This window comes from Gemmobacter denitrificans (assembly GCF_036964905.1).
Classification (GTDB): domain Bacteria; phylum Pseudomonadota; class Alphaproteobacteria; order Rhodobacterales; family Rhodobacteraceae; genus Gemmobacter; species Gemmobacter denitrificans.
This window is the reverse complement of the sequence record NZ_JBALHR010000009.1, coordinates 56,282-162,592: the sequence shown is the minus strand read 5'-3', so window position 1 is coordinate 162,592 and position 106,311 is coordinate 56,282. Positions and strand designations below refer to the sequence as shown.

Annotated in this window: 99 protein-coding genes and 1 tRNA gene (1 of these 100 running past the window's edge); 42 read left to right on the top strand and 58 right to left on the bottom strand. The window is 64.7% G+C overall.

Going from position 1 to position 106,311, the window contains the following annotated elements; genetic code table 11:
- Positions 1-164: ABC transporter ATP-binding protein (locus V6590_RS14790; RefSeq protein WP_491546698.1), on the top strand; the 164-nt coding region annotated here is incomplete at its 5' end.
- A gap of 22 nt (positions 165-186) precedes the next feature.
- Here the strand turns inward: V6590_RS14790 and V6590_RS14785 are convergent.
- Positions 187-810, bottom strand: a complete 624-nt coding sequence (locus V6590_RS14785; RefSeq protein ID WP_335424431.1) for a TetR/AcrR family transcriptional regulator — start codon at positions 808-810, stop codon at positions 187-189.
- 126 nt (positions 811-936) lie between these two features.
- Here V6590_RS14785 and V6590_RS14780 point away from each other — a divergent pair, with 126 nt between their 5' ends.
- Positions 937-1,320, top strand: a complete 384-nt coding sequence (locus V6590_RS14780) for a hypothetical protein (RefSeq protein WP_335424430.1) — start codon at positions 937-939, stop codon at positions 1,318-1,320.
- 5 nt (positions 1,321-1,325) lie between these two features.
- On the opposite strand, the gene V6590_RS14775 is transcribed toward V6590_RS14780, so the two are convergent.
- From V6590_RS14775 to V6590_RS14735, 9 genes are all read right to left on the bottom strand, one after another.
- On the bottom strand, positions 1,326-2,090 hold the full coding sequence (locus V6590_RS14775; protein ID WP_335424428.1) for a DNA alkylation repair protein: 765 nt from the start codon (positions 2,088-2,090) through the stop codon (positions 1,326-1,328).
- A 197-nt stretch (positions 2,091-2,287) separates the two neighbouring features.
- Positions 2,288-2,905: an urease accessory protein UreG gene (gene ureG / locus V6590_RS14770; protein ID WP_335424426.1), complete on the bottom strand. Its 618-nt coding sequence runs from the start codon at positions 2,903-2,905 to the stop codon at positions 2,288-2,290.
- Complete coding sequence (locus V6590_RS14765) at positions 2,902-3,564, bottom strand: urease accessory protein UreF (protein WP_335424424.1); 663 nt, start codon at positions 3,562-3,564, stop codon at positions 2,902-2,904. The genes ureG and V6590_RS14765 overlap by 4 nt, the downstream gene beginning before the upstream one ends.
- Complete coding sequence (locus V6590_RS14760) at positions 3,530-3,994, bottom strand: urease accessory protein UreE (protein ID WP_335424422.1); 465 nt, start codon at positions 3,992-3,994, stop codon at positions 3,530-3,532. The genes V6590_RS14765 and V6590_RS14760 overlap by 35 nt, the downstream gene beginning before the upstream one ends.
- A gap of 7 nt (positions 3,995-4,001) precedes the next feature.
- Positions 4,002-5,699, bottom strand: coding sequence for an urease subunit alpha (ureC, locus tag V6590_RS14755; protein ID WP_335424420.1), 1,698 nt, complete (start codon positions 5,697-5,699; stop codon positions 4,002-4,004).
- Complete coding sequence (locus tag V6590_RS14750; RefSeq protein ID WP_335424418.1) at positions 5,689-6,015, bottom strand: urease subunit beta; 327 nt, start codon at positions 6,013-6,015, stop codon at positions 5,689-5,691. Before V6590_RS14750 ends, ureC begins: the two co-directional genes overlap by 11 nt.
- A 1-nt stretch (position 6,016) precedes the next feature.
- Positions 6,017-6,574, bottom strand: coding sequence for a HupE/UreJ family protein (locus V6590_RS14745; protein ID WP_335424416.1), 558 nt, complete (start codon positions 6,572-6,574; stop codon positions 6,017-6,019).
- Entirely contained in the window at positions 6,571-6,885 is a 315-nt protein-coding gene (locus tag V6590_RS14740) for an urease subunit gamma (protein ID WP_335424414.1), read from the bottom strand. Before V6590_RS14740 ends, V6590_RS14745 begins: the two co-directional genes overlap by 4 nt.
- The gene (locus tag V6590_RS14735) at positions 6,882-7,697 is read right to left on the bottom strand and encodes an urease accessory protein UreD (RefSeq protein ID WP_335424412.1); all 816 of its coding nucleotides are present in this window, start codon (positions 7,695-7,697) and stop codon (positions 6,882-6,884) included. Before V6590_RS14735 ends, V6590_RS14740 begins: the two co-directional genes overlap by 4 nt.
- A 252-nt stretch (positions 7,698-7,949) precedes the next feature.
- On the opposite strand from V6590_RS14735, the gene V6590_RS14730 reads away from it, so the two are divergent.
- The 6 genes from V6590_RS14730 to urtE all read left to right on the top strand — a co-directional run bounded on the left by V6590_RS14730 (position 7,950) and on the right by urtE (position 14,321).
- The gene (locus V6590_RS14730) at positions 7,950-8,102 is read left to right on the top strand and encodes a hypothetical protein (protein WP_335424410.1); all 153 of its coding nucleotides are present in this window, start codon (positions 7,950-7,952) and stop codon (positions 8,100-8,102) included.
- Positions 8,103-8,336: 234 nt separating this feature from the next.
- Positions 8,337-9,623, top strand: coding sequence for an urea ABC transporter substrate-binding protein (gene urtA / locus V6590_RS14725; RefSeq protein WP_335424409.1), 1,287 nt, complete (start codon positions 8,337-8,339; stop codon positions 9,621-9,623).
- A gap of 55 nt (positions 9,624-9,678) precedes the next feature.
- Positions 9,679-11,619, top strand: coding sequence for an urea ABC transporter permease subunit UrtB (gene urtB / locus V6590_RS14720; protein ID WP_335424407.1), 1,941 nt, complete (start codon positions 9,679-9,681; stop codon positions 11,617-11,619).
- A gap of 19 nt (positions 11,620-11,638) precedes the next feature.
- The gene (gene urtC / locus V6590_RS14715) at positions 11,639-12,886 is read left to right on the top strand and encodes an urea ABC transporter permease subunit UrtC (RefSeq protein ID WP_335424450.1); all 1,248 of its coding nucleotides are present in this window, start codon (positions 11,639-11,641) and stop codon (positions 12,884-12,886) included.
- Positions 12,883-13,626 carry an urea ABC transporter ATP-binding protein UrtD gene (gene urtD, locus V6590_RS14710; RefSeq protein WP_335424406.1) on the top strand — a complete coding sequence of 248 codons (744 nt, stop codon included), beginning with the start codon at positions 12,883-12,885 and terminating at the stop codon, positions 13,624-13,626. Before urtC ends, urtD begins: the two co-directional genes overlap by 4 nt.
- On the top strand, positions 13,626-14,321 hold the full coding sequence (urtE, locus tag V6590_RS14705; protein ID WP_335424405.1) for an urea ABC transporter ATP-binding subunit UrtE: 696 nt from the start codon (positions 13,626-13,628) through the stop codon (positions 14,319-14,321). The genes urtD and urtE overlap by 1 nt, the downstream gene beginning before the upstream one ends.
- Positions 14,322-14,360: 39 nt before the next feature.
- On the opposite strand, the gene V6590_RS14700 is transcribed toward urtE, so the two are convergent.
- On the bottom strand, positions 14,361-15,773 hold the full coding sequence (locus V6590_RS14700; RefSeq protein WP_335424403.1) for an RtcB family protein: 1,413 nt from the start codon (positions 15,771-15,773) through the stop codon (positions 14,361-14,363).
- A 601-nt stretch (positions 15,774-16,374) separates the two neighbouring features.
- Positions 16,375-17,931, bottom strand: coding sequence for a vWA domain-containing protein (locus V6590_RS14695; protein WP_335424401.1), 1,557 nt, complete (start codon positions 17,929-17,931; stop codon positions 16,375-16,377).
- Between the two features lie 179 nt (positions 17,932-18,110).
- Between V6590_RS14695 and V6590_RS14690 the strand changes: the two genes are divergently transcribed.
- Entirely contained in the window at positions 18,111-19,688 is a 1,578-nt protein-coding gene (locus V6590_RS14690) for an RNA repair transcriptional activator RtcR family protein (protein WP_335424399.1), read from the top strand.
- A 16-nt stretch (positions 19,689-19,704) separates the two neighbouring features.
- Here the strand turns inward: V6590_RS14690 and V6590_RS14685 are convergent, their stop codons facing one another.
- The 3 genes from V6590_RS14685 to V6590_RS14675 all read right to left on the bottom strand — a co-directional run bounded on the left by V6590_RS14685 (position 19,705) and on the right by V6590_RS14675 (position 21,556).
- On the bottom strand, positions 19,705-20,403 hold the full coding sequence (locus V6590_RS14685; RefSeq protein ID WP_335424397.1) for a PA1136 family autoinducer-binding transcriptional regulator: 699 nt from the start codon (positions 20,401-20,403) through the stop codon (positions 19,705-19,707).
- Between the two features lie 20 nt (positions 20,404-20,423).
- On the bottom strand, positions 20,424-21,290 hold the full coding sequence (gene hchA, locus V6590_RS14680; protein ID WP_335424395.1) for a glyoxalase III HchA: 867 nt from the start codon (positions 21,288-21,290) through the stop codon (positions 20,424-20,426).
- A gap of 191 nt (positions 21,291-21,481) precedes the next feature.
- A tRNA-Gln gene (locus tag V6590_RS14675) sits at positions 21,482-21,556 on the bottom strand.
- 153 nt (positions 21,557-21,709) lie between these two features.
- On the opposite strand from V6590_RS14675, the gene V6590_RS14670 reads away from it, so the two are divergent.
- The 3 genes from V6590_RS14670 (at position 21,710) to arsJ (ending at position 24,886) form a co-directional block, all read left to right on the top strand.
- Entirely contained in the window at positions 21,710-22,555 is an 846-nt protein-coding gene (locus tag V6590_RS14670; RefSeq protein ID WP_335424391.1) for a metalloregulator ArsR/SmtB family transcription factor, read from the top strand.
- Positions 22,556-22,559: 4 nt separating this feature from the next.
- On the top strand, positions 22,560-23,567 hold the full coding sequence (locus V6590_RS14665) for an ArsJ-associated glyceraldehyde-3-phosphate dehydrogenase (protein ID WP_335424389.1): 1,008 nt from the start codon (positions 22,560-22,562) through the stop codon (positions 23,565-23,567).
- A gap of 71 nt (positions 23,568-23,638) precedes the next feature.
- A complete protein-coding gene (arsJ, locus tag V6590_RS14660; RefSeq protein ID WP_335424387.1) occupies positions 23,639-24,886 on the top strand; it encodes an organoarsenical effux MFS transporter ArsJ in 1,248 nt (415 codons plus the stop codon).
- A 52-nt stretch (positions 24,887-24,938) separates the two neighbouring features.
- Here the strand turns inward: arsJ and V6590_RS14655 are convergent, their stop codons facing one another.
- The 4 genes from V6590_RS14655 to V6590_RS14640 all read right to left on the bottom strand — a co-directional run bounded on the left by V6590_RS14655 (position 24,939) and on the right by V6590_RS14640 (position 28,394).
- Positions 24,939-25,595: a peroxiredoxin gene (locus V6590_RS14655; protein WP_335424385.1), complete on the bottom strand. Its 657-nt coding sequence runs from the start codon at positions 25,593-25,595 to the stop codon at positions 24,939-24,941.
- Positions 25,596-25,782: 187 nt separating this feature from the next.
- Positions 25,783-26,694: a glycosyltransferase family 8 protein gene (locus tag V6590_RS14650; protein ID WP_335424383.1), complete on the bottom strand. Its 912-nt coding sequence runs from the start codon at positions 26,692-26,694 to the stop codon at positions 25,783-25,785.
- Positions 26,695-26,730: 36 nt separating this feature from the next.
- Positions 26,731-27,504: a glycosyltransferase family 25 protein gene (locus tag V6590_RS14645; RefSeq protein ID WP_335424380.1), complete on the bottom strand. Its 774-nt coding sequence runs from the start codon at positions 27,502-27,504 to the stop codon at positions 26,731-26,733.
- The gene (locus tag V6590_RS14640) at positions 27,501-28,394 is read right to left on the bottom strand and encodes a glycosyltransferase family 92 protein (protein WP_335424378.1); all 894 of its coding nucleotides are present in this window, start codon (positions 28,392-28,394) and stop codon (positions 27,501-27,503) included. The genes V6590_RS14645 and V6590_RS14640 overlap by 4 nt, the downstream gene beginning before the upstream one ends.
- Before the next feature lie 186 nt (positions 28,395-28,580).
- Between V6590_RS14640 and V6590_RS14635 the strand changes: the two genes are divergently transcribed.
- Positions 28,581-30,026, top strand: coding sequence for an aldehyde dehydrogenase family protein (locus tag V6590_RS14635; protein WP_335424377.1), 1,446 nt, complete (start codon positions 28,581-28,583; stop codon positions 30,024-30,026).
- 57 nt (positions 30,027-30,083) lie between these two features.
- Positions 30,084-30,758 carry a 5'-methylthioadenosine/S-adenosylhomocysteine nucleosidase gene (locus V6590_RS14630; protein WP_335424375.1) on the top strand — a complete coding sequence of 225 codons (675 nt, stop codon included), beginning with the start codon at positions 30,084-30,086 and terminating at the stop codon, positions 30,756-30,758.
- Between the two features lie 3 nt (positions 30,759-30,761).
- Here V6590_RS14630 and V6590_RS14625 read toward each other — a convergent pair whose 3' ends face one another.
- Together V6590_RS14625 and phnF are read right to left on the bottom strand one after the other, a co-directional pair.
- On the bottom strand, positions 30,762-31,934 hold the full coding sequence (locus V6590_RS14625) for an alpha-D-ribose 1-methylphosphonate 5-triphosphate diphosphatase (protein ID WP_335424373.1): 1,173 nt from the start codon (positions 31,932-31,934) through the stop codon (positions 30,762-30,764).
- Between the two features lie 65 nt (positions 31,935-31,999).
- Complete coding sequence (phnF, locus tag V6590_RS14620) at positions 32,000-32,710, bottom strand: phosphonate metabolism transcriptional regulator PhnF (protein ID WP_335424371.1); 711 nt, start codon at positions 32,708-32,710, stop codon at positions 32,000-32,002.
- 102 nt (positions 32,711-32,812) lie between these two features.
- Between phnF and phnG the strand changes: the two genes are divergently transcribed.
- From phnG to V6590_RS14605, 3 genes are read left to right on the top strand one after another with little or no spacing between them, the layout of a single operon-like run.
- Positions 32,813-33,271, top strand: a complete 459-nt coding sequence (phnG, locus tag V6590_RS14615) for a phosphonate C-P lyase system protein PhnG (RefSeq protein WP_335424369.1) — start codon at positions 32,813-32,815, stop codon at positions 33,269-33,271.
- Entirely contained in the window at positions 33,268-33,837 is a 570-nt protein-coding gene (phnH, locus tag V6590_RS14610) for a phosphonate C-P lyase system protein PhnH (protein ID WP_335424367.1), read from the top strand. Before phnG ends, phnH begins: the two co-directional genes overlap by 4 nt.
- Positions 33,837-34,943, top strand: coding sequence for a carbon-phosphorus lyase complex subunit (locus V6590_RS14605; RefSeq protein WP_335424365.1), 1,107 nt, complete (start codon positions 33,837-33,839; stop codon positions 34,941-34,943). The genes phnH and V6590_RS14605 overlap by 1 nt, the downstream gene beginning before the upstream one ends.
- Before the next feature lie 2 nt (positions 34,944-34,945).
- Here V6590_RS14605 and V6590_RS14600 read toward each other — a convergent pair whose 3' ends face one another.
- Positions 34,946-35,107 (bottom strand): hypothetical protein, encoded by a 162-nt coding sequence (locus V6590_RS14600; RefSeq protein WP_335424362.1) that lies wholly within the window; start codon positions 35,105-35,107, stop codon positions 34,946-34,948.
- Between the two features lie 28 nt (positions 35,108-35,135).
- On the opposite strand from V6590_RS14600, the gene V6590_RS14595 reads away from it, so the two are divergent.
- From V6590_RS14595 to phnN, 4 genes are read left to right on the top strand one after another with little or no spacing between them, the layout of a single operon-like run.
- Positions 35,136-36,011 carry an alpha-D-ribose 1-methylphosphonate 5-phosphate C-P-lyase PhnJ gene (locus V6590_RS14595; RefSeq protein WP_335424360.1) on the top strand — a complete coding sequence of 292 codons (876 nt, stop codon included), beginning with the start codon at positions 35,136-35,138 and terminating at the stop codon, positions 36,009-36,011.
- A 5-nt stretch (positions 36,012-36,016) separates the two neighbouring features.
- A complete protein-coding gene (gene phnK / locus V6590_RS14590; protein WP_335424448.1) occupies positions 36,017-36,790 on the top strand; it encodes a phosphonate C-P lyase system protein PhnK in 774 nt (257 codons plus the stop codon).
- A gap of 3 nt (positions 36,791-36,793) precedes the next feature.
- The gene (phnL, locus tag V6590_RS14585) at positions 36,794-37,477 is read left to right on the top strand and encodes a phosphonate C-P lyase system protein PhnL (RefSeq protein WP_335424358.1); all 684 of its coding nucleotides are present in this window, start codon (positions 36,794-36,796) and stop codon (positions 37,475-37,477) included.
- Positions 37,474-37,998, top strand: coding sequence for a phosphonate metabolism protein/1,5-bisphosphokinase (PRPP-forming) PhnN (gene phnN / locus V6590_RS14580; RefSeq protein ID WP_335424356.1), 525 nt, complete (start codon positions 37,474-37,476; stop codon positions 37,996-37,998). Before phnL ends, phnN begins: the two co-directional genes overlap by 4 nt.
- Here phnN and V6590_RS14575 read toward each other — a convergent pair.
- Positions 37,980-38,660, bottom strand: a complete 681-nt coding sequence (locus tag V6590_RS14575; protein ID WP_335424354.1) for a DUF1045 domain-containing protein — start codon at positions 38,658-38,660, stop codon at positions 37,980-37,982. The two genes, phnN and V6590_RS14575, sit on opposite strands and share 19 nt — an antisense overlap.
- Positions 38,661-38,764: 104 nt before the next feature.
- On the opposite strand from V6590_RS14575, the gene V6590_RS14570 reads away from it, so the two are divergent.
- The 9 genes from V6590_RS14570 (at position 38,765) to V6590_RS14530 (ending at position 49,472) form a co-directional block, all read left to right on the top strand.
- Positions 38,765-39,910, top strand: coding sequence for an alpha-D-ribose 1-methylphosphonate 5-triphosphate diphosphatase (locus V6590_RS14570; protein ID WP_335424352.1), 1,146 nt, complete (start codon positions 38,765-38,767; stop codon positions 39,908-39,910).
- A gap of 93 nt (positions 39,911-40,003) precedes the next feature.
- Positions 40,004-44,002: a PAS domain S-box protein gene (locus tag V6590_RS14565; protein ID WP_335424350.1), complete on the top strand. Its 3,999-nt coding sequence runs from the start codon at positions 40,004-40,006 to the stop codon at positions 44,000-44,002.
- A 105-nt stretch (positions 44,003-44,107) separates the two neighbouring features.
- Positions 44,108-44,644, top strand: a complete 537-nt coding sequence (locus V6590_RS14560) for a DUF721 domain-containing protein (RefSeq protein WP_335424348.1) — start codon at positions 44,108-44,110, stop codon at positions 44,642-44,644.
- Positions 44,645-44,654: 10 nt separating this feature from the next.
- Complete coding sequence (locus tag V6590_RS14555; protein ID WP_335424346.1) at positions 44,655-45,425, top strand: DsbA family protein; 771 nt, start codon at positions 44,655-44,657, stop codon at positions 45,423-45,425.
- Positions 45,422-46,552 (top strand): CaiB/BaiF CoA transferase family protein, encoded by a 1,131-nt coding sequence (locus V6590_RS14550; RefSeq protein ID WP_335424344.1) that lies wholly within the window; start codon positions 45,422-45,424, stop codon positions 46,550-46,552. Before V6590_RS14555 ends, V6590_RS14550 begins: the two co-directional genes overlap by 4 nt.
- Positions 46,553-46,666: 114 nt before the next feature.
- Complete coding sequence (locus V6590_RS14545) at positions 46,667-46,912, top strand: DUF4170 domain-containing protein (RefSeq protein WP_335424341.1); 246 nt, start codon at positions 46,667-46,669, stop codon at positions 46,910-46,912.
- Positions 46,913-46,927: 15 nt separating this feature from the next.
- Positions 46,928-48,106, top strand: a complete 1,179-nt coding sequence (locus tag V6590_RS14540) for a 3-deoxy-D-manno-octulosonic acid transferase (protein WP_335424340.1) — start codon at positions 46,928-46,930, stop codon at positions 48,104-48,106.
- Positions 48,106-49,131: a tetraacyldisaccharide 4'-kinase gene (gene lpxK / locus V6590_RS14535; RefSeq protein ID WP_335424338.1), complete on the top strand. Its 1,026-nt coding sequence runs from the start codon at positions 48,106-48,108 to the stop codon at positions 49,129-49,131. Before V6590_RS14540 ends, lpxK begins: the two co-directional genes overlap by 1 nt.
- The gene (locus tag V6590_RS14530; RefSeq protein ID WP_335424336.1) at positions 49,128-49,472 is read left to right on the top strand and encodes a DUF8846 family protein; all 345 of its coding nucleotides are present in this window, start codon (positions 49,128-49,130) and stop codon (positions 49,470-49,472) included. Before lpxK ends, V6590_RS14530 begins: the two co-directional genes overlap by 4 nt.
- Here V6590_RS14530 and V6590_RS14525 read toward each other — a convergent pair.
- The 3 genes from V6590_RS14525 to V6590_RS14515 all read right to left on the bottom strand — a co-directional run bounded on the left by V6590_RS14525 (position 49,469) and on the right by V6590_RS14515 (position 53,744).
- Positions 49,469-51,034 (bottom strand): choice-of-anchor L domain-containing protein, encoded by a 1,566-nt coding sequence (locus tag V6590_RS14525; RefSeq protein ID WP_335424334.1) that lies wholly within the window; start codon positions 51,032-51,034, stop codon positions 49,469-49,471. The two genes, V6590_RS14530 and V6590_RS14525, sit on opposite strands and share 4 nt — an antisense overlap.
- A 77-nt stretch (positions 51,035-51,111) precedes the next feature.
- Positions 51,112-52,149 carry a Hint domain-containing protein gene (locus tag V6590_RS14520; RefSeq protein WP_335424332.1) on the bottom strand — a complete coding sequence of 346 codons (1,038 nt, stop codon included), beginning with the start codon at positions 52,147-52,149 and terminating at the stop codon, positions 51,112-51,114.
- Positions 52,150-52,160: 11 nt separating this feature from the next.
- Positions 52,161-53,744 (bottom strand): Hint domain-containing protein, encoded by a 1,584-nt coding sequence (locus tag V6590_RS14515; protein ID WP_335424330.1) that lies wholly within the window; start codon positions 53,742-53,744, stop codon positions 52,161-52,163.
- A gap of 369 nt (positions 53,745-54,113) precedes the next feature.
- On the opposite strand from V6590_RS14515, the gene dapE reads away from it, so the two are divergent.
- The 4 genes from dapE (at position 54,114) to V6590_RS14495 (ending at position 59,347) form a co-directional block, all read left to right on the top strand.
- Positions 54,114-55,271 (top strand): succinyl-diaminopimelate desuccinylase, encoded by a 1,158-nt coding sequence (gene dapE, locus V6590_RS14510; protein ID WP_335424327.1) that lies wholly within the window; start codon positions 54,114-54,116, stop codon positions 55,269-55,271.
- Positions 55,268-55,690: a GNAT family N-acetyltransferase gene (locus tag V6590_RS14505; RefSeq protein ID WP_335424326.1), complete on the top strand. Its 423-nt coding sequence runs from the start codon at positions 55,268-55,270 to the stop codon at positions 55,688-55,690. Before dapE ends, V6590_RS14505 begins: the two co-directional genes overlap by 4 nt.
- Before the next feature lie 50 nt (positions 55,691-55,740).
- Positions 55,741-57,984 carry a ribonuclease R gene (gene rnr / locus V6590_RS14500; RefSeq protein ID WP_335424324.1) on the top strand — a complete coding sequence of 748 codons (2,244 nt, stop codon included), beginning with the start codon at positions 55,741-55,743 and terminating at the stop codon, positions 57,982-57,984.
- Positions 57,985-58,081: 97 nt separating this feature from the next.
- Complete coding sequence (locus V6590_RS14495; RefSeq protein WP_335424321.1) at positions 58,082-59,347, top strand: lytic murein transglycosylase; 1,266 nt, start codon at positions 58,082-58,084, stop codon at positions 59,345-59,347.
- A gap of 10 nt (positions 59,348-59,357) precedes the next feature.
- Here the strand turns inward: V6590_RS14495 and V6590_RS14490 are convergent, their stop codons facing one another.
- The 6 genes from V6590_RS14490 to V6590_RS14465 all read right to left on the bottom strand — a co-directional run bounded on the left by V6590_RS14490 (position 59,358) and on the right by V6590_RS14465 (position 64,811).
- On the bottom strand, positions 59,358-60,137 hold the full coding sequence (locus tag V6590_RS14490) for a fumarylacetoacetate hydrolase family protein (protein WP_335424319.1): 780 nt from the start codon (positions 60,135-60,137) through the stop codon (positions 59,358-59,360).
- A complete protein-coding gene (locus V6590_RS14485) occupies positions 60,134-60,808 on the bottom strand; it encodes a DUF1028 domain-containing protein (RefSeq protein ID WP_335424317.1) in 675 nt (224 codons plus the stop codon). Before V6590_RS14485 ends, V6590_RS14490 begins: the two co-directional genes overlap by 4 nt.
- A gap of 147 nt (positions 60,809-60,955) precedes the next feature.
- On the bottom strand, positions 60,956-61,372 hold the full coding sequence (locus V6590_RS14480; RefSeq protein WP_335424315.1) for a RidA family protein: 417 nt from the start codon (positions 61,370-61,372) through the stop codon (positions 60,956-60,958).
- A gap of 9 nt (positions 61,373-61,381) precedes the next feature.
- Positions 61,382-62,641, bottom strand: a complete 1,260-nt coding sequence (locus V6590_RS14475) for a flavin-containing monooxygenase (protein ID WP_335424447.1) — start codon at positions 62,639-62,641, stop codon at positions 61,382-61,384.
- An 8-nt stretch (positions 62,642-62,649) separates the two neighbouring features.
- On the bottom strand, positions 62,650-63,783 hold the full coding sequence (locus V6590_RS14470; protein ID WP_335424445.1) for an aromatic ring-hydroxylating oxygenase subunit alpha: 1,134 nt from the start codon (positions 63,781-63,783) through the stop codon (positions 62,650-62,652).
- Between the two features lie 95 nt (positions 63,784-63,878).
- The gene (locus tag V6590_RS14465; RefSeq protein WP_335424313.1) at positions 63,879-64,811 is read right to left on the bottom strand and encodes a LysR substrate-binding domain-containing protein; all 933 of its coding nucleotides are present in this window, start codon (positions 64,809-64,811) and stop codon (positions 63,879-63,881) included.
- Positions 64,812-64,904: 93 nt separating this feature from the next.
- Between V6590_RS14465 and V6590_RS14460 the strand changes: the two genes are divergently transcribed.
- Positions 64,905-66,470: a trimethylamine methyltransferase family protein gene (locus V6590_RS14460; protein WP_335424312.1), complete on the top strand. Its 1,566-nt coding sequence runs from the start codon at positions 64,905-64,907 to the stop codon at positions 66,468-66,470.
- 11 nt (positions 66,471-66,481) lie between these two features.
- On the opposite strand, the gene V6590_RS14455 is transcribed toward V6590_RS14460, so the two are convergent.
- Positions 66,482-67,525: a glycosyltransferase family 2 protein gene (locus tag V6590_RS14455; protein WP_335424310.1), complete on the bottom strand. Its 1,044-nt coding sequence runs from the start codon at positions 67,523-67,525 to the stop codon at positions 66,482-66,484.
- Between the two features lie 136 nt (positions 67,526-67,661).
- On the opposite strand from V6590_RS14455, the gene V6590_RS14450 reads away from it, so the two are divergent.
- Positions 67,662-68,360, top strand: a complete 699-nt coding sequence (locus tag V6590_RS14450; RefSeq protein WP_335424308.1) for an SDR family oxidoreductase — start codon at positions 67,662-67,664, stop codon at positions 68,358-68,360.
- Positions 68,361-68,388: 28 nt separating this feature from the next.
- Here V6590_RS14450 and V6590_RS14445 read toward each other — a convergent pair whose 3' ends face one another.
- Positions 68,389-72,252, bottom strand: a complete 3,864-nt coding sequence (locus V6590_RS14445) for a non-ribosomal peptide synthetase (protein ID WP_335424305.1) — start codon at positions 72,250-72,252, stop codon at positions 68,389-68,391.
- Positions 72,253-72,590: 338 nt separating this feature from the next.
- Between V6590_RS14445 and V6590_RS14440 the strand changes: the two genes are divergently transcribed.
- The 3 genes from V6590_RS14440 (at position 72,591) to V6590_RS14430 (ending at position 75,647) form a co-directional block, all read left to right on the top strand.
- Complete coding sequence (locus tag V6590_RS14440; RefSeq protein ID WP_335424303.1) at positions 72,591-73,874, top strand: ATP-binding protein; 1,284 nt, start codon at positions 72,591-72,593, stop codon at positions 73,872-73,874.
- Positions 73,875-73,937: 63 nt separating this feature from the next.
- Positions 73,938-74,996, top strand: coding sequence for an isopenicillin N synthase family dioxygenase (locus V6590_RS14435; protein ID WP_335424301.1), 1,059 nt, complete (start codon positions 73,938-73,940; stop codon positions 74,994-74,996).
- Positions 74,997-75,647 (top strand): LysE family translocator, encoded by a 651-nt coding sequence (locus V6590_RS14430; protein ID WP_335424300.1) that lies wholly within the window; start codon positions 74,997-74,999, stop codon positions 75,645-75,647.
- Positions 75,648-75,664: 17 nt separating this feature from the next.
- On the opposite strand, the gene V6590_RS14425 is transcribed toward V6590_RS14430, so the two are convergent.
- The 8 genes from V6590_RS14425 to fabI form a co-directional block, all read right to left on the bottom strand.
- Complete coding sequence (locus V6590_RS14425) at positions 75,665-76,498, bottom strand: alpha/beta fold hydrolase (RefSeq protein WP_335424298.1); 834 nt, start codon at positions 76,496-76,498, stop codon at positions 75,665-75,667.
- Positions 76,499-76,513: 15 nt separating this feature from the next.
- On the bottom strand, positions 76,514-77,374 hold the full coding sequence (locus V6590_RS14420) for a 3-hydroxyacyl-CoA dehydrogenase family protein (RefSeq protein WP_335424296.1): 861 nt from the start codon (positions 77,372-77,374) through the stop codon (positions 76,514-76,516).
- A 61-nt stretch (positions 77,375-77,435) separates the two neighbouring features.
- Positions 77,436-78,089, bottom strand: a complete 654-nt coding sequence (locus V6590_RS14415) for a 3-oxoacid CoA-transferase subunit B (RefSeq protein ID WP_335424294.1) — start codon at positions 78,087-78,089, stop codon at positions 77,436-77,438.
- A gap of 12 nt (positions 78,090-78,101) precedes the next feature.
- On the bottom strand, positions 78,102-78,755 hold the full coding sequence (locus tag V6590_RS14410; RefSeq protein WP_335424293.1) for a CoA transferase subunit A: 654 nt from the start codon (positions 78,753-78,755) through the stop codon (positions 78,102-78,104).
- Positions 78,752-79,927, bottom strand: a complete 1,176-nt coding sequence (locus V6590_RS14405) for an acetate/propionate family kinase (protein WP_335424291.1) — start codon at positions 79,925-79,927, stop codon at positions 78,752-78,754. Before V6590_RS14405 ends, V6590_RS14410 begins: the two co-directional genes overlap by 4 nt.
- Positions 79,924-81,294 carry a bifunctional enoyl-CoA hydratase/phosphate acetyltransferase gene (locus tag V6590_RS14400; RefSeq protein ID WP_335424443.1) on the bottom strand — a complete coding sequence of 457 codons (1,371 nt, stop codon included), beginning with the start codon at positions 81,292-81,294 and terminating at the stop codon, positions 79,924-79,926. Before V6590_RS14400 ends, V6590_RS14405 begins: the two co-directional genes overlap by 4 nt.
- A gap of 5 nt (positions 81,295-81,299) precedes the next feature.
- Positions 81,300-83,882, bottom strand: coding sequence for a DUF3141 domain-containing protein (locus V6590_RS14395; RefSeq protein WP_335424289.1), 2,583 nt, complete (start codon positions 83,880-83,882; stop codon positions 81,300-81,302).
- An 11-nt stretch (positions 83,883-83,893) separates the two neighbouring features.
- Positions 83,894-84,658 carry an enoyl-ACP reductase FabI gene (gene fabI, locus V6590_RS14390; RefSeq protein ID WP_335424288.1) on the bottom strand — a complete coding sequence of 255 codons (765 nt, stop codon included), beginning with the start codon at positions 84,656-84,658 and terminating at the stop codon, positions 83,894-83,896.
- A 149-nt stretch (positions 84,659-84,807) separates the two neighbouring features.
- Between fabI and V6590_RS14385 the strand changes: the two genes are divergently transcribed.
- Positions 84,808-86,007 (top strand): winged helix-turn-helix domain-containing protein, encoded by a 1,200-nt coding sequence (locus V6590_RS14385; RefSeq protein ID WP_335424286.1) that lies wholly within the window; start codon positions 84,808-84,810, stop codon positions 86,005-86,007.
- On the opposite strand, the gene V6590_RS14380 is transcribed toward V6590_RS14385, so the two are convergent.
- A complete protein-coding gene (locus V6590_RS14380) occupies positions 86,008-86,832 on the bottom strand; it encodes an LOG family protein (RefSeq protein ID WP_335424284.1) in 825 nt (274 codons plus the stop codon).
- Positions 86,833-86,857: 25 nt separating this feature from the next.
- Positions 86,858-88,393, bottom strand: coding sequence for a type I secretion protein (locus V6590_RS14375; protein WP_335424282.1), 1,536 nt, complete (start codon positions 88,391-88,393; stop codon positions 86,858-86,860).
- Between the two features lie 125 nt (positions 88,394-88,518).
- Here V6590_RS14375 and dapD point away from each other — a divergent pair, with 125 nt between their 5' ends.
- The gene (dapD, locus tag V6590_RS14370) at positions 88,519-89,343 is read left to right on the top strand and encodes a 2,3,4,5-tetrahydropyridine-2,6-dicarboxylate N-succinyltransferase (protein ID WP_335424280.1); all 825 of its coding nucleotides are present in this window, start codon (positions 88,519-88,521) and stop codon (positions 89,341-89,343) included.
- A gap of 24 nt (positions 89,344-89,367) precedes the next feature.
- Here dapD and V6590_RS14365 read toward each other — a convergent pair whose 3' ends face one another.
- From V6590_RS14365 to V6590_RS14305, 13 genes are all read right to left on the bottom strand, one after another.
- A complete protein-coding gene (locus tag V6590_RS14365) occupies positions 89,368-91,056 on the bottom strand; it encodes a hydantoinase B/oxoprolinase family protein (RefSeq protein WP_335424277.1) in 1,689 nt (562 codons plus the stop codon).
- Positions 91,053-93,080: a hydantoinase/oxoprolinase family protein gene (locus V6590_RS14360; RefSeq protein WP_335424275.1), complete on the bottom strand. Its 2,028-nt coding sequence runs from the start codon at positions 93,078-93,080 to the stop codon at positions 91,053-91,055. The genes V6590_RS14365 and V6590_RS14360 overlap by 4 nt, the downstream gene beginning before the upstream one ends.
- Complete coding sequence (locus V6590_RS14355) at positions 93,081-93,776, bottom strand: ABC transporter ATP-binding protein (RefSeq protein ID WP_335424273.1); 696 nt, start codon at positions 93,774-93,776, stop codon at positions 93,081-93,083.
- A complete protein-coding gene (locus V6590_RS14350; RefSeq protein ID WP_335424440.1) occupies positions 93,769-94,476 on the bottom strand; it encodes an ABC transporter ATP-binding protein in 708 nt (235 codons plus the stop codon). The genes V6590_RS14355 and V6590_RS14350 overlap by 8 nt, the downstream gene beginning before the upstream one ends.
- Entirely contained in the window at positions 94,473-95,405 is a 933-nt protein-coding gene (locus V6590_RS14345; RefSeq protein WP_335424272.1) for a branched-chain amino acid ABC transporter permease, read from the bottom strand. The genes V6590_RS14350 and V6590_RS14345 overlap by 4 nt, the downstream gene beginning before the upstream one ends.
- Positions 95,402-96,277 carry a branched-chain amino acid ABC transporter permease gene (locus V6590_RS14340; protein ID WP_335424270.1) on the bottom strand — a complete coding sequence of 292 codons (876 nt, stop codon included), beginning with the start codon at positions 96,275-96,277 and terminating at the stop codon, positions 95,402-95,404. Before V6590_RS14340 ends, V6590_RS14345 begins: the two co-directional genes overlap by 4 nt.
- Before the next feature lie 39 nt (positions 96,278-96,316).
- Positions 96,317-97,615 carry an ABC transporter substrate-binding protein gene (locus V6590_RS14335; RefSeq protein WP_335424267.1) on the bottom strand — a complete coding sequence of 433 codons (1,299 nt, stop codon included), beginning with the start codon at positions 97,613-97,615 and terminating at the stop codon, positions 96,317-96,319.
- A 78-nt stretch (positions 97,616-97,693) separates the two neighbouring features.
- On the bottom strand, positions 97,694-99,067 hold the full coding sequence (locus V6590_RS14330) for a hypothetical protein (protein ID WP_335424265.1): 1,374 nt from the start codon (positions 99,065-99,067) through the stop codon (positions 97,694-97,696).
- Positions 99,064-99,645 carry an amino acid synthesis family protein gene (locus tag V6590_RS14325; RefSeq protein WP_335424263.1) on the bottom strand — a complete coding sequence of 194 codons (582 nt, stop codon included), beginning with the start codon at positions 99,643-99,645 and terminating at the stop codon, positions 99,064-99,066. The genes V6590_RS14330 and V6590_RS14325 overlap by 4 nt, the downstream gene beginning before the upstream one ends.
- The gene (locus V6590_RS14320) at positions 99,638-100,468 is read right to left on the bottom strand and encodes a UPF0280 family protein (RefSeq protein WP_335424261.1); all 831 of its coding nucleotides are present in this window, start codon (positions 100,466-100,468) and stop codon (positions 99,638-99,640) included. Before V6590_RS14320 ends, V6590_RS14325 begins: the two co-directional genes overlap by 8 nt.
- The gene (locus V6590_RS14315) at positions 100,465-101,886 is read right to left on the bottom strand and encodes a 6-hydroxynicotinate reductase (RefSeq protein ID WP_335424259.1); all 1,422 of its coding nucleotides are present in this window, start codon (positions 101,884-101,886) and stop codon (positions 100,465-100,467) included. The genes V6590_RS14320 and V6590_RS14315 overlap by 4 nt, the downstream gene beginning before the upstream one ends.
- Positions 101,883-104,558 (bottom strand): molybdopterin-dependent oxidoreductase, encoded by a 2,676-nt coding sequence (locus V6590_RS14310; RefSeq protein ID WP_335424257.1) that lies wholly within the window; start codon positions 104,556-104,558, stop codon positions 101,883-101,885. Before V6590_RS14310 ends, V6590_RS14315 begins: the two co-directional genes overlap by 4 nt.
- On the bottom strand, positions 104,546-105,385 hold the full coding sequence (locus tag V6590_RS14305; RefSeq protein ID WP_335424255.1) for an FAD binding domain-containing protein: 840 nt from the start codon (positions 105,383-105,385) through the stop codon (positions 104,546-104,548). Before V6590_RS14305 ends, V6590_RS14310 begins: the two co-directional genes overlap by 13 nt.
- A gap of 108 nt (positions 105,386-105,493) precedes the next feature.
- Here V6590_RS14305 and V6590_RS14300 point away from each other — a divergent pair, with 108 nt between their 5' ends.
- Positions 105,494-105,916, top strand: coding sequence for a MarR family winged helix-turn-helix transcriptional regulator (locus V6590_RS14300; RefSeq protein WP_335424253.1), 423 nt, complete (start codon positions 105,494-105,496; stop codon positions 105,914-105,916).
- 7 nt (positions 105,917-105,923) lie between these two features.
- On the opposite strand, the gene V6590_RS14295 is transcribed toward V6590_RS14300, so the two are convergent.
- A protein-coding gene (locus tag V6590_RS14295; protein ID WP_335424251.1) for an alkane 1-monooxygenase crosses the window boundary here: on the bottom strand, positions 105,924-106,311 show its 3' portion. The gene runs 725 nt beyond the window's last position; only the last 388 of its 1,113 coding nucleotides appear in the window; its start codon lies beyond the right edge, outside the window; it ends in the stop codon at positions 105,924-105,926.

Here is a 106,311-nt window from a genome sequence, read left to right as displayed (position 1 = left end):
CCCGCGAAACCCTCTTCGCAAACCCGCAGCACCCCTACACACAATCCCTCTTCGCTGCCACCCCCGTCACAGACACCGCCGCAATCCGAAACCGCATCGAAAAACGAAAAAACGCCAGGGCGCGTCAGGCTTCGGCCGGTCTGGGCGATACGGGCACCGCGTGATCGCCGGTTTCGGGGCCCGCGACTAGAGCCCGGGCTTGCGGTCAGGTGGCGCCCCGAAAAGTAGCACGAAATGGCACAGCGCGGCATGGGCACGGGCGGCGCAGGTCGCGGCATCCGGCTGCGGCACCCGGCCGACGACGCGGCGGATCTGGATATCCCCGATCAACAGGGCCAGATAGGTTTCGCAGGCCATGTTGAGATCAGTGAAGGCAAACCAGCCCTGATCCCGGCCCCGCAAGATGACCCTGGCAATCAACGGCACCAGCGTATCGCGCCCCTCGGCGGCGATGGTCAGACCCAGCTCGCCCGTTGGATCGGCTGCTGCGGCCCGGTTCAGCGCGATGGCACGGTCGGTGGTGACCATCTGCAATAGTACCGGCCCAACCCGTTGCAGCGTTTCTACCGCATCCCCGCCCGCAGCGATCTGGTCTTCCAGCATCGCCTTCACCTCGGCGGCATTGCGGCGGACAAGCGCGGAAAACAGGCCGACCTTGTCACCATACCAGTTGTAGAGCGTTTCATTCGACGCTTTGGCCGCGCGGGCAATCGCCAGCATCGACGTGCCGCCATAGCCCTTCTCCTCCAGAACCGCATAGGCCGCCTGTTCGATCTGTTCCTGCCGGATGGATTTGCTTTCGTCACGCATGCGGCCCCCTGAACCAGCTTGACGAAAGCCGTAATCATGATTACGCATCAATACAAGTGTACATATAATTACGGATCAACGGCGATTGCACCGCTTTCGCCGAAACCCAAGACTCAAGGAATTGCCATGCCCCCGTCAGACCGCCCCATGCAGGCCGCCCTTGCCTGCCTGATCCTGTTGCAAACCGTGATGCTGGGCTCGCTTTATACCGGTGTCGCCCCGCATCCTCCCGCCGCCACACCGCTGTTCGGCATCGCGCCATTCCTTTCGGCCTCGCTATCCGCGGCCTGCGCGGCGCTGATCCTTGGGCCATCGCACAGCCTTGCGGGCCGCAGTCTGGCGGGGCTCGCGGCCTTGGCGGGATTGGTGTCCTTCGGACCGCAAAAGTATCTTGATCCGCAGATCGGGCTGATCTGGCCCGCCGTCCTGACCGGTCAGATTGCGGCAGGAACCGTCCTGCTGGGTCTGCCGGGAATTGCGCGCCGCAGGGCCGCCATGACCGGGCAATGACTGCCTTACTTCTTGTTCCGCAAGGCCCGCTTGCGGATATAGGACGTGGCCTCCGCCTGTGACTGTGCGGCCCATCGGTCGCACAAGCCCTCCACCCAGACGGGCTGCGACTTCCACGCATCGTTCAGCCAATTGGCAACCGAATCCTGCACATAGCGTGACGGGTCGGCGCGCAGGGGATCAAGCAGCGGCAAAGCGTGGTGGGGTTCATCTTTCAACAGCTTGATGTGGCTGGCCCAGACCCCGCGCGGACGGATCGCCTCGCAGGCAAAGCGACGCAGATACTCCGATGCTTCGCCGGTCAGGGGCGTCAGTTCCGCAATGGCAACCTCGGGTTCTGCGACAATCGCCGGTCGCAGCGCCAGCCAGGCCCATTCCCGCACCCCGAAATGCGCATCATCCGCAAAAGGGCGCATGGCGCGCAACTTGGCCTGCAATGATCCGGCAGGATCGGCAGCAACGAGATAGGCCCCCCAACCGCGCACAAGATCGGACGGGTGCCGGGCCAGCCAATCCAAACGGTCCAGCCCCGAATGGTCATGGATGATCTGCGCCGCCGTTGCCATGCGCCGGGTGATGCCGGCCTTGGGGTCGATCTGTGCGGCCGCGCCGGCCAGTTCGGGCAACACCGCCGCCATCAGCGCCGCAAGATCGGTGGCCAGATTTTCCGACAGGGTCGCGGCCTCGATCTCTCCGGCATTCAGCCGGGCCAGAATGTCGGGCGCGACATCGGCCACCTTGGCTGCGCCGGTGCGGGACTGTTTCACCATGGGTAATGGCCCCCGCCTGACCGGGGAAACAGGGGGGTGGGTTCGACTGTCCGACTGTCACGCACCCCGTGCATCGCACCGGCCCAAATCACTGTACTCCGCAAAAGCGCACCTCGCACTGCCTGTTCACCCGTCTTGCCCTTTATCGCACAATCAGCAGCGCAGTTGACAAGGGTTATCGCAGCCCATGCGCGCGCCTATGCACGTGGCGCAAGCCCGCCTTCATGCAGGATGAATTCCACAATGGCGTGGATGCCCTTGCCATGGCGCAGCGCGGCCATCACCAGGGCCTTGCCAGCCCGGGCTGCACGGGCATCGGATTCCAGCAGAACCGGATCAACACCGACATGCGGGGCCAGATCGGTCTTGTTGACCACCAGAATATCTGCCCGCGCCAGCCCCGGCCCCTTCTTGCGCGGAATGTCCTGCCCTGCCGCCGTATCGATGACATAGATCGTCAAATCGGCGAGTTCCGGCGAAAAGGTTGCCGCCAGATTGTCGCCGCCGGATTCGATCAGGATCAGGTCAAGATCGGGAAAGGCAGCCGTCAGATCGGCGATGGCCGCAAGATTGATGCTGGCATCTTCGCGGATCGCTGTATGCGGGCAACCGCCGGTTTCCACACCCCGGATCCGGTCGGCAGGCAGAACCTGCGCGCGCATCAGCGCCTCGGCATCCTCACGCGTGTAGATGTCATTGGTGATGACCGCCATCGACAGCCGTGGCGCCAGTGCGCGGGCCAGTTCGATGGTCAGCGTGGTTTTGCCAGCACCTACCGGGCCACCAATACCGACGCGAAGCGGGCCATGTGTCATGTGCGGAAAATCCTTGTCTGCAGGGTTTCGTGGCGCATCTGCGCGATCTCGGCCCCCCAGGCACAGGTGCCAAGGGCCTGTTCATCCGCCTCTGCCGCACGCTGCGCCGTGGCGATGATCTGCGGGGCCAGTGCCGCAAGGATGCGCTGGCCCTCTGCCGGGCCGAGGGGCAGAAAGCGCACCGCAGCCAGGATCAGGTTCAGCGCCTGCCCCTGCAGGAAAAGCGCGATCACCTCGGCTTTTGGCAACCCCAGCCCGGCACAGGCACGCCCGACGGCCACCGGCAGCGCGGCAGGTGCGCCCCCCGTCCCCGTCAGCCCCGCTGCCAGCCCGGCAAAGGCCGCGCCCTGATCCAGCGTTTCGGTCAACCGCTCGGCAGACAGGCACAGCGCCCGGGCCAGATCATCCAGCGCCGCATGATCGGCATCCTGGTGCAGCGCCAGCGCCAGCAGCACCGCATCCAACCACAGCGTGCCATGGGCAAGGCTGTCGGCGATCCAGCCCGCGATCCCGGCACCATCGCGCAGCCAGCCCGCATCCATCGCCCATTCAGTTCCGCCCGAATAGGCAAACCCCCCGGTCGGAAAGGCGGGCGACAGCAGTTGCGCGATCCGCAGCCGCGCCTCAGTGGCTGTGGCCAAAGGTGCGTCCATGACCATAGGCCCCTCCCTCCGGGCGGAACGGCGCGAAAGCGCGCACCAGCCTTGCGCCAAGCTGCACCAACATCGCCTCCAGCACCGGATCGGCGCGGATCACCAGATGATCGGCATGGATTTCGCAAGGGCAATGGCGGTTGCCGATGTGCCAGGCCAGCCGCGCCAGATCACCTTCGATCCGCAGCACCGGTTCATGCGCCTCGATCACCGCCACCGCGCGCCCGTCGGCCAGACCAAGCGCCGCGCCCGCACCCAGGCTGACGACCTGCGGCAGATCGACCATCACAGTCGCCCCCTCTTCGGTCTGCAGTCGCTTGCGGCGCAAGCAGCGGCCTTCGTAATCCAGCACCACCCGCCCGGCCACCGCGCGCCCATGCCCTTCGGCCAGAACACAATCGGCCAGACCCAGATCCTTCTGCAGCAAAATGGTCATCGCGCCCTCAGAACAGGAAATATCGCTGCGCCAGCGGCAATTCCGTCGCAGGCGCGCAGGTCAGAAGCGCACCATCGGCGCGCACTTCATAGGTTTCAGGGTCAACCTCGATCAGTGGTGTGGCGCTGTTCAGCCGCATATCCGCCTTGCCGATGCCGCGCGTGCCTTCCACCGCCACCGCCGTCTTGGACAGCCCGTCACAAGCCCCCAACCCATCCGCGCTGACAAAGGTGACCGCCGCCGCATGCCGCGCCCGGCCCATGGCACCGAACATGGGGCGCATCGCCATCGGTTGCGGCGTCGGGATCGAGGCGTTGGGGTCACCCATCTGCGCCGCAACGATCTGCCCGCCGATCAGCACCATTTCGGGCTTTGCACCGAAAAACGCCGGGTGCCACAGCACCAGATCGGCGCGCTTGCCCGGTTCGATACTGCCGACATGGGCGCTGATCCCATGCGCCACCGCGGGGTTGATGGTATATTTCGCCACATAGCGCCGGGCGCGCAGATTGTCATTCGCGCCCGTTTCGCCCTCCAGCCGCCCGCGCTGAACCGACATCTTGTGCGCGGTCTGCCAGGTGCGGGTGATGACCTCGCCCACCCGGCCCATCGCCTGACTGTCGCTGCTGATGATCGAAAACGCGCCCAAATCATGCAGGATATCTTCGGCGGCAATGGTTTCGCGCCGGATGCGGCTTTCGGCAAAGGCCACATCCTCGGGCACGCGGGCATCCAGATGGTGGCAGACCATCAGCATGTCGAGATGTTCGTCAATCGTGTTGACGGTATAGGGCCGGGTCGGGTTGGTTGATGACGGGATCACATTTTGCGATCCCACCACCCGCATGATATCAGGCGCATGGCCTCCGCCCGCACCTTCGGTGTGATAGGCATGGATCGTGCGCCCGGCGATGGCCTTCAGCGTGTTTTCGACAAAGCCGGATTCGTTCAGCGTGTCGGTATGGATCATCACCTGCACATCCATCGCCTCGGCCACGGTCAGGCAGCAGTCGATGGCGGCGGGGGTGGTGCCCCAGTCTTCGTGCAGCTTCAGGCAGCAGGCCCCGGCGCGCACTTGTTCGACCAGGGCCTCGGGGCGGCTGGCATTGCCCTTGCCCGCAAGACCGATATTCATCGGCAGGCTGTCGGCGGCTTCCAGCATCCGGCGGATATGCCATGGCCCCGGGGTGCAGGTGGTGGCCAGGGTGCCATGGGCGGGGCCGGTGCCACCGCCGATCATCGTGGTGATGCCCGAGGCAAGCGCCTCGTCGATCTGCTGGGGGCAGATGAAATGGATGTGGCAATCGATCCCGCCCGCAGTCAGGATGCGGCCTTCGCCTGCGATGATTTCGGTGCCGGGGCCAATGACCAGCGTGACACCGGGCTGGGTATCGGGGTTGCCCGCCTTGCCGATCCCGGCAATGCGCCCATCGCGCAGACCCACATCGGCCTTCACGATCCCGGTCCAATCCAGGATCAGCGCATTGGTGATCACGGTATCCATGGCCCCTTCGGCGCGGGTGCGCTGCGATTGGCCCATCCCATCGCGAATGACCTTGCCGCCACCGAACTTGACCTCTTCGCCATAGATCGTCAGGTCGCGTTCCACCTCGATCACCAGCGCGGTATCGCCCAGCCGCACACGATCGCCCTTGGTGGGACCGAACATGGCGGCATAATCGGCGCGGGAAATTTCAACCGGCATCCAGGGCCCCCATCACATGACTGTTGAAGCCCCAGACCGCCCGATCCCCCGCATAGGGGATCAGGCGCACTTCGCGCTGTTGGCCCGGTTCAAAACGAATTGCGGTTCCAGCCGCGATATCCAGCCGCATGCCGCGCGCGGCATCGCGATCAAAGTCAAGGCCGGGATTGGTCTCGGCAAAATGGTAATGGCTGCCCACCTGCACCGGACGGTCGCCCGTATTGGCCACCATCAGCGTGATCGCGGGACGCCCGACATTGAGGGTGATGCTGCCCTCGGCAGGCATGATTTCGCCGGGGATGAAGGTGCTGCCCATGTCAGGCCACCGCCAGCACAAGACCGGCCAGCACCGTGCCCGCCCCGGTCAGGCGCAGCGCCAAAGCCGGAGCCGCGCGACCAAGGGCAAGACCCGCAGCATGCAGCAGTGCCGTCGCCAGAACGAAACCTGTAGAATAGGCAACCAGACCCTGCGCCGGACCTTCGGCCCCATGCGCCCAGCCATGCGCCGCGCCAAACAGGGCGACAGCGCCGATCAGCACCGGCAGGCCGGGCTGCCGCACCAGCGCGACCATCGCCCCCAACACCATGACCGAGGCCAGGATCATCGGCTCCACCGCAGGAAACACCCACCCTGCCGCCCCTGCGATACCCCCCGCCAACATGGCCAGCACGAAGGTTGACGGCAGCGCCCACATGGCCCGCCCCCCGATCTGCGTCGCCAGAACCCCCAGCACCAGCATCGCCAGCAGATGATCGGCCCCGCCCAGCGGATGCGCGACGCCGCTGCCAAAACTGCCAAGACCATGCGGGCCGGAATGGGCCAGGGCCGCACCGGGCATCAGCCCGAGAGCGGCGATGAGAGGCGTGTATTTCATGGCGTCTCCTGTCGGATCGGGTGGTGAACGGTCACCAGTTTGGTGCCATCGGGAAAGGTGGCTTCGACCTGCACCGACTCGATCATTTCGGCGATGCCGGGCATGCAATCGGCGGCAGTGATGACATGCGCCCCGGCCTCCATCAGATCGGCGACGCTGCGGCCATCGCGGGCGCCTTCGGTCACGAAATCCGAAATCAGCGCCACCGCCTCGGGATGGTTCAGCCGGACGCCACGCGCCAGCCGGGCGCGGGCCACCATCGCGGCAAGCGCAATCAGCAACTTGTCCTTTTCGCGCGGGGTCAGGTTCATGCGGCAGCTCCTTCATGTTGCCAGACACGCGGCAGCGGGCCGGGGCGCAGCACGCCCACCAGCCGCGCAATCTGGCCGCGCATTGCCCAGATATCGGCGGCACGCAGCCGGACGACCACCTGCCCGTCGCGCGCCGATGCGGCAGCTTCGACACCCTGCCCGGTCAGGGCCGCGCGCAGGGCAGGCAGGGCATCCGCCGCGCCGGGGGCCAGACACATCAGGCTGGCCAACACCCGTGCGCCACCATGCAATGCGGGGCTACCGCGCATCAGACTGTCGGCATCCAGCCGCAAGGGATCGCACAGCACCAAACGACCGTCACGCCAGACCTCGCGCCGGTCCGTCAGGGCAAGCTGGGTGACGGTTTCTCCCATGGCGGCACGGCCCAGCACGACCACCTCGATCGCGAGATAGCTGGCATCCGCAGCCATCGTGACATGCGTCAACCGATCCAGCGCCGCACCCTGAAATAGGATTGTCTCTTGCGGCAACCAATCCAGTGCAGCACCCCGGTTCAACGTGAACCGAACCGTCACCCGCGCCGGGCCTGACTCGGCCCGGTAGGCGCGTTCCGCCGTCTGGGTAGTGGCCCGCATGGCCTGCGCTGGCCCCAGATCCAGCGAAAGATCAAGCCGGTCGCCCGAGGTCAGCCCGCCCGACGTGTTCAGAAATACCACCTCAGGCCCCGAGGCGCGGCGGGGAAAGACGAAGGTGCGGGCTGATCCGGCCTGCGCCAGATCGACAATGCCGCCCCCCGCAAAACCGACATGGGCGCGACCGTGGCTGCGTTGAAGGGTGGATGTGTCAAACATGCCCCAAGGCTAGGCGACCAAACCGGGCCGGGTCGAGCCGCAGCGCGTGCCGCAGGGCCTGTGGTGGCGGCTTGCCTGTTTCTCATGCAATCCGGGCGATGTTTGCCTGCGATGCAATCGGATTTGGGACGGTGCCTCGGCACAGATCGCCCGTTGCGCTTGCGAAAGCCAAATCCTTGAGCATCCGCGCATGGCAACAGAAGGGCATGGGGCCGCTGTGTCAGACGCCGCTTCCGACCATGCCACCCGATGATGGCGACCGAAAACCCAGTCGCAAGCCTGTCGGATTCTGCTGCACTGGCCCTCGGACACGAATCACGCCCGGTGAATCTGCGCGCCGGTTTTGCCGATTCCATTCGCCATGCGCTTACTTTCTGCGCTGCAGCATTTCCGTTTGGCGTGTAATTTGTGCAGCTGCACAGAAACGCGGCGTAACGGCGGCCCCCCGGACGGGATGCGTTGAATTCGCGCTGTGCCCTGATGCCATTCCGTTGTCCCGCACCCAATCAGCCGGTCGGGACCCACAGGCCAAACCCGATCAGGCAGCCTGCGGCCTTGGAACAAGAACACAGGATCCTGCAGGCAGCCATGCCACATCCAGTGCGGTGCAATCGCAGGGCATCAACAGGGGAAGACACCATGAAACTGACCAGACGCGCACTTTTGGCAACCAGCCTGGCCTCGCTTGCCATGCCGCGCATCGCCTTTGCCGAAGGCGAAACCATCAAGGTTGGCGTGCTGCATTCGCTGTCGGGAACGATGGCCATTTCGGAAACCACCCTGAAAGACACGATGCTGATGCTGATCGAAGCGCAGAATGCCAAAGGCGGCCTTCTGGGCAAGAAGCTGGAGGCGGTGGTGGTTGATCCGGCCTCGGACTGGCCGCTGTTTGCCGAAAAGGCACGCGAATTGCTGACCGTGTCCAAGGTGGATGTGATGTTCGGCTGCTGGACAAGCGTAAGCCGCAAATCCGTGCTGCCGGTGATCGAGGAGTTGAACGGCCTTCTGTTCTACCCGGTCCAGTATGAAGGCGAGGAATCGTCGAAGAACGTGTTCTACACGGGGGCCGCGCCGAACCAGCAGGCCATTCCGGCGGTGGATTACTATCTGGAAGAACTGGGCGTGAAGAAATTCGCGCTGCTGGGCACCGACTATGTCTATCCGCGCACCACGAACAACATCCTTGAAGCCTATCTGATTTCGAAAGGCATCCCGAAGGAAGACATTTTCGTCAACTACACCCCCTTCGGCCATTCCGACTGGTCGAAAATCGTGGGCGACGTGGTCGCGCTTGGTGCCGATGGCAAGAAGGTGGGCGTGATTTCCACCATCAACGGTGATGCCAATATCGGCTTTTACAAGGAACTGGCGGCAGCGGGCGTGACGGCTGATACGATCCCGGTCGTGGCCTTTTCGGTGGGCGAAGAAGAACTGTCGGGCCTGGATACCACCAACCTTGCCGGTCATCTTGCCGCCTGGAATTATTTCATGTCCGCCGACACGCCGGAAAACGCGGCCTTCATCGCGGCATGGAAGGCCTTCATCAAGGATGACAAGCGCGTCACCAATGACCCGATGGAGGCGCATTACATCGGCTTCAACATGTGGGTGAATGCGGTGACCGCCGCAGGCACCACCGATGTGGATGCGGTATCAGCGGCGATGATCGGGCAGGAATTCCCCAACCTGACCGGTGGCATTTCCAAGATGCTGCCCAACCATCACCTGACCAAGCCGGTCCTGATTGGCGAAATCCGCGCGGATGGCCAGTTCGACATCATCAGCCAGACCGAACCGGTGCCCGGCGATGCCTGGACCGATTACCTGCCGGAATCGGCGGTTCTGGAGGCGGACTGGGCCGAGCTGAAATGCGGCATGTATAACACCGAAACCAAGACCTGCGTGCAGCTGACCTCGAACTACTGATCCCTGACCGGTGCGGGTGGGTTCCCTGCCCGCACCCCTTTTTTCCGGAAGTCCGATGCGCCTGATCGCCTGCCTAGCTGCAGCCCTGTTGTGGCTGATGCCCGCGCTTGCCTGTGCCCAAACCAGTGCAGCCGAGATCATAGCCCAGAACCGCGCCCAGATCGAAAAGCCCTCGCGCCAGACCATCGGCCCGGTGATTGATGCGCTGGCCGCCAGCGGCGATCCGATGGCCGATGACATCCTGCAAGCCTGGGCCGAAAAGCGGCTGGTGGTCCGAAAGACCGATGGCGCGCTGTTTCTGGCCCGGCCCGAAGGGGGCAGCTTTGCCCTGACCGCGCTGGATGGCAGCGATGGCGGATCGGCCGCCAAGCCCGACCTGACCGAGTTGAAGCCCAATGCCGGTGTGCGGGGCGTCATCGCGGCGGCGCTGGTGCAGTTCACCCTGTCAGACCCCGATCCGGCCCGCCGCGACGCGGCATTGACCTCGATCGCGCGCAATCCCACGGCGGAAACCCTGGCCCCTTTGCGCGCGTCCATCGACAGCGAAACCGACCCGGCGCTGAAGGCCCGCAAGCAGCGGCTGGATCTGTTCCTGACCCTGCGGTTTGATCCCGACCCGGCGGCGCGCGTGGCAGCGATCGAGGCGTTGGGCAGCGATACGGCACTGGATGTGCGCGCGGCCCTTGCCCCGCTTCTGGCCACGACCCGGGTGGCGGCTACCGCCCCCCCACAGGGCAACATCGCCCGCACCTTGCGCCCGGGCCGCGATCTGACCGAGGCCGAGGCCTATGATCTGCTGGTTCAGGCCGGGATTGCCCCCGCCCGCCTGACCCGCGAAGACCAACGTGCGGCCATTCTGGCCCATCTGGCCGATGGCAGCGTTGCAGGTATCCCGTTGGCCGATCTGAATACGCAATCCGCCCGCGACCGGGCCTATACCGCGCTGGAACAGGCGGGCAAGGTGCCGGTCGCCGCCACCGATGATGAAGCCCGCGCCGCAGTGGCGAGCCACGGATTTTATGACGTTTATCTGGAACCTGACGCCAGCGTGACCACCGCAGCAGCAGGGGCGATGGCGCGCATCGGCAACAAGGTGGCGGTGATGCAGGCCGCCGATCTGGGGCTGGATGCCCTGTCGCTGGCCGCGATCTATTTTCTGGCCGCCATCGGCCTTGCCATCACCTTTGGCGTGATGGGTGTCATCAACATGGCGCATGGCGAATTCATAACCATTGGCGCCTATACCGGCTTTGTCGTCCAACTGTTCGTGCCCGACTACACGCTGTCGATCCTGATTGCGCTGCCCCTGGCCTTTGCGGTGACCTTCGGCGCAGGCGTCGCAATGGAACGGCTGGTGATCCGGCATCTGTACAAACGCCCGCTGGAAACCTTGCTGGCGACCTTCGGCATCTCCATTGCGTTGCAGCAGATCCTGAAGAATGTGTTTGGCACCCAGGCGCGCCCGCTGACGGCACCCGGCTGGCTGGACGGGGCGCTGACCTTCAACGACGTGGTGCAGGTCAGCTATATCCGCATCGCGATCTTTGTCTTGGCGCTGATCTTCCTGCTGTTCTTCCTCTTCCTGATGAAGCGCACCCGTCTGGGGCTGGAGGTCCGCGCCGTGACCCAGAACCCGGCCATGGCGGCGTCGATGGGCATCAACCCCGACCGCATCAACATGCTGACCTTCGGCCTAGGGTCGGGGATCGCGGGCATCGCCGGTGTGGCCATTGGGCTTTATGCCAAGGTCACGTCAGAAATGGGAGCCGATTACATCGTGCAATCCTTCATGACGGTGGTGGTCGGCGGTGTCGGCAATGTCTGGGGCACGCTGGCAGGGGCCACTATGATCGGCAGCCTGCAGAAGGTGATCGAGTTTCTGAACCCCGCCAACACCCTTGCCGCACAGACCTACATGATCCTTTTCATCATCCTGTTCATTCAGGTCCGTCCGCGCGGCATCATCGCCCTGCGGGGACGCGCGGCCGGAGATTGAAACCATGACCCCGACCCTACTGCACCGCAGCTTTTTTGCCCGGCATCCTTCGGTGCTGATCTTCATCGCCTTGCTGGCCCTGTTCACCCTTGCCGTAACCATCGCATCCGAGGCCTACGGGTTTGGCGCGCTGTCCACCTCCTATGTGAAAACGCTGGGCAAGACGCTTTGCCTGTGCCTTGTCGCCCTCGCCATGGATCTGATCTGGGGTTATGCGGGCATCCTGTCCCTGGGCCACATGGCGTTTTTTGCCTTGGGCGGCTATATGATCGGGATGTGGCTGATGTATGCCCGGACCGAGGAAATCGTGGTTCAGGCACTGGCGCAGGGTGGCCTGCCCGCCACACCGGACGAGATCTCCCAAGGGATCGCAGGCCAGATTTTCGGCGTCGTCGGGTCATCCGATCTGCCCGCGATCTGGAGCTTTGCCCATAGCCTGCCGCTGCAACTGATGCTGGCCTTGGCGGTGCCGGGGCTTCTGGCGGCGGTCTTCGGCTGGCTGGCCTTTCGCAGCCGCGTGACCGGGGTTTACCTGTCGATCCTGACGCAGGCCATGACGCTGGCGCTGGCGCTTTACCTGTTTCAGAACGACAGCGGCCTGCGCGGCAACAATGGTCTTTCCGGCCTGCAGAACCTTCCGGGTCTGACCGATGTTTCCCAGGATGCCGTTTCGATGTGGTTCTTCTGGGCGTCGGCGCTGGCCCTGGGTCTGGGCTATCTGACGCTTGCCTGGCTGGTATCGGGCAAGTTTGGCAGCGTGATCCGGGCCATCCGCGATGACGAGGCGCGGGTGCGGTTTCTGGGCTATCCGGTCGAGGTGTACAAGCTGTTCCTGTTTACCCTGACCGCGCTGATCGCGGCACTGGCGGGGGTGCTGTATTACCCTCAGGCCGGGATCATCAACCCGGCTGAACTCGCCCCCATAGCATCGATCTATCTGGCGGTCTGGGTCGCCATTGGCGGGCGCGGGCGGCTTTATGGCGCAGTCATCGGCGCAGCTGCGGTGTCGCTGCTGTCCAGTGCCTTCACCTCGGGGCGCTTGCCCAATATCCCGCTGGGACCGGTTTCGCTGAACTGGGTGGATTGGTGGCTGGTGCTGCTGGGCACGGGGTTCGTTGCCGTCACCCTGTTTGCCCCCAAGGGCATCGGCGGCATCTTCGACCGGCTGCAGCATGTCACCGCACCTTACCGCAAGGGCGCACCGCTGGGGCCGAATGAAGGCAGCCTGCAGGAACAGGAAGCCCGGAAACAGGAGGTCCGGCCATGACCGCATTGCTGGAAGTTTCGGGTATCTCGGTCAGTTTTGACGGCTTCCGCGCCATCAACAACCTGTCCTTTTCCATCGGCCCGGCCGAATTGCGGGCCATCATCGGCCCCAATGGCGCAGGCAAGACCACCTTCATGGATATCGTCACCGGTAAGACCCGCCCGGATGAAGGCAGCGTCACCTTTGGCCCCCGTTCCATATCGCTTCTGGGCATGAACGAGGCGCGGATTGCCCGCGAAGGGATCGGGCGCAAGTTCCAGCGTCCGACCGTGTTCGAAGATCAAAGCGTGCAGGACAATCTGATCCTTGCGTTGAAGGCCGCGCGCAGCCCGTGGCGGGTTCTGTTCTGGGCCCCGAAGCCCGCCGATCTGATCCGGGTCAAGGAACTGGCGCAAGAAGTTGGCCTTGCCGATCATCTGCCCCGCAAGGCGGGTGAACTCAGCCACGGACAAAAGCAATGGCTGGAAATCGCGATGCTGCTGGCGCAGGAACCGCGCCTTCTGCTGGTGGATGAACCCGCCGCAGGCATGACCCCGGCAGAGCGGGAACAGACCACCGCCCTTCTGGTATCCTTGGCAAAAACCCGTGCGGTGGTGGTGGTGGAACATGACATGGATTTTGTGCGCAGGCTGAACTGTCGGGTGACCGTGCTGCATGAAGGGGCGGTTCTGGCCGAAGGATCACTGGATCATGTGACCGCAAATCCGCAGGTCATCAGCGTTTATCTGGGGCGGGGCTAATGCTGCAAACATCGGGACTGACCTTGCATTACGGCGGTAGCCAGATTTTGCATGGCATTGATTTTTCCGCAAAACCTGGAGAAATCACCTGCATCATGGGGCCAAACGGGGTGGGCAAGACCTCATTCCTCAAGGCGCTGGCAGGCACGCATCCACGATCTGGCGGGACCATCACGCTGAACGGGTCCAGCCTGGCCGTCTGTCGCCCGCAGGAAATGGCGCGGCGCGGCCTGTCGGTCGTGCCGCAAGGGCGGATGATCTTTCCGCTGCTCAGCGTGCGGGAAAACCTGGAAACCGCCTTTGCCGTCCTGCCACGGTCGGAACACCAGATCCCGGATGAGGTGTTCACCCTGTTTCCCATCCTGAAGGATTTTCTTCACCGGCGCGGCGGCGATCTGTCGGGCGGGCAGCAACAGCAATTGGCCATCGCGCGCGCGCTCATCATGCGCCCCAAGGTGCTGCTGCTGGATGAACCGACCGAAGGCATCCAGCCCAGCGTGATCCAGCAGATCGGCCATGTGCTGACCTATCTGAAGGACAAGGGCGACATGGCGATTGTTCTGGTCGAACAGTATTTCGAATTTGCCTACGGGCTGGCCGATCAGGTTTATGTCATGCGGCGTGGCGCCATGTCGCTGGGGGGCGCAGCCAGCAGTTTCGACAAGTCCGAATTGCGCCAGGCGGTATCGGTCTAGACCCCGGATCGCCCCCGGCAAGCCGAAGAACGCACCCGGCTAACGCCGGGTACGCTTTGTCTGCCAAGGCAAGGGCAGATCCCCCGCCATGATGCAGCCATAGGGATCGATGCAATCAACCACATCGGCCAGACCGTAATCGCGAATCTGGTCGATCACCGCCCCGGCGCGTTTATAGCTGGAGGGCAGCTCCGACGCATCGACCGCCCCGGCGTGAAAGCGGATATCCAGCCCCGCCGTTTCGGCAGCCAACATCTGCGCAGGGGTCATTGCCCCCATGCGGCGGCGATGTTCCGTGCGCGAGAAATTGCGCCCAGCCCCGTGCGGCGAAAAGCCAAGCGCATGGGCGGCATCGCGCCCGCGCACCACCAGAACCGGCTCCGCCATATTCAGCGGAATCAGGGTCAAACCGGTGGCATCTTCGGCATAATCACCCCAGGCGGGGGTTGCCCCCTTGCCATGCAGGAACAGATCACCCCGTTTGAAAACGAAGTTATGTTCGTTCCAGAAGCGGTCGCCCGGTTCGGCGCGCAGACGCTCCACCACCGCCTGATGCAGCGCATTGTGGTTGGCCTTGGTCCAGCTGCGGATGATCTGCAACGCCTGCCAATAGTCGCGTCCTTCGTCGGTATCGGCCGGAATCCAGGCATTTTGCTTCAATGTGGCAGGTGATAGTGCGCGGCGGAACCGCTCGGCCACCTCCATCCCCTGCTTGTACAGCAAACCGCCCGGCCCGCGCGATCCGTGATGGGTGATCATGGCCACCCGCCCGGTGGCGCGCGACCGCCCGATGAACAGGAAATGGTTGCCATCGCCCTGCGTGCCCATATGGGCCTGCGCAGAGTGCAGCATCCGGGTGCCGTTCAGGAACGGGTTGGCGCGGAACTGGTCCAGCAGATCCAGCGACACGGTAAATCGGTTGCCCTGATCGCGCCCGCCCGGCCCGAAATGGGTGATCGCCTGCGCGGCATCCAGCGCCGCCTTGGGATCGACCATGCCCAGATCGGTGATCATCACCGAACAGCAGATATCGGCCGAATGCATGCCAGGATGGATCGCATTGCGCGCCGCCACCACGCCGCCCACAGGAATGGTGCCCAAATGCCCTGCCGGACAGGCATCGGGCATCAAGGCCCCCGCCTCGACCGTGGGCGTCTTCAGCACCTCGGCCATGGTGGCCAGCACATCGGCCACATTCTTCTGCTCATCCGCATCTTCGGCGCGGATGCTGACATGCAGCGGCACATCGCCCGCCCGGCGCAGCGCCAGCGGTTCGGCGGTAGGCGGTGGCAGATCGGCCTCCAGCATCTGCCGGATGCGGATCAGGCCAAGACCCTGCGCCCGCGCGGCATTGGCACGGGTCAGAAGATCCGGAAATGCCGGGCCGGGACGATGGCCCCAGCCGATCAGGTCAGCCCCGGTTACGGGGGAAGGTGCATCATCATTCATCATCTCATTCACTCATGTTTCTGGCCCCGGCGACAAGGGGGTGGCGACACGTCGTGCTCTGTCCATCTGAGCTACGCACCCACAGGGTGGAGGGTGCGGCGGGATTCGAACCCGCGACCACGCGCGTTGAAGGCGGTAGTGCCGCACGGCATTCGCCGAGGTGTTCAAGGTCGGGGCGACAAGGGGGAAGAGACTATGGGAACCCCGGCCACACCGTTGGCCGCCTGCAAGGTGGGGGCTTGAACCCCACAGGTTATCCCGAGTTGAGCTGTAATCCCTTCTGCATTCGCCCCGATATCTGATCGGGTCCGGCGACAAGTTTCTGGCAGGACATGCGCTTGGCGACCCGCCAAAGCGGGGCAGGATTCGAACCTGCGTATGCCGGTTGCCCGGTGCCTTACCTGTAGTCCTTGCCGGCATTCGCCGGGTCATTCTCCTTTCATGGTTCCGGCGACAAGGGTGGTGAAACCGTCCTTTGGGACACTGCTCTACCCCTGAGCTACTGCCCGATATGGCAGGCAGGATTCGAATCTGCGACAAGCTGTAGTTTCACCGGCATTCGCCGGACGTTTCGGTCTCCCCCAGCACGGGCGCCGGGGGAGGGTTACAAATCGACGGCCCGGATCTGGCCGACCCAATGGTCCGGCCCCATCCGCCCGGCGACAAAATCGGCGATCTGCTCGAACACCTGATCCGAGAAACCGCCGATGTTCAGCACATCGCGCCGCTCTGCCGCCTGCGTGGTGCCATAGGGCTGGAGGTCGATGCAGACCAGTTTCGCCGCCCGGTTTCGGGTCTTGAGCCTGGTCCATTCCGACATCATCGCCGTCGCCTGCCCGCCCCGGTTCGCATCCATCCAGGACTGGTTGTCCGAGACGAAGATCACCAGATCGGGCGCCAAGCCTGCCGCATTCAGCGCCGCCAGAGGTGCCGCGCAGTTCGTGCCGCCCCCGCCCAGTGCCGCCAGTTTCGCGGCATTGGTCAGGATCGTGTCGCGCGCCTCCAGCCGGGCCTCGCGCACCCCCACCTCGAACGGCAGGACGCGCGCCTTGGGGTTCTTGCGCAACACCGCTGCCGCGACCAGCCCCGCCACGTCAATGCAGCGCACTGCCGTGGTGGCACCAGGCCGGTAGCCCGTCACCGGCGAAGACATCGACCCCGACACATCGGGGCAGACCGCAAGAGACCCGCTCAACACCGGCACATTGGCGACAGAAAGCTCCATCGCGTCATGCAGCGCCGCGCGCAGCTTTGCATCCACCTCGGGCGACAGCGCCTTCAGCGTTGCCAAAAGCTGATAGGGCAGCGCCTTGGCCCCCCGAATCCGCGCCGGATCGCGCAGCACGCCTGCCACATGATCCACCACGCCAGGCAGCCCAAAGGCGCCCTTGCGGTGCAGCATGTTCAGCCCCTGCCGCAGCATCTGCCACGAGCCCTTGCGCGCCACCTCCGCCCATTGCGCGGGCGTCAGCGGCAGATCGGCCAGCATTTGAAACGGCACATCCGGCACTATGTCCGATGCCCCGGCCCGAAAGGCCAGCAGATCCTGCACCAGCGCGGGCAGCGCCGCCGTATCGGCAGGTTTCCCGATCAGCCAGGCATAGAAGGCCGCCCGTTCCGCCGTTTCCGGCTTCGGATGCACCATCCGGATCACATCGGCCAGCGACGGATCATTGCCGACCGATGCCGCCAGAAGCTGCGCATCCGTGGCGCTGTTCAGCCAATGCTGCACCATCGCCTTGGGCCGCGTGCCCAGCGATTTCCGCCCCGTCTGCCCGGACCGCAGGATCTGCACAAAGCCCCGCAGCACCTTGCCCGAGGTGACCACCCGCCCGAACACCTGCGCAAACAGCGCCGGATCGCGGGCCGACAGCACCGCCAGCAACAGCGCAGGCGTGTCTTTCATATGCCCCTTTTCGCGGACATGCACAGCCGCCTGCGCCAGAAACAGCGGCTCCACCGCCATCGCCGCCTCAACCATCGCCGAAACCTCGGCCTGCGCATCCTGATAGAAGCCGCCGCCAAAAGTGCCGGTCATGGCCAGCTGCGTCAGCTTGTGTTCGGCGCCATAAGCATAGGCCTTCGCCCCGGCGGCGTTGGTCTCGGTTGCCCGCGGCAGGAGCCGCCCCGCCAGCGATGCAAACACGGATTTGTTTGCCATGATCGTCGTCCCTTCTGTTTTCGCCCCTTGTTTGTGACCCGGCCAGCGCGAAAAATGAAGGAAATCGAAATTGTCGCATAAGTATATGAAATTAAATCATTTTCTTGTAGAATCACGATGCAGCTTCCTAAAATTCATATCCTGCTGTATAGCGAATTATCCCAATGGATCATTCAACCATGCGCAACGTCGTCATCGGCTTTCTTGGCACCCAGCTGGATATGGGCAAGCGTCGCCCCTGGCGGCCTTCCGTTCAGCTGTGCCAGCACCCCGGATTTCCCGTTGACCGGCTGGAACTGATCCATGACGGGCGGCACTATCATCTTGCTTGCCAGATTGCGGCTGCCATCGGTCAGGTTTCGCCCGAAACCGAGGTCCGGCTGGTGCGCCTCGACATGGCCGATCCTTGGGATTTTCAGGAAGTCTATGGCAAGTTGTATGACTTCGCCGCCAATTACGGATTTGACGAGGATCGCGAACGCTATCACGTTCATCTGACCACGGGCACGCATGTGGCACAGATTTGCTGGTTCCTGCTGACGGAAAGCCGCCATATCCCCGCCCGCCTGTTGCAATCCGGCCCGCCGCGTGACGGTGACCCGCCACAGGGCAAGCTGGATGTGATCGATCTCGATCTGTCGCGCTACAACGCCCTGCAGCGCCGGTTCGAGGCGGCAGCGCGCGAACATTCGGCCCTGCTTCTGGGTGGGGTGGAAACCACCAATCCAGTGATGCTGGCACTGGCCCAGCGGCTGGACCTGGTCGCCACATCCTCCGATGCGCCGATCCTGCTGCTGGGGGAACACGGCACCGGAAAATCCGCCCTTGCGACCCGGATTCACGAACTCAAACTGGTGCGCCGCAGGATCAAGGGCCGTCTGGTGCAGGTGAATTGCGCAACGCTGCGCGGCGGACAGGCCCTACCGGCCCTGTTTGGCCAGCGCCGTGCCGCAACCGGCCAGCCCGGTAGCGAACGCGCCGGTTTCTTGCGCGAAGCCGATGGTGGCGTACTGCTGCTGGAGCAGATTGAAACGCTGGGCGCCGATGAACAGGCCGCGCTGCTGCAGGTGATCGAAACCGGGCGCTACTGTCCGGTCGGGTCTGATGCCGAAGTGACAACCCGGTTCCATCTGATCGCCACCGCGGCCAATGATCCCGGCCCGCTTGTCCGGTCGGGGCAGGTGCGGGCCGATCTGTTGGCCCGCTTGTCGCAATGGGTGTTCCGTCTGCCGCCCTTGCGGGAACGCCGCAGCGATATCCGGGCGCTGGTGCTGGATCTGGTTGACAAAAGTGAACGGCAGCTGGGCCGCAAGACCGGTTTCAATGCCGATGCCCTGGCCCGCTATCTGCGCTTTGCCGAAGACCCGGCGACCAGCTGGCCCGGCAATCTGCGCGATCTTCAGGCTTCGGCCCATCGGATGACAGTGTTGGCCGAACGCGGGCGGATCACGGTGCCGATGGTTGAAGCCGAGATCGCCCATCTGTGCGCCCAATGGCAGGCAGCCGATGCCGATGGCGATATGGCCTTGCTGCAGGCGGTGCTGCCCGGCGTCGCCCTTGATGAATTCGACCGTGCCCAACTGGCCGCAGTGATCCGCACCTGCCGGGATTGCCCCACCCTGTCAGCCGCCGGTCGGCAGTTGTTCGCCGTTTCGCGCGCAGGCAAAGCCAGCCAGAATGACGCCGACAGGCTGCGCAAGTATCTGGCGCGGTTCGGGCTGGACTGGGCTGCCGTCACCGGGCATCCCGACGACTGACCCCGATGGGCTGTGTTCAATCCTCTTGTGGCAGGATCAGCTCGCCCAGCCTTATGGCAGCCTGAACTGCCTGTGACGTGGTCTTGACCCCGATCCGGTGACGGACATTGCGCAAATGATTTTCGACGGTTCGTTCGGAAATGCCGAGTGTCTGGGCGATCTCGGCGTGTTTGCGCCCTGCGGCGACCCATCCCAGCACCTCGCGTTCACGCACCGACAGCGTGCGCGGCAGGGCCTGCGCGTCGCCATCCAGCAAATGGCGGCACCGGCGAAAGGCGACTGCTGCAACCAGTTCGAGCAAAAGCTGCGTACGCGCGGCGGAGTCTATGCGGGTGCCGCCAAAGCTCGCGGCACCCTCCAGCCCGATTGGCCCGTAAACCGGCACCTGAAACCCCTTGATGCCGGACCCGGTCGGTTTGGGCACAACACGATAGCCGTGATCAGCCGTCTTGATCCAGAAGAAGGGGCCCCGCGCCGTCAGGATATGCTGGGCGATCGGGCATCTGCGCTGATAGGTTTCGGCATCGACAGAACTGCCGTCGCCGAACCAATCGCCTTCCGCCCAGTAGATACGATCCACAATCGGATCGCTTTGCGCAGTTGTCGCAAAGAACAGCACCCGATCATAGCCAAGCGGTGCCACAAGACGGCAGACGATGGCCTGAACATTGTCCAGGCTGTCTGCGTTGCCCAGTTGCAGCAGGCTTTCAAGCACCCTATCCCCGGGCGCGCGCATCATTTTGCGCGCAGGTTGGCCAGAACCTCGGCCGCCGCCAGCTTGCCAAGGGCGTTTCCGGCCAGCGGGCTATCCCCCGTCAGGATCTTGCCATCCTTGTGCACCGCGCCGGAAATGCCGTCATTCATCAGCTCAAAACCCAGCGCCTGCAGTTCTTCGCCAAATTTCCAGGTCAGGTGGCCCGGCATGTAACCGATTTCCGGCGTTTTCGCATCCATTGCATCAGGGAAAGCCACGATCTTGCGCCCGCGATAGATCGGGCTGCCCTTGCCCACTGCCAGAAAGGCCGCCGGACCATGGCACAATGAAATCAGGAACTTGTCCTTTTCTGCAACCCATTCCAGCACCGCCTTCACATCCGGGCTTTTGGGCAGGCCGATCAGCGCGCCATGGCCACCCGGGATGAACACGCCAAGATAATCCGAGTCATCCCCAAGCGCCGTTGCGATCACATCCGAAAGCTTTTTCGGCGCCTTGATCTGCTCGGCATAGCGGTCAAACAGGCCGACAACCTCTTGGTCCTGCTGCGGCATCGCCCAGAATTCGAACTTGACCGGGTTGCCCGACAGCGTGGCAAAATCAAACCCGAAACCCGCCTTGTCCAGATGATACATCGGCAACAGGGTTTCGACCGGATGGTTGCCGGTGGAAAACATCGTGCCATTGTCCATGGGCAAATAGCGTTCATCCGCCCCGATCACGAGGAATTTCCACCGCCCGCCGGTATAGGCATCGGGATATTCTGCGCCCGACAGATCGCTGACGGGGGCGGTGAACTGGCTCAGCGAATAGGCCGAGGGGAAAAAGGCATTGTGCTCTGCGGGATCGGGGGTCGGACGCAGGTCTTCGGCTTTGGGGCTGGTCATCGCGATACCTTCTGGTGAACTATTTCTGTCTTGCGGAATTAGGCTCGCATCCTATCGGGTTTAATGAGGGAAAACCCTCAATTCCGAATTGCCCTTGCGTCACATCTTCTGCATCTCGACACCCGGTCGCCATATGCGGCAAGCCTTTCGCGTTCTGCGTTCCGCGAAACACATGACACTGATGCAGGGATTGGCTGGGGCGCTAGGATTCGAACCTAGGTATGGCGGTACCAAAAACCGCTGCCTTACCACTTGGCGACGCCCCAACCGTGGGCGGGTGTTTAGCCAAGGGCAGGCGCGGGTGCAAGGGGGTGAACAAAAATCCTGCGCATCCTGTCAGGGAACGGGCCCAGGCTGCCGCAGATGCCGTCATGAAAGCTTCACTGGACTTCACGCTATAGTTCCTGAAATTAGGAAATATGGAGAAGAATCACGCCGCCCTTGCCTTTGCCACGCTTGGTCATCCTGACCGGCTGGCTGTGTTTCGTCTGCTGATGCGCTTTGCGCCGCACGGGGTTCGCCCCACGGAAATCGCTGCGGCGCTGGTGTTGAAACAGAACACGCTGTCGCACCATCTCGCGGATCTGGCCGAGGCCGGGCTGGTGGGCGTCACGCGGCAGGGGCGGTCGCTTTACTACGCCGTTGACCTTGCGAATGCCGAACATCTGCTGGGCTATCTCGCGCTGGATGTCGGGCGTGGCCGGCCCGATCTGCTGGCCGCGATGGACCAGAACCAAAGGGACAGAACCATGAAAGACACTGATTTCGACGTCTTGTTCATCTGCTCGGGCAATTCCGCCAGGTCGATCTTTGCCGAGGCGCTGCTGCGCGATCTTGGTCAAGGCAAGTTTCAGGCCTTTTCGGCAGGCACCCGCCCGGGAAGCGCGCTGAACCCGATCGCGCTGGAGATCCTGCAGCGCAATGGGCACGACACTGCAAACATGCGGTCCAAGCATATCTCGGAATTCCAGGCCCCGGGGTCGATCAAGATGGATTTCGTCTTCACTGTCTGCGACACCGCAGCCGGCGAAGAATGCCCGCCTTGGCCGGGCCAGCCGATCACCGGCCATTGGGGTCTGCCCGACCCGGTGAAGGCCACCGGGACCGATGCCGAAAAGGCGCTGGTCTTTGCCCAGACCTATGCCGCGCTACGCCGGCGCATCTCGGCCTTTGTTGCCCTGCCCTTCGACAGCCTGAACCGACTGTCACTGCAAGCGCATGTCGATGCTATCGGCACTGATGCCCAGACCGCCGAAAAAGGATAAGACCATGCCCCGCATTGCAGTGAATGGCCTGGGCCGCATCGGCAAACTGGTGCTGCGTGACCTGATCGATACCGGCGCCGGGGGCGAGATCGTTCTGATCAACGATCCGGCAGGCGACGCGGAACAGCACGCGCTGCTGATGGAGTTCGACAGCGTGCATGGTCGCTGGCGCACGCCGGTCGCCGCCGCCGATGGTGCGCTGGTGCTGGACGGTCAGACCATCCGCCTGACGCATGAAAAAACCATCGAGACCCTGCCACTCGCGGAACTGGGCGTCGATCTGGTGATTGATTGCACTGGCGTCTTCAAGACCGGTGCCAAGGTCGCGCCCTATTACACTGCAGGGGTGAAGAAGGTCGTGGTCAGCGCGCCGGTCAAGGATGGCGGGGCGCTGAACCTTGTCTATGGGGTGAACCATCATCTTTATGATGGCAGCCAGACCCTGATCACTGCGGCCTCCTGCACCACCAATTGCCTGGCGCCGGTGGTGAAGGTGATCCACGAAAACCTTGGCATCCGGCATGGATCGATCACCACGATCCACGATGTGACCAATACCCAGACCATCGTGGACCGCCCAGCCAAGGACATGCGCCGTGCCCGCTCGGCGCTGATGAACCTGATCCCCACGTCGACAGGCAGCGCAACCGCCATCACCCTGATCTATCCCGAACTGAAGGGTCGGCTGAACGGTCATGCCGTGCGGGTGCCCTTGCTCAATGCCTCGCTCACCGATTGTGTGTTCGAGGTGGAGCGGCCCACCACCGTCGAAGAGGTGAATGCCTTCTTCGCTGCAGCGGCAGAGGGCCCGTTGAAGGGCATCCTCGGCTTTGAAACGCGCCCGCTGGTATCGTGCGATTTCACCAATGATCCGCGATCTTCCATCGTCGATGGACCATCAACCATGGTGATCAATAGCACCCAGGTGAAGATCTACGCCTGGTATGACAATGAATGGGGCTATGCCTGCCGTCTGGCCGACATTGCCCGGATGGTGGCGCGGGACCTCTGATCCCGCGTCCGGCTTCAATCGGTCCGGGGCGCCATGTGCCCCGGTCTGTCACCCATCAGGAAATCCACCCCATGACCCGCCCCGATCCGATCCGCGCCTATGCAGCCGTTACGGCCGCCTATTGGGCCTTCATGCTGTCCGACGGCGCGCTGCGGATGCTGGTGCTGCTGCATTTCAACGGTCTGGGCTTTACCCCGGTGCAACTGGCCTGGCTGTTCCTGCTGTATGAAATCGCAGGTATCGTCACCAATCTGGCGGCAGGATGGCTGGCCGCCAGGTTCGGGCTGGCAGCCACGCTCTATGGTGGATTGGCCCTGCAGATCGGCGCCCTGGTGGCACTGGCACAATTGGATCCGGCCTGGGGCGTTGCCGCATCGGTGGCTTTCGTGATAGCGGTGCAGGGCCTGTCGGGCATCGCCAAGGATCTGGCCAAGATGTCTTCCAAATCGGCGGTCAAACTGCTGGCCCCTTCTGCTGATGGCGGATTGTTCCGCTGGGTTGCGGCGCTGACCGGATCGAAGAACGCGGTCAAGGGGCTGGGCTTTTTCCTTGGTGCTGCGCTGCTGGCGCTGGCCGGGTTTCACGCCGCAGTGTGGGGCATGGCGCTGGTTCTGGCGGTGATCCTTGCGGCGGTGGTGCTGTTTCTGCCCGCAGGCCTGCCCGGGCGCATGAAATCGGAAGAGGCCTGGGGCGGCTGGCGATCCACCGATCCCAAGGTCAACCGCCTGTCGCTGGCGCGGCTGTTTCTGTTCGGCGCGCGGGATGTGTGGTTCGTGGTCGGAGTGCCGGTCTATTTTCAGTCCATCCTGTCGGATGGCACGGCAGAAGGCCGGCGCGAGGCGTTTTTCCTGATCGGCGGGTTTCTGGCGCTCTGGATCATCGCCTATGGCGCAGTGCAGGCCTTTGCCCCGCGACTGCTGGGCGCAAAGGGCCAGCCCGAGGCCGAGACCACGCGCAAGGCGATTTTCTGGTCGGGCCTGCTGGTGCCGATCCCCTTCCTGCTGGCCGCAGCGGCGCTGCTGGCGGGCGGTCCTGCATCCTGGCTCACGGCCACCCTGATCGCGGGCCTTCTGGTGTTCGGCTTTGTCTTTGCCGTAAATTCATCGGTCCATTCCTACCTGATCCTGGCCTATGGATCGGCGGAACGCATCACGCGCGATGTGGGGTTCTATTACATGGCCAATGCCGCCGGGCGGCTGCTGGGCACGCTGCTGTCGGGCATCAGCTATCAGATCGGTGGCCTGCCTGCCTGTCTGGCCACGGCGGGGGTGATGGCACTGGCCAGTTGGCTGGCGGCGCGGCGGCTGACCAGCGCATGAAAAAACCGGCCTGCCCAGGGGGCAAGCCGGTCATCCGTTTACGCGACGCGCATCACTGCGGCTGTTTGGCGAAGCGCAGATAGGGCAGCTTGATGTCCAGCGCGCCAAACTTCTCGGTCGCCTGCTGGTCATTCAAGCTCAGCGCGACGATGACATCCTGACCGGGCACCCAGTTGGCCGGGGTGGCGATCGGCACGCCATCGGTGGCCTGCACCGCATCCAGCGCGCGCAGGATTTCCGCAAAGTTGCGGCCCACCGACATCGGATAGGTCATGGTCAGGCGGACCTTCTTGTCCGGCCCCACGATATAGACTGTGCGCACCGTGGCGGTATTCGCCGGGGTGCGGCCTTCACTGGGCAGGTAATATTCGGCAGGCAGCATGTCATAGGCCTTGGCGACCGTCAGGCTGGTATCGTCGATGATCGGGAAATCGGCCGGGCTGCCGGCAAAGGCCTCGATATCGCGCTTCCACTTGCCATGTTCCTCGACCGAGTCGACCGAAACGCCGATCACCTTGGTCTTGCGCTTGGCAAATTCGCCCGCGAGCTGTGCCACGGCACCGAATTCGGTTGTGCAAACCGGGGTGAAATCGCGTGGATGGCTGAAGATGATCGCATAGCTGTCGCCCAGCCAGTCATGGAACCGGATGGTTCCAGCGGTGGATTCAGCGGTGAAATCGGGGGCGATGTCATTGATGCGGACGGACATGGACGGGCTCCTGCAAGGGTAAGTCGAAGATCACATAGTTGAATTCTGACCGGATTTCAGCCCCCAAGACGCATCGGCAGACAATTGAGGACTCCGTGCCAACCTACCGGCCCATAAGCACGGTTTTGCGTCGCCGGAGTGCCTTGGGCCGCAAGCTGTTCGTCTTGGTGACGAGACGCCACAACTTTCATCCCTTCTTTGGCAAAACCAGGTCGGGGAATGCGCGCAGGAAGCGGCGCAACTGCTGCCGGTAAGACAGCGTTGCGCGCGCTGCCCTGTTCCAGAGATCGCGCCGAGGCGCAAACCACGGTTTGCTTGGCCCGTGAAATTGGATGACAGTGTCTGGCAAAGGTGCAAGTTCGTCAGCCTCTGCCCCAAGCGCCTGGCTCAGGTCGCGTTGCTTACCAGCACGCGCCCATGAGGCATTCCATGCCGGATTCAGAAAATGAGTGCGATTGGCAAAGATTACATTCAGATGATCCTGGTCCCACATCGTGAAGGTCGACGCGGCATTCACGTCCTCAAGCTGGTCGAGCAGGCCTGGAGTGGCGCGGATGCGGTCGGAATCGAGCAGCAGGACACCCGCATTGAAATAGCATGCGGGGTCAGTAAAGGCGGCGATGGCTTCGATCCGCTCGGCTGCCGCGGGGCGCAGCTTTCGCCCTCGTTTGCGCTTGACCATCTGTTTTGCGGTCGGCTCATCGCGCACCGCCCCAATCAGCGCGTCACCCAGATCAAGGTCAAACAAAGGCGCCACATCGCCCCGGATGATCGTATCGCCATCCAAATACAGAATGCGTCCAGCCACATGGCGGGGCAGGAATAGCCGCCCCATTGTTGCAGCGGTGATGTAGGTGCTTTCCCAGTGGAAGTTACCCAGTTCGGCCGTATCAAGAGACCTTGTGACCAGCCGACAATCTGGCCGTATTGCACACACCCGCGCGACAGCCTCCCACTCGGTCTCTGACAGGCCCTCCCCCCAGAAATGCACTTCGCCGGGCCGGGATAGCCTTTCCAGCAAACTCCACATCGCCACAAGCGTAGGCCTCAAATAGCCGCGATCCGTAACGAAGGCGATCTTGACGGGGTGGGAGATCATGGAAGCCAACTCCTGCACTCAGGCATTTCTTGTCGCTTATGGGCGGAGCTTGGAAAACGCCACCCGATGACGACGCGCAATCCGGGTGTTTCGCCAAAGCCACAGTTTCCGAGCGATGGCATAGCGTGGCCCCCGCCATACGGATTTGCTGCGCGAGGCCGAGGCATCGATCTCACTCGCCGCGCCAGAGGTGCCAAAGAGCGCCGGATTGACTGCAAGTCCGGTGTCTGCGGCAGAAGCCCAGCACCGCAGCCATTGGTCCACCGGCATATCGATGCGCTGCACATCTCTGATAAAGCCCGCACTACCATCACGCGACCAGAGGATCGCCGTCGTGGTTACGGGAAACAGATGGGCACGCACCAGGACATGGCCCGAAGCGATAGGGCCAATGGGCGACGACATCTCCGGTGCTGCGCGTCCCAGGTTGCCGACATGCCAGGCCTTTTGCGCCAGCACCCCGGGCAGTGCGTCCAGAAGCTCCGAAAGGATTGCGGCGAGGTCAGGATCATTGATCGAAAGGTCATCCTCCAGCACCAAGCCATAGTCTGCGCCCGACTGCAGAAACTGCCGCGCTGCCTCCAGATGGCTCAGGAAGCATCCGATCTCGCCACCGGTCAGCTTACGGCCAAAGCTGCGCAGTGCCGCGGCAGGATCATACAGCGGCAGATCCTCGGGGCGCTTGCCACGACCGTCAAACGCGGGAAGACGGCGAAAGGGGATACCTGCGGATTGCAGCGCGGCCGTCGCGCGGGCCAGGCGGACATCGCTGCCGTCGAGGTTGATCAACTGAACGTCCAGCCGGGTCATCCACCTGTCCTTTCGAGAAACTCGATCACGGCGCGATCCTCGACCTCGCCCGCTTCGATCGCATCAACCTTGCGCAGCACGCGGCGCAGATGGTCGGCATCCGGGGTTGTCAGGTTCGGGCCCCGTGCGATCTTTGCGCGCAGTTCCGCATCCGACCGGGTGTAATAGTGGTTCAGCTGGATATGATCGGCGCTGTAGAATTGGGCCTGGGTGCGGGTGGCATGGGTGAATGCCGCGCCGCGATCATTGCAGGTGATGCCGCCCCCGGTTTCGATCTCGTGCACCTTGATCGCCGTCACGGCGCAGGGATCGACGATCATCTTGAAATTGCGCAGCCCCTTGGCATCGCTCATCGGATCGGGATTGCGACGGGTATAGTTCCGCAGCACCCCGCCTTCCGGCGGTTCAAGATGCCCCGAACGGCCAAACATATGCCAGGGCAGGCTGATATTGCGGCAGTGTTCCAGATGGGCCAGCGCCTCGGGCAGGCTGGCGGCACGTTTCGGCACCAGAAATTCATCCACATCAATCAGCGCCATCCAGCGGTAGCGCCCGCCGAAATTGCGGATCGCATGGGCATAGGCCAGAACCTGATTGTGGATCTCCAGCCCGCGCCGCGCATCGCGCAGCTTCTGATCCCAGGGGATCACGCTGCAGGCATCGCCGATTGCGGCCCGGATCGCCTCAACCGTGCCATCGGTGGATCCATTGTCATAGACATGGATATGCCGCACCCCCGCTTCGACATGGAACCGCGCCCATTCGCCGATGTGACGGGATTCGTTCTTGACGATCAAGCCGATGGCCAGACCCTGCCGCCCCGGTTGCGGGGCGGGTGGGGTCAGCGCAATGCGGGTGATGCTGCGCGCGCGGGTGAGGAATCCGAACATGCCCCCTGATACCAGCCCAGTGCCGCCGACGCAAAACCCGCTTTGCGACAGAATTCGTCGCGCCTTGCCCTTTCACCTGCTGGCCCAACTGATACGCTGGGACAAGCCTGCCGCATAATTTGATCAAATTATGCTTGCCCATCGTCTGGCGCCGCCTATAGTGCCGCCAAACCCCCGGAGGATCAGATGATCGAGAAACGCGACTTCTACATCAACGGCGCCTGGGTCGCGCCCCTGACCCCCCGCGACTGCGAGGTGATCGACCCATCGACCGAAGAGCCCTGCGCCGTGATCTCGCTTGGCAGTGCCGCCGATTGTGATCGGGCGGTGGCCGCCGCCAAGGCCGCCTTCCCCGGCTGGGCCGCAACGCCCCCCGCCACCCGCCGCGCCTATGTGGCCAAGATCCTTGAACAATACGAGGCGCGGGTCGAGGAAATGGCCAAGGCCATCTCGATGGAAATGGGCGCACCGATGGATCTGGCGCGCAATTCGCAGGCCCCCTGCCTGCCCTGGCACCTGAAGAATTTCCTGACCGCTTTTGACGAAATCGAATGGGTTCGGCCGCTGGGCGACCATGCCCCGAATGATCGCATCGCGCTGGAACCGATCGGGGTTGTCGGTCTGATCACGCCGTGGAACTGGCCGATGAACCAGGTCACGCTGAAGGTGATCCCTGCGCTGCTGGCGGGTTGCCCCTGCGTGCTGAAACCATCCGAGGAATCGCCGCTGTCCTCAATGCTCTTTGCCGAATTCGTGCATGATGCGGGCCTGCCGCCGGGCGTGTTCAACCTGGTGAATGGCGATGGCATGGGCGTGGGCAGCCGTTTGTCCGAACACCCGGATGTGGAAATGATCTCCTTCACCGGATCGACCCGCGCGGGCAAGGCCATCAGCAAGGCCGCCGCCGAAACGCTGAAACGCGTCACGCTGGAACTGGGCGGCAAGGGGGCCAACCTGATTTTCGCCGATGCCGATGATCGCGCCGTGGAACGTGGCGTGCGCCACATGATGAACAACACCGGCCAAAGCTGCAACGCGCCCTCGCGCATGCTGGTGGAACGGTCGATCTATGATGCCGCCGTGGAAAAGGCGGGCGAAGTGGCCCGGTCGATCGCGGTCGGCCCGGCATCGGAAGAAGGCCACCATATCGGCCCGGTGGTGAACAAGCGCCAGTGGGAACAGATTCAGGGCTATATCCAGAAGGGCATCGAAGAAGGCGCGCGTCTGGTGGCGGGCGGTCTGGGCCGGCCCGAACACCTCAATCGCGGTTACTTCGTCAAACCCACCGTCTTTGCCGACGTGACCCCGGGCATGACCATCGAACGCGAAGAAATCTTTGGCCCCGTCCTGTCGATTATCCCCTTCGATACCGAAGAAGAGGCAATCCGCATCGCCAATGACACGCCCTATGGCCTGACGAATTACGTCCAGTCGCAGGATGGTGCTCGGCGCAACCGTCTGGCCCGCGCGCTGCGGTCGGGCATGGTGGAAATGAACGGCAAATCGCGCGGTGCCGGATCGCCCTTCGGCGGCATCAAGGCATCGGGCCGGGCACGCGAAGGCGGGCATTGGGGGATCGAGGAATTCCTTGAAGTCAAGGCGATCTCTGGCTGGGACAGTGCAGCAGAGTGATTGACCGCATCCCGGGAAACGGCCACCTTTCAGGGGCCGTTTCCCGCCGGAGTTGCCATGCCCCGCCCCCTTCCAGGCCCGCAGGGCCAAAGCGTTGATCTTTGCCCGGTCGGTCCGTTGCGCCTTCTGTTCGTGATGGCCGCCGAGGCAGAGTATGGCCCCCATCTTGCGGCCCGGTTCCGCCCGCTTCTGTGCGGCATCGGCCCGGTTGAGGCCGGGGTGACGCTGACGCTGGCCCTGTCGCAGTTTGCCGCCCTTGGGGCCCTGCCTGATCTTGTGGTATCGCTGGGCTCTGCCGGTTCGGCGCGGCTGACCAAGACCGGGGTCTATCAGGCCATCAGCGTCAGCTGGCGTGACATTGATGCCTCGCCACTGGGTTTTCCCAAGGGGGTCACGCCGCTGTCGGGCCTGCCCGCCACGCTGCCCCTGCCCCTGCGCATCCCGGGCCTGCCCATGGCCACGCTGTCCACCGGGGCGGATGTCGTGTCGGGCGCAGGCTATGCCGCCCTGCCCGAAGACATGGTCGATATGGAAACCTGGGCCGCGCTGCGCGCCTGTCAGGCCTTGGACTTGCCGCTGATCGCGCTGCGTGGCATTTCAGATGGCGACCGTGCGCTGGAAGGCGTTCACGATTGGCACGAATACCTGCACATCATCGACGAAAAACTGGCCGGGGCGGTGGACCGGTTGACCCAGACCCTTGCCAGCGGTGGGCTGGCAGCCCTGCGCTGACCCCTACTCTGCCACTGCCTGCGGAGCAGAGGCCCAGACCCGGCGCGCCAGTTCCCCCGACAGATGCGCGATGCGCCCGGCGCAAAGCGTCATTTCCACCCGATGCGTTTCGGGATGCACCACCACCAGATCGGCCCGCGCGCCAAGGCCCAGATGGCCGCGATCCGCCATGCCCATGATCCGTGCCGGATGTGCCGATATCAGCGCCCAGGCCGACGGCAGATCAAGCATACCCCGTGCCTCCAGCGCAAAGGCCGCCTGCGCCAGAGCGGGATAGTAGTAGTCAGACATCAGCGCATCGACCAGGCCTTCGGCAATCAACGCCTCGGCGGCGATATTGCCCGACTGGCTGCCGCCCCGCACCACATTGGGGGCGCCCATCAACACCGGATCGCCTGCCGCGCGGGCAGCACGGGCGGCATCAAGCGTTGTCGGAAACTCGCTGATCGGTGCCCCGATGTCACGATAGAAGGCCCGGGTTTCGGCGCTGTCGTCATCATGCGATCCCAGCCGCACCCCCATCCGGGCAAAACGTTCGGCAATCGCGGCAAGAGCTGCCGACACAGCAGGCGCCTGCGCGGCAGCGGCCTCGACAATCGCCATCATCTCGGCCCCGCTGCGGCGGGTCTGGGCCGCCCATTGCGCCAGCCGCGCCGGATCGTTGCGCGCCATGTCCTGCGCTTCGGGCAGATGGTTGTTGAACACCACGAAATCCACGCCATGCGTTTCGACCGCCGCAATCACCTCGGGATGTTCATCGGTCACATGGGTTTCCAGCCGCAGCTGCATCCGCAGATCGGGCAACAGCGCCGGGCGGGCACGGCCAATGGCCTCCATCAGCGCAACCGCCGCCGCGCCCGACCGATGCGCACCCTCCCAGCTCCAGCTTTGGGCGAACCATGCGGTCGTGATCCCGTTCACCGCCAGTTCCGCAGCCGCCGATGACAACGCCTTCACCCGGTCAAACGGGGCAGACGGGCGCGGGGTCAGATGCCGTTCGAACCCGTCGCCATGCAGGTCGATGATGCCGGGCAACAGCAGATAGTCCGACAGGTTCACCTCGGGCGCGGAGCCTTCCGCGATATGGCCATCGGCGATGGTCAGGGCATGATCGGCCATCCGCCCTTCCATCAGGCAGCGGGCATGGGTCAGACGCAGGGGGGCGATGCGGGGCATGGGCATGGTTCCTTTCAAGGCGCCCCGCCTAGCGCCTGTGGATGACAGGGCGATGACAGCCCGGATCAGCCGGGGGTCACCGTCAGGGTCACCCGGTCACCTGCGAACCATGTGATCCCGAATTCCACCGGGGCGCCACCTTCTGCCACATTCACCGCCACCGACCGCAGCAAAGGCGCCCCCGCAGGCAACATCAGCGCATTGGCCTGCAGCCCGTCGGCCAGCACCGCCGTCAGCCGGGTTTCGGCGCGGGTATAATCCGCCAGACCACAGGCCAGCAGCGCGGCGGTGACAGAAGGATGATCGCGCATCGCGACCAGCAGATCGGGAAAGCGTTCGGCCGGAAAGACCGACCGGAACAGCGCCTGCGGCTGGTCATCGGCCAGCGAAACCCCTTCGATCACATGCACGGCCTTGCCGGGGTCCAGCTTCAGCGCCTCGGCCTCGGTCGATGTGGCGGGGCGGGTTTCCAGCCGGGTGATCCGCCGCGAAGGGCTGCGGCCCGATGCCAGCACGTTCTGGTGAAACCGCACGCGGCGGCCCAGCGGGTATTCGGTCGGCTTGCCAGTGACATAGACCCCCGATCCACGCCGAGCATGCACGACTGACTGTTCGGCCAGATGCGCCAATGCCTGCCGGATCGTATGGCGGTTCACGCCAAAGCGCGCCGCCAGCGCGGCCTCGGTCGGCAATTTGGTGCCTGGCGCATACAGCCCCTCGGCGATTTCGCGGCCAAGCGTGGAGGCGATGGTCTGCCAAAGCGGAGTTCGGGCCATGCGGGCTCCTGTCATGAAGATTTCACAAGTCCGGGCTTGGCCTTTCGCGCCGTCGCCGCTATGATTTGTCTAGTTGTATAGTGTCCTAGACAAATCAGCAAGATGTCGAGATCAGAAATGCAAAGCCTGCCCCCCCTTGATCGACCGGGCTGGATGGCCCTTCTGGCCAAGTCCAGCCCGGCACGTCTGGCCGCGCTCATGCCGCAATTGCCTGACCACGAAACCCTGCGCGCGCCGGAAATCGGCGCGGTGATGGTGCGGGGCCGCACCGGGGCCACTGGGGCCCCGTTCAATCTGGGTGAAATGACCGTGACGCGCTGCGCCGTGCGGCTTGGCGATGGGTCGGTGGGCCATGCCTGGGTGCAGGGCCGCGACCGCGATCATGCCCGGCGCGCCGCTGTGGCCGATGCGTTGTTGCAGGGCGAAACAGCCCCGCGCATCCGCCGCGACGTGCTGGAGGTGCTGGCCGCCGATGCCGCAGCGGCCCGCGCCGCCCGTGCTGCCCGCGCGGCTGACACAAAGGTGGATTTCTTCACCATGGTCCGGGGGGAAGACCAATGAACGCCGAAGCCCTGTCCGGCGGCTTTGCCGATGCGCCGATCCAGTCGGCCCGCGCCTTTCGCAGCGTGCTGGAGGCGATGGCCCACCCCGGCACCATTCACCGGCTTGATGGCGCCGTGCCGCCAGAGCCGCTGAGTATCGCGGCGGGGGTGGCGCTTCTGACATTGGCCGATCCGACCACGCCGCTGCATCTGGCCGGTGCCGCCGATACCCAGGCCGTGCGTGACTGGATCGCCTTTCACATCGGGGCCCCCTTGGTGGATGCGTCAGAGGCCAGCTTTGCCCTTGGCAGCTGGGCCGACCTGTCCCCGATCGACCGGTTTTCGCCGGGCCTGCCGGATTATCCCGACCGTTCGGCCACGCTGATCGTGCTGTGCGATGCGCTGTCCGATCAGGGCGCGCGGTTGTCCGGCCCCGGCATCCGCGAAACGGCGCAATTGTCCCTGCCCGAAACGGCGGCCTTTCAGGCCAATCGGGCGCTGTTTCCGATGGGGCTGGATTTCCTGTTCACGGCAGAAGACCGGATCGCGGGCCTGCCCAGATCAACCCGGGTGGAGGAACGCTGATGTATGTCGCAGTCAAAGGCGGCGAACGCGCCATTGATGCCGCCCATGCCTGGCTGGCGGATGAACGGCGGGGCGACCGCAGCATTGCCGCGCTCACGATCCCGCAGATCCGCGAACAGCTGGCGCTGGCGGTGAACCGGGTCATGGCGGAAGGCTCGCTCTATGATCCCGATCTGGCCGCGCTGGCGATCAAGCAGGCGCGGGGCGATCTGATCGAGGCGATCTTCCTGATCCGCGCCTATCGCACCACCCTGCCGCGCCTGGCAGCATCCAACCCGGTGGAAACCGCCGCCATGGCGGTGGATCGCCGGGTCAGCGCCACCTTCAAGGATGTGCCGGGCGGGCAGATCCTTGGCCCGACCTTCGATTACACCCATCGCCTGCTGGATTTCGCATTGATGGCCGAGGGCGAGGAACCGCAGCCTGCCGCTGGTGCCGCGCCCGCAGAACCCGCCGCCCCGGCAGACAGGGTGCCGCATGTCACCGGGTTTCTGAACCGCGACGGGCTGATCCAGCCCGAACCTGCCTGCGACACCCCGCCGCCCGATCTGACGCGCGAACCGATGGAACTGCCCGCCGCCCGCCCGTTGCGGCTGCAGGCGCTGGCCCGGGGAGATGAAGGTTTCATCCTCTCGCTCGCCTATTCCACGCAGCGCGGCTATGGCCGGACCCATGCCTTTGTCGGCGAATTGCGCATCGGCACCGTGGCGGTCGAGGTGGATATCCCCGAGCTTGGCTTCGCGGTGGAGATCGGCGAGGTGGAGCTGACCGAATGTGAAACGGTGAACCAGTTCACCGGCAGCAAGACCGAACCGCCGCAATTCACCCGGGGCTATGGGCTGGTCTTCGGCCAATCCGAACGCAAGGCCATCGCCATGAGCCTGGTGGATCGCGCATTGCGCTGGCGTGAACTGGGCGAAGACAGCGCCGGGGTTCCGGCCCAGGATGAGGAATTCGTCCTGATGCATTGCGACAACATTCAGGCGACCGGCTTTCTGGAGCATATCAAGCTGCCGCATTACGTCGATTTCCAGTCCGAACTGGAGCTGATCCGCAAGCTGCGCGCCGCCGCGGCATCTGACAGGCAGCAGGAGGCGGCGGAATGACCCTAATCGCCCCCGCCATCGCCACCCCCGTCATCGCATCCGGCACCACCCGGTCCGCCGGGCGAGGGCGGCTCGATTCCTGGAAGTCCGTGTTTGAGCGCGTAATAGCGCACCGCGATCAGGCCCAAACCGATGGCCCCCAACCAATGAATGAATTCCAGCATTCCCTGCCTCTGTCCCAAGGGTCCCGCCATGTCTGATGCCTATAACTTCGCCTATCTGGACGAACAGACCAAGCGCATGATCCGCCGCGCCATCCTGAAAGGGATTGCCGTTCCCGGCTATCAGGTACCCTTTGCCAGCCGCGAAATGCCCATGCCCTATGGCTGGGGCACCGGCGGGGTGCAGGTGACCGCCGCCTGCCTGACCCCGGAAGACACGCTGAAGGTCATTGATCAGGGGGCCGATGACACGACAAATGCCGTGTCGATCCGCAAGTTCTTTCAGCGCACGGCAGGCGTCGCGGTGACCGAAGCCACGGCGCAGGCCAGCATCATCCAGACCCGCCACCGCATTCCGGAAACCGCGCTGACCGAAGGCCAGATTCTGGTCTATCAGGTGCCGATCCCGGAACCGCTGCGCTTTCTGGAACCGCGCGAAACCGAAACGCGCAAGATGCACGAGTTGGAGGAATACGGGCTCATGCATGTGAAACTGTATGAAGACATCGCCCGCCACGGCACCATCGCCACCAGCTATGCCTATCCGGTAAAGGTGGAAGGCCGCTATGTGATGGACCCGTCGCCCATTCCGAAATTCGACAATCCGAAACTGTCGGACAGCCCGGCGATCCAGTTGTTCGGGGCGGGGCGCGAACAGCGCATCTATGCCCTGCCGCCGCATACCAGGGTGGTCAGTCTGGATTTCGAAGATCATCCGTTCGAACCGTCGAAAGCCCCGCATGATTGCGATCTGTGCGGCGCCTCCGACAGCTATCTGGACGAGGTGATCACCGATGATCAGGGCGGGCGCATGTTCGTCTGTTCCGATACCGATTTCTGCGCCTGCCGCCGGGCACAGGGCCACAAGGGCCGGCTTTGGGCCGGTGACGAAAGGGGTGCCGCATGAAGGATATGGTTCAAACCATCACCGATACGCCGCTGTTGCAGGTCACGGGGCTGGAGCGGCGCTATGGTCCGCGCATCGGCTGCACCGGCGTGTCCTTCGATCTGTTCCCGGGCGAGGTGCTGGGGATCGTGGGCGAAAGCGGTTCGGGCAAATCGACCCTGCTGTCCTGTCTGGCGGGCCATCAGCGGCCCGACCGGGGCCAGATCCGCTATGACGGGCGCGATGTGCTGGCCATGGCCGAAACCGAACGCCGCCGCCTGTCGCGGACCGAATGGGCCTATGTCCACCAGAACCCGCGCGACGGGCTGCGGATGGGCGTCAGCGCGGGTGGCAATGTCGGCGAAAGGCTGATGGCGGTGGGCGGGCGCCATTACGGACGCCTGCGCGATACCGCGCTGGATTGGCTGGGACGGGTGGAAATCGCGGGCGACCGGATCGATGACCGGCCTTCGGCCTTTTCCGGCGGGATGCAGCAGCGCCTGCAGATCGCCCGCAATCTGGTGACCGGGCCGCGGCTGGTGTTCATGGATGAACCGACCGGGGGCCTTGATGTCAGCGTGCAGGCCCGCCTGCTTGATCTGCTGCGCGGTCTGGTGCGCGATCTTGGCCTGTCGGTCATCATCGTCACCCATGATCTGGCCGTGGTGCGGCTGCTGGCCGACCGGTTGATGGTGATGAAATCCGGGCATGTTGTGGAACAGGGTCTGACCGATCAGGTGCTGGACGATCCGCAACATGCCTATACCCAGCTGCTTGTCAGCTCTGTCCTGCAGGTGTGACCCATGATCCGCATCGAAAACCTGTCCAAGAACTTTACCCTGCATAATCAGGGCGGCACGGTGATCCCGGTCATGGCCGGGGCCTGCCTTCAGGTGGCCCCGGGCGAATGTGTCGCACTGACCGGCCAGTCGGGTGCCGGCAAATCGACGCTGATGCGCATGGTCTATGGCAATTACCTTGCCGCTTCGGGGTCGATCATGGTGGGCGGGCTGGATGTGGCCCGCGCCGCACCGCGCCAGATCATCGCGCTGCGCCGCGAGACGCTGGGCTATGTCAGCCAGTTCCTGCGCGTGGTGCCCCGGGTGCCGACGCTTGATGTCGTGGCCGAGCCACTGCTGTCGCTGGGCCATCCAGGGGACGATGCGCGTGCGCGTGCGGCCGATCTGCTGGCGCGGCTGAACATTCCGCGCAGGCTCTGGTCGCTGTCACCCACCACCTTTTCGGGGGGGGAACAGCAGCGGGTGAACATCGCGCGCGGCTTTGCCCATGCCTACCCGGCTTTGCTGCTGGATGAACCGACGGCCAGTCTGGATGCCACCAACCGCGAGGTGGTGATGACCCTGATCGAAGAGGCCAAGGCGCGCGGCGCGGCGATCCTTGGCATCTTCCATGACGAGGCCGCCCGCGACCGGCTGTGTGACCGTCAGGTCGATGTGACGGGCTTTACCCCGGGGCTGGCGGCATGATCCACGCCATTGTCGGCCCTTCGGGGGCGGGAAAGGATACCTTGATGGCGGGTGCCCTGCGCGCCCGGCCCGACCTGCATCTGGTGCGCCGCACCATCACCCGCCCTGAAGCCGCAGGCGGCGAGAAATTCGAAGGCGTCACTGACGCCGAATTCGCCGCACGCAAGGCGCGGGGCGATTTCGCGCTGGACTGGCAGGCGCATGGGCTGTGCTATGGCCTGCCCTGGGCAGAGTTCAACCGTCCGGGCCATGTGGTCTTCAACGGATCGCGCGGGGCGCTGCTGGCCGCGCGGTCCGTCTTTCCCGATCTGCGGGTGATCCTTGTCACCGCCCCGCCCGAGGTGCTGGCCGCAAGGCTGGCACAGCGCGGGCGCGAACCGCTGGAAGATATCGCCGCACGGCTGGCCCGTGCCGATTTCGCCCTGCCACCCGGCATTGCCGCCACCACAGTGATGAATGACGGCACCGCCGAACAAGGGATCGCGCGGTTGCTGGCCGCCTTTCAGCCGGTCAGCGCATGACGGCCCAGCAGATGAAAGCGCCCCTCTGCATCTTCGCCAAACAGGCAGAGATCCTCGATCACGAAGGGCCGGGGCAGCACGGGGTCAAAATGCGCCGCCAACAGCGGTGCCACATGCGCGGCCTCATCCGCCGCCAGCCGGTCGGTCAGCGTCAGGTGAAAGCGGAATTCCTCGAACACGAAGGGATAGCCCCAGCGATCCAGCAGATCGCGTTGGCGCGGGGTCAGGGTTTCGGGCTTGCGGCGTGCGATCTCGGCCTCGGACAATGGCGCGCGCAGCGGATCGGTGGCCTCGACCACCGCCGCACCAAGCGCCAGCAGGGCCGACAGATCGCCCTGCGGGATCAGCGCCAGAAAGCCGTGAAGATCCTCCAGCCGCAGCCCCTCGCAGGGCACGGCTGGGCTGCGCGCAGCCAATGCGGCGACAGCGTCGCTGATCTGGTCTGGCGTAACCCCATCGGCCGGACGGAACGGCGCACGGATGGTGCCGTGAAAGCCGTAGCGGCGCGGATCGGTGGTGATTTCAGCCACCGGGCGCGGCAGGCCTGCCAGGTCGGGCTGGGCAACCGGCTGCCCGGTTGCGGCATCCCAACCCAGCCAGGCGGCACTGCGCGCGGCAAAGGCACCGGGGCGCGGGGCAAAATAGACGGCGTAGCGTTTCATTATCATCATGCAGGGCGCTGTAACGGGGCGATGTCACATATATGTGACGCGATGATGCCAGAAGGCCCGTTCCAGACCCGCGCGACAAGTGGAAAGATCAGAAGATGAGCCAGGAAATCATTCTTGCCAATGCGCAGCTTGTGCTGCCGGATGCGGTGCTGCGGGGCCAGATCCGCCTGCTGGACGGCCGGATCGCCGATATTTCGGAAGGCAGCGCCGTGCCCGCAGGCGCCATGGATTGCGAAGGCGATCTGGTCATGCCGGGCCTGATCGAACTGCATACCGACAATCTGGAACGCCATATCGAACCGCGCCCCAAGGTGAACTGGCCCCACGCCGCCGCCATCATCGCCCATGATGCCGAACTGGCCAGCGTGGGCATCACCACCGTTTTCGATGCGCTGCGGGTGGGCTCTGTCATCTCCAACGCCAAGGCCAATTACGGCGAATATGCCCGCGATCTGGCCGATGAAATCCTTGATCTGCGCGCCAAGGGTGCGCTGCGGATCAGCCATTTCCTGCATCTGCGGGCCGAAGTCTGTTCGGAAACCCTGATTGCCGAACTGGACAAGTTCGGCCCAGATGACCGGATCGGCATTGTCAGCCTGATGGACCATACGCCGGGGGAACGCCAGTTCCGCGATGTGACGCAACTGCGCAACTATGTCTGCGGCAAGCATGGCATCAGCCATGCGGAATTTGAAGATCATGTCGCCAGCCAGAAGGCGCTGACCGCGCGGCTTGGCCCGGCGCATGAGGCGGCGGCAGTGGCGGCTGCCCGGCGCTATGGGGCGGTGCTGGCCAGCCATGATGATACCGAGGCCGGGCATGTCGCCCGCTCCGCCGAACATGGAGCCCATTTTGCCGAATTTCCCACCACGGTCGAGGCGGCGCGTGCCTGCCACGATCACGGCATCAAGGTGATGATGGGGGCGCCGAACCTGATCCGGGGGGGCAGCCATTCGGGCAATGTGGCGGCGCAGGCGCTGGCCGAGGCGGACCTGCTGGACATCGTTTCATCGGATTATGTGCCGTCTTCGCTGCTGTCGGCGGCGCTGATGCTGGGCGATCTGTGGGGCAACCCGGCACGCGGCATCGCCACCGTGACCGCCGCCCCCGCCGATGCCGCCAACCTGCCTGACCGGGGCCATCTGGTGCCCGGCGCCCGCGCCGATGTGATCCGGGTCACCCGGATCGGCGCAGCGGGCGCGGTGCGGGGCGTCTGGGTGCAGGGCCGCCGCATCGGCTGACCGCCCTACGCCCCCGGCTTGCGGCGATGCTTGCAGGTTTACCCTTGATTCATCAGGGTATGCGCATGGTGTGACCAGCAAGCAGGGGGCGACATGGGCGTCGTGCAGCCATCACCACTTGAACCTGCATGGCCCGGCGATCCATCGGGCCTGTATGCTTTGGTGATCGAACTGCTGGGCCAGATCCTTCAGGCGCCCCTGGCCGAAACCGATGCCACCATCAACGCGGCACTGGAACGCATGGGGTCAGCCGCCGCAGTGGACCGGGCCTATGTGTTTCAGCTGCGCGACGGGCTTTGGCTGGACAATACGCATGAATGGTGCGCCCCGGGGATCGAAGCGATGATCTCCCGCCTGCAAAACGTGCCGCGGGACGAAGTTGGCCCGCTGATGGATCAGCTTGCAACCGGTCAGGCCGTTCATGTCGCGGATGTCGCAGCCCTTCCCGATGGCCCGCAAAAAGCACATCTGCAGGCACAGGACATTCGCACGGTTCTTCTGGTGCCGCTTGTGGCCGAAGGCCGGATGACCGGGCTTGTCGGCTATGATGTCACATGCGAATCCCGCCAGTTCCAGCAGCATGAGGTGACCTTGCTGCGCGCGGTAGCGGGGGCCATCGGTTCGCTCCTGCAACGCAGCGCGGCGCATGAAGCCGAAGAACGCGCCCACCGCGAATTGCAGGCCACCTTGCACGCGCTGCCCGACCTGATCCTTCAGATTGATGATGAGGGCCGGTATGTCGATTACCATTCGGCCCGCGCCGATCTTCTGGCCCGCCCCCATGCCGAAATGATTGGCCATCTTCTGGAAGAGGTGGTGCCCCCGACTGTTGCCACGGTCGCGCGTCAGGCCATGGCCGAGGCCGATCGCGCAGGCCGCTCTGCGCAGCGGCGCTACAGCCTGCCGGCGTCCGGCGGCGAACGCTGGTTCGATTTCAGTTGCGCCCGCAGGCCCTGCGCCTTTGAGGGGGATCGCAGCGGCTATGTCTTTGTCATCCGCGAAGTGACTGCAGATCAACAGCGCCAGAACCAGCTTCTGGTGCTGGAAGAGGTCGTTCGGCTGATGACGAATCTTGTCGTTGTGCTGGATTGCAACCGCCGTATCCTCTGGGCCAATCCTGCCTTTGAAACACGATCGGGCTATCGGCTGACCGAGGCCCTGGGGCGTGATCTGTCCGGTTTTGCCCGCAGCCCTGATACACCCGCCGAAACCATCGCCCTGATCGACCGGGCCTTTGCCTCCGTCAGCCCCTGCCGGACCGAGATCGAGAATATCGACCGTCGCGGCAACCGTTACTGGACGGACATGACTTTGCACCCGCTGCGCAATGCGCAGGGCACCCATATCGGATTTGTCTCGGTCGAGACCGACATTACCGAAGGTCGCAACCACGCGGCGCGGCTGGCGGAACTGGCCCGGCAATCGGAAACCGCGCGCCGCCAGCTGCAAACCGCGATCGAGGCATTGCCGGATGCCTTCGTCTATTTCGATCCAGAAGACCGGCTGACGCTGTTCAACCACCGCTATTCAGAGTTCTTCCCCGAACTGGAAGGCGTGATGAAACTGGGAACGCCCTTCAAGGATATTCTGCGCTGCGGGCTGGAACGTGGGGTTTACCGCGATGCCATCGGTCGCGAAGAGGCGTGGCTGGCCGAAAAGATGCGTCTGCATCTGCAAGACCTGTCCCTGCACGAAATTGAACTGTCGGATGGCCGCTGGCTGCGGGTTCTGGAGCGCGCCACACCCGAAGGTGGCCGGGTCGGAATGCGCATCGACATCACGGCCCTGAAACGCGCTGAACGTCGGCTTGAAGATATCATTGATGCCGCAGATGCAGGAACCTGGGAATGGGACATCACGACAGGGACGAACCGGATCAATGCCCGCTGGGCATCGATCCTTGGATACCGGCTTGAGGAAATCGAACCGCTGACCATCCGGTTCTGGGAAGATCAGCTTCATCCCGATGATCGGCCCAGTATCCATGCCGAACTGGAACGGGTGTTCAGCGGCGAAGAAGAACACCTGACCTATGCCTTCCGCATGCGGCACAAGCAGGGCCATTGGGTCAATATCCAGTCGCGCGGCCGGGTTTCCCGCTGGGATGCCGATGGCCGCCCGGTCGAAATGGTGGGTGTGCATATCGACGTGACCGCATTGAAACAGGCCGAACAGCGGTTGGAAGATATCATTCAGGCGGCCTCGGTCGGCACATGGGAACATGCGAATGGCGTGAATACGATCAACGGAATCTGGGCCGAAATGCTGGGCTATGACGCGACGCACCTGACTGCCGACCCGGATTACTGGCCAAGACTGGTGCATCCCGATGATATGCGCAATCTGGAAACCGGCCTTTTGGCAAAGCTTGCAACCGGTGTGGACCGGTTCGAAAACGAACTGCGCCTGCGCCACCGTGACGGGCATTGGATCTGGGTATCGTCCCGTGGGAAAGTGACCCGCCGCGATGCCGAGGGCCGGGTCGTGGCGACAGCCGGTATTCATATCGATATTACCGAGGCCAAGAGCCGCGAAATGGCGCTGCAGAAGGCCTATGACGACCTCAATCAGGCCACATCGGAACGGGATACCGCGCGGCAATTGTTCGCCGATATCGCATCCGTCAGTGCCGACTGGTTCTGGGAAACCGATGACCACCACCGGCTGACCTTCCTGTCCGACAGCCTGACCCGCGCCACGGGGCTTGATCCGGCGCGGCTGCTGGGCAAGACCATGCACGAAATCGCGGCCCGCACCCCTGCCATGCTGCAAAGCGCCGATTGGGATGCCCTGACCCGCACGATTGAGGCCCGGGCGACGATCAGCGATTTCGTCTATATGGTGCCCCGCCAGACCGGGCAGACTTGGGTGCGCACCAGCGGCACCCCGGTCTTTGCCGCCGATGGCAGCTTTCTGGGCTATCGCGGCGTCTGTTCCGACATCACCCAGCTTTACATTGCCAAGGAACGTGCCGAAGCCGCGAACCGGGCAAAATCGCAGTTTCTTGCGAATATGAGCCACGAAATCCGCACACCGCTGAACGGGGTTCTGGGCATGGCCGAGCTTTTGTCGGATGCGATCAGCGATCCGGTGCAGCGCCAGATGATCGGAACGATCCGCGAATCCGGCGAAGGTCTGCTGAACGTGTTGAACGATATTCTCGATCTGGCCAAGGTCGAAGCGGGCAAGCTGGATCTGGAGCTGAGCAGCTTTGTGCCCCGCGATCTTGCCGCCAAGGTCGAGGCGCTTTATTCCCTGCGCGCGCATGACCGGGGCCTGTCCTTTTCGGTGCTGGCCGATGCCGGATCGTCGCGCCCGCGACTGGGCGATCCGCATCGCATCCTGCAGGTGCTGCACAACCTGATCAGCAATGCGATCAAGTTCACCCATGAAGGCTCCATCACCGTGGTCATGCGGGCCAAGACGGGCTGCCCGGTGGAGATCGAGGTAAAGGATAGCGGGATCGGCATGACCGAAGAACAGGCCGCGCGGGTGTTCGAGGATTTCGAACAGGCCGATGGGGCCACATCGCGGCGCTATGGCGGCACGGGGTTGGGCCTGTCGATCGTGCGCCATCTGGTCGAGTTGATGAAGGGGTCGGTGTCGGTGTCCAGTGAACCGGGCCGGGGCACGACCGTCAGCCTGACCCTGCCGCTGACCGAACCCGAAGCCGTGACCCTGCCCGAAGCCCCCGCCGCCACAGAAACACCGCTGGCCTTCCCCGGGCTGCGTGTGCTGGTGGCCGATGACAATGCGACCAACCGTCTGATCCTGAAGGCGATGCTGGGGGCGCTTGGTGTCATGGTCACCTGTGTCGAGGATGGCGAAAGGGCGATCACGGCGGCGGCGGGGCAGGATTTCGATGTGCTGATGCTGGATATATCGATGCCGGGCAAGGATGGGGTCGAAACGCTGGCCGCGATCCGCGACATGCAACTGCCCCAACCGGCCATTGCGGTGACCGCCAATGCGATGAAACACCAGATCGACAGCTATTTCGAGGCGGGCTTCGCCGATTATGTGGCCAAGCCCTTCCGGCGCGACGATCTGGCCCGCGCCCTTGCCCGCGTGAGGCAGCCCGCGCCGGGCTGACCCCCCCAGCCCCCCATAACGCAATCTTTATGGGTGCAGGGCCGTCAGGCGCTGGCACGACCCGCGCGCTGCCGCTAAGGTAACGGTCAAATCACCGGAGGCGGGATGGGCGACGGGGCGGAAACATGGCAGGCATCGCCCAAGGGGCGGCGGATGCGCGGGTTCGAACCGGCTTCGGGCCTGTTGAAGGACCGCATCCGCAGCGCCGGTGAAAGCCGGGGCTTTGCCGTCACCCGGCTTCTGACCCATTGGCCCGAGGTGGTGGGCGAAGATCTGGCCCGGCTGACCCGCCCCGTGAAGGTGGGCTATGCCAAGGGGGCCTTTGGCGCGACGCTGACCTTGCTGGTCAGATCCACCGATGCGCCGATGGTTCAGATGCAATTGCCCCGTCTGCGCGACCGGGTGAACGCCTGCTATGGCTATGCCGCCATTGGCCGTATCACCCTGACCCAGACGGCCCCGATGGGCTTTGCCGAAGGGCAGGCCCAGTTTGACGCCGCGCCCGTCGCGCCACCCCCCGCACCTGCGCCCGAAATCCTGTCCGCCGCCCGCGATGCCGGGGCGGGCGTGCAGGATGAAGGCCTGCGTCAGGCACTGGAAGCCCTGACCCGCAATTATCTGACCCGCAAGAAAGACAAGTGAGACTGAAACCATGAGCAGCATGAACCAGCGCCTCGCGCTTGGCCTTGGGGCCGCAGTGGCCGTGATCGCGGTGGCCGCCTATATCGGTTTTGCCCCGAAGGACCCGCCGGAACCCCAGGCGACGGCACCCGAAAGCAGCGCCCCGGCGCAGCCCGAGGCCACAGCCCCCGCCACCAGCGACACTGCTGCCCAGAACCCGGCCCCGGAGGCTGTACCCGCCCCGACACCTGCCCCCGATGCCTCGACCACCCTGCCCGAGGTTCCCGAACTGGTGCTGGGCAATCCCGATGCCAAGGTGACGGTGACCGAATATGCCTCATACACCTGTCCGCATTGCGCCACCTTTCATGATCAGGTCTTCAAGCAGTTGAAGTCGGAGTTCATCGACACCGGCAAGGTGCGCTTCGTGTATCGCGAGGTCTATTTTGATCGCTACGGTCTCTGGGCCTCGATTATGGCGCGCTGCGGCGGCGAGATGCGCTATTTCGGCCTGAACGGCATCCTGTTCGAAAAGCAGCGCGAATGGGCGGCATCGGATGATCCGGGCGTGGTGATCGAAAACCTGAAGAAGATCGGCCGCACGGCGGGCCTGACAGACCCGCAGCTTGAAGCCTGTTTCAAGGATGAAAAACTGGCCGAGGCGATGGTGGCAAAGTTCCAGCAGAACATGGAAGCCGACAAGGTTGAAGGCACGCCTTCGATCTTCATCAACGGCGAAAAGCACCCGAACATGAGCTATGCCGATCTGAAGGCCCTGATCGAGGCGGAGCTGGCCAAGTGACGACCCCGCTGGAAGGTTTGCGCGTCATTGAACTGGCCCGCATTCTGGCCGGTCCCTGGGCCGGGCAGACGCTGGCCGATCTGGGGGCCGATGTCATCAAGGTAGAGGCCCCCGAAGGCGACGATACCCGCCGTTGGGGGCCCCCCTTCATCGAACGGGAAGGCGACCGGTCGGCCGCCTATTTCCACGCCACGAACCGCGGCAAGCGCAGCATCACCTGCGATTTCCGCACCCCCGAAGGGCAGGAAACCGTGCGCCGTCTGGTCGCCGATGCCGATGTGGTGATCGAGAATTTCAAACTGGGCGGTCTGGCCAAATACGGGCTGGATTATGCCAGTCTCAGGCAGGTGAACCCCCGGCTGATCTATTGTTCCATCACCGGTTTTGGCCAGACCGGGCCCTATGCCCATCGCGCGGGCTATGATTTCATCATTCAGGGCATGGCCGGTATCATGAGCGTGACGGGCGAACCCGATGGCCAGCCGCAAAAGGCCGGGGTGGCGGTGGCCGACATCTTCACCGGGGTCTATGCGACAACCGCGATCCTTGCGGCACTGGTGCAACGCGGGCGCACCGGCACCGGCCAGCATATCGACATGGCGCTGCTGGATGTGGCCAGCGCCATCATGGCCAATCAGGCGATGAACTATCTGGCCACCGGCGTCGCCCCTCGCAAGATGGGCAATGCCCATCCCAATCTGGCCCCCTATGCGGTGTTCGATTGCGCGGATGGATGGCTGATCCTCGCCACCGGCAATGACAGCCAGTATCGCAAGCTTTGCGCCATTCTGGGTCTGGACGACATGGCCGAAGCGCCGGAATTCCTGACCAATGCCGACCGCATCGCCAACCGCGAAGAGCTGACCCGGCGGATCACGGCGGCCACGCGCCTGCGCAGCAAGGCCGATCTGCTGGCCGCCTGCGAAGCGCAGGGCGTTCCCGCCGGGCCGATCAACGACATGGCCGAGGTCTTCGCCGATCCGCAGATCGTGGCCCGCGCCATGCAGATCGCGCCGGGCGGCGTGCCGGGCATGCGCAGCCCCATGGTCTTTTCAGGGGCCGATCTGGCACTGGATCGTCCGGCCCCCAGGCTGGGCGAGCATCAGAAAGACATCCTTGGCCCGTGAACCGCTGCAATTCGCAGCAGTTTCCGGGGGCGCGTGGCCATGTCCGCCACGCGCCTTTTACTTTTCCCTGTCATCCGCTAGGGTCGCGGCAACAGGAAAACGGAGTGACATTCCATGGCTCAGCGCCTGCATCTGGTTTTTGGGGGCGAATTGGTCAGCCCCGGCAAGAACGTGTTCAAGGATGTGAAGAACATCCATATCGTCGGCATGTTCCCCGATTATGCCAGCGCCTTTTCGGCCTGGAAGGCAGAAGCGCAGCGCACGGTCGATGATGCGCATATGCGCTATTTCATCGCCCATATTCATCGCCTGCGCGACGAGGCACAGCCCGGCTCGGCGACCGAGGAACTGGGGCTCTGACCCTGGCAGCGGCCCATGGCAATCGGCCTGACCCTTTACCAGCTTGCGGGCCGGCGCACCGGGCCGGAGGTTCTGGCCCGGCCTGACCGGCCAAAGGGTCGGCTGGTCTGGCTGCATGCGCCGGGCATGGATCAGGGGCGCGGCCTGTGGGAACTGGCCCGCCATATCCTTGAAGAAGACGGCCATCCGGTGCTGATCACCGCGCCCGAACCCGGCCCCCTGCCCGAAGGCGCCCTGTGGCAACCCGTTCCGGGGGAGGGCAGCGCCGAATTGCGGGGCTTTCTGGATCATTGGCGGCCCGAGGCGATCCTGTTTTCCGGTGGCGAACTGCGCCCGGCGATGATCCTTGAGGCGGCCGAGCGTCGCATTCCCATGGCGATGGTGGATGCCCGCGCGCCGGTGCTGCCCCCGGGGCGCGAAGGCTGGTATCCCGGGCTGATGAAATCGGCCCTGTCGCATCTGGCCGAAATCCTTGTGGTCGATGATGGCGCGGGCCGGGCCATGCGCAAGGCAGGTGCGCATCGCATCGCCGTAACCGGGCGGCTGGAAGAACCAAGCGCCATCCTGCCCTGCACCGAGGCCGAGCGCGCGGCGCTGGCCCGGCAGCTTGTCGCGCGTCCGGTCTGGCTGGCAAACGGCCTGCCCGAGGCCGAAGAACCCGCCGTGATCGAAGCCCATCGCTCCGCCCTGCGGCTGGCCCATCGGTTGCTGTTGATCGTGGTGCCGCAAAACCCTGATCGCGCGCCGGTTCTGGCCGAACGGCTGGAGCGCGCCGAAGGCTGGCAGGTGGCCCTGCGCAACCGCGATGAGGAACCCGAACCGGAAACCGAAGTGCTGATCGCCGATGCGGCAGAACTGGGCCTGTGGTATCGCCTCGCGCCGCTGACCTTTCTGGGCGGATCGCTGGCGGGCACCGGCTGCCAGTGCGACCCGATGGCCCCGGCGGCGCTTGGATCGGCGCTGATCCATGGGCCGCGCCCGGGGCCGTTCGGGCTGGCCTTTGGCCGGTTGGGCGCGGCACGGGCGGCGCGGTCGGTCGGCTCTGCCGCCGATCTGGCCGAGGCGCTGGCGGAATTGCTGTCGCCCGACCGCGCGGCCCGTCTGGCGCAGGCGGCATGGGGGGTCTGTTCTGACGGGGCCGAGGCGTCAGAGCGCGCCCTGGCCCTGCTGCGCCGCCTGTTGGGAGAGGCGTGATGCGCGCGCCAGCCTTCTGGGATCGCCCGAAACCCACGGTTCTGGCCCGGCTGCTGCAGCCCTTGGGCGCAATCTATGCGGCGGCCACCGCCCGGCGTCTGACCCGGCCCGGCTATCGCGCCTCGGTCCCGGTGATCTGTGTCGGCAACCTGCATGCCGGGGGCACCGGCAAGACCCCCACCGCAATGGCGCTGATCGAACGGCTGTCGGGTGTCCATGTCGTCAGCCGGGGCCATGGCGGGCGGCTGGCTGGCCCGCTGCAGGTAGAACCGAAACACCTGGCCGATGAAGTGGGGGACGAGCCGCTGCTGCTGGCGGCCTTCTGCCCGGTCTGGGTGGCGAAGGATCGCGCGGCAGGCGTTCGTGCCGCCGAGGCGGCGGGGGCAAAGGTCATCCTGCTGGATGACGGGTTCCAGAACCCGGCGGTGGTGAAAGACCTGTCGATCATCGTGGTGGATGCCGCGCGCGGCTTTGGCAATGGGCTGTGCCTGCCCGCAGGTCCGCTGCGCGAACCCGTGGCGGTGGGTCTTGCACGGGCCGACCTGCTGCTGACCATTGGTGATGCTGCGGCGCAAACGGCATTCGATGCGCAGTTTGCCAGCCCCCTGCCCCGGTTGCGGGGGCGGCTGGAGGTGCTGCCCATGGGCATGGGTTGGCACGGCGAAAGGGTGCTGGCCTTTGCGGGGATCGGCCATCCCGAAAAGTTCTTTGCCACGCTGCGCGCCGAAGGGGCCGAGGTGGTGCGCGCCGAACCGCTGGAGGATCACCAGCCCCTGTCGCCCGCCCTGCTGACCCGGCTGGAGGCCGAGGCGATGGCCCGCGGGGCACAATTGGTGACGACCGAAAAGGATGCCGTGCGCCTGCCCGCCGCCTTTCGCCCAAGGGTGCTGACCCTGCCGGTGCGGCTGCGCCTGACCGAATGGCACCCGCTGGAAGCCGCGCTGGCGCGGATCGGCGTGCAGCTTGACCCGCCTGCCGCTTCCGGCATAGCTGGCAGCATGGACAGCCGGGGAAGCACGCAATGACCGAAGCCATGAATGACGCCCCCAAGGCGAAACGCCCGCAGCAGGTGTTCACCCTGGTGGTCGAAGTGGGCCGCAAGGCCGGTGACGGTCTGCCCGACAAGGCGACCGGCGGCGCGCTGATGATCTATGCCAGCGGCGTGGACGAGGCCGAAGCGGTACGCGAAACGGTTGCCATCCTGAAACAGGCCGACCTGGCCCCGCTGGATGTGTCCGGCTACGGATCGCTGGAGGAACGCGAGGCCGCAGGCGATGAGATCGATGCCGAAGAACGCGCCCTGATGCAGCGGGCGCTGGACGAAAATTCGGTCATCGTGGCGCAGATGACCCCGTTTTACGACTAGCTTGGCCGCAGCAGCACGCCTTCCCGCGCCGTCAATGCGGGCCGTGCCATGGGCGGGGCGCCAAGATCTGCCAGTTCGGGAAACAGCATCAGGATTTCCCTGCGGCTTTCGGCCTCCATCTTCGACAGGACTGTCGCGCCGGGATGGAAACTCTCGGTCGGCAGGCCAGCGGCAAAGATGATTTCGTGCCGGTCAAACAGAAGATGCACATAGGTCACCATGCCGCCATCCGGCCTGCGCCGGATCTTGCGGCCATCGCATAGCGCATGGGCAGGCACCAACACTTCGGCCTGCCCGAACAGCAATTCGGCCCGCGCCCCGGCCACAAGGATACGGTGCTGCGCCGAAACGCTGATCGTGCCATGATCGCCAAAGGTATGTGCCGCGATGCGCACAGGTGCCAGACGGCCCTGCGCAGGCACCCGCCGCTGCCCTGACCAGCGCACGGTCTGCAACCCGTGATCCTGCGTCAGCACCTGCATCCCCGGCCGGATCTGTTCGACCGGCAGATCACCAAGCGCGGTGCGGATCGGGGTTCCGGCGACGAAACAGGGCACCAGCGTTTCAACCGTGATATAGCCGACGTCGGTATTGCCGTATTCGTCTTCAACCGTATAGGTGAGCAGGTTTTCCTTTGGCGCGCTGTCGGATTCAAATGTCAGCGTGCCATCGGCATTCAGCGTGATCTCTTCCCCGGTTGGCAGGGTGATGGTGCTGCCTGCCACCACGGGCTGACCATTGATATGGGTGATGGTCAGCGCTGATCCGAGGGTGGAAACATCATTGTCCAGCACATCGACCGTCACACTGCCCTTCTTGCCCAGTTCGATCATGTCGTCCTGAGCCACCAGCGCCACCTGAACGCTGTCGCCGGCGATGAAAAGATTGCTGTCGTAAGTTGCGTCACCGGAATCGGCAATGCCGATCTTGATCGTATTCACCACCCCCGGATTGACCGGTGCCTTCAGCGTGAGCGTGATGGTGAACCCGTCCATCTCGGTGTTGAACTGCTGCGCAGAGGCCGGGTTATCGACATAAAGGTTCGAATTGCTGACATTATTTATGTTGTCGATGGTGATATCACCATTGCCGACCATCAGTTCGGCGCGCACCCCGTTGACCCAGATGCCCACCGCATCGTTGAACCCCGATCCGACATATTCGAGATATTCTTCAGACGAAAAGACAACCTGCATCGTCATCATGTTGCCGGTCGGAATGAAATCCGCCGTCAGCACCGCCGCATCGAAGGTTTCTGCCCCGGCCATCTGCGACAGACCGGCATCCCCGGCGGTGCCATGTATCGTCGAGGTTCCGGCCGAGATGTTTGCATCGCCCAAAGACTGGGTTATGTCGGTCACATTGCCGGTGGACAGGATCACGCCACTGTCGCTGGGGGCAACGCCCGGCATGGTGGTTTGCGCACCGGAATAGATGCCAGATGCCCCCTGTGCCCCGATATAGGTGGCATTCACCACGGAAATGCCCGAACCGAACATTTCATTTGCCATCTGCAGGGCGTCAGCCTGCGTGTTGATTGCCAGTTCCGATGCCGTTGCCATGCCGTTCCACACCCGCAGGAATTACCCCTACGTCAGGCAATTTGGCGGCAGAACATTGAGGGGCCGTTAACACCCGATCAGGCGGCGCTGCGACCGGCACCGTGACCAAGGACAGCCATGAGTGGAACGGCCTCATAGCGGTGCAACTGACGCATTGGCGGCGGCATCTCTGCACCCGGCCCATGTTGGGCGGACAGAAAGCTGAGCCCTTCGCCCAGAATCAGGCCCGGCCGTCCGATATCCAGCGATACCGTGGCCATCACTGCGCGCCGCGTATCCAGCAAGGCGGCACGGCCATCGGTCAGAAAGCCCGCCTGCACCAGGACCGCATCTTCAAAGAACAGGTATTCCACATCGGACCCGCGCTGAACCAGCGCCTGATCGGCACTGACCAACACGTCACGCGCCGGGCTGAAATAGGGCGCGCGCAACAGGACGGGCGCGTGCCGCCCCCGACCCGGCAGGTCCAGCCGCCGAACCGATTGCAACATGCAGGCCCCCCGGTCTTCGGTCAGAACCATGTCACCTGGGCGAAGCTGGGCCGCCAGACGAAAGCCGGTCGGCGTCTGGATCTGTGTGCGCGGGCCGATCCACGGCGCGCTTTGCGGGGGTGCGGCCCCGTCGGTGACCCCGAACCACAACAGGGCCGGATGCCGCGTCGCGCTCCGTTCGGCCAGCGCCTGATCCCCGGTCATTCCGTTCTGGCACAGGACCACCAGATCCCCCAGACGCGGCGAGAGAACCCCGGTGCCACCGGCACGCAACTCCAGATCGAGATCGCTGCGCCTGTAGCGCATGTCCCAACTGTTGGCATCCTGATCCCAATGGAACAGGATACGCGCCAGCCCCGGCACCTCGGGCAGCGGTCCCGGCAGGACATGGCGCATCAGCAGCGCCCCTTGCCGCTGCAACAGGATCAACCCGCTGTCATGATCATGAAACAGCGCCAGCGACCGTTGACCGGTGCCCGCGCCTGCGACCCAGTCGATCAGCACGCCCGCCTGTTGCAGCGGTGTGGTGATTTCAAAGACCAGCGTGCCGCGTCGCAGGGTTTCGCCCGGGCGCTGCGCCGCAGGGGGCGCGCCTTGATCCGAAAGTGCCAGCCATCCCGCCATCGGCCCGCGCCTCAGGCTGCCCGGGCGGCGTCACGCATCAGGATCATCGCTTCATAGCTGCGCAGGCTGCGCCGCGCCGTCGGGCTGTAACCCTTGCCGGTTGCCGGGTCGAGTTCGGGGAAAATCGCGCAGATTTCGGCCACCAGTTCGGGTTCCAGGCTTGCGGTGGTCTGCGGCCCCGGCAGATAGCTTTCGGTCAAAAGCCCTTCGGACCAGAGCAGTTGATGCCGGTCGAACAAGAGATGGACATACTCCACCTCACCGCCCGAAATCTGCCGGATCGACCGGTCGTTCACCAGTTCCTTCGCCGCGACCAGCACTTCCTCGTCGCCAAACAGCAGTTCGGCCAGATTGTCGCGCACCAGAATCCGGTGCTGGGGCGAAACCATCAATGTGCCGTGATCACCAAATGTGCCGGCCTTGATCCGGATCGGGGCAAGATTGCCAAGCGCCGCCACACGGCGCTGGCCAACCCAACGCAGCGGCTGTGGCCCGTCATCCAGCGTCATCACCAGATCGCCGGGCTGCAGCTCTTCGACCAGCCGGTCCCCCAACGGCGTGCGGATACGGGTTCCGGCAACAAAGCACGGCACCTGATTGATGGTGACAATGCCGACATCCGACACGCCATTGCCGTTGCCATTGGCCACCGTATAGGTGAAGGACGCAGTCTCGGCCTGCCCGTCGCCCACAATGGTAAAGGTGCCGTCTGCGTTCAGCGTGATCTGCTGGCCCGATGACAGGGTGATGGTCTGTCCGGCCACAACCGGAATGCCATTCACATGGGTGATGGTCAGCGTGGCCCCGGCAGGGCCCTGATCGTTGCCCAGAACATCCAGCGTGCGGGTGCCATTCAGGCCCATGGTCACGCTGTCATCCCGCGCGACCAGCGCCGTTTGAACACTGTCTGCGGCAATCAGCAGATTGCTGTCATACATCGCATCCGAAACATCGGCGATGCCGATACGGATCGAATTCACCATCCCGCTGTTCACCGGAATATCCAGCGACAGGGTCAGGGTGAAGCCATCCATCTCGGTGTTGAAGGAGTCATTGGTGTTCGACTGGAACAGGTTCGGCTGGGTATTGCCGTTGATGTTGTTGACGCTGGTCTTGCCATTGCCGATCGACACCGGCACCTGCGTCCCGTTCACCCAGACGCCGATCACATCGTTGAACTGCGAATTGATGTATTCGGGGTATTCTTCCGAAGCGAAGACGAATTTCATCGTCATCGTATTGCCGGTGGGGATGAAATCGACATCCATCCAGACCGCGTCATAGGTGGTGGCTCCGGCCACCGCATTGAACAGGCTGTTGCCGTTGATGCCCGACGTGTCGGTCGATGTGCCCGCCGACCGGTTGGGATCGCCAAAGCTCTGGGTGAAATCCGTGGCCCGTCCGGTGGACAGGATCACACCGGTATTCGACGGCGTCACACCCGATGCCAATTGGCCGTTGGAATAGATCGCCGACGAGGTGGAAGGGCCTGTATAGCTGGCCCCGGTCACGGTCACGCCGTCTCCGAAGATGGTATTGGCCATCTGCAACGCCGAAGCGTTGGTGTTATAGCTCAGTTCGGCGCCTGTCGCCATGGTTCGCCCCTTTTCGGGGACAGGCCGGATCACCATGCTGCGTCACGGGGCCTTTGCCCTGTGCCATGCCCGGCTGTGTATCAGCCGGTGCCGTCCTGTCGCGGGTCTACTGCTCGTTCTCGGCGGTCGATTTTTGTTTTTTGACCGCATGAACAGGATATGCCGCAGGAAATCCCTTTGTCATCCTTCTTTTTGCCACAATCGAACATTTGCGCGCCGTCAGGTGGCCTGCGGGCCACAGCCGCACGTCAGGCGGCCACCGCAAGCGCGGCCCGACATGCCGGGCGCGGCAGTGCAGCAGGCGGCAAATGCTTGCCCTTGCGCCGGGCCTTGCATATCCCTTGGGCAGATCCCGGACCGGAGCCCGACATGACCGCAGCAACCACGCCCATCGACCCTGTCGCCCTCAGCGCCGAGCTGATCCGCTGCCCGTCGGTCACCCCGGCCGAAGGCGGCGCGCTTGGCGTGCTGGAACAGCTGCTCAGCGGCGCGGGTTTTGCCTGCACCCGGGTGGATCGCGGCGGGATCGCCAACCTGTATGCCCGCTGGGGCGCACGGGGGGCCAACAAATCCTTCGGCTTCAACGGCCATACCGATGTCGTCCCCGTGGGCGATGCCGCCGCCTGGTCGCGCGATCCCTTTGGCGGCGAGGTGGTGGATGGCGTGCTTTGGGGCCGCGGCGCGACCGACATGAAGACCGGCGTTGCCGCCTTTGCCGCCGCTGCGGTGGATTTCGTGCGCCAGACCCCGCCCGATGGCGCGGTGATCCTGGCCATCACCGGCGATGAAGAGGGCGATGCCGAACATGGCACCGTGGCGCTGCTGGACTGGATGGCCGCGCAGGGCGAACGCATGTCGCATTGTCTGGTGGGCGAACCAACCTGCCCCAATGTGATGGGTGAAATGATGAAGATCGGGCGGCGCGGCAGCATGACCTGCTGGTTCACCGCTGAAGGCGTGCAGGGCCACAGCGCCTATCCGCATCGCGCCAGAAACCCGATGAGCGCGCTGGTCAAGCTGCTGGCACGGCTGGAGGAAAAACCGCTGGATCAGGGCACCGACCATTTCGATGCCTCCACGCTGGCGATCACCACCATCGATTGCGGCAATCCGGCCAATAACGTGATCCCGGCCAAGGGCAGCGCCACGGTGAACATCCGCTTCAACGATGCCCATTCCGGGGCCAGCCTGACCGAATGGCTGCGTGGTCATGCCGCGGCGGTGCAGGCCGAAACCGGGGTGCGCATCGACCTGCGCATCCAGATTTCGGGCGAAAGCTTCCTGACCCCGCCCGGGGATTTCTCGGCCCTGATTGCCCGCGCCGTGCAGGCCGAAACCGGGGTGACACCGGAATACTCCACCTCGGGCGGCACATCGGATGCACGCTTTGTGAAGGATCACTGCCCGGTGGTCGAATTCGGGCTGGTGGGCAAGACCATGCATCAGGTGGATGAACGGGTCGAGGTGGCGCAGATCCATCAGCTCAAATCCATCTACACCCGCATTCTGAAGGACTATTTCGCATGACAGCCGTGATCGCCGTTACCGATGACATCGCCGCTTGCCGCGCGCTGCGCCGCACCGTGTTCATCGAAGAACAGGGCGTGTCCGAAGCGGACGAGATCGACAATCTGGATGGGCAGGCCACGCATCTGCTGGCCACGGTCGAGGGCCGCCCTGTCGGCTCGGCCCGGCTGCTGACCTATGGCAGCACGGGAAAGATCGGCCGGGTCTGTGTGCTGGCCGATCAGCGCGGCACCGGTTTGGGCGCGGCGCTGATCCGGGCGGCGGTCGAACACTTTCGCACCCAGCCCGGCATCACCAGCGTGAAACTGGGGGCACAGACCCATGCGCTCGGGTTTTACGAACGCCTGGGCTTTACCGCACAGGGCCCGGAATATGACGATGCCGGCATCCCGCATCGCGACATGCTGCTGCCGCTCTGATCCCCCGATTTGCGGCTGACGGGCTGGCCCGGCCATGGTAGGCAGGGGCCATGGATCAGATACCTTCGAAAGACCAGCTTCGCCAATGGATCGCCGACAATGCCGGCGCCACCGCCAAGCGCGATATCGCCAAGGCCTTCGGCATCAAGGGCAGCGTAGCCCGGGTCGAACTCAAGCGCCTGCTCAAGGAACTTGAGGCCGAAGGCGGCGTGGCCAAGCGCAAACGCCATTACCGCAAGGCAGGTGTGCTGCCGCCGGTGTCGATCCTGGTCATCCTGCCGCCCGATGCGGCGGGCGATCTGTTTGCCCGCCCGCATGAATGGCAGGGCGATGATGCGCCGCGCATCCATGTGCTGACGCGCAGCGGCGATCCGGCACTTGGACAGGGCGACCGTATTCTGGCCAAGCTGGCACGGGTGGAAGGCGAAGATCACGGCTATGAAGCGCGGGTGATCCGCAAGCTGGGCCAGAACGCCATCCGCGTGCTGGGCATCTTCCGGCAGGCGCATGAAGGCGGGCGGATCGTGCCCATCGACAAGGGCGCCGACAAGGAATGGCGCGTGCCGCGCGATCTGACGATGGATGCGCAGGATGGCGAATTGGTCGAGGCCGAACAGGCCGGGCCGAAACGCATGGGCCTGCCCACGGCCCGGATCGTGGCGCGGCTGGGCGATCCGGCGGGGCCGCGCGCCGTCAGCCTGATTGCCATTCACCAGCATGGCATCCCTGACCAGTTCCCCGATGCGGTGATGGCCGAGGCCGATGCAGCCCAGCCCGTCACCTTGGGTGCGCGTGAAGACCTGCGCGATCTGCCGCTGGTCACCATCGACCCGATCGATGCGCGCGACCGCGACGATGCTGTGCATGCCCATGCGGATGACGATCCGAAAAACCCCGGCGGCCATGTGGTCTGGGTGGCGATTGCCGATGTGGCGCATTATGTGCCCCCCGGATCGGCGCTGGATCGCGAAGCCCGCAAGCGTGGCAATTCCACCTATTTCCCCGACCGGGTGGTGCCCATGCTGCCCGATACCCTGTCGGGTGATCTGTGTTCGCTGCACGAGGCGGTGGATCGCCCCTGCATGGCCGTGCGGATGCAACTGGATGCGCAGGGCCACAAGATCGCGCACCGCTTTACCCGCGGGTTGATGCGGTCGCGTGCATCATTGCATTACGCGCAGGTGCAGGCGGCCATCGACGGGGCCCCCGATGCGGTGACCGAACCGCTGCTCGATCCTGTGTTGCGCCCGCTTTACGCGGCCTATGCGGCCTGCAAGATCGCCCGTGCGGCGCGGCAGCCGCTGGATCTGGAACTGCCCGAACGCAAGATCGTGCTGGATGACGCCGGCAAGGTTCTGTCAGTGGCCTTCCGCGACCGGTTCGATGCGCATAAGCTGATCGAGGAATTCATGATCCTCGCCAATGTCGCCGCAGCCGAGGAACTGATCCGGCTGAAGCGCCCGCTGCTGTTCCGGGTGCATGAAGAACCCAGCCCCGAAAAGCTGGAATCCCTGCGCGAAGTGGCCGAAGCCTCGGGCTTTGTGCTGGCCAAGGGGCAGGTCTTGCAGACGCGGCACCTGAACAGCCTGCTGTCGCAGGCGCAGGGCACCGAATTTGACGAATTGCTGAATCTGACCACCCTGCGCAGCATGACCCAGGCCTATTATGCGCCGCAGAACTTTGGCCATTTCGGTCTGGCGCTGCGCAATTACGCCCATTTCACCTCGCCCATCCGGCGCTATTCCGATCTGATCGTGCATCGCGCGCTGATCGCCGCGCATGGCTGGGGCAAGGATGGCCTGTCACCGCAGGACATGGAAAACCTTGATGAAACCGGCAAGCTGATTTCGGATGCCGAACGCCGGTCCATGGCCGCCGAACGCGACACGATCGACCGCTATCTGGCGGCCTATCTGTCAGACCGCGTGGGCATGACCTTTGGCGGCCGCATTTCCGGGGTGCAGAAATTCGGGCTGTTCGTGAAGCTGGATGAAACCGGGGCTGATGGTCTGGTGCCGATCCGCGACATCGGGCGCGAGTTTTTCCATTATGATGCCGACAGCCAGAGCCTGACGGGCGCCGATACCGGCATGGTGATCGGCATCGGCCAGCGGGTCACCGTGCGGCTGGCCGAGGCGATCCCGGTCACCGGCGGCCTGACGCTGGAATTGCTGGAGATCGAGGGCAGCGCGCCACGCAGCCCCAAGCCGCGCCAAGGCAGCTACAAGCCGCGCAAACCGGGCCAGTTCGCCGCCAAGGAAGCCAAGCGCCGGGTGATCCGCAAACGGCGGTGATCCGCCACCTGCCCATCGGTCCGGGGCTTCCGCCAGCCCCGGCTTCGGGCTAGATTGTTGCGCAGAGCAGTTTCAATAACACACGAAAGGGGCCGCAATGCGCATTTCCGCAAAAATCGCCACCATCGCCCTGACCTTGGCCCTGTCGGCCTGTGTCGGTGGCGGCGGCGCCGTCTCGCAATCAGGACACACGCCAACCGTGATCAAATATGGCCGCGACCAGAACCCCGATCCGGCCAAGGTGGCCGGTCTGAATGCCTGGATTCAGGGCTTCCGCCCGCAGGCACTGGCCTCGGGCATCGGCCCCGCCACCTTTGATGCGGCCTTTGCCGAGGTGACCTATAACCCCGAGGTGATCCGCCGGTCGAACAATCAGGCCGAATTCACCAAATCGCTGTGGGAATATCTGGAAACTGCCGCATCGGACAAGCGCGTGGCCAATGGCCGGGCGATGCTGGCACGCCACGCGGCAGTGCTGAACCAGATCGAGGCCACCTATGGTGTGGACAAGGAAGTGGTCGTCGCCGTCTGGGGCATGGAATCGAGCTATGGCGAAAAGCGCGGCGACCTGCCGCTGATCGAGGCGCTGGCCACCCTGTCCTATGACGGGCGACGGGCCGATTTCTTTCGCCAGCAGCTGATCGGGGCGCTGAAGATCCTGCAGGCTGGTGATACCGATGCCCGCCACATGATCGGCAGCTGGGCAGGCGCGATGGGCCATACCCAGTTCATCCCGACCTCTTACCTGGCCTTCGCGGTGGATTTCACCGGCGACGGGCGGCGCGACATCTGGTCGGATGATCCGACCGATGCGCTGGCCTCGACCGCCGCCTATCTGGCGAAATCGGGCTGGCAGCGCGGCCAGCCCTGGGGGGTGGAAGTGACGCTGCCGCCCGGTTTCACCGCCGCCACGTCGGGCAAGAGCGCGAAACGGTCCGGCGCCGACTGGCGGGCGATGGGCATCACCCGTGCGGCGGGCGGGGCCGTGCCGGATGGACAGGCCGCCCTGTTCCTGCCTGCGGGGGTGAAGGGCGCGGCCTTCCTGATCTATCGCAATTTCCACGCGATCGAACGCTATAATCAGGCCGATGCCTATGTGGTGGGCGTGGGGCATCTGTCCGACCGTCTGAAAGGTGACGGGCCGCTGCGGACCCCTTGGCCTGCGGGCGATACTACGCTGCGGCTGGCCGAGCGGATGGAGGTGCAGGAACGCCTGACCGCGCTTGGCTTTGATACCGGCGGGGCGGATGGCAATGTCGGGCCCAAGACCTATGCCGCGATCAAGGCCTTCCAGACCTCGCGCGGGTTGCCCGCCGACGGCTATCCCGACCGGGACCTGCTGGAGCTTTTGCGCCGGTCCTGATCCGTCTGGGTCAGATCACCGTCACATCCAGCGGCGGCAGCCCGTCAATCCGCGCCTCCAGCCGGTCGCCACGCGCGACCGGCCCTACGCCCGCTGGCGTGCCGGTCAGGATGACATCGCCCGGATGCAGGGTGAACAGGCCCGACAGATGCGCGATGATGTCAGAGACCGACCAGATCATGTCAGCCAGACGGGCCGCCTGCCGGGTTTCTCCGTTGACGGCCAGCCGGATACCCGCCTGCGCCAGATCGGGCAGATCGGCGACCAGCCGGGCCGGGCCTATGGGGGCGGAATGATCAAAGGCCTTGCCAGCCTCCCACGGGCGGCCTGCCTTCTTTGCCGCCGCCTGCAGATCGCGCCGTGTCATGTCCAGCGCGACCGCCGCCGCCAGAACGCAGTTTGACGCAGCCGCAGGGGCCAAATCGCAGCCCCCGCGCCCCAGCAGAACCGCCAGTTCCACTTCGTGATGCACATCGCCGGATGCCGGGGGAAAGGGAAAAACCCCGTCGCCCCGTAGCGCATCGGCGGGTTTCAGAAAGAAGAAGGGCGGTTCGCGATCCGGGTCATGGCCCATTTCGCGCGCATGTTCGGCATAGTTGCGCCCCACGCAATAGACCCGCCGCACCGGAAACCGCGCCGATTGCCCGGCAATCGCCAGCGTGACGGGGGGCGGGGCGGGCAGGATCAGATCCATCGGAACACCTTTCGGGCAGGGCGGTTTCGGCAGGCCATCTGGCCACCGCAGGCCAGTCGCGTCAACCGCGATCCGTGCCGTGGGTGGCGCGATCATTCATCTCCGGGCACCCCATAGGACGGGGCGGCTGTCGGGTCTTCGGCACGCTGCACATAGGCCGCCATCTGCGGACGATAGACAGCCCATGCCGCCTCCAGCGCCGTGATCGGGCAGGTTTCCACCCAATCCATCCGCAGATCGGCCAGGGGCCAGCTCAGCCGGTCAGCAATCTTCAACCCGGCTGAATGCACCGGACCGGCCTCGCCCCCGGCCTGCAACCCGGCCCGCAGCGCAGCCATCAGGCGATCGCCCAGATGGCCGCTGGCCCGTTCAAACGCCGCGACCATCGCAGCGGGCACCCCGGTATCGCCCAGAAGATTGCCCCCCGCCGCGCAACCCTGCCCACGCGCCTCAGCCCAAAGCCCCAGCACCTGTGCGCCGGAATGCAGGGCAACACCCCCTGCCGCATCCACCGCCAATATCTGCCGATAGGCGACATGCGCCCGCCCGGCCAGAACCGCCGCGACAGCATCGCGCGCGGCCAGCCCTTCGGCCATCCGGTCCAGCACCAGCGGGCCAAGTGCGGGATCGGTGACATTCTGGCTGGCCACCACCCCCACCCCGGCACGCACATGCGCACAGCGCGCCGCCACCGCCGGAGAGGACGAGGAAATCACCATGCCGAACTGCCCGGTGCGGGCGCAGCGCGCCACAAGCGAAAAGGTCATGTGTTGCGCTTTCTGAAGCCGCCGGGGGCTGTCAGCCCCCGGACACCCGAGCATATTTTCGCCAAGATAAAGGGGCTTTGGAGCATCATGGGGTGGATCGGCCCTGCAATCCGTTCGGGCCCGCGCCCGGTGCCGCCTGCCACAGGATCAATCCGGGATGACGGCAGTGGCGTCGATTTCCACCAGCCATTCGGGCCGCGCCAGTGCCACCACGGTCAGCCCGGTGCAGACCGGATGCACGCCCTTGATATATTCGCCCATCGTCCGATAGACCGCTTCGCGGTGGCGCACATCGGTCAGATACACCACCAGCTTCACCACATGCTCCATCTTGCCGCCCGCCTCTTCGACCAGTTGGCGGATGTTCTGCATCACCTTGTGCGTCTGGGCGACCGGGTCGCTGCTCTGGATGTTTTCGGCTGTATCCAGATCCTGCGGGCATTGGCCGCGCATCCACAGCGTCGTGCCGCCGCGCGTGGCCACCGCCTGACACAGATCATTGTCCAGCCGCTGTTCGGGATAGGTGTCACGGGTGTTGAAGGTGCGATAGCGCTTGTGTTCCATGGGGTCCTCTTATTCTGCCGCGCGGGCGGGGCCGGGATAGGCCAGATAACTGCGTTGTTTCAGGATATGATCGGCCACGAATTTCGCATCATGCCAGACGCCCCAGATAAAGGCCGATCCGCGCCGCGACTGATAGGGCAGACCCAGGAAGTAGATGCCCGGCTCTGCCGCAACACCGCGCTGGTGGTGCGGTCTGCCCTGCGCATCCAGCGCGCCCGGTGGCAGCCAGCGGTAATCGCTGGTGAAGCCCGTCGCCCAAAGGATGGTGGTGATCCCCGCCGCCGCCAGATCGAGCGTGGCAATCGGGGTCACCATGCACGCCGGATCTGGGCCGATCTTGCGGGCTTCGGGGTCGGGGGGCAGGTCAAGGCCATTGCGGGCGGCCCAGGCATCGGCCTCGTCCAGAAGCGCCAGCAGATTGGCATCGCCGCGTTCCACATTGCGCCGCAGATCAGGGGCAAAGTGCATCACCCCCCGGTCACAGCTTTCGGCCCGGCCCAGCAGCACCATGCCGCGCGCCGCCAGATCGCGAAAATCCACCGTCCGCCCGCCATGCGCGCCGCTGACCGCGATGGTCGTATGTTCGGCGCCTTTGGGCGCATCGGCATCCCACAGGTTCAGCACCCCGAGCCACCAGACGAAATCGCGGCCCCGGTAGCGGCGTGGCGGGCGGTCATGCGGCCCGACCGACAGCCAGACCTGCCGACCTGATTCCAGCAATTCCTCGGCAATCTGCGCGCCGGAAGACCCGGCACCCACCACCAGCACCCCGCCCGGCGGCAGTTGCGCCGGGTTGCGATAGCTGTTGGAGTGCAGTTGCATCAGCCCGGCGGTTTCGGGCACCAGAGGTGGGATGAGCGGGGTCTGAAAGGCCCCGGTTGCCGCCACCACATAGTCCGCCACAATCGGGCCAGCCGAGGTTTCCACCACAAACCCGGCTGCGGCGTCGCGGCGCGCCACCCGATGCACTGTCACCCCGCAGCGGATGGGCGCATCAAACCCGGCGGCATAATCCACCAGATAATCGGCCACGGCCTCCTTGCCCGGAAAGGACTCGGGGTCGCCCGTGAAGAGTTGGCCGGGAAAACGGTCGTGCCAGGCGGGGCCGTTCATCACCAGGCTGTCCCACCGGCAGGACCGCCAGCGTTCGGCGATACGGTCGCGTTCCAACACCAGATGCGGCACGCCCGCCCGGGTGAGATGTTCGCTCATGGCGATACCGGCCTGGCCTGCGCCCACCACAACCACGTTGGTCTGTTCGGTCATCATACTCTCCGTCATGCCGGGATACGGCGGGCAAGATATTGGGCGAATTCGTAATTCGGCCGTTCCAGATGGCTCAGCGGCCCGGGCTGCGCCATGCCCGAACACAGGCCCCGATACACCTTTTCGGTGCAGCCCTTGTCTTCGGCATTCACCTCTGCCAGCAGGGCGCGCACGGCGGCCAGATGCGTTTCGGCCTGCGGATCGGCCAGCCAGTCTTGGGACATGCCGCCGCCATAAAGCACATTCACATGGCCCGGCCCGTCGGGGGTCAGCGACAGATACCAGAAATAGCCCGGGGTCACGGTGATAAGCAGCGAAGGGTAGATCGCCAGCAGCCATGTCTTGCGCCGGTCATCGCCCTGCAGAAGGGTGTTGGTCGGATGGGCCAGCGCCAGCGGCACGCTGTCATTCTTCAGGATCCAGTGATAGTTGAAGGCCGCGCCACCTTCGGGGCAGACCATCTCTTCCAGTTTGGACGCGCCGCCGATCGTGCCGGAATGGCACATGGGCAGGTGGTAACTTTCCATGAAATTCTCGGCCAGAACCTTCCAGTTCGTCGCCCAGCGAAAGGTTTCGCGCCAGGTTTCGCGGTAGCGCGTCATGTCAAACGGCGCAATCAGCGCGGTGACCTCGGCCAATGCCACATCGGGGGCTGGGGCATCAGGGTTCAGCGAAACCAGGATCCAGCCCTGCCAGACCGCGCAGCGGATTTGCGGCAGGGCCAGGGCTTCTTTGCAGAAGCTGCCGTTCAGCGTCATGGCCGGAGCCCCGCGCAAGGAGCCATCAAGGTTATAGGTCCAGGCGTGATAGGGGCAGGTGATGGCGCGGACCGACCCGCGCCCCTGCAACAGGGTGGACATGCGGTGGCGGCAGACATTCGACATTGCGCGCAGTTCGCCATCGCGGTCGCGCAACACGATCACCGGTTCGCCCGCGATCTCCATGGTCAGATAATCGCCCGGATCGGGCAGCGCCTCGGCCCGGCCTGCGCAGACCCAATCCTGCGCAAAGACATGCCGCTGTTCGTGCGCCAGAAATTCCTCGGACGTATAGACCGATTTCGGCATGGCGAAGGCCCGGTCAAAGGGCGTGGCGACATTGGCATGAAGCTCGGCAGCCGGGGTCAGCGGGGCGGGGTGGTTCATCGGGGCCTCGTGCAGTTTCCCGCCGCAATGGACGGTCTGCCACAAGGGTGGCATGGCAAAGATCAGTCTGAAAGGACGCATTTGCGAGCTTTGGGTTAGGGTGAACCTAAGCCCATCGCCGAACTGTCCCGCTGTGCCAGCAACCAGTCGCGCACCGCCATGGCGGGACGGGTGAGCGCGGCATCGCGCGGCCAGATCACATGAAAGGCCTGATCGGTGGTCAGCATCCGGTCGGTCAGCCGCACCAGAAGCCCCTGCGCCACCAACCCTTCGACCAGATGCCGCCAACCAAGCGCCACGCCCTGCCCTGCCAGCACCGATTGCAGCACCAGAACGTAATCGTTGATCTGCAACCCCTTGGGCGCCCGGCGACGGTCAATCCCGGCGGCGGCGAACCAGTCGCCCCAGGTGGCCGCCGGGCGGATCGGTTCTTCCAGATGGATCAGCGGATGATCCAGCAGGGCCATGGCACTTTCGGGGGCCGGGCGACCAGCCAGATAGGCCGCGCTGCAGACCGGATAGATTTCCTCGGCGGCCATCGCTTCGGCGTGATAGCCGGGCCAATCCTCTGCCCTGCCGCCCCTGATCCCCAGCGGGATGCCTTCGCCCAGCAGATCAAGATCACGGTCGGCGGTCTGTATGCGCAGATCGACCTGCGGCAGATCGGCCCGAAACTGTGCCATGCGCGGCAGCATCCAGAAGGCGGCAAAGGCGGTGGAGCAGGCCAGCGTCACATGGCTGCCACTGATCGCCGCGCGCAAGTCCTGCGCTGATCGCTGGATATGGGCCAGCCCGATACTGACATCGGCGTGAAAGCGTTCACCCGCTTCGCTCAGCCGCACGCGACGGTATTCGCGCAGGAACAGCGCCGTACCCAGATGCGCCTCAAGCCGGGACATCGCATAGGACACGGCAGCCTGCGTCATGCGCAATTCGCGTGCTGCCGCGCTGAAACTGGACAACCGCCCAGCTGCCTCAAAGACGACAAGGCTGTTGATAGACGGAAGCAGGCTGCGCAGATTATCCATAATCACAGCTTATCAACTCCATGATACTTTTCCAGCGTTACGGCAGCCACGGGCCATCCTAATCTGCACCGGATTTATCAGAAGGACCGGATCATGGCGGAAGATGGCATGTCAGGCGGCAAACGCGCACGCGGCGGCCGGTCGCAACGGCGCGACGCGCGGGTGGGTGTGGAACAAGGGGTCAAGCGGCCCTATATCGTGCGCGGCATCCCGACCTATGACATCCTTTCTGACGAAAGCCTGACCCGGATCGAGGCGACGGCCGAGCGTATTCTGGCCGAAATCGGCATCGAATTGCGCGACGATGCCGAAGCGATGCGGCTTTACAAGACCGCAGGTGCCGAAGTCACGGAAACCGCGCCACAGGTCTGGCGGTTGAAGTTTCCGCCGGGGATGCTGAAGGAAATCCTGAAAACCGCCCCTGCCGAATTTACCCAGCACGCACGAAACCCGGCAAACAACGTGCGGATCGGCGGCAGGAACGTGGTGTTCGCGCCGTCTTATGGCAGCCCCTTCGTGATGGATCTGGACCGGGGCCGCCGCTACGGCACGATCGAGGATTTCCGCAATTTCGTGAAGCTCAGCCAATCGTCACCCTGGCTGCACCATTCTGGCGGCACGGTGTGCGAACCCACCGATATTGCGGTGAACAAGCGTCATCTGGATATGGTCTATGCCCATATCCGCTATTCCGACCGGGCCTTCCTGGGGTCGATCACCGCGCCCGACCGCGCGGCAGACAGTGTGGAAATGGCGCGCATCCTGTTCGGCGCCGATTTCACCGATCAGAATTGCGTGGTGATGGGCAATTTCAACACCACCTCGCCGCTGGTACTGGATGGGGTCACGACGGCGGGTATCCGCACCTATGCCGCTGCCAATCAGGGGTCGATCCACCTGCCCTTCCTGCTGGGGGGCGCGGTGGCGCCGCTGACCATTGCCGGCATGGTGGCACAAGGTCTGGCGGAAAGCATGGCCTCCTGCGCGCTGACGCAACTGGTGCGGCCCGGATCGCCCGCCATTCTGGCCAGTTTCTTCTCCTCCATGTCGCTGCGGACCGGATCGCCCACCTTCGGCACGCCGGAACCGGCCATCGGGTCGCTGGTCATGGGGCAACTGGCGCGGCGACTGAACCTGCCGCTGCGCTGCGCGGGCAATTTCAGCACGTCAAAACTGCCCGACGGGCAGGCCATGGCGCAAAGCATGATGTCGATGATGTCGGCCATTCAGGGCGGCGCGAATTATGTGCTGCATTCAGCCGGGTTTCTCGACGGGCTGTTGTCGATGTCTTACGAAAAGCTGGTGATGGATACCGATATCTGCGGCGCGCTGCATGCCTATCTGGATGGCATGGCGGTGGATGACGACGCGCTGGCCTTTGAGGCGCTGGCCGAACTTGGCCCCGGCCAGCATCTGTTCAGCACCCAGCACACGCTGCGCCATTACGAAACCTCCTATTGGGATTCCGCGCTGGATGACAACCAGCCCTGGGAAAGCTGGGATGAACAGGGCGGGCTGGATTATGCCAAACGCGCCAATACCCGCTGGAAAAAGCTGCTGGCAGAGTATGAGGCCCCGCCGCTGGACGCAGGGATTGACGAGGCGCTGCAGGATTTCATGGCCCGCCGCAAGGCCGCGATGGCCGATATGTGGTACTGACGGGGCCGCGTTCAGCGCCGGATGCTGGCGTAAATGCCGTAAAGCTCCATCGCAAGATCGCGGGGCAGCGCGGCGGAATCGGCGGCATGAAGGCAATCGCAGAACAGCCGATAACCATCCGGCGTGGCGACCAGTTCGGCAAACCGCGCCTGATGCCATGCGAAACAGGCGCGGTGCAGCTCTGCAATCCCCGGTAGGGCCATCAGCGCCGCCAGTTCGGCATCCAGCGCGTCGGCCCAGCGGGCAATGGCGGTGTTCGGCTGGGTGTTGAAATTGCGTTCGACCCAATAGCTCAGATCAATCCGCTTGGTCCGCCGGTTGGCCAGACCACGATCTGCCTTGACCAGAAAGGCGGCGGCGGACCGGGTGGAATAATGGTGCATTTCGGCCAGAGCGCGGCCGGCGGCCAGACCGGGCAGAGCAATCTGCGCCTCTTGCGCGGCAAAGCTGTCTGGCAGGCGCTGCCCCGACCCATCGTGCCAGTGCGGCAGGGCCTGTCGCGGACGGGCACGCGGGCGGTGGACCCCGGGTTTCTGAAAGGCATCAGGCCGGTACAGCGTCTTGAAATAGCGCCCGGCAATCGGATGCGTCAGATCAGGCGGGGCCGAGCGCGTGAACTGCCGGGTGACCGGCACATTCTCCAGCCGCGCCCGGCCATTGGCCCCAAACAGCCGCCACGGCAGGGTCACCGCATCGGCCCCCGCAGGCAGCGCCGCCACCAGATCGGCCAGCCGGTGCTGCCCGACATGGACGACCGGAAACTCATCCACATCGCTGAACAGCGCCCAGTCGAAGCCCCGGGTCAGCCGGTCTTGTGCAACGGCGGTCAATGCCTGCCATTGCACGCTTTTGCCCGGTTGGGCCTGCTGGGGCCGATGGATAACAACCCCTGCCGCCGCAAGCGCGTTCAGCAGCCGGTCGCTGCCATCATCGCAATCATTGCTGAAGATCACGAAATCGGTGACGCCCATCAGCCGGTGATAGGCAATCCATTCCAGCAGATAGGGCCCTTCATTGCGCACACAGGTGAAGCTGAGGATCTTCAAGTTGGGCACCGCACCGGCTTGGACTGGGGATCAGTGCTAGCACCGAACAGGGCATATCACAATCGTGACGGGCCGGCGCAACGGGTGCTTGACGGCGCCCGACGCCCGGCGCTGACTGGCCGCAACAGATCAGGGAGGTTGCCACATGACACAGAAGGTTTGTCTCGTCACCGGGGGCGGGCGCGGGATCGGGGGGGCCGTGGCCCGCGAAATGCATGCGCGGGGCTATCGGCTTGCGCTCATGTCGCCGTCAGACAGTTGCGAAACCCTTGCCGCCGAACTGGGGGGCGTGGCCCGGCGCGGCGTCGCCCAAAGCGAGGATGATCTGAATGGCATCGTCGATACCGCCCTTTCGGCCTTTGGCCGCATTGACGCGGTGTTGAACCATACCGGCCACCCGCCCAAGGGCGACCTGCTGGCGATCACCGATGACAACTGGGATCTGGCCAATGACATGATCATCAAATCTGTGGTCCGCATGGCCCGGCTGGTCACCCCGGTGATGGAGGCACAGGGCGGCGGGTCGATCGTGAATGTCACCACCTATGCGGCGCTGGAACCTTCGCTGTGGTTTCCGGCCTCTTGCGTCTATCGCGCCGGGGTGTCGGCCTTTGCCAAGCTTTATGCCGACCGCTATGGCCCGCAGAATATCCGCATGAATTGCCTGATGCCCGGCTTTACCGACAGTCTGGATGTGGCGAAATATGGCGAGTTGACCGCGCTGAAGCGCATCGCCCGGGTTGAAGAACAGGCCAAGGCCGCGGCCTTCCTGCTGACCGATGACAGTTCCTACATCACCGGGCAAAGCCTGCGGGTCGATGGGGGTGTGACACGGCATATCTGACCCGTTGTGCCGAGGAGGGCGCAGCCGATCACTCCTCGGCCAGCATCCGGCGCAGATGGCCAGCCAGGACATCGACATTGCCGGGGTGCAGGATCGACAGGTGATCCCCCGGCAGATCATGGATTTCCAGCCCGCCCTGCGCGACCGATGCCCAGCCCAGACCGCTGGCAATCGCCTCGGGGCTGTCCCAATAGCTGGCATCGGCGCGGAAGACCGCCAGACGGCCCTCATAGGGCAGGGGCGCATAGCTTTCCACCGCGCGCACATTGGCCTGAACCACCGAAAAGCCGTTCACCTCTCCCGGAGCAAGCTGGCGCGCATCGCGCCGGTCGCGCCATTTCTGCAGCCGGTTTCCCCATATCTTGGCCAGATGGCCACGACCCTGCTGGCGCAACTGATCCAGATGTGCCCGCAGCTTGGCCATGCCGCCCAGTGCCGGGCGGCCATCCGGCCCCATGGCATCCAGAATGGCCAGCACCCGCACCTCGCGCCCCGCGCTGATCAGCAACTGCGCCAGTTCAAAGGCGAAATAGGCCGCCATCGACACGGCACCCAAGCCAATCGGCCCAGCGGGATGATGGGTCTGGATTTCCTCGAAATAGACCCGGGCGGTACGCTGCACGTCGATTTCCGCCAGATTGCGCGGCATCCCGATGGTCAACCCGAACACCGGATAATCGGGGCCTAGCGATGCCGCTAATGGGCGGAACAGCTCTTCATTGCGGCCCAACACATGCACGGCGAAGAAAGCGGGCTGTCTGCCCTCGGGCTGGATCGGCACCAGATATTTCGGCTGCAACCTGTCTTCACGCAGCAGGGCCGCAAGGGCGATGGCTGTGGGATGCAGGTGCAGGTCCATGGCCCGCAACCGGCGGCCTGACCGCGCCTCGAACAGGCTGACCACCCGAAGCGCCAGCAGTGAATCGCCACCCAGTTCGTGGAAATCGGCATCCGGCGCCACGATATCCAGTTTCAGCACCTCGGCCATGCAGCGGGCAATGACGGCGGCCAGAGGATCAAGCGCGGTGGCCGATCCGGTATCGGCAATCGTCACCCCACGCATCGGACGTGGCAGCGCAGCGGTGTCGATCTTGCCATTGGCGTTGACCGGCAACCGATCCACCGCAACCACCGACGGCACCATGTAAGAGGGCAGCTCCTGCCCCGCCGCGCGGCGCAGCCCGGCCAGATCAGCCTCGGCAGGGCCGCCTTCCACCATGACCCAGGCCAGAAGCCGGGCCTGCCCGCCAGTTTCGCCATCCAGCGCGACATGCACCTGCTGCACCCCCGGAAGCGCGCCGATCACCGTCTCGATCTGGTTCAGGTCGATGCGGTGGCCGCGCAGCTTTACTTCGCGATCCCGCCGCCCCAGAAAATCTAGGCACCCATCGGCACGCCAGCAGGCCCGGTCGCCCGTATCGTAGATGCGGCCTGCGCCGCCTGCGGGATCGGGATGAAAGCGCAGCGCGGTTTCCTCGGGGCGATGCAGATAGCCACCGGCCACGGCGGGGCCACCGACCCACAGCACACCCTCGGCACCACGCGGTGCCAGCGTTCCGTCGAATGCGCGCACCCATGCGGTGGCATGGCCCAAGGGGCGACCGATCGGCACGCTCTGCCCCGGATCATGCGCGGTCGCGCCTGCGGCGATCCGATGGGCGATGCAGGAAATGGTGGCCTCGGTCGGGCCATAGGCATTGATCCAGTCGCAGGCCAAACCCAGCCTCTGCCACTGCACAAGGGCGCGCGGATTGATCCGCTCCGACCCGGTGATCATCAGCCGCACCTCGGGGGGCAGCACCCTGTCATGCGCAGACAGATCATCGACCAGCACATGCCAGAACGAGGCCGGCAGGTTCAGAACCGTGGGTTTGAACCGGGCCAGATGATCCAGAAAGCCCGAAACCGACAGCGCCGAGGCCTCATCCCGAAACACCACCCGTCCCCCGATCAGCAGAGTGGGCAGGATTTCTTCCAGCGCGACATCAAAGGCCAGACCGGCAAATTGCAGCACAGCATCCTGCGCGGTCAGACCATAGGCCTGTATCACGGCATCGGCATGGGCCGACAGGGCACCGCACAGACCCATGACCCCCTTGGGCAGACCAGTGGATCCGGACGTGTGGATCACATAGGCCAGACGCCCGGCATCAGGGTCAGGACGCGGCGGCGGCAGGGCCGCACGGTCTGCCGGATCGGGGGCAAACTGCAGCGCCACACCGGGCAGCGGGCGGGCATTGGCCGATGTCATCGCGGCCTGCACCCCGGCCCGTTGCAGCAGGCCTGCGATCACCGCCTGGGGTTGGCCCGGATCAAGTGGCAGGAAGGCCGCACCCAGCTTCAGCACCGCCAGCAGCGCCGTCACATGGTCTGCCCCCCGGGGCAGCAGCACCGCCACCAGATCCCCCGGCCCAAGCCCCGCCGCCGCCAGTCGATGCGCCAGCGCATTGGCCATGGCATCCAGCACGGCATAGCTGACCGGCCCATGCGGGCAACCCGCCCCGTCCAGTGCGATGGCATCCGGTTGCGCCGCAGCCATCCGTTCAAACCGGGTTGCGATACAGGGAAGGCCCCCCTCGACTGCGTGATCCGGTTGCGCAAGAGCCTGCAGCTCTGCCGCCTCGGCGGGGGCCAGCATGTCAAGGCTGGCCGTTCCGGCATCCAGATCGGCCGTAGCCAGCCCTTCCAGCAGGCGCATGACGTGATCCAGCAGCCGCGCAGCACGGGCCGGGTCAAGCCGGGCAGGATCGAATTCCAGTTCCACCAGCATCTCGGGGTCGTCATAGACCGCAAGCATCAGCAGCGCCGCGCCTTCCTCGTGCAGGGTCACCTCGCGCTCTTGCCAGGCCGGATCGGCCTTGGTCAGGGCTGCCGCCAAAGTGGCGGGCGAAAAGACAAGGATACTGTCATATCTGCCGCCCGAAGCCTGCCGCAGGTCATCTGCCGGGCCCCGCCCCTGACGGCGCAGCGCACGGGTCTGCTGGCGCAATCCGGTCAGAAGATCGCGCAGGGTGCCCCCCCCGGTCAGCCCGACCTGAAACGGCACCGTGGTGATAAGACAGCCCACTGTCCGGTCACTGTCGGCGCGATGGTTCCGCAGACTGTCCACCAGACCGTACAGAGCGCCGTTTTCACCGGTCCAGCGCGCAAGAACCAGCCCCCAGGCCAGTTGCACCATGTTCAGCGATGTGACCCCGGCGGCATGCGCTGTTTCCTTGATCCGCCCCGAAACCTCGACCGCCAATCTGCGGGACAGATGGGTCATCCGCCCTGGCTCCGCATCGGGATGGGTGGCGATGCTGCCGCAATCTGGCGCATCGGCCAGCATCTGCTGCATGGCGTGTTCCGGTTCTGCCGGAGCATCAGACGCGCCGTGATCCATCGCAGCCGTGGCCTGCGGTCTGATCTGACCGGCGGCGGAAACCGGCGCACGGCCCGCCAGATCATCGAACAGGTCATGCAGGGCGATCTGCAGGCCCGGACCATCGATCAATGCGTGGTGAATGGTCCAGACAAGGGTGATACGCCCCTCGGCCTGCCGGATCAGCGCAACCCGCCACCCCGGGCTTTGCAACGGATCGGCACCCCGATCGCGGTCTGTGCGAAGATGCGCCGCCATGCTGGCCTGAACCTGGTCGGATGACAGGCCGGTCCAATCCAGCACATCAAAGCCGAAGGCGGGTTCTGCCAGCACCTCTTGCATCAGCGTGCCGTCAGCCCCGGTCACAAAGCGGCTGCGCAACGCCTCATGCCGGAGGGAAAGTGCGGCCCAGGCATTGCGGATACGATCCGCATCCACGCCCGGATCGGGCCGAAAAGTTACGACAACCTGTTCGACATTGGCCCACGGGCGCCCGGACAGGCTGCTTTCATACAGCAGTCCCGCCTGCATTGCCGTTGCTGCAAACCGATTGCGTCCCAAGCCGCCCTCTGCCTCCTTCGTCCCGCCCACAACAGGGGCTCCAACGCCTGACTGACAACCGAAACCGGCCATACTGTGGCAAAGACTTGACCATAATGTCCCGCATAATGCGCAATCTTCGGCGTGCAACCCTGCCCAAAAGTATTAATCTTGCGCCAACACCCGCTCTATGGTTGTATTTTCAAATTTAAATGTACCTTTGGTACATTGTTTCTTACTGTGAAGGCGGGAATCGGACGATGGGGATAAGCTTGCAGCGAGCGACAATTCCGCAAGATGGCGGCATTGCACTTTCGACAGAAGCGGCGATGCTGCGTACCCTGAATTCCTTCGCCGTGGATCTGATCCAGATCCGCAGCGAAGACGATTTGTTCTGGCATGTCGCGCAGAATGTGGTCGGTCGGCTGAACTTTGTCGATTGTGTCATCTATCAGGTGGATCAGACCCAGACGTGCCTTCGGCAGGTGGCCGCGTGGGGCGACAAGAATCCCTTTGGCCGCAGCATCATCAATCCGCTGATCATCCCCTTCGGCAAGGGCATCACCGGGCGGGTGGCCCAAAGCGGCAAGCCGGTCATCGTTGATGATCTGTTGCGCAGCCAGAATTACATCCCCGATACCCAGCCGGCCCGGTCGGAAATCTGTGTGCCGCTGTTGTCGCGCGGGCGGGTTGTGGGTGTGATCGACAGTGAACATCCCGATCCCGGCGCTTTTGGCGAGGCGGAACTGGGCCTTCTGACCACCGTCGCCGCCATGACCAGCGCCAAGCTTGATCTGCTGGGCGAAGCCCGGCGCTCGGCAGAACGGTATCGCGATCTGGTCGCGTCACATGCGCAGCTGACCGAAGAAATCGCCATGCGCAAGGCGCTGGAGGCCCGGCTGTTCGAAGCACGGCGGATGGAATCCATCGGCAAGCTGACCGGGCGGCTCGCCCATGAATTCAACAATCTTCTGACGGTCATCCTTGGCAATCTGGATTTTCTGGAATTCGACCGCACCGGCCCCAATGCGGACCGGTCACTGTACGATGCCCGGACGGCGGCGGAACGTGGTGCGCGACTGATGCGCGACATGCTGGCCTTTGCCCAGAAATCCCGGCTGAACCCCATCCGGCTTGATCTGAACGCCGAGGTGGCCGCCTTTCAGGCCGGGCAACCGCACTCGGTGGCGCAGCGGTTGGATCTGTCTCTGGCGCAGGGCCTTTGGCCAATTGCCGCCGATGCCGCAGCCATCGAAAGTGTGCTGCTCAATCTGGTGGAAAACGCGCTGGATGCAATGCCCGAGGGCGGTCAGGTCCGGATTACGACCGAAAACCTGCTGCACAACATGGCCGATTCCATGGGTCAGGGCATGGATATCTTGCCGGGGCGGCATGTGCGGCTGACCCTGTCTGACAGCGGGGTCGGCATCCCTGCCGATCGCCTGGGCCAGATCTTCGACCCCTTCTTCACCTCGAAACCGGTGGGTGCAGGCACCGGTCTGGGCTTGTCGATCGTCCGGGGCTTTACCCAGCAATTGGGGGGGACGGTCACCGTGATGTCCGAACCGGGCAAGGGCACCAGCTTCCAGCTTACCTTCCCGGCCATTTCCTGACATCTGCAGAACTTTATTAACCATGTTCTCGATAGGTTGGAGCCCGTCCCGAAGGAGGATTCCATGACCATCACGCTCCGCTGCCACGAAGCGACCCTGCCCACCTTGCCATTGATCGATGTCAGTGGTCTGTTCGGGGGAAACCCCACCATCCAGCGCCAGATCGCCGAAGAAATCGGCAATGCGGCACGGGTATACGGATTTTTCCGCATCCATCGCCACGGCATCGACCCGACAATGATCGAGGCGACCTATCAGATGGCCGCCCGGTTCTTCGCACAGCCCGAGGCGCGGAAGCTTGCCTATTACATCGGCAACAGCCCCAATCATCGCGGCTATGTCCCGTTCAGCGAAAAGGGCGACTACGCCGACGAGGTGCATCGCAATTACGAAGCCTTCGACATGGGGCTGGATCTGCCCGCCGATGACCCGGATTTCCTTGCCGGCAATCTGGTTCTGGGTCCGAATGTCTGGCCCGATCTGGACGGGTTTCGCAGCACGGTGTCGCGCTATCATGCCGCGGTGGCGGAGCTTGGCCGCCGCATCTGCGGCGCGTTGGAACTGTATCTTGGCCTGCCAGTCGGGGCGATCACCAGCCAGATGACCAAACCCATCTCGCAACTGCGTCTGCTGCATTACCTGCGGGCCGCAGGCACGACCGACCACAAATCGGTGAACATGGGTGCGCATACCGATTACGAATGTCTGACCCTGCTGCATACCCGCAACGAAGGGCTGCAGGTGCTGACACAGGATGATCAGTGGATCGATGTGCCGGTCGATCATGCGGTCTTTGTGGTGAATATCGGCGACATGCTGGAGGCCTGGACCAATGGCATCCTGCGATCCACCCCGCATCGGGTGACAAATCGCAGCCCCGAACGGTTTTCGATGCCTTATTTCGTGGCGGCCAACCACGATACGCTGATCCGGCCCTTTCCGCAGCTGGTGCCGCCGGGCACCGCGCCGCGTTATGAACCCTTTCAGGCCGGTGCCCATCTGGAACGGATGCTTTTGCGCGATTTCCCCTATCTGCGGGCCCGCCGTGCGGCCCAGATCGCGGACAAATCTGCCCCGGTTCACAACCCGTTTGAAGGCCGTATCAGAAGGAATACCCCCTAAGTGTTTCCAAGTTTGCAGACCGTGATTGCCGTATCCCTTGCGGGCTTTGCCCTGAGTGCGACACCCGGACCTTCCATGCTTTACGTCTTGTCCCGCACCGTTGGCCAGGGGCGTTGGGCGGGCTATGCTTCGGCACTTGGCCTGTGCTTTGGCGGCGCGCTGCTGGCCATCGCCACGGCACTTGGGCTGGCCACCCTGTTTGCCCATGTCACCTGGCTGGTGCCCACGCTGCGCTATCTGGGATCGGCCTATCTGATCTGGCTGGGCATCGGCATGATCCGCGAGGCGCGGGAACAGGCCGCAACCGAATTGAAGGCCAGCAGCGTGGGCCACAGCCCGATGCAGACGATCTTCTGGCAAGGCACGCTTGTGGAACTGCTGAACCCCAAGACGGTGCTGTTCTTCGCCCTGTTCCTGCCGCCCTTCGTGGCCAACGAGGCGGCGGCGGGCATGGATGTCACGCTGAACCTGCTGCTGCTGGGGATTCTGGTGCCGCTGACGGCGGTGCCGGCTGATCTGATCGTTGCGACGGTCGGCGGTGCCATGGCACAGACGCTGAATGACAACCGGCGCGCACGCGAAATCCTTGGCTGGGTGGGCGGCAGCATATTGATCCTGATCGCCCTGCGGCTGTTGTGGTCAACACTCTGATCGCGGGCGCCTGGCGTTCACAGGACGGTGCGGATCTGGCCCAGCCAGGTCAGCACCGCCTGCACTGCCGCAGGTTCATCCAGAAACGGGATATGGCCCCGCCCGGCAATCTCGGCATGGATCATGTCGGGCCGTCTGCGCCGCATCTCGGCTGCGGTTTCGGGGGCCAGCACATCCGAGGCAGCCCCGCGGATCACCGCCAGCGGCAGGCCTGCGCAGGCATCGAACAGCGGCCAGAGATCGGGAAAGGGGGCGGCCATTGCGGCCTCGAACGACTGGCGCAGCGCAGGGTCATAGGTCAGCCCGACATGCCCGTCGCATTGAACGTAATGGCGCACGACTTCTTCCTGCCACCGCAGGGCGGGCACATCCTCAAATCCCGGCTGGGCGGTGGCCATCCGGTCGGCCACTTCGGCCAATGTCGGCACCGCTGGTTCGATCCCGATCCAAGTGCCAATGCGCAACAGCCCGTCCCGCTCGACCACCGGCCCGACATCGTTCAGGCACAGGCCCAGCAGCCGGTCATGTGCGGTGGCAGCCAGAACCAACCCGATCAACCCACCGCGCGATGATCCGATCACCGCCGCGCGATCCAGCCCAAGATGATCCAGCAGGGCCAGCGCATCACGCGCCTCTTGCGCCACGGTATAGGTGGCGGGATCAGCCCAGGCCGACCCGCCGCGCCCGCGGCTGTCCAGCCGGATCAGGCGGATATCGCCGGGCAAATGGCGGGAAAGATAATCGAAATCGCGTCCGTCCCGGGTCAGCCCCGCAAGGGCCAGCAGCGGCAGCCCGGCACCGTCATCGCGATAGGCCAGTGTCGTGCCATCTTCCGCCGCAAAGACCTGCATCCATCCCCCCGCCGATCAGGCCGGATGATAATCGGCAAAGCCCTTGCCGGTCTTGCGCCCCAGATAGCCCGCCGCCACCATCTGCTTGAGCAGGGGTGATGGCCGGTATTTCGGATCGTCAAAGCCCTGATACAGGGTTTCCATGATGTTCAGCACCACATCCAGCCCGATCAGATCGCCCAAGGCCAGCGGCCCCATCGGGTGATTGGCGCCCAGCTTCATCATGCTGTCGATATCTTCCGCCGTCGCCAGACCTTCATGCACGCAGTTGATCGCCTCGTTGATCTGCGGGGCCAGCAGCCGGTTGACGATGAAACCATAGCTGTCCTTGCTGACGCGCGGGGTCTTGCCGATGGCGCGGGTCAGCGCGGTGACGGCCTCGGCCACGATATCGGTGGTCTGCAGGGCGCGGATGATTTCCACCAGTTGCATGACTGGCACCGGGTTGAAGAAATGCATTCCGATCACCCGGCCCGGATGGGCCGAAGCCGCCGCCAGTTCGGTCAGCGAGATGGACGATGTGTTGGAGGCGAAGATCGCATCATGGCGGCAGATGCCATCCAGCCGCTGCAGCAGGGCGGTCTTGACTTCCAGCTTTTCCACCACCGCCTCGATGACGATATCACAGGGCTCCAGCCGTTCCAGATGGGTGGTGGTGGCGATGCGGCCCTGAACCTGAATGGCATCCCCATCCGAAATCAGCCCCTTGCGCGCCTGCCGGGCCAGACTGGCCGCGATGGCCGCCTGACCCCGTTCCAGCGACCGGTCCGACAGGTCTTGCATCACCACGGAAAAGCCCGCAGCGGCGCAGATCTGGGCAATGCCGCTGCCCATGGTTCCGGCGCCGATGACGCCGATCTGCTGAATGTCCTGCATGATGGTCTCCTTCACGGCAAGAACCGGCCTGCCACCGGCAGGCGGGTGGGGATGTGGCGCTTCAGGCCAGCAGCATTTCAGGAATGGTGTCGGGCAGGATCAGCGCGGCTTCGGTCGCGGCGCGGATCTCTTCGACCGAGACACCCGGCGCGCGTTCGCGCAGGATCAGCCCCGATCCTGTCGGTTCGATCACCGCCAGATCGGTGACCACCAGATCGACACGGCGCAGCGCGGTCAGCGGCAGGGTGCAGCGCGGCACGATCTTCGATTGGCCCTTGGCCGCGTGTTGCATGGCCACGACCACGCGCGCAGCCCCGGTCACCAGATCCATGGCACCGCCCATGCCCGGCACCATCTTGCCCGGCACTTTCCAGTTGGCCAGATGCCCGGCCTCATCCACCTGCAGCCCACCCAGAACCGTCATGTCCAGATGGCCGCCCCGGATCAGGCCAAAGCTCATGGCGCTGTCGATGCTGGCCGCCCCCGGCACGGCGGTGACAAAGCCGCCGCCCGCATCGGTCAGGTGGGCGTCTTCCATCCCTTCGGGGGGCCGCGCACCCAGCCCGATCACGCCATTTTCGGCCTGGAAGAACACCCCCAGATCGGCGGGCACGAAATTCGCCACCATCGAGGGCAGCCCGATCCCCAGATTGACCAGCGATCCGGGGCGGATTTCCCGGGCGACACGGCGGGCGATGAGTTCCTTGGCATCCATGTGCTGCACTCCTTACGCCGCGCGGATCAACAGATGATCGACCAGAACGCCCGGCGTCCTGACGGCATCGGGCGGGATCACCCCCACCGGCACAATGCTTTCGGCCTCGGCAATGACGGTGCGGCCCGCCAGCGCGATGATCGGGTTGAAGTTCTGCGCCGTCAGCAGATAGCGCAGATTGCCGACATAATCGGCCTGCCACGCCCCGATCAGTGCGAAATCCGCCTTCAGCGGGGTTTCCAGCAGAAAGCGGTTCCCTTCGACCGTGACGATCTGCTTGCCCTCTTCCACCTCGGTGGCAAGCCCGGTCGGGGTCAGCACCCCGCCCAGCCCCATGCCCCCGGCGCGGATGCGTTCGATCAGGGTGCCCTGCGGCATCAGTTCGCACTGCAGATCGCCTGAAATCATCCGGGCCTGGGTTTCGGGGTTCAGCCCGATATGGCTGACAATGGCGCGACGCACGAGTCCGGCCGAGATCAGCTTGCCGATGCCCTTGCCCGGCATGGCCGTATCATTTGCGATCACCGTCAGCCCGCCCACGCCCCGCGCGACGATGGCGTCGATCATCCGTTCCGGCGTGCCCACCGCCATGAAACCGCCGATCATCAGGCTTGCGCCTTCGGGGATCATTTCGGCTGCCACTTCGGGTTTCAATGCGCCTTTCATGCCGCCCCCTCTGCGCCCGAGGCCCTGCGGGCCGCGCGGGCGATCACCAGTTCTTCATTGGTTGGAATGACCATCACGGTCGTCCGCGCCAGATCGGTGGAAATGATCCGGTCATTCTGCGCATTGCGCGCGTGGTCGATCTCGATCCCCATCCAGCCCAGCCGTTCGCAGATGCGGGCACGGATCAGGCGCGAGTTTTCGCCAATGCCGCCGCAAAAGACCAGCGCATCAATCCCGCCAAGGGCGGCGGCCATGGCCCCTACTTCGCGCTGGCAGCGGAAGGTAAAGTAGTCAATGGCCTGCATCGCCTCGGGCGTGCCCGCCGCTTCCAGCGTCCGCATGTCGTTTGACAGGCCCGAAAGGCCCAGCAGGCCGGACTGACGGTACAGCAGATCGGTGATCTGGGCCGCGTTCATGCCCCGCTGATCCATCAGATACAGCAGCACCCCCGGATCAAGCTGGCCGCAGCGGGTGCCCATCGGCAAACCATCCAGCGCCGAAAACCCCATGGTCGAAGACACCGAACGGCCATGCGTCATCCCGCACATGCTTGCGCCATTGCCCAGATGGGCCACGACCACCCGGCCCTCGGCCAGATGCGGGGCACTGCGGGCCAGTTCACCGGCGATATAATCGTAAGACAGGCCGTGAAAGCCGTAGCGCCGCACCCCTTCGTCATAAAAGGCGCGGGGCAGTGCGAAAGTATCATTCACGAAAGGATGGCTGCGATGAAAGGCCGTGTCGAAACAGGCCACCTGCGGCACACCCGGAAAGGCCTCCATCGCGGCGCGGATACCCGCCAGATTATGCGGTTGGTGCAGCGGCGCAAAGGGCGACAGTTGCGCCAGTTCGGCCAGCAATGGCCCGGTCACCATCTCGGGGGTCATGCGGTCGGCCCCGCCATGCACCACGCGATGCCCGATGGCCGCCAGATCCAGATCGGGCCAGCGGGCGCGGAAGGCCGCGATGACGGCGGCAATGGCCCCGGCATGGCTGGTCAGATCACCGGCGCTGGCGATCGGTGCGCCGGTTGCATCCTTCAGCGTCAGCACGCCATCGGGCCCGATCCGATCAGCCAGCCCGGTGGCCAGCGGATCATCCCCGGTTTCGGGAAACAGCGCCACCTTCAGCGAGGACGACCCGGCATTCAGCGTCAGGACAGCGCGGGTCATCTTGCCCCCGCAAAGTGATGAATGGCCGCCACGGCGCAGGAGGCAAGCCGCGACATCGGGCTGTCCGACCGGCTGTTGAGGATGACCGGAACCTTGGCCCCCAGCACCAGCCCGGCCCCTTCGGCATGGCTGATGAAGGCCAGTTGCTTGGCCAGCATGTTGCCCGCATCCAGCCCCGGCACCACAAGGATATTGGCGCGTCCGGCCACGGCCCCCTTCAGCCCCTTGGTCCGGGCGGCGCCCATATCCACCGCATTGTCCATGGCCAGCGGGCCTTCGACCTGCCCACCCCGGATCTGGCCCCGGTCGGCCATCTTGGACAGCAGCGCCGCATCGATCGAGGACTGGATCGCGGGGTTCACCGTTTCCACCGCCGACAGCACACCCACCCGCGGGTCCATGCCCAGCGACAGCGCAAGGTCGATGGCGTTCTGGCAGATATCCACCTTCGTCGCCAGATCGGGCGCGATGTTGATGGCTGCATCGGTGACGAACAGCGGTTCAGGCTGGCCCGGCACATCCATCACGAACACATGGGTGAAACGCCGCCCGACCCGCAGGCCCATGGTCTTGTCCAGCATCGGCTTGAGCAGGTCATCGGTATGAAGATGCCCCTTCATCACCGCCGCTGCCCGGCCTTCATGCACCAGCGCGCAGGCCCGTTCGGCCGCTGCCAGATCGCCTGCCACGTCGATCACCTCGATCCCGGTCAGATCGGCTCCGATATCGGCAGCCGCCATGCGGATCGCCGCTTCGGACCCGATCAGGATCGGCGCGATGATGCTTTCCCGGGCGGCCAGCAGTGCCCCGCCCAGCGAATTGGCCTCGTCCGGGCAGACCACCGCTGTGGGCAGCGCGGCCAGAGGGCGGGCACGCTCCAGCAGCGCCTCGAAGTGACGATGCCGCTGCACCACCAGCCCGGGCACATCGACGCCGTCACGGTCGAACTTCTCGACCGGGGCGATCACATCGGCCTCGCCGGTCAGGATCAACCGGCCATCGGCATGCAGCACCTGGGTGGACAGCCGCACCAGCCCATCCGATTTGCCGGTCACCTCGGCGCGCACCACCACTTCGTCACCGGCAAAGGCGCGGGCGTGGAAATCAAGGCTCTGGCGGCGATAGAGCGTACCCGGACCCGGCAATTGGGTGCCCAGCACCGCCGAGATCAGCGAGGCCACGAACATGCCCGGCGCGATGCGTTCCACCGTGCCGTCGCCATCCAGATCGCTGTCTTCCAGATGCATCGGATTGGTATTGCCCGATGCGGCGGCAAAGACGAACAGATCATCCGCTGTGATCAGCCGCCGCAATTCGGCATGATCCCCCGGCTGCAATTCGTCATAGGTCCGGTTCACAAGACGCATGGTCATCAGCTTTCTGCCGTGGTCGCATCGCTGCCGTTCTGCGTGCGGCGGCGGCGCGACGAAGTTTGCGGCGCGGGGGGCGTTTGCGGTGCCATTTCGGTGACCTGTTCACCGGTCGGCGCATTGGCCGCATCCGCATCAATCGCCACCACAGGATCGGTTGGCGCAACCACACCCTCCGGGTGACCATCCCCTGCATCCGCATCCAGCGGATCATCGACCACATCGCCCGTCAAGGGTGCCAGACCCAGAACCTCGCGGAACCGCTGCAGAAGCGACAGCGTGCGTGGCGACATTTCCTCGATCACGCCGGGGATATACTGCACCACCTTCAGGGCCAGTTCGCGGTCTTCCGCCTCGCGCAGCAGCAGCGGCAAGGTGGCAATGGCACGTTCGGGTTCAAAGGTTGCGATCAGAGTCTGCTGATGGATCATCATTGCGCGGCGTTCCGCACCCAGGCTGCGGAAGGGTTCATCCTGCGTCAGCACTCGGGCCGAACGCTCCAGCCGGTCGCGCCGCACGGTGCCGCGGTTTTCGGCCAGCAGCACCAGCATACGGATCACTGCCTCGGGGAACCCGCCCTGTTCCATATGCATCAGCGCATTGGCCACTTCGGGCAGGCCGCGCAGTTCGGATTGCGATTTCAACGTGCGCCGGGTTTCATGCGTGCGGCCAAAGGCACGGGCCCAGGGGCTGCCCCAGACCGAATGGAACAACAGTTCATACCCCATGTCGCGGCTGTCACGCAGCGCATCGACCATGGTTTCGGCGCTTTGGACCCAGAAGGCCTCCATCGCCAGAAACGGGTTGGTGGCTGCCGCCTTGCGACGGTCGGCCTTCACCTTTTCGGCCATCGCCTCCACCTGCTTCATCGCCGGATTGCGGCTGGAGGCCATGGCCCGGGTCAGCCGCTGCGGATGCAGCGCACGGCTCATTTCCGCACCGGATTCGGTCACAAGCGCACGCACGGCCGGGCGGATCACCGTATCGTAAAGCTGGGCCTGCACCTCGGCGGCACGGGCCACGGCGGCGAAGGGGCGTTCATCGGCCACCGTGTCATCCAGCGCGCGGATATCATCCAGCGTGCGTTCGACAAAGCCCACGGTGAAATGCTTCTGCCCGTCCCGTTCCGTCACATCCTCGATGCGCATTTCATACAGGCCGGGGGCCAGCGCCTCGATGGTTTTCAGGGTCGAGGCGACTTCGGAATGTTCCTTCCGGGCAATCTGCGACGAGACGAAGATGCCCAGATGGCCGACCTGTTCATGCACCATATAGACGATGCGCTGGCCGCGGATGCGGATTTCATTCACATCGGCATAGGTTTCGGCGACCCAGTTCAGCGCCTGTTGTGGCGGGGTGATGTTGTCGCCATGGCTGGCAAAGACGATGATCGGCGCGCGGATCGCCTTCAAGTCCACCGGGCGGCCGGGTTCGATCCGGGCCTCGTTCTTCACCAGACGGTTGCCGACGAACAGCTGTTCCACGATCCACTTGATCTCGGCTTCGGTCATCAGGAAGAAGCCGCCCCACCATTTCTCGAATTCGAGGAAGGCCTCGTCGCCCTTGTCGATGTCGCGGAACAGATCGGTATATTTGCGCAGCAGGGTGCGGGCGGGATTCAGCAGCTCGAAATTCTGCACCAGATGCGCGCCATCAAAAATGCCGCCGCCAAGGTCTGACAGGAACATCGGAATCCAGGTGCCGCCCAGAACCCCGGCATTGTAGCGCATCGGGTTTTCGCCCACCTTGCCCGCCCAGGGCGCCACGGGGGCCCCGTTGATGACGATGGGCCCGGTCAGATCGGGATTGGTCGCGGCCAGCAAAAGCGTGGCCCAGCCGCCCTGACAATTGCCGGTGATCACGGGTTTGGACGCATCGGGATGGCGGCGCATCACCTCGCGCACGAATTCCGCCTCGGCTCGGGTGACGAAAGACAGGAACTGCCCCGGTTCGGGCATCCGCTTGAAGGCCACGAAATAGACCGGATGGCCCTCGCGCAGCGCCACACCGACCTGACTGTCAGCCTTGAAGCCGCCGATGCCCGGCCCGTGCCCGGCGCGCGGGTCGATGATGATATAGGGGCGGCGGCTGTCATTCACCGTAACACCTTCGGGCGGGATGATCTTCAGCAGCATGTAATTGGCGGGATAAAGCAGATCCGCCCCATCCATGATGATCTCGTAATCATAGATCAGCACGGGCGGGCAGCCTGCCTCTTCATGGTCCAGAAAGATGTCGCCGCGCTTGCGCAGCGTGTCCAGCGTCAGGATCATCCGGTCCCAGGCATCACGCAGATATTCTGCCTGATCGGCCTGCAGCCGCCCTTCGGCCTGCGACTGCCGCAAATCGTCCATCAGACGCCGTGCCTGGTCCAGCGCCGCTTCGGCGCGGGCCGACTGGCTTTCGCTGATGCGCGCGGCATGGCGCTGCGCGGCGGTGATCAGGATGTTGAACGTCGCGCTGCCCGCGTCGATCTCTTCCTCGGCCACGGTCATCGCCCGGCGCGCCACGGCCAGAAGATCGGTTTCGGGGCGCGGCACCTGCGGCTGGCGGGCAGGATCGAACAGGTCGAAGACATTGGCCATGGGAACCCCCGTCAGGCTGTGATCGAAAAACCGCCGTCGATGTCATGGACACCGCCGGTCAGGTTGCGGGCGGCAGCTGAGGCCAGGAAGGCGGCCATCGCCCCCACATCCTCGATGCTGGCCAACTGGTGGGTCGGCGCCCGTTCCGAGGCCGCCTCCAGCAACTCGTCAAAGTGATCAATGCCGCTGGCGGCACGGGTCTTCAGCGGCCCGGGCGACAGGGCATGCACACGGATGCCCTTTTCCCCCAGCTCTGCGGCGGCATAGCGGACTGCACTTTCCAGCGCAGCCTTCACCGGGCCCATCATGTTGTAATGCCGCACAACGCGCGACGAACCGAAGAAGCTGACCGCCATGCAGCAGCCCCCCTCGTCCATCAGCGGTTCGGCCAGACGGATCATGCGCAGGAAGGAATGGACCGAAATGTCCATCGACAGCGCAAAGCCATCGGGCGAGCAATCCACCACCCGGCCATGCAGATCGGCCTTCGGCGCAAAGGCGATGGAATGCACCAGCGTATCCAGCCGGCCCCACCGCGCCGCGATTTCGGAAAACACCTTTTCCAGCTGGCCGGGCTGGCTCACATCCAGCGGCAGCATGATTTCGGCGCCAAGCCGTTCCGCCAGCGGGCGGACATGGGGTTCGGCCTTGTCATTCAACCATGTGACCGCAAGTTCAGCTCCCTGCGCCTTCAGGGCCTGCGCGCAGCCCCAGGCGATGGAATGTTCATTTGCGATCCCGACGATCAGCGCCTTTTGTCCCTGCAAGGAAAACACGGTTCATCCCCATCATCGATTCCCGCACACCCTGCGCCGGATTCATTTCAGCCGCTTGGCAGTCGCATGACAGTTTTACGGCCCACCCGCGGTCGAACGTCGCGGAATGGCATTGACGGTTATGGGCGAAGGCGGCCATCCTGCCGCCCATGGCCCCTGTTCTTTTGCCCAATGCCCAGGCCCGTGCGATCTTTCTGGATCGTCATGCGCTGGCCGAACCGCCAACCGGCCCGGCCAGCGGCCCGGCCCTTGCCGCGTTGATCGACCGGATCGGCTTTGTCCAGGTGGACAGCATCAACACGGTCGCCCGCGCCCATCACATGATCCTGCTGGCGCGGCGGCAAAGCTATCAGCCACAGGCGCTTGATCGCCTGCTGGCCGGGCGGGCGCTGTGGGAACACTGGACGCATGACGCCTCGATCCTGCCGATGGCGCTGTTTCCGCATTGGCGGCACCGCTTTGCGCGGGATCGGGCGCGGCTGGTGCAGCGTTGGACCGGCTGGCAGCCCGACGGGTTTCACCACAAGTTCGACGCGGTGCTGCAACGCATCGCCGATCATGGCCCAGTCACCTCGGCCGAGGTGGGCGAAGATGAGGCGCGGTCGTCAGGCGGCTGGTGGGATTGGCACCCGTCAAAGGCCGCACTGGAGTTTCTGTGGCGCGCGGGCGATCTGTCGATCACCCGGCGCGAAGGTTTCCGCAAGGTCTATGACCTGACCGAAAGGGTGATCCCCGAAACGCTGCGCGCCGCCGCGCCCGAGGAAGAGGAAAGCTGCGATGCCCTGTGCAGCGCCGCACTGGACCGGCTGGGCTTTGCCACATCGGGCGAAATTGCCGCCTACTGGGCGGGCGTCACCCCCGACGAGGCGCGCGACTGGGTCAACGCCGGTCTGCAGACCGGCCAATTGATCGAGGTGATGGTGCAGGGTGCCGATGGCAGCCTGCGCAAGCATGTCTGCCGCCCCGACACGCCGGATCAGCAGCCACAGGTCTGCCCGCGCCTGCGCATCCTGTCCCCTTTCGATCCAGCCTTGCGCGACCGCAAACGGGCCGAACGTCTGTTCGGTTTTCATTACCGGATCGAGGTGTTCGTGCCCGAAGCGCAGCGGCGCTATGGCTATTACGTCTTTCCGGTGCTGGAGGGCGACCGCATCATCGGCCGGATCGACACCAAGACGCATCGCGATGAAGATGTGCTGCGCATCCGCGGCTTCTGGCCCGAGCCTGGCCAGCGCCTGACCAAGGCGCGGATGGCAAAGCTGGATGCGGAACTGGCGCGCATGGCGCGCTTTGCCGGTGTGGCGCGGCTGGACTTTCTGCCCGGCTGGCAGCGCGACACCCTGGCCTGATCAGGCGCAGGGGTCGCCAAAGGCATCAATCGCCGCCACGGCCTCTTCCGCCGTTTCGACATATTGGAACAGTGTCAGGTCTTCGGGGCTGATGGTGCCCGCATCGGCCAGCGCCTGCCAGTTGATGACCCCATCCCAGAAGGCCCGCCCGAACAGAAGGAACGGGATGCGCTTCATCCGCCGGGTCTGGATCAGGGTCAGCGTTTCGAACATTTCATCCAGCGTGCCAAAGCCGCCGGGAAAGATGCAGACCGCCCGCGCCCGCATCAGGAAATGCATCTTGCGCAGCGCGAAATAGTGAAAATTGAACGAAAGGTCCGGCGTCACATAGGCATTCGGTGCCTGTTCATGCGGCAGCACGATGTTCAGCCCGATGGATTGGCCACCCGCCTCATGGGCGCCGCGATTGCCTGCCTCCATCACCCCCGGGCCGCCGCCGGTCACGATGACATTCTCGCGGCCATAGGTTTCCATGCTGCGTTCGGTCATCAGCCGGGCAAAGCGCCGCGCCTCATCGTAGAAATGCGCCAGACCGGCCAGGGCCGGGGTCCGGGCCTTGTCGGCCTCTTCCGGGCGGGGGATGCGCGCGCCGCCGAACAGCACGACGGTGGACTGGATGCCGCGCTCGTCCAGGATCATCTGCGGTTTCAGCAGTTCCAGCTGCAGCCGCACCGGGCGCAGTTCCTCCCGCATCAGGAAATCGGGATCGGCAAAGGCCAGCCGATAGGCCGGCGCCCGCGTCTGCGGCGTGTCGGGAATGCGGTGCGTGGCCTCCAGATCCTGCGAACTGTCGCGGAACGGGTGGCTGCGGGTATCGTCGGTCATCGGCGTGGTCCTGTTCTGCCGGGCCTCAGCCCAGCAGGAAGTCAGACATGAGGATATCCTCGGGCGCAACCCCCTTGAACAGGATACGGAAGGCCGGATCGCCACCGGGCCTGTCGATCAGCACCAGACTGTCCGCCCCGCCATTGCGGGAATGGATGTCGATATCGGGCAGGCGCGATGGCGTGATGTTGTAATGCAGCACGATACGGTCGAGCCCGACCTCGAAATCCGTCAGCACCACAGCCGTCTTGCCCGGATCGGCACCGCGATGGAAATGGAACTCGTCGGCCTCGTATTGGCCGCCGGTCACGCGCGCGCCACCCGCATCGAACAGACGCAGGGTATCCTGCCCGTAACCTCCGACCAGCCGGTCACCCGCGCCACCCGTCAGGGTATCGAAACCGTCGCCGCCTTGCAGGACATCCCGCCCCGTCCCCCCCGACATCACGTCATTACCAGTACCACCCGTCAGCGTGTCATCGCCTGCGCCACCGGCAAGCGTGTCGTAGGCACTGCCCCCTGTCAGCCGGTCATTTCCGGCATCCCCCGACAGCCGCACTTCGCGGTTTGAACCGGTCAGGGTGTCATTGCCAGAACCGCCCCGGGCCAGTTCGGGTTCATCTTCGAAACCGGGCCAATCCTGATCGCCCCCCAGATCAAGCCGGTCATTCCCGGCACCGCCCAAGAGGGTATCGATGCCATGCCCGCCACGCAGCACATCATCGCCCTTGCCGCCCGACAGTCGATCATCATATTCGCGGCCAAACAGGGTATCGGCGCCGCCAGCACCTTCAATCCGGCTGCTGCGGTCAATCCCCATCAGGGTTTCGCCACGCGCGCTGCCGGTCAGGGTAAAGGCGGTTTCGCTGATCCGCATCTTCCAGCCGGTGGTGTCAACCGGGCCACCATAAAGCGTGGTCAGCGCCGCCACATCCAGCGGACCGAACTTCCGCACGATGTTTGTCCATTCATAAGACATCACGGTCTGTTCCGGCCGATCAACATCAGAGGCCAGCCGGATATCGCCTTCATGCGGGTGCTTCAGGCCAAGCGCATGGCCCAATTCGTGCAGCAATATCTGAAAGCTGGCACTGCCCGGCGCGAAACTGTCATTGGCATCGATGGTCAGCCTGCCTTGTCCGGTGGTCCATTCGCTGCTCCAGGCATAATTGGCCCAACCGCCCCAGGAACTGCCCAGCGTGCCATAGACATTGACCATGGCCGTGCCGGTGGTTTCGACAAAGACCACGCCTGCCATCTTTGACGCCTCGGCCAGCACCAGACGGAAATTCTCGCGCTGTGCTGTGGAAAAGCTGAAGGTGCTGTCCACGCCATAGGGATCGTCGGCCGGGTCTGGCAGAGTATCGCCTTCGGCAAAGCTGTAGCTGACGATCACCGGCTGCGCGCCCTGATCCGCAAACGCGGCCCAGCTGTTCGTCGGGTTTTCCAGCACCGCCAGCAGCGCAGTTTCATCGCGCACCGTGCTGCCTGCGGCGGCAATGGTTGCTCCACCGCTGCGCGGCAGGTCCAGATGGTCAGGTTGCAGGCAGGCCCAGCACATGATTCACCTCATAAGTGTCTGGTGCAAATCTGTACACTCAAACCGCGATGTCCAGCCCGAAAGATTGCGCCCTGCCCCGGCGGCAGCTATAGCAGGGCGCGACACGCCATTCCGGGGGACAGACCATGAGCCATGCCGCACTCGAATCCGCCATCGAAACCGCATGGGAGGCCCGCGACAGCATCACCCCCGCCACCAAGGGCGAGGCACGCGACGCAGTTGAGGCGACGCTGGAGGCCCTGGGCGCAGGCACCCTGCGCGTGGCCGAAAAGCGCGGTGCCGATTGGCATGTGAACCAATGGGCCAAGAAGGCCGTGCTGCTGGGCTTCCGCCTGCAGGACATGGGCCTGCAATCGGGCGGCCCGCAGGGTGGTAGCTGGTGGGACAAGGTGGACAGCAAGTTCCACGGCTGGGGCGAGGCCGAGTTCCGCGCCGCGGGCTTTCGTGCCGTGCCGAACTGCATCGTGCGCAAATCGGCTCATATCGCCAAGGGCGTGGTGCTGATGCCCAGCTTTGTGAACCTGGGGGCCTTTGTCGATGAAGGCACCATGGTCGATACCTGGGCCACCGTCGGGTCTTGCGCACAGATCGGCAAGAATGTGCACCTGTCGGGCGGCGTCGGCATTGGCGGCGTGCTGGAACCGATGCAGGCCGGTCCCACAATCATTGAAGACAACTGCTTTATCGGTGCGCGTTCCGAGGTGGTCGAAGGCTGCATCGTCCGTGAAGGGTCGGTGCTGGGCATGGGCGTGTTCATCGGCAAATCCACCAAGATCGTCGATCGCGAAACCGGGGCGGTGATGTATGGCGAAGTGCCCGCCGGTTCGGTGGTGGTTGCGGGATCGATGCCGTCGAAGAACGGCATCAACCTGTATTGCGCGGTGATCGTGAAAAAGGTCGATGCACAGACCCGGTCGAAGACCTCGATCAACGAATTGCTGCGCGACTGATCGCGCCTGCCAGACAGGGCGGCATCAGCCGCCCTTTTCCATTCCGAACTTGCGTTCGCCTTCTTCCGGGGAATACCGCCCCAGCCGCACATCCTCGGCCAGCAAGGCCGGATCGCGGTCTTGTGGTGGGCCATAGCCACCGCCGCCGGGGGTGCGCACCCGGATCCTGTCGCCCGGCTGCAGCGGAATGTCCTGCGCTTTTGACAGATGCGGCGGGGTAAAGCCGGTGCCGCCCTGCACCACCTCGACCCGGTTCACCGCGCCATCCTGCCCGCCCAGCACCCCTTGCGGCCCGCTGCGGCCATGGTCCATGACGAAAGACGCCCGCGCCGTGCCGCGCAGCAGTTCGATTTCGTAATCCAGACCAAATCCGCCCCGCTGCCTGCCCGCCCCGCCCGATCCTTCATGCAAGGCATAGTGCCGATAGAGAACGGGGAAGTTCTGCTCCATGATCTCGATCGGCGGGGCCTTGGAAATGCCGATGGTGGAACAGCCGTTCGACAGGCCGTCATGATCGGCATTGCCGCCATACCCGCCTCCCGAAATCTGATACATCACATAATCGCGGCCCTTTTCCGGGTCATGACCGCCCAGCGACAGATTGCCCGATGTGCCCGCAGGCGCCGCAGTCACCCGATCCGGCAGGGCCTGCACCAGCGCCGCAAAGACGGCTTCCGCGATCCGCTGGCTGACCTCTGCCGCGCAGCCCGATACCGGGCGGGGGTAATGGGCATCCAGAAAGGTGCCTTCGATCCCTGTGATCTGTAGCGGCTCGAACGCCCCGGCGCTGATCGGAACATCGGGGAAGATATGCCGCATCGCCAGATAGACCGAAGAAAAGGTCGTGGCGCGCACCGAATTCATCGGTCCAAGGCAGGGCGGGCTGGACCCGGCGAAATCAAAGCACAGCCCGCCCGCCGCCTTCGTGACCGTCAATGCGATGATCAGCGGTTCATTCACCACCCCGTCGCTATCCACCATCGCGCGGGCCTGATAGCGGCCATCGGGGATCAGACCGATATTGGCGCGCATCTGCCGTGCAGCCAGCGCCCGCAATTCGGCAATCGCATCCGCAACTGTGGCATCGCCATAGCGATCCAGCAAGGCCGCCAGGCGTTCTGCCCCGATCCGCAGCGCCGCCGCCTGCGCCTGAACATCCCCGATCCGCTGATCCGAGACACGGATGTTGGAACAGATGATCTGCCAGATTTCCCGATCCATCTGCCCGCGCTTGAACAGCTTGACCGGGGGCAGGCGCAGCCCTTCCTGTTCGGCCGCCGTGGCCGAGGCCGAAAAGCCCCCCGGCACCGCCCCGCCAGTATCGGGCCAATGCCCGGTATTCGACAGCCAGCACCACAGCCGGCCGTCGCGGTAAAAGGGCAGCACGAACCGCACATCCATCAGATGCGTGCCACCCAGATAGGGATCGTTCACGATATAGATGTCGCCCGGTTCGGGGGCCGCCGTTTCGCCATTGGCAATGCGTTCGGTCAGGTGGCGGGTGGAAAACTGCATCGTGCCCACAAAGACCGGCAATCCGCGCGACCCTTGCGCAATCAGACTGCCATCGCCTGCCGCATAGATGCCATCCGACCGGTCGTCGGCCTCGGCGATCACCGGCGAAAAGGCGGCGCGCGAAAAGGTCAGGTCCATTTCATCGCAAACCTGCTGCAGGCCCGCCTGAATCACCGCCAATGTGACCGGATCGATCATGCCGCGCCCCCTATGGTCAGGATCAGATTGCCCATCGCATCGCCCTGCAGCAGATCGCCGGGCGGCAAGAGCGTGGTCGTATCCATCTGTTCGATGATCGCCGGGCCCGCGATCCGTGCATCCAGCGGCAGCGTCTCGCGCCGATAGACCGGGGTATCAACCGGCTGATCGAACCAGACGCGCCGGTGCCCCTGCAGCGCATCGGCCAGACTGCCGCGCCCGGCCGGATCGATCAGCCGGGCCAGATCAAGCCCCGGACGGCGACCGATGACCGAACAGTTCAGGTTCACCAGATTGGCCCGGATCTGCGGCAACGCCACGCCAAAGCGGGCGTGATAGGCCGCCTCGAACCGCTGCTGCAACGCGGCGCGGTCCGGTCGGCCATCCGGCAGGGGAATGCGCAACAGATGGGTCTGGCCGATGAATTGCATATCCGCCGAAAACTCGGCCTCGATATGGTCAAGCGGCAGGCCGGCAGCGGCGATCCGGGCACGGCCCTCGGCCTCTTGCCCGCGCCAGATGGCATGGACCTTATCCATGTCCACCACATCCAGCGGGCGGTTGACGGTGCGCACCTCATCGTGGCGCAGATCGGCCACCGTGCAGCCAAGCGCATTGGTGATGCCCGGCCTTGCCGGGATCAGCACGCGTGGAATGGCCAGCTCGCGCGCCAGATCGGCGGCATGCAGCGGCCCGGCCCCGCCAAAGGCAAACAGCGCGAAATCGCGCGGATCGGCCCCCATGGAAATGGAAACCATGCGGATCGCCCCGGCCATATGGGTATTGGCAATGCGCAGCACCGCCGCCGCCGCCTGTTCCAGCGTCAGGCCCAAGGGGTGCGCGATCTGTTCAATCATCGCGGCGCGGGCCGCATCTGCCGCCGCGCCAAACCTGTCGGGCGGCAGACGGCCCAGGATCAGATTGGCATCCGAAATGGTGACCTGCGTGCCGCCCCGACCATAGCAGATCGGGCCGGGCGCAGCACCTGCGCTGTCCGGCCCCACCCGCAGCATCCCCGCCGCATCGACCCGCGCGATCGACCCGCCCCCTGCGCCCACGGTGCGCACATCCACCATCGGCACATGGATGGGCATGGCATATTCGACCTCGATCTCGTTCGACACCGGCGCGCGGCCATCGCGGATCATCGCCACATCGGTCGAGGTGCCGCCCATGTCATAGGTCACCAGATCGGGAAACCCGGCAGCCCGCCCGGTATAGCAGGCGGCAATCACGCCCGAGGCCGGGCCGGACATCACGGTCTTGACCGCCTCGCGCGATACCTGTGCGGCGGGCACCATGCCGCCATTGCCGTTCATCACCAGAAGATCGGCCCCATAGCCCCGATGGGCCAGTTCCGCCGACAACCGGCTGACATAACGATCCAGCAAGGGCTGCACTGCCGCATTCACCGCCGCCGTGACCCCGCGTTCATATTCGCGCGATTCCGACAGGATCTGATGCCCCGCCGTCACATGGCTGTTGGGCCAGAGCCTGCGGGCAATTTCGGCGGCACGGGCTTCATGCGCGGGGTTGGCATAGCTGTGCAGGAAATGGATCACCAGCGATTCACAACCCGCCGCGATCAGCCGCGCCACCGCATCGCGCAGCGCCGTTTCATCCAGCGGTGTGATCACACGGCCCTGGGCATCCATCCGCTCGGGCACCTCCAGCCGCAGATCGCGCGGGATGACGGGGGTAAAGCGCCCGGTCATGCCATAGGCCTGCGGCCGGGTGCGCCGACCCAGTTCCAGCACATCCCGAAACCCTGCCGTGGTGATCAGCCCGGTCCGGCACAGGTTGCGCTCCAGCACTGCATTCGTCGTTGTGGTCGTGCCATGCACCACCAGCGCCACGTCGCGCAGATCGGCCCCGGCAGCCTCAAAGCCCGCAAGGACACCAAAGGCCTGATTGTCCAGCGTGGTCGGCACCTTGGCCAGCCGCACCCCACCCGTGGCCGGATCAAAGATCACCAGATCGGTGAAGGTGCCGCCCACATCCACGCCCGCGACAAGCCCGGCCATTCACACCCCCACATAGGTCTGGAATTGCGCCGCACGGGGGCCAAGCCCTTGCGCGGCCACGGTTTCCACAATCCTGCCCTGCACCATGAAGGCCACGCTGTCGGCCACCTGCAAGACCGATTCCACCCGCTGTTCCACCAGAATGGTCGCAACCCCGGTGGATTTCAGCGCCTGGATCCGGTCGCGGATCAGCGCGATCATCGACGGCTGCAGGCCTTCGGTGGGTTCGTCCAGGATCAGCACCGCCGGTTCCAGGCACAGCGCACGCGCCACGGCCAGCATCTGCTGTTCCCCGCCCGAAAGGGTACGCGCCGCCTGATCCAGCCTTTCGCGCAGGCGCGGAAACAGGTCCAGCACCCGGTCGCGCGTGGCTGCGCCCTTGCCGCGCGTCATCAACCCGATTTCCAGATTCTCCGCCACGCTCAGCGGGCCGAACAACCGCCGCCCCTGCGGCACATAGCCGATACCATGGCGCGGCACCTCATGTGCGGGCAGATCGTGCAGCGCGGTGCCGTTCAGCGTGATGCTGCCCGCCTTCCGGGCGATCTGCCCCATGATCGCCCGGCAAAGCGTGGTCTTGCCCGCCCCGTTGCGCCCCATGATGCAGGTGATCTGGCCCGGGGGCGCTGTGAAATCCACCCCCTGCAGCACTTGCGTCGCGCCATAGCCACCCGACAGGCCCCTGATTTCAAGCATCCGGCGTCCCCAGATAGGCGGCCTGCACGGCAGGGTTGGCCCGAATTTCCTCGGGGCTGCCCGTGGCCAGAACCTTGCCGAAATTCAGCACGGTGATCCGCTGCGCCAGATCCATGACCACCTCCATGTTATGTTCGATCAGCAGCACCGTGGTCGCCGGCACAAGGCTGCGGATCAGCGCGATGAACCCGGCGATCTCTGCCGCCGCAAGGCCCTGGGTCGGTTCGTCCAGGATCAGCAGCCGGGGCTGCAGGGCCAGACCCATGCCCACCTCCAGCAGGCGCTGGTGACCATAGCTCAGTTCGCCCGCCCGCGTGGCCAGATGGTCCTGCAGGCCCACCCGGGCCGCTGCCGCGCGCACATCTGCCGCCAGATCGGCCCCGCGCTGCCGCTGCACCGCCAGCGCCAGATTGGCGAAGACATCCAGCCCGGCATAGATCGAGGTGATCTGGAACGTATAGGCAATACCCCGCGCCACCCTGTCATGGGCGGGCAGGCGGGTGATATCGGCCCCGTCAAAGCGGATCGTGCCGGCATCCGCGCGCTGCCGCCCCGACAGCAGGCTGACAAAGGTGGTCTTTCCGGCGCCATTCGGGCCGATCAGGGCGTGAATTTCACCCGCCCGCAGCGCGAAATCGACGCCATCCACCGCGCGCAACCCGCCAAAGGCGCGGGCCAGCCCCTGCGCTTCAAGGATCATGGCAGCCATCTGATCCCCCTGTCGCGCAGCGTGCCCAGAAGACCCTTGGGCGCGAACAGCACCAGAACCAGCAGCGCCACCCCGATCACCAGAAGATGCGCCGATGAATGGGTCGATGCGGTATCGATCAGATAGAACATCAGCACCGCCCCCAAGAGCGGCCCCAAGGTGGTGCCCGCCCCCCCCAGCAGCACATAGAGCATGGGCAGGATGCTGAACTGGATGGTGGCAAAACTTGCCCCCACATAGCCGAACAACAGCCCATAGGCCGCCCCCGCCGCCCCGGCATAAAGCCCTGACAGGATCAGCGCCGTCAGCTTCACCCGGAACGGGTTGTAGCCCAGCATCCGGCTGCGATCCTCGTTTTCGCGCATGGCCACCATCACCCGGCCAAAGCGCGATTGCACCAGGGCCAGTTGCGCCATCAGCCCCACGGAAAACAGCGCCAGCGCCACCAGATACCGCGGCCCGTCCTGTGTCAGGTCCAGCCCGGCCAGGATGCGCGCGGCGGCAGGCAGGGGAAAGCCCTCATCCCCGCCGGTGACCGCGCCGAAATACAGCAGCGTCAGATAGCCCGCCTGCGCGAACATCAGCGTCACGATCATGAAGCTGACCCCCGCCGTGCGCAGTGCCAGCAGCCCCACCAGCCCGGCAATGCCCCCGCCCGCCAGCGTGCCCAGGATCAACCCCGGCAAGGCCCCGGTGCCAAAGTGTTGCGCGCCCAGCCCCATGGCATACATGCCCGCCGCCAGAAACAGCGCATGCCCAAGGCTGAGCAGGCCGGTATAGCCAAAGGCGATATTGTAGCCCATGGCAAAGACCGCCAGCACCATGATCCGCGCCATGTTGCCATGGTGATAGGCGGGCAGCAGACCATGCAGCAGCCATAGCCCGGCAATCACCGCGATATGCAGCGCCAGCGCCTTCATGCCCGTTCTCCGAACAGGCCCTGCGGGCGGAACACCAGCACCAGCGCCACCGCCAGCGTGGCGATGATCTTGGCCAGCGTCGGCGAAAAGAACATCGAGATGATGCCGTCTGACAGCCCGATCAGCAACGCCGCCACCAGGGTGCCCCGGATTGACCCAAGCCCGCCGATGATGACCACGATGAAAGACAAAAGCAGCGGGTCATGCCCCATCAGGTAATGCGCCTGCTGGATCGGCACGATCAGCACCGCCCCCAATGCGGCCAGCGCCGCGCCCAGCGCGAAAGTGCCCATATAGACCCGGTCCACATCGATGCCAAAAGCGCGCGCCGTGTTGCGATCCACCTGCGTGGCCCGCATCACCAGCCCGGCCCGTGACCGGCGCAGAAAGGTCCAGACCGCCAGCAGGATCGCCGCCGCTGCCAGCACGACAAACAGCTTGTAACCGGAATAGCCGAACCACGGAAACTGCAGCCGCAGGCTGAAAGGTGCCTCGACCGGGCGGGCATCGGGGCCAAAGAAGGTCAGCGCCGCCTGCTGCAGGATGTATGACAGCCCGATGGTGGCAACGATCGTCGCCTCGGGGTCATAGTTCAGCCGTTTCAGCACAGCCGCATCGGCCAGCGCGGCCAGCCCCCCAACGGCCAGTGGCACCAGCACCAGCGCCAGTGCAAAGGCCAGCACCGGGTTGGGCGCATAAAGCGACACGGCCCAGCTGAGCACCGCGCCCAGCATGAAGAACTCGCCATGGGCGACATTCACGACCCGCATGACCCCGAAGGTCAGGCTAAGCCCCACGGCAGACAGCGCAAGCACCGCCGCCATCACGGTGCCTTCCAGCGTCGCCAGCAGAAGAAACGGTCCAAATCCCATGGATCGCGGGGGCCAGACCGGCCCCCGCCCCCCTTTCGATCAGAAGGATTGCGCGGTGTAATCCACCGCATCAGGGTATTGCCCGTCGGCCAGCGTGGTCTGATGCACCCGCATCAGCTTGCCGCCTTCGACGCGGGAAATGAACTGCGACCCGAACACCTGATGGGTCTTGCCGTTGAAGGTCTTGGCCCCCTGCACATGGTCAAGCCCGGCATCAAAGGTGGTCATCGCCTCCAGCGCCTCGACGAATTTCTGGCGATCAGCGGGGGATTGATAGCCCGATGCCTCCATCCCCTTCTTGATGATGAACAGGGTTTCCCAGCAGCTGAACATATGGCTGTAGGTGGCCACATCCTTGGCATCGCTGACGGACGCGCCCGTGTCATCCACCCCCACTGCGGCGCGATAGGTGGCTTCCCATTCCGGCGCATCGGCCTGTTTCACCCGGTTATGGCCTTCCCAGAAATGGGTGCCTTCCAGAAATTCCAGCCCGGGTGCGGCGGTATCCACGGCCTCCAGACTGTCGATAAAGCCAAAGATCTGCGGGCGGGCCCCGCTGCCATAGAATTCGCCCAGTTCCTTGACAAAGGTCAGAACGGCCGGCCCGACCATGACATGATACAGAACCTCGGTCTCTGCCGGGATCTGCGGCAGATAGCGGGTAAAGCTGGTTTCGGTCGGCGGAATGGCGATATGGGCGATCACCTCGCCGCCCTGCGCCTTGACCGCTTCGGTAAAGAAATCGCGGTGATCATGGCCAAAGGCATAATCGGGAAAGACCATGGTGACCTTCTTGCCCAGATTCTGCATGACCCATGGCGCCATGGAGCTGACCTGCGCCCGCACATCGGTAATGCCCGGCTGCAGGGTCCAGCGGTTCAACATGCCGCTGGCAACGTGATAGCCTTCCGAACATACCAGATAGGGCACCTTCAATTCGCCCGCACGCGGGGCCGACCCGATGACGACATGCGAAAACAGTGGCCCGAAGATCAGGTCGCAGCCCGCCTGATTGACCAGCTTTTCCACCACTTCTGCGCCCCGCTTGGGATCGGTGCCGTCATCCTCGAACACGATTTCGACCGGGCGGCCATTGATGCCCCCCTGTTCGTTCACCAGCTTCAGCGCGGCCTGTGCCGTGCGTTCATACCAGCGGCCATAGGCCGCGCCGATGCCGGTGCGATGCAGCTGAAAGCCCAACTTGATCGGGGCGGCCTGTGCATGCGCAAAGCGCGCGGGGCTCAGGGCAAGTGCCGCCCCGGCTGCCATGCCGCCCAGAACGCTGCGGCGGGTCGGGGCGAAAGCGGAGAAGTTCGGGCCTGCGAAATCGGTCTTCATCGTCGTCTCCTGTGGTGCGGGGCATTGCCCTGTTTGTTGGTATGCTTATGATTTTATTTGCATTTCCGTCTCTTGGTGTCATACTCCACGGGGCTGTGACAAGAGCCACAGGCCCAAAGTCGTGTATCCGATCATCAAAACCGTCATCGGCAAATGGGCGATTGCGCCCTGCCCGATCCGCTGGCCGATCTGCAGCGCCAGCAGCAAGCCCAGCAGATGCGCGCCCAGGATCAGCGCGAACTGGCTGTTCCACAGTGCAGTCATCGCGCCCTGATCGGTCAGGAACCCCATGGAGACATAAAAAGGATCAAGCCCCAGCAGCGCATCGCCCTGAAAGAACGGATCGTTCAGCGCGCTTAGCGTATATTGCCCCGCCGTCAGCAGGGTGATCAGGTAATGCGCGGCGTGGTAGCCCGCAGCGATGGCCAGAAAGGCCAGCATGGCAGGCCCGGCTTCGGCCAGAAAGGCCCCCCGCGCACCCGCCAGCCATCGGCCTGCGGCCAGCGAACCCAGAATGGTGGTGGCTGTCAGCGCCCAGGTGGCCAGCAGCCCTGCCGTATTCACCCCCTGCACCGCCGACCGGCCGGTAAATTCCAGCGGGTTTTCCCCGATCAGGGCCAGCCAGAAAAAGGTCTCCATCAGCCCGTCAAAGGTCAGCACGGCAAGGGCAAGGGTGACAAAGGCAATTCCCGCCGCACCCAGGGGCGCCATGCGCAGGACCTGTGCGCCGGGCCAACCCACCATCAGCCGGGCGCGATTTCCATCAATCTCCAGCCAGAGCGGCGAGATCCGCGACAGCAGGGTCAGGTAGAGCGTCAGAAATTCGCCCTGCTGCAGCCAGTCTTCGCCCTCGGCCACGGCCAGCACGAAGATCACGGCGGCATAGCTGCCCAAGACCCATGCCAGCGTCAGCGGATCTTCGGGCTGCAGCGATACCAGCATGAACCAGCCAAAGCCCAGCAGACCCGCCACCGCAGGCCACTGTCCCCAGCGGGACAGGCCGATACTGCCCTGCCATCCCAGGGCAAGCCGCGTCAGACGAACCGGCCCTGTCCAGGGGTTCAGCGCGCGCCACAGATTGCCGAAGATCAGGCTTCCCAGCGGCAACGCCACCCAAAGCCCGGTCCAGACCACCAGCGTCAGCAGATTGTGCATCGGATCGCGTGCCCCGGTCGCGCCGATGAACAGCAGGCCGATCAGCGCCAGCGCCGACAGATAGGATGTCAGGGTTTCGGGCAGCAGCACCCGCCGTTCCAGCACCAGATGCGCGCGAAACACCGGCAGGCGCGCGGCAAAGGCCCCCCACAGCGCCGTCAGCCCCACCGCTGCCGCCGCGCCGGTCATGTAATGGCCGGTCGGCAGTGTCAGGATGATGGAGGGCGGCAGCGCACAGGCCAGACCCGCGCCCGGTGCGCAGATCAGGGTCAGGGCCAATGCGCCGCGTAGGGTCATCTCAGCCCGTCCTCGCCCTTGACTTGATGCAGTTCCAGACCGCCCATCCGGCTGTGGATGCGCGCACCCTTGGCCATGGCCAGCACAAAGACGATTTCATCGGCGCGTGGCCCATCGGGCAGGCCCACCTCCATCGCATCGAAATGGCCGCGCACATAGGCGGCATTGATATGGCCCAGCGGTATGTCGATCCGCGCGCCCATCGGCCCCACCTTTTTGGCCGAGGGCACGATGGCCCGGCTTTCCCCCAGCCTTTCACGCATCGCATAGCCCCCCGGCGCATGCCAGAGCGCGCCATGTTCCAGCTCGCCCCCCGCCCCGACGATGGCCCCCTTGCCATAGGCGTCGATCCCCTCGCGCCCGCCCAGGGCGGCGATCAGCCTGTCGCTCATGGCCAGACCCAGCGGCTTCAGATCCTCCATCGCGGGCTGCAGATCGGGGACGTAACGCCCGGCGAAGGGGTTCTTCACCAGCGCCAGCACTGCCCCGCGCAGCCGAGGTTGCGCCGCGACCGGCCCGCCATCATGGTGGATTTCCTCGATCTGTAGGGTGATCTTGCGGATGGGAAAATCAGGCACAGGCTGGCTCCGGGGTTGCGGCCAGCAGGGGCTGGCCCAGAATGATGTGGAAAGGGTGCAGGAAAACTGCCGCAGCGGCAATCACCCCGGCGTCGATCAGTTGCTGCGCAAGCGCCGCGCCGGGCTGCAGGGCCTGCTGCATATCCTCTGCCGTCAGATGGCCCACGGCGCGGGTCACGGGCCGCGCGCCAAGATCGCTGTCGGCCTGCACGTCGCAGGCGGGTTGGCGCAGGATGGCGGGATGGCCGGGCAGGTCCACCGCGTTGGCGATCATGGTCGCCGCCGCATCCGCGCCTGCCGCCGTGGCGGCCAGAACCGTGACCGCATCGGCAATGCCAAAGGACAGTGACCGCCCCCCGCGCCCCGAGGTCGCGATACCACGCACCCCGCTGTCTGCCACAACCTGCGCCGTGATCCCGCACCCCGCCAACGCAATGCGATAGCTGGCGCCGGGGGCAAGATGCAGCGCGATATCGCCCCCGTTATTCACCGCAGCCCGGCGCAGATGCTGCAGCGGCATGGCGGCCAGCACCTCTTGCGCCACCGCGCCAGCAACCGCCGCCATGGGGGTGATGAAGGCAGGGCGGTGCGGGGCCACCGCCGCCGCCATCCGCCGCGCCACAGCCCCCGTCAGCAGGCCGGGATGCGCGCTGCGCAATGCGGGCAATTCGGCCACAAGTTCGGTCAGGATCGTGGCAAAGCGCGCCTCGGCCGCGCGATAGGCCACCGGAACATCGGCCCCTTCCGCCGATACGATCACATCCATCGGCCCATGATGCAGATGCAATCGCCCGTCGGGCAGAAGATGGGCCTGATGCGTCATTCCGGTGGCCTTTCGAACCGCGCCGCTGTCGGATATTCGCCGCCGGTTTCCAGCACCTCGGCCAGCGACCGGATCGCCGTTTCATGCCCGCCCAATGCCAGATAGGCCGCACGCGGCAGGGTGAATTCCAGCGGGGCCACCAGCGCGGGCGTCGGCACATAGCCAAAGGCACCGGACGGCAGCTGCGTCACATCCACCATGAAGGTGATCCCACCCCCCGGCCAGATATAGCACTCTGCCCCACCTGAGGTCAGCCGGGTTTCCCCCGCCTGCACCGACCGCGTCAGGCGCACGGGGTTGCGGGTCACCCCGGCGCGCAGGCTGCCCCCCGCCCCCCCGACGAACAGGACGGTACACAGCGCAGGTTCGCAGTTTTCGGCGATCAGATCGACCGTGGCGCGCAGTGCATCAGGCAAGGGGGCGGGCTGCGGCTGCAGCGCCGCGTCCAGCACATAGTAGCCCCAATCCTCGCCGGTGGTAGAGACCATCAGCAACCGCAACCCCGGCCTTGCGCCCTTGTCGGGGTTCCATGCGCCCAGAATGGCCAGCGGATCGGTCAGGCAGGTGCCACCCCAGCCCAGGCCCGGCTCGGACACCCGGAAATAGCGCCCGGGCGTGGACCGGTGCCCCTTGATCCGGATGCCGGTCGGCTGCCAGCCGATCACCTTGCCCGCCTGATGTTCCGACACGACCCCGGTGATATGGTCATCGACCACCACCACCTCATCCACCAGCCCCAGCCATTGATCGGCGAACATGCCGATGGTGGCCGATCCGCAGCCCACGCGCATCCGGGTTTCGCGCTTGCCATCGACGATGGGTGGCTGGCCCGCCTGCACTGTCAGGGCAGATCCCCCATCAATGGTCAGATCGACCGCCTCGCCATTGCACAGCGCAAGCAAGGCCGAACAGGTCAGCCGCCCTTCGGCCTTGCTGCCGCCGGTCAGGTGCTGCACGCCGCCAAGGCTCAGCATCTGGCTGCCATATTCGGCGGTGGTCACATGGCCGATGGCTTCGCCCCCGGCCCGCACCACCGCGCCTTCGGGGCCAAGATGGCGGTCGGTGTCGATCTTCACCTTGACCCCGCAATAGGAAAAGATCGCCTCGGTCACCACGGTCACCAGATCGGCGCCGCCCGGATCGAACCCGATGATGAAGGGCGCGGGTTTGAAATCCGGGTAGGTGGTGCCCGCCCCGATGGCGGTGGGCGTGGCCGGGGCCAGATCATCCGCCCAGGCCCCGGCGGCGAAGGGCACCAGCCGCCCGCCCTTTTCGATGGTGGCCGACAGCAGCAGCAAGGCATCCGTGCGCACGATCCGCCCGGCATCATTGGCATAGCGGTCACAGGCCCCGGTCTGGCCGGGGGCGATGTAGCACATCACCGGGCAGGCATCGCAGCGGATCTTTTCGCCCGTCATCCGCGCCCCTCCCTGATTGCGGCCAACAGGCGGTGCGGCAGAACCGGCACCCGGTTGATGGCGATGCCCGTGGCATGGCGGATCGCGTTCAGGATCGCCGGTGCCGTAGGGATTAGCGTATGTTCGCCCAGGCCCTTGGCACCATAGGGGCCTTCGGGATCGGGCACTTCGACCAGCAGGCTTTCGATTTCCGGCACATCCGATGTGGTGGGGATCAGATAGTCGTGCAGGTTGTCGGTCCGGCCGGGGATGTATTCCTCCATCAAGGCGAGCCCGATCCCCTGCGCGATGCCGCCTTCGATCTGGCCGCGCGCCAGCATCGGGTTGATGGCCCGGCCCAGATCATGCGCGGCAGTGATCTTCTGCAGGTGGATGGTGCCAAGGGCCATATCGACCTCCAGCTCCACCATCTGCGCGCCAAAGCCGTAAACGGCATAGGGTTTGCCCTGCCCGTCGCCATCCAGCGGCGCGGTGGGGGGATCATAGGTTTCTTCGGCCATCAGCGCATAGCCCATGGCGTTGGCGGGCAGGGTTGCCAGATCAAGCCGAGCGACCTGCCCCCCTTCAGCCCCGGTCAGGATACTGCCATCCAGCGCCAGCCGCGCGCCGTCGCCCATGTTCAGACGCCGCAACATATCCGCACGCAGGGCGCGGCCCGCCGCCTGCGCCGCACGGCCCGACACATAGGTCTGCCGGCTGGCCGAGGTCTTGCCTGCATCGGGCGTGTGGGCCGTATCAGGGCCGATCAGCCGCAGCGCCCCCAGCGGCAGGCCAAGCGCCTGTGCGGCGATCTGCGGGATCACCGTATTGGACCCCTGCCCGATATCGGTTGCCCCCTGATGCAGCACCACCGCGCCCTGGGGTGTGATGCACATGCGGATGGTGGACGGGTTCGGCAATGACGTATTGCCACAGCCATACCAGCAGGTTGCCAGCCCGACCCCGCGCCGCCGCCCTGCCGTGGCAGAGGTGATGGCGCGCGCGCGGGCCCAATGCGGCTGCAGCGCCTGCAGACATTCGGCAATTCCGGGTGCCATCAGCACCTGCCCTGTCGCCGTCGCATCGCCGGGCTGCAGCGCATTGCGCAGGCGAAACTCCAGCGGATCGATCCCCGCCGCCTCGGCCAGCCGGTCGATCAGCGTTTCCTGCATCAGCGCCGCCTGCGGCACGCCAAAGCCGCGAAAGGCCCCCGAAACCGGCCCATGGCTGTGCAGCGCCCGCGCCGTGGCATGGATGGCGGGCATCCGATAGGGGCCCGAGGCATGAACCGGCACCCGGTTCGCCACGGTTGGCCCCCAACTGGCATAGGGGCCGGTGTCAAAAGCCCCGTCAAAGCTCAGCCCGGTCAGCCGCCCCGCCGCATCGCAGCCGATTTCGGCCCGCATCCGGCCCGGATGGCGCTTGGTCGTGGCCTGCATGCTTTCCGCCCGCGAAAACACCATCCGCACCGGACGCCCGGTTTTCAGCGCGGCCAGGCCCAGCAAGGGCTGCACCGACAGATCAAGCTTGGCCCCGAAACCGCCCCCCACTGCCGAAGGCAGGATACGCACCCGCTCCACCGGCAGGCCAAGCACCACGGCGGTATCTTCGCGGTCCATCCCCGGGGCCTGCGTGCAGGCGCGGATGCACAGCACATCGCCCTCCATCCACGCGCTGCCCGCCTCAGGTTCGATATAGGCATGTTCGACATGGGCAGTCTGCATTTCGCCCGTAATGGTGAAGGCCGATCCGGCCAGCACCGCCGCCACATCACCGCGCCGCACCCGACCCTGGATCAGCAGATTGCCCGGCCGGGCGGGGTGGATCGGCGCGGCCGTTTCCGCATCCTCCGCCAAGACGGCAGGCAGCGGCTGCCATTCCACCGGAAAGCCGGTCAGATCGGGGTCAGCCCCATCATCTTCAACCGCCACCAGCGCCACGGCCTCGCCCCGGAACCGCGCCACGCCTTCGGCCAGCGCGGGTTGGTCGGCAAAGGCCGGGATCACGCCAAAGGCATTGCGCCCCGGAATATCCGCCGCGGTGAAAACCTGCGCCCGGTGCGCCGCCGCCCATGCCGCCAGATCGCCAAAGCAGAATGCGGCATGGGGATGGGGGCTGCGGATTGCGCGCAGCACAAGCCCGCCCGCCTGCCAGACATCGGCCCCGAACAGATCGCCCGCCACCTTGGCCGCCCCGTCCAGACGCGGCACCGATTGGCCGACCGCGCCTGCCGGGGCCGCTTCGCCACTCTCGGGTTCCAGTGCCAAACATATGGCAGTGATGATCGCGCGATAGCCGGTGCAGCGGCAGAGCACACCGCCAAGCGCCGCCTCGGCCTTGGCCCGGCTTGGGCGGGGCTCCGCGCGCAGCAGCGCCAGACCTGCCATCAACATGCCGGGCGTGCAGATGCCGCATTGGGCAGCCCCATGGCGCAGGAAACTGGCGCGCAGGCGGCACAGCAGCGGATCATCGGATTCGACCGTGGTCACCGCCCGACCTTCGGCCCGGGCGACCGGCGTCAGACAGGCGCAGACCGGCTGACCGTTCAACAAGACGGTGCAGGCCCCACAATCCCCGGCATCGCAGCCGGTCTTGGTGCCGGTCAGGCCCGCATCAAACCGCAAGGCATCTGACAGCCGCCGCGTTGTGCCCGACACCTGCACCTGCCGCCCGTTGACCATCAGCCCTGCCATGCCGCCGCCTCCGTCAGGCTGCGCCGCAGCAGCTCGGCTGCGGCTTCAAGCCGATAGCCGCGATCGGCGCGGATATCGTCGATCGGGGCCAGATGCGGGGCCAGGGTCTGCGCCGTGATCTGTTCCAGCGCCGCCTCGGGCGAAAGCCCGATCAATGCCGGTTCCAGCGGCGCAATCCGCCGCGCCGTGGGCGCACAGGCCCCGACCGCCAGCGCAACATCGCTGATCCGTCCTGCCATCATCTGCACGCGCACCGCCACCATGACGACCGAAATCACCAGATGCGCCCGCGCACCCAGCTTGGCAAAGCTGGAAGTGCCCGCCAGTGCCTGTGCAGGCAGGTGCAGCGCCACCAGAACCTCGCCCAGCCGCAGCGCGGTACGGCGCGGGCCTTGCAGGAAATCGGCCAGCGGCATCCGGCGTGTGCCCTGCGGCCCGGCCAGTTCCACCCAGGCCCCCAGCACCAGCAATGGCACAGCCCCATCCGCTGCGGGCGAGGCATTGCACAGATTGCCGCCCAGCGTGCCCGCATTCTGGATTTGCCACCCCCCGACCTGACGCGCCGCCTGTTGCAACGCACGGCAGGCTGGGGGCAGCCCCGCCGCCGCCAGGTCAGACCAGGTCACCGCAGCACCGATTCGCAACCCGGTGGCCGTTTGCACAATGCCCTGCAGATCGGGCAGCGCCGTCACATCCACCATTGCGCCGGGCAGGCTTTGGGCCTGCGTTGCGGGATAAAGATCCGTTCCGCCTGCAAGAACCTGCCAGCCTTCCGCCAGAAGGCCGATCGCTTCGTCCAGTGTGGCAGGGCGCGCATGGCGGCTCACGGGCGGATCCGAAGGCTGATATTGTATGTACGCAAACATATTGCGCGCGAGGGGGTCATTCTGTCAATCTTCTTGCGCGGGACAGGGGCAGGCTGTATCCGACCGCACATGGCCGATGATGACAAGACCTATGTGCTGGATGATCAGGTGGGCTTTGTGCTGCGCCGTGTGGTGCAGCGCCATCTGACGATTTTCGGCGATCACATCCCCCAGGTGACCAATATGCAATTCGCGGTTCTGGTGCGCCTGCATCAGAGCGGCCCGCAAAGCCAGAACCATCTGGGCCGGGCCGCCGCAATGGATGCGGCCACCGTCAAGGGCGTGGTGGGTCGGCTGGAGGCCATGGCGCTGGTCGAACGCCGTGCCGATCCCGACGACCGGCGACGCCTGACTGTAGCCCTGACCGATGCCGGGCAGGCGCTGATCGAAGGGCTGTATGGCAAGGGCCATGCCGTGACCGCCGAAACTCTGGCCCCGCTGAATGCCGAGGAACGGCAACAGTTGCTGGCGCTTCTGTCGCGTCTGGCCTGACTGCTGTCTAGTGCTGGCCGATATTGTAGGGCATCCAGTCACTAATCGCGGGATAGTGCCGCTTGCGCCAGGCCCGCACGCGGGGGTTCATCCGCCGCCGCCACAGCGGCGGCACCATGGCCAGAACGCCAAGGGCGGGATAGCCGATCGGCAAGAGCGGTGCCTCATCTTCGCCATAGGTCTGCAACAGCGGAAAGCGGCGGTCAGGCTTGTAGTGATGATCCGAATGGCGCTGCAAATTGATAAGCAGCCAGTTCGAGGCCCGATGCGGCGCGTTCCAGCTGTGATGCGGGCGGACAGGTTCAAACTTGCCATTGGCCAGACGTTCACGCGTCAGCCCGTAATGTTCGATGTAATTGGTCAGCTCCAGCTGCCAGATCGCCACGAAGGCCTGA

Coding starts and splice junctions, on each gene's coding strand:
- V6590_RS14785 (WP_335424431.1), bottom strand. CDS start 810: ATGCGTGACGAAAGCAAATCCATCCGGCAGGAACAGATCGAACAGGCG.
- V6590_RS14780 (WP_335424430.1), top strand. CDS start 937: ATGCCCCCGTCAGACCGCCCCATGCAGGCCGCCCTTGCCTGCCTGATC.
- V6590_RS14775 (WP_335424428.1), bottom strand. CDS start 2,090: ATGGTGAAACAGTCCCGCACCGGCGCAGCCAAGGTGGCCGATGTCGCG.
- ureG (WP_335424426.1), bottom strand. CDS start 2,905: ATGACACATGGCCCGCTTCGCGTCGGTATTGGTGGCCCGGTAGGTGCT.
- V6590_RS14765 (WP_335424424.1), bottom strand. CDS start 3,564: ATGGTCATGGACGCACCTTTGGCCACAGCCACTGAGGCGCGGCTGCGG.
- V6590_RS14760 (WP_335424422.1), bottom strand. CDS start 3,994: ATGACCATTTTGCTGCAGAAGGATCTGGGTCTGGCCGATTGTGTTCTG.
- ureC (WP_335424420.1), bottom strand. CDS start 5,699: ATGCCGGTTGAAATTTCCCGCGCCGATTATGCCGCCATGTTCGGTCCC.
- V6590_RS14750 (WP_335424418.1), bottom strand. CDS start 6,015: ATGGGCAGCACCTTCATCCCCGGCGAAATCATGCCTGCCGAGGGCAGC.
- V6590_RS14745 (WP_335424416.1), bottom strand. CDS start 6,574: ATGAAATACACGCCTCTCATCGCCGCTCTCGGGCTGATGCCCGGTGCG.
- V6590_RS14740 (WP_335424414.1), bottom strand. CDS start 6,885: ATGAACCTGACCCCGCGCGAAAAGGACAAGTTGCTGATTGCGCTTGCC.
- V6590_RS14735 (WP_335424412.1), bottom strand. CDS start 7,697: ATGTTTGACACATCCACCCTTCAACGCAGCCACGGTCGCGCCCATGTC.
- V6590_RS14730 (WP_335424410.1), top strand. CDS start 7,950: ATGGCGACCGAAAACCCAGTCGCAAGCCTGTCGGATTCTGCTGCACTG.
- urtA (WP_335424409.1), top strand. CDS start 8,337: ATGAAACTGACCAGACGCGCACTTTTGGCAACCAGCCTGGCCTCGCTT.
- urtB (WP_335424407.1), top strand. CDS start 9,679: ATGCGCCTGATCGCCTGCCTAGCTGCAGCCCTGTTGTGGCTGATGCCC.
- urtD (WP_335424406.1), top strand. CDS start 12,883: ATGACCGCATTGCTGGAAGTTTCGGGTATCTCGGTCAGTTTTGACGGC.
- urtE (WP_335424405.1), top strand. CDS start 13,626: ATGCTGCAAACATCGGGACTGACCTTGCATTACGGCGGTAGCCAGATT.
- V6590_RS14700 (WP_335424403.1), bottom strand. CDS start 15,773: ATGATGAATGATGATGCACCTTCCCCCGTAACCGGGGCTGACCTGATC.
- V6590_RS14695 (WP_335424401.1), bottom strand. CDS start 17,931: ATGGCAAACAAATCCGTGTTTGCATCGCTGGCGGGGCGGCTCCTGCCG.
- V6590_RS14690 (WP_335424399.1), top strand. CDS start 18,111: ATGCGCAACGTCGTCATCGGCTTTCTTGGCACCCAGCTGGATATGGGC.
- hchA (WP_335424395.1), bottom strand. CDS start 21,290: ATGACCAGCCCCAAAGCCGAAGACCTGCGTCCGACCCCCGATCCCGCA.
- V6590_RS14670 (WP_335424391.1), top strand. CDS start 21,710: ATGGAGAAGAATCACGCCGCCCTTGCCTTTGCCACGCTTGGTCATCCT.
- V6590_RS14665 (WP_335424389.1), top strand. CDS start 22,560: ATGCCCCGCATTGCAGTGAATGGCCTGGGCCGCATCGGCAAACTGGTG.
- arsJ (WP_335424387.1), top strand. CDS start 23,639: ATGACCCGCCCCGATCCGATCCGCGCCTATGCAGCCGTTACGGCCGCC.
- V6590_RS14655 (WP_335424385.1), bottom strand. CDS start 25,595: ATGTCCGTCCGCATCAATGACATCGCCCCCGATTTCACCGCTGAATCC.
- V6590_RS14650 (WP_335424383.1), bottom strand. CDS start 26,694: ATGATCTCCCACCCCGTCAAGATCGCCTTCGTTACGGATCGCGGCTAT.
- V6590_RS14645 (WP_335424380.1), bottom strand. CDS start 27,504: ATGACCCGGCTGGACGTTCAGTTGATCAACCTCGACGGCAGCGATGTC.
- V6590_RS14640 (WP_335424378.1), bottom strand. CDS start 28,394: ATGTTCGGATTCCTCACCCGCGCGCGCAGCATCACCCGCATTGCGCTG.
- V6590_RS14635 (WP_335424377.1), top strand. CDS start 28,581: ATGATCGAGAAACGCGACTTCTACATCAACGGCGCCTGGGTCGCGCCC.
- V6590_RS14630 (WP_335424375.1), top strand. CDS start 30,084: ATGCCCCGCCCCCTTCCAGGCCCGCAGGGCCAAAGCGTTGATCTTTGC.
- V6590_RS14625 (WP_335424373.1), bottom strand. CDS start 31,934: ATGCCCCGCATCGCCCCCCTGCGTCTGACCCATGCCCGCTGCCTGATG.
- phnF (WP_335424371.1), bottom strand. CDS start 32,710: ATGGCCCGAACTCCGCTTTGGCAGACCATCGCCTCCACGCTTGGCCGC.
- phnG (WP_335424369.1), top strand. CDS start 32,813: ATGTCGAGATCAGAAATGCAAAGCCTGCCCCCCCTTGATCGACCGGGC.
- phnH (WP_335424367.1), top strand. CDS start 33,268: ATGAACGCCGAAGCCCTGTCCGGCGGCTTTGCCGATGCGCCGATCCAG.
- V6590_RS14605 (WP_335424365.1), top strand. CDS start 33,837: ATGTATGTCGCAGTCAAAGGCGGCGAACGCGCCATTGATGCCGCCCAT.
- V6590_RS14600 (WP_335424362.1), bottom strand. CDS start 35,107: ATGCTGGAATTCATTCATTGGTTGGGGGCCATCGGTTTGGGCCTGATC.
- V6590_RS14595 (WP_335424360.1), top strand. CDS start 35,136: ATGTCTGATGCCTATAACTTCGCCTATCTGGACGAACAGACCAAGCGC.
- phnK (WP_335424448.1), top strand. CDS start 36,017: ATGGTTCAAACCATCACCGATACGCCGCTGTTGCAGGTCACGGGGCTG.
- phnL (WP_335424358.1), top strand. CDS start 36,794: ATGATCCGCATCGAAAACCTGTCCAAGAACTTTACCCTGCATAATCAG.
- phnN (WP_335424356.1), top strand. CDS start 37,474: ATGATCCACGCCATTGTCGGCCCTTCGGGGGCGGGAAAGGATACCTTG.
- V6590_RS14575 (WP_335424354.1), bottom strand. CDS start 38,660: ATGAAACGCTACGCCGTCTATTTTGCCCCGCGCCCCGGTGCCTTTGCC.
- V6590_RS14570 (WP_335424352.1), top strand. CDS start 38,765: ATGAGCCAGGAAATCATTCTTGCCAATGCGCAGCTTGTGCTGCCGGAT.
- V6590_RS14565 (WP_335424350.1), top strand. CDS start 40,004: ATGGGCGTCGTGCAGCCATCACCACTTGAACCTGCATGGCCCGGCGAT.
- V6590_RS14560 (WP_335424348.1), top strand. CDS start 44,108: ATGGGCGACGGGGCGGAAACATGGCAGGCATCGCCCAAGGGGCGGCGG.
- V6590_RS14555 (WP_335424346.1), top strand. CDS start 44,655: ATGAGCAGCATGAACCAGCGCCTCGCGCTTGGCCTTGGGGCCGCAGTG.
- V6590_RS14545 (WP_335424341.1), top strand. CDS start 46,667: ATGGCTCAGCGCCTGCATCTGGTTTTTGGGGGCGAATTGGTCAGCCCC.
- V6590_RS14540 (WP_335424340.1), top strand. CDS start 46,928: ATGGCAATCGGCCTGACCCTTTACCAGCTTGCGGGCCGGCGCACCGGG.
- lpxK (WP_335424338.1), top strand. CDS start 48,106: ATGCGCGCGCCAGCCTTCTGGGATCGCCCGAAACCCACGGTTCTGGCC.
- V6590_RS14530 (WP_335424336.1), top strand. CDS start 49,128: ATGACCGAAGCCATGAATGACGCCCCCAAGGCGAAACGCCCGCAGCAG.
- V6590_RS14525 (WP_335424334.1), bottom strand. CDS start 51,034: ATGGCAACGGCATCGGAACTGGCAATCAACACGCAGGCTGACGCCCTG.
- V6590_RS14520 (WP_335424332.1), bottom strand. CDS start 52,149: ATGGCGGGATGGCTGGCACTTTCGGATCAAGGCGCGCCCCCTGCGGCG.
- V6590_RS14515 (WP_335424330.1), bottom strand. CDS start 53,744: ATGGCGACAGGCGCCGAACTGAGCTATAACACCAACGCTTCGGCGTTG.
- dapE (WP_335424327.1), top strand. CDS start 54,114: ATGACCGCAGCAACCACGCCCATCGACCCTGTCGCCCTCAGCGCCGAG.
- V6590_RS14505 (WP_335424326.1), top strand. CDS start 55,268: ATGACAGCCGTGATCGCCGTTACCGATGACATCGCCGCTTGCCGCGCG.
- rnr (WP_335424324.1), top strand. CDS start 55,741: ATGGATCAGATACCTTCGAAAGACCAGCTTCGCCAATGGATCGCCGAC.
- V6590_RS14495 (WP_335424321.1), top strand. CDS start 58,082: ATGCGCATTTCCGCAAAAATCGCCACCATCGCCCTGACCTTGGCCCTG.
- V6590_RS14490 (WP_335424319.1), bottom strand. CDS start 60,137: ATGATCGCGCCACCCACGGCACGGATCGCGGTTGACGCGACTGGCCTG.
- V6590_RS14485 (WP_335424317.1), bottom strand. CDS start 60,808: ATGACCTTTTCGCTTGTGGCGCGCTGCGCCCGCACCGGGCAGTTCGGC.
- V6590_RS14480 (WP_335424315.1), bottom strand. CDS start 61,372: ATGGAACACAAGCGCTATCGCACCTTCAACACCCGTGACACCTATCCC.
- V6590_RS14475 (WP_335424447.1), bottom strand. CDS start 62,641: ATGATGACCGAACAGACCAACGTGGTTGTGGTGGGCGCAGGCCAGGCC.
- V6590_RS14470 (WP_335424445.1), bottom strand. CDS start 63,783: ATGAACCACCCCGCCCCGCTGACCCCGGCTGCCGAGCTTCATGCCAAT.
- V6590_RS14465 (WP_335424313.1), bottom strand. CDS start 64,811: ATGGATAATCTGCGCAGCCTGCTTCCGTCTATCAACAGCCTTGTCGTC.
- V6590_RS14460 (WP_335424312.1), top strand. CDS start 64,905: ATGGCGGAAGATGGCATGTCAGGCGGCAAACGCGCACGCGGCGGCCGG.
- V6590_RS14450 (WP_335424308.1), top strand. CDS start 67,662: ATGACACAGAAGGTTTGTCTCGTCACCGGGGGCGGGCGCGGGATCGGG.
- V6590_RS14445 (WP_335424305.1), bottom strand. CDS start 72,252: ATGCAGGCGGGACTGCTGTATGAAAGCAGCCTGTCCGGGCGCCCGTGG.
- V6590_RS14440 (WP_335424303.1), top strand. CDS start 72,591: ATGCTGCGTACCCTGAATTCCTTCGCCGTGGATCTGATCCAGATCCGC.
- V6590_RS14435 (WP_335424301.1), top strand. CDS start 73,938: ATGACCATCACGCTCCGCTGCCACGAAGCGACCCTGCCCACCTTGCCA.
- V6590_RS14425 (WP_335424298.1), bottom strand. CDS start 76,498: ATGCAGGTCTTTGCGGCGGAAGATGGCACGACACTGGCCTATCGCGAT.
- V6590_RS14420 (WP_335424296.1), bottom strand. CDS start 77,374: ATGCAGGACATTCAGCAGATCGGCGTCATCGGCGCCGGAACCATGGGC.
- V6590_RS14415 (WP_335424294.1), bottom strand. CDS start 78,089: ATGGATGCCAAGGAACTCATCGCCCGCCGTGTCGCCCGGGAAATCCGC.
- V6590_RS14410 (WP_335424293.1), bottom strand. CDS start 78,755: ATGAAAGGCGCATTGAAACCCGAAGTGGCAGCCGAAATGATCCCCGAA.
- V6590_RS14405 (WP_335424291.1), bottom strand. CDS start 79,927: ATGACCCGCGCTGTCCTGACGCTGAATGCCGGGTCGTCCTCGCTGAAG.
- V6590_RS14400 (WP_335424443.1), bottom strand. CDS start 81,294: ATGCGTCTTGTGAACCGGACCTATGACGAATTGCAGCCGGGGGATCAT.
- V6590_RS14395 (WP_335424289.1), bottom strand. CDS start 83,882: ATGGCCAATGTCTTCGACCTGTTCGATCCTGCCCGCCAGCCGCAGGTG.
- V6590_RS14385 (WP_335424286.1), top strand. CDS start 84,808: ATGGCCCCTGTTCTTTTGCCCAATGCCCAGGCCCGTGCGATCTTTCTG.
- V6590_RS14380 (WP_335424284.1), bottom strand. CDS start 86,832: ATGACCGACGATACCCGCAGCCACCCGTTCCGCGACAGTTCGCAGGAT.
- V6590_RS14375 (WP_335424282.1), bottom strand. CDS start 88,393: ATGTGCTGGGCCTGCCTGCAACCTGACCATCTGGACCTGCCGCGCAGC.
- dapD (WP_335424280.1), top strand. CDS start 88,519: ATGAGCCATGCCGCACTCGAATCCGCCATCGAAACCGCATGGGAGGCC.
- V6590_RS14365 (WP_335424277.1), bottom strand. CDS start 91,056: ATGATCGATCCGGTCACATTGGCGGTGATTCAGGCGGGCCTGCAGCAG.
- V6590_RS14360 (WP_335424275.1), bottom strand. CDS start 93,080: ATGGCCGGGCTTGTCGCGGGCGTGGATGTGGGCGGCACCTTCACCGAT.
- V6590_RS14355 (WP_335424273.1), bottom strand. CDS start 93,776: ATGCTTGAAATCAGGGGCCTGTCGGGTGGCTATGGCGCGACGCAAGTG.
- V6590_RS14350 (WP_335424440.1), bottom strand. CDS start 94,476: ATGATCCTTGAAGCGCAGGGGCTGGCCCGCGCCTTTGGCGGGTTGCGC.
- V6590_RS14345 (WP_335424272.1), bottom strand. CDS start 95,405: ATGAAGGCGCTGGCGCTGCATATCGCGGTGATTGCCGGGCTATGGCTG.
- V6590_RS14340 (WP_335424270.1), bottom strand. CDS start 96,277: ATGGGATTTGGACCGTTTCTTCTGCTGGCGACGCTGGAAGGCACCGTG.
- V6590_RS14335 (WP_335424267.1), bottom strand. CDS start 97,615: ATGAAGACCGATTTCGCAGGCCCGAACTTCTCCGCTTTCGCCCCGACC.
- V6590_RS14330 (WP_335424265.1), bottom strand. CDS start 99,067: ATGACCCTACGCGGCGCATTGGCCCTGACCCTGATCTGCGCACCGGGC.
- V6590_RS14320 (WP_335424261.1), bottom strand. CDS start 100,468: ATGACGCATCAGGCCCATCTTCTGCCCGACGGGCGATTGCATCTGCAT.
- V6590_RS14315 (WP_335424259.1), bottom strand. CDS start 101,886: ATGACGGGCGAAAAGATCCGCTGCGATGCCTGCCCGGTGATGTGCTAC.
- V6590_RS14310 (WP_335424257.1), bottom strand. CDS start 104,558: ATGGCAGGGCTGATGGTCAACGGGCGGCAGGTGCAGGTGTCGGGCACA.
- V6590_RS14300 (WP_335424253.1), top strand. CDS start 105,494: ATGGCCGATGATGACAAGACCTATGTGCTGGATGATCAGGTGGGCTTT.